This window comes from Microbulbifer sp. MLAF003 (assembly GCF_030012965.1).
GTDB lineage: Bacteria > Pseudomonadota > Gammaproteobacteria > Pseudomonadales > Cellvibrionaceae > Microbulbifer > Microbulbifer variabilis.
The window spans coordinates 3,275,658-3,390,672 of sequence record NZ_CP120232.1 but is presented as its reverse complement, the minus strand read 5'-3'; the positions used below and the strand labels follow the sequence as shown (position 1 = coordinate 3,390,672).

116 protein-coding genes, 8 tRNA genes and 6 pseudogenes (2 of these 130 only partly in view) are annotated in these 115,015 nt (G+C 47.9%); 92 read left to right on the top strand and 38 right to left on the bottom strand.

What is annotated here, in order from left to right; translation table 11 throughout:
- Both P3339_RS16210 and P3339_RS16205 read right to left on the bottom strand, forming a co-directional pair.
- Positions 1–415, bottom strand: partial view of an aldehyde dehydrogenase family protein gene (locus tag P3339_RS16210; protein ID WP_020411817.1) — the 5' end (the start) only. 1,019 nt of this gene lie to the left of the window's left edge; 415 of the gene's 1,434 nt are visible here — the first part of the coding sequence; the start codon lies at positions 413–415; its stop codon lies beyond the left edge, outside the window.
- A 13-nt stretch (positions 416–428) separates the two neighbouring features.
- The gene (locus tag P3339_RS16205; RefSeq protein WP_282951185.1) at positions 429–2,045 is read right to left on the bottom strand and encodes a 5-guanidino-2-oxopentanoate decarboxylase; all 1,617 of its coding nucleotides are present in this window, start codon (positions 2,043–2,045) and stop codon (positions 429–431) included.
- Positions 2,046–2,323: 278 nt separating this feature from the next.
- Between P3339_RS16205 and pdxH the strand changes: the two genes are divergently transcribed.
- From pdxH to P3339_RS16150, 12 genes are all read left to right on the top strand, one after another.
- Complete coding sequence (gene pdxH, locus P3339_RS16200) at positions 2,324–2,962, top strand: pyridoxamine 5'-phosphate oxidase (protein ID WP_020411819.1); 639 nt, start codon at positions 2,324–2,326, stop codon at positions 2,960–2,962.
- Between the two features lie 262 nt (positions 2,963–3,224).
- On the top strand, positions 3,225–4,916 hold the full coding sequence (locus P3339_RS16195) for a molecular chaperone HscC (protein WP_282951184.1): 1,692 nt from the start codon (positions 3,225–3,227) through the stop codon (positions 4,914–4,916).
- Positions 4,916–6,322: an RDD family protein gene (locus P3339_RS16190; RefSeq protein WP_282951183.1), complete on the top strand. Its 1,407-nt coding sequence runs from the start codon at positions 4,916–4,918 to the stop codon at positions 6,320–6,322. Before P3339_RS16195 ends, P3339_RS16190 begins: the two co-directional genes overlap by 1 nt.
- Positions 6,323–6,436: 114 nt before the next feature.
- Positions 6,437–6,817 (top strand): hypothetical protein, encoded by a 381-nt coding sequence (locus P3339_RS16185; protein WP_282951182.1) that lies wholly within the window; start codon positions 6,437–6,439, stop codon positions 6,815–6,817.
- Between the two features lie 1,021 nt (positions 6,818–7,838).
- Positions 7,839–10,232 carry an autotransporter outer membrane beta-barrel domain-containing protein gene (locus tag P3339_RS16180; RefSeq protein ID WP_282951181.1) on the top strand — a complete coding sequence of 798 codons (2,394 nt, stop codon included), beginning with the start codon at positions 7,839–7,841 and terminating at the stop codon, positions 10,230–10,232.
- A 19-nt stretch (positions 10,233–10,251) separates the two neighbouring features.
- Positions 10,252–14,217, top strand: a complete 3,966-nt coding sequence (locus P3339_RS16175) for a DUF637 domain-containing protein (RefSeq protein WP_282951180.1) — start codon at positions 10,252–10,254, stop codon at positions 14,215–14,217.
- A 33-nt stretch (positions 14,218–14,250) separates the two neighbouring features.
- Positions 14,251–14,829, top strand: a complete 579-nt coding sequence (locus P3339_RS16170) for a hypothetical protein (protein WP_282951179.1) — start codon at positions 14,251–14,253, stop codon at positions 14,827–14,829.
- 165 nt (positions 14,830–14,994) lie between these two features.
- A complete protein-coding gene (locus P3339_RS16165) occupies positions 14,995–15,501 on the top strand; it encodes a hypothetical protein (protein WP_282951178.1) in 507 nt (168 codons plus the stop codon).
- Positions 15,502–15,539: 38 nt separating this feature from the next.
- Positions 15,540–15,875 carry a hypothetical protein gene (locus P3339_RS16160; RefSeq protein ID WP_282951177.1) on the top strand — a complete coding sequence of 112 codons (336 nt, stop codon included), beginning with the start codon at positions 15,540–15,542 and terminating at the stop codon, positions 15,873–15,875.
- A 981-nt stretch (positions 15,876–16,856) separates the two neighbouring features.
- Positions 16,857–17,234: a hypothetical protein gene (locus tag P3339_RS16155; RefSeq protein WP_282951176.1), complete on the top strand. Its 378-nt coding sequence runs from the start codon at positions 16,857–16,859 to the stop codon at positions 17,232–17,234.
- A gap of 890 nt (positions 17,235–18,124) precedes the next feature.
- Positions 18,125–18,220, top strand: a complete 96-nt coding sequence (locus P3339_RS23575) for an alpha/beta fold hydrolase (protein ID WP_157533324.1) — start codon at positions 18,125–18,127, stop codon at positions 18,218–18,220.
- A gap of 98 nt (positions 18,221–18,318) precedes the next feature.
- The gene (locus P3339_RS16150) at positions 18,319–18,792 is read left to right on the top strand and encodes an alpha/beta fold hydrolase (RefSeq protein WP_157533325.1); all 474 of its coding nucleotides are present in this window, start codon (positions 18,319–18,321) and stop codon (positions 18,790–18,792) included.
- A gap of 73 nt (positions 18,793–18,865) precedes the next feature.
- On the opposite strand, the gene P3339_RS16145 is transcribed toward P3339_RS16150, so the two are convergent.
- The 9 genes from P3339_RS16145 to P3339_RS16105 all read right to left on the bottom strand — a co-directional run bounded on the left by P3339_RS16145 (position 18,866) and on the right by P3339_RS16105 (position 27,876).
- A complete protein-coding gene (locus P3339_RS16145) occupies positions 18,866–19,765 on the bottom strand; it encodes an alpha/beta hydrolase (protein WP_020411833.1) in 900 nt (299 codons plus the stop codon).
- 231 nt (positions 19,766–19,996) lie between these two features.
- Positions 19,997–20,236, bottom strand: coding sequence for a hypothetical protein (locus tag P3339_RS16140; protein WP_026304916.1), 240 nt, complete (start codon positions 20,234–20,236; stop codon positions 19,997–19,999).
- Between the two features lie 215 nt (positions 20,237–20,451).
- Positions 20,452–20,709: an ROK family protein gene (locus tag P3339_RS16135; RefSeq protein WP_502867305.1), complete on the bottom strand. Its 258-nt coding sequence runs from the start codon at positions 20,707–20,709 to the stop codon at positions 20,452–20,454.
- 574 nt (positions 20,710–21,283) lie between these two features.
- Positions 21,284–24,382, bottom strand: coding sequence for an efflux RND transporter permease subunit (locus P3339_RS16130; RefSeq protein ID WP_282951175.1), 3,099 nt, complete (start codon positions 24,380–24,382; stop codon positions 21,284–21,286).
- A 160-nt stretch (positions 24,383–24,542) separates the two neighbouring features.
- The gene (locus P3339_RS16125) at positions 24,543–24,812 is read right to left on the bottom strand and encodes a hypothetical protein (protein WP_282951174.1); all 270 of its coding nucleotides are present in this window, start codon (positions 24,810–24,812) and stop codon (positions 24,543–24,545) included.
- 200 nt (positions 24,813–25,012) lie between these two features.
- Positions 25,013–25,453 carry an efflux RND transporter periplasmic adaptor subunit gene (locus tag P3339_RS16120; RefSeq protein WP_282951173.1) on the bottom strand — a complete coding sequence of 147 codons (441 nt, stop codon included), beginning with the start codon at positions 25,451–25,453 and terminating at the stop codon, positions 25,013–25,015.
- Between the two features lie 742 nt (positions 25,454–26,195).
- Positions 26,196–26,489 carry a hypothetical protein gene (locus tag P3339_RS16115; protein ID WP_282951172.1) on the bottom strand — a complete coding sequence of 98 codons (294 nt, stop codon included), beginning with the start codon at positions 26,487–26,489 and terminating at the stop codon, positions 26,196–26,198.
- 17 nt (positions 26,490–26,506) lie between these two features.
- On the bottom strand, positions 26,507–27,055 hold the full coding sequence (locus P3339_RS16110; protein WP_282951171.1) for a hypothetical protein: 549 nt from the start codon (positions 27,053–27,055) through the stop codon (positions 26,507–26,509).
- Positions 27,056–27,069: 14 nt separating this feature from the next.
- Positions 27,070–27,876: a VCBS domain-containing protein gene (locus P3339_RS16105; protein ID WP_282951170.1), complete on the bottom strand. Its 807-nt coding sequence runs from the start codon at positions 27,874–27,876 to the stop codon at positions 27,070–27,072.
- 1,519 nt (positions 27,877–29,395) lie between these two features.
- Here P3339_RS16105 and P3339_RS16100 point away from each other — a divergent pair.
- From P3339_RS16100 to P3339_RS16070, 7 genes are all read left to right on the top strand, one after another.
- A complete protein-coding gene (locus P3339_RS16100) occupies positions 29,396–31,141 on the top strand; it encodes a fibronectin type III domain-containing protein (RefSeq protein ID WP_282951169.1) in 1,746 nt (581 codons plus the stop codon).
- A gap of 307 nt (positions 31,142–31,448) precedes the next feature.
- Positions 31,449–38,912, top strand: coding sequence for an RHS repeat-associated core domain-containing protein (locus P3339_RS16095; protein WP_282951168.1), 7,464 nt, complete (start codon positions 31,449–31,451; stop codon positions 38,910–38,912).
- Positions 38,905–39,273, top strand: coding sequence for a hypothetical protein (locus P3339_RS16090; protein ID WP_282951167.1), 369 nt, complete (start codon positions 38,905–38,907; stop codon positions 39,271–39,273). Before P3339_RS16095 ends, P3339_RS16090 begins: the two co-directional genes overlap by 8 nt.
- A gap of 51 nt (positions 39,274–39,324) precedes the next feature.
- Positions 39,325–41,106, top strand: a complete 1,782-nt coding sequence (locus tag P3339_RS16085) for an RHS repeat-associated core domain-containing protein (protein ID WP_282951166.1) — start codon at positions 39,325–39,327, stop codon at positions 41,104–41,106.
- A gap of 190 nt (positions 41,107–41,296) precedes the next feature.
- Positions 41,297–41,635, top strand: a complete 339-nt coding sequence (locus P3339_RS16080; protein ID WP_282951165.1) for a hypothetical protein — start codon at positions 41,297–41,299, stop codon at positions 41,633–41,635.
- A gap of 74 nt (positions 41,636–41,709) precedes the next feature.
- The gene (locus P3339_RS16075; protein ID WP_282951164.1) at positions 41,710–42,168 is read left to right on the top strand and encodes a hypothetical protein; all 459 of its coding nucleotides are present in this window, start codon (positions 41,710–41,712) and stop codon (positions 42,166–42,168) included.
- Between the two features lie 8 nt (positions 42,169–42,176).
- Positions 42,177–42,620, top strand: a complete 444-nt coding sequence (locus tag P3339_RS16070; protein ID WP_282951163.1) for a hypothetical protein — start codon at positions 42,177–42,179, stop codon at positions 42,618–42,620.
- A 26-nt stretch (positions 42,621–42,646) separates the two neighbouring features.
- On the opposite strand, the gene P3339_RS16065 is transcribed toward P3339_RS16070, so the two are convergent.
- Both P3339_RS16065 and P3339_RS16060 read right to left on the bottom strand, forming a co-directional pair.
- Positions 42,647–42,787 carry a hypothetical protein gene (locus P3339_RS16065; RefSeq protein WP_226643980.1) on the bottom strand — a complete coding sequence of 47 codons (141 nt, stop codon included), beginning with the start codon at positions 42,785–42,787 and terminating at the stop codon, positions 42,647–42,649.
- Between the two features lie 293 nt (positions 42,788–43,080).
- The gene (locus tag P3339_RS16060) at positions 43,081–43,290 is read right to left on the bottom strand and encodes a hypothetical protein (RefSeq protein ID WP_282951162.1); all 210 of its coding nucleotides are present in this window, start codon (positions 43,288–43,290) and stop codon (positions 43,081–43,083) included.
- Positions 43,291–43,341: 51 nt separating this feature from the next.
- On the opposite strand from P3339_RS16060, the gene P3339_RS16055 reads away from it, so the two are divergent.
- Positions 43,342–45,117, top strand: coding sequence for an RHS repeat-associated core domain-containing protein (locus P3339_RS16055; RefSeq protein WP_282951161.1), 1,776 nt, complete (start codon positions 43,342–43,344; stop codon positions 45,115–45,117).
- Positions 45,107–45,613: a hypothetical protein gene (locus tag P3339_RS16050; RefSeq protein ID WP_282951160.1), complete on the top strand. Its 507-nt coding sequence runs from the start codon at positions 45,107–45,109 to the stop codon at positions 45,611–45,613. The genes P3339_RS16055 and P3339_RS16050 overlap by 11 nt, the downstream gene beginning before the upstream one ends.
- 249 nt (positions 45,614–45,862) lie before the next feature.
- Here the strand turns inward: P3339_RS16050 and P3339_RS16045 are convergent, their stop codons facing one another.
- Positions 45,863–46,270 (bottom strand): hypothetical protein, encoded by a 408-nt coding sequence (locus P3339_RS16045; protein ID WP_282951159.1) that lies wholly within the window; start codon positions 46,268–46,270, stop codon positions 45,863–45,865.
- 186 nt (positions 46,271–46,456) lie between these two features.
- Between P3339_RS16045 and P3339_RS16040 the strand changes: the two genes are divergently transcribed.
- The 3 genes from P3339_RS16040 (at position 46,457) to P3339_RS16030 (ending at position 48,071) form a co-directional block, all read left to right on the top strand.
- On the top strand, positions 46,457–47,104 hold the full coding sequence (locus P3339_RS16040; RefSeq protein WP_282951158.1) for a hypothetical protein: 648 nt from the start codon (positions 46,457–46,459) through the stop codon (positions 47,102–47,104).
- The gene (locus P3339_RS16035; protein WP_282951157.1) at positions 47,083–47,529 is read left to right on the top strand and encodes a hypothetical protein; all 447 of its coding nucleotides are present in this window, start codon (positions 47,083–47,085) and stop codon (positions 47,527–47,529) included. Before P3339_RS16040 ends, P3339_RS16035 begins: the two co-directional genes overlap by 22 nt.
- Before the next feature lie 119 nt (positions 47,530–47,648).
- On the top strand, positions 47,649–48,071 hold the full coding sequence (locus tag P3339_RS16030) for a hypothetical protein (RefSeq protein ID WP_282951156.1): 423 nt from the start codon (positions 47,649–47,651) through the stop codon (positions 48,069–48,071).
- 73 nt (positions 48,072–48,144) lie between these two features.
- Here the strand turns inward: P3339_RS16030 and P3339_RS16025 are convergent, their stop codons facing one another.
- Entirely contained in the window at positions 48,145–48,363 is a 219-nt protein-coding gene (locus P3339_RS16025; protein ID WP_282951155.1) for a hypothetical protein, read from the bottom strand.
- On the opposite strand from P3339_RS16025, the gene P3339_RS16020 reads away from it, so the two are divergent.
- From P3339_RS16020 to P3339_RS16000, 5 genes are all read left to right on the top strand, one after another.
- A complete protein-coding gene (locus P3339_RS16020; protein WP_353056934.1) occupies positions 48,322–49,479 on the top strand; it encodes an RHS repeat-associated core domain-containing protein in 1,158 nt (385 codons plus the stop codon). The genes P3339_RS16025 and P3339_RS16020 overlap by 42 nt on opposite strands.
- A gap of 8 nt (positions 49,480–49,487) precedes the next feature.
- On the top strand, positions 49,488–49,865 hold the full coding sequence (locus P3339_RS16015) for a hypothetical protein (RefSeq protein WP_282951153.1): 378 nt from the start codon (positions 49,488–49,490) through the stop codon (positions 49,863–49,865).
- A 511-nt stretch (positions 49,866–50,376) separates the two neighbouring features.
- Positions 50,377–50,622 carry a hypothetical protein gene (locus P3339_RS16010; RefSeq protein ID WP_282951152.1) on the top strand — a complete coding sequence of 82 codons (246 nt, stop codon included), beginning with the start codon at positions 50,377–50,379 and terminating at the stop codon, positions 50,620–50,622.
- Positions 50,623–50,878: 256 nt separating this feature from the next.
- Entirely contained in the window at positions 50,879–51,310 is a 432-nt protein-coding gene (locus P3339_RS16005) for a hypothetical protein (protein ID WP_282951151.1), read from the top strand.
- A gap of 1 nt (position 51,311) precedes the next feature.
- Positions 51,312–51,527 carry a hypothetical protein gene (locus P3339_RS16000; RefSeq protein WP_282951150.1) on the top strand — a complete coding sequence of 72 codons (216 nt, stop codon included), beginning with the start codon at positions 51,312–51,314 and terminating at the stop codon, positions 51,525–51,527.
- Positions 51,528–51,844: 317 nt separating this feature from the next.
- Here the strand turns inward: P3339_RS16000 and P3339_RS15995 are convergent, their stop codons facing one another.
- Positions 51,845–52,060 carry an XRE family transcriptional regulator gene (locus tag P3339_RS15995; protein ID WP_282951149.1) on the bottom strand — a complete coding sequence of 72 codons (216 nt, stop codon included), beginning with the start codon at positions 52,058–52,060 and terminating at the stop codon, positions 51,845–51,847.
- A 15-nt stretch (positions 52,061–52,075) separates the two neighbouring features.
- Between P3339_RS15995 and P3339_RS15990 the strand changes: the two genes are divergently transcribed.
- The 4 genes from P3339_RS15990 to P3339_RS15975 all read left to right on the top strand — a co-directional run bounded on the left by P3339_RS15990 (position 52,076) and on the right by P3339_RS15975 (position 55,092).
- The gene (locus P3339_RS15990; RefSeq protein ID WP_282951148.1) at positions 52,076–53,341 is read left to right on the top strand and encodes an RHS repeat-associated core domain-containing protein; all 1,266 of its coding nucleotides are present in this window, start codon (positions 52,076–52,078) and stop codon (positions 53,339–53,341) included.
- Positions 53,289–53,858: a hypothetical protein gene (locus P3339_RS15985; protein ID WP_282951147.1), complete on the top strand. Its 570-nt coding sequence runs from the start codon at positions 53,289–53,291 to the stop codon at positions 53,856–53,858. The genes P3339_RS15990 and P3339_RS15985 overlap by 53 nt, the downstream gene beginning before the upstream one ends.
- 75 nt (positions 53,859–53,933) lie before the next feature.
- A complete protein-coding gene (locus P3339_RS15980; protein WP_282951146.1) occupies positions 53,934–54,458 on the top strand; it encodes a hypothetical protein in 525 nt (174 codons plus the stop codon).
- 166 nt (positions 54,459–54,624) lie between these two features.
- Complete coding sequence (locus P3339_RS15975) at positions 54,625–55,092, top strand: S1 RNA-binding domain-containing protein (RefSeq protein WP_282951145.1); 468 nt, start codon at positions 54,625–54,627, stop codon at positions 55,090–55,092.
- 151 nt (positions 55,093–55,243) lie between these two features.
- Here P3339_RS15975 and P3339_RS15970 read toward each other — a convergent pair whose 3' ends face one another.
- The gene (locus tag P3339_RS15970) at positions 55,244–55,381 is read right to left on the bottom strand and encodes a hypothetical protein (protein WP_282951144.1); all 138 of its coding nucleotides are present in this window, start codon (positions 55,379–55,381) and stop codon (positions 55,244–55,246) included.
- 39 nt (positions 55,382–55,420) lie between these two features.
- On the opposite strand from P3339_RS15970, the gene P3339_RS15965 reads away from it, so the two are divergent.
- From P3339_RS15965 to P3339_RS15945, 5 genes are all read left to right on the top strand, one after another.
- Positions 55,421–56,731, top strand: coding sequence for an RHS repeat-associated core domain-containing protein (locus P3339_RS15965; RefSeq protein WP_282951143.1), 1,311 nt, complete (start codon positions 55,421–55,423; stop codon positions 56,729–56,731).
- A 68-nt stretch (positions 56,732–56,799) separates the two neighbouring features.
- Positions 56,800–57,225: a hypothetical protein gene (locus P3339_RS15960; RefSeq protein ID WP_282951142.1), complete on the top strand. Its 426-nt coding sequence runs from the start codon at positions 56,800–56,802 to the stop codon at positions 57,223–57,225.
- A gap of 205 nt (positions 57,226–57,430) precedes the next feature.
- The gene (locus P3339_RS15955) at positions 57,431–57,775 is read left to right on the top strand and encodes a hypothetical protein (RefSeq protein WP_282951141.1); all 345 of its coding nucleotides are present in this window, start codon (positions 57,431–57,433) and stop codon (positions 57,773–57,775) included.
- Positions 57,776–57,835: 60 nt separating this feature from the next.
- Positions 57,836–58,252, top strand: a complete 417-nt coding sequence (locus P3339_RS15950; protein WP_282951140.1) for a hypothetical protein — start codon at positions 57,836–57,838, stop codon at positions 58,250–58,252.
- 582 nt (positions 58,253–58,834) lie between these two features.
- Positions 58,835–59,089: a hypothetical protein gene (locus P3339_RS15945; protein ID WP_282951139.1), complete on the top strand. Its 255-nt coding sequence runs from the start codon at positions 58,835–58,837 to the stop codon at positions 59,087–59,089.
- 133 nt (positions 59,090–59,222) lie between these two features.
- Here the strand turns inward: P3339_RS15945 and P3339_RS15940 are convergent, their stop codons facing one another.
- Together P3339_RS15940 and P3339_RS15935 are read right to left on the bottom strand one after the other, a co-directional pair.
- Positions 59,223–59,543, bottom strand: a complete 321-nt coding sequence (locus tag P3339_RS15940; protein ID WP_282953607.1) for a helix-turn-helix domain-containing protein — start codon at positions 59,541–59,543, stop codon at positions 59,223–59,225.
- 39 nt (positions 59,544–59,582) lie between these two features.
- Positions 59,583–60,587 (bottom strand): tRNA dihydrouridine synthase, encoded by a 1,005-nt coding sequence (locus P3339_RS15935; RefSeq protein WP_282951138.1) that lies wholly within the window; start codon positions 60,585–60,587, stop codon positions 59,583–59,585.
- A 481-nt stretch (positions 60,588–61,068) separates the two neighbouring features.
- Between P3339_RS15935 and P3339_RS15930 the strand changes: the two genes are divergently transcribed.
- From P3339_RS15930 to P3339_RS15915, 4 genes are all read left to right on the top strand, one after another.
- The gene (locus tag P3339_RS15930) at positions 61,069–61,302 is read left to right on the top strand and encodes an OadG family protein (RefSeq protein WP_020414687.1); all 234 of its coding nucleotides are present in this window, start codon (positions 61,069–61,071) and stop codon (positions 61,300–61,302) included.
- 56 nt (positions 61,303–61,358) lie between these two features.
- Entirely contained in the window at positions 61,359–63,149 is a 1,791-nt protein-coding gene (gene oadA / locus P3339_RS15925) for a sodium-extruding oxaloacetate decarboxylase subunit alpha (protein ID WP_282951137.1), read from the top strand.
- Between the two features lie 16 nt (positions 63,150–63,165).
- The gene (locus tag P3339_RS15920; RefSeq protein WP_282951136.1) at positions 63,166–64,482 is read left to right on the top strand and encodes a sodium ion-translocating decarboxylase subunit beta; all 1,317 of its coding nucleotides are present in this window, start codon (positions 63,166–63,168) and stop codon (positions 64,480–64,482) included.
- A 320-nt stretch (positions 64,483–64,802) separates the two neighbouring features.
- Complete coding sequence (locus P3339_RS15915) at positions 64,803–65,264, top strand: hypothetical protein (RefSeq protein WP_282951135.1); 462 nt, start codon at positions 64,803–64,805, stop codon at positions 65,262–65,264.
- A 162-nt stretch (positions 65,265–65,426) separates the two neighbouring features.
- Here the strand turns inward: P3339_RS15915 and P3339_RS15910 are convergent, their stop codons facing one another.
- Positions 65,427–66,059 carry a type 1 glutamine amidotransferase gene (locus P3339_RS15910; RefSeq protein WP_282951134.1) on the bottom strand — a complete coding sequence of 211 codons (633 nt, stop codon included), beginning with the start codon at positions 66,057–66,059 and terminating at the stop codon, positions 65,427–65,429.
- A gap of 273 nt (positions 66,060–66,332) precedes the next feature.
- Positions 66,333–66,713 (bottom strand): hypothetical protein, encoded by a 381-nt coding sequence (locus tag P3339_RS15905; RefSeq protein ID WP_282951133.1) that lies wholly within the window; start codon positions 66,711–66,713, stop codon positions 66,333–66,335.
- Positions 66,714–66,810: 97 nt separating this feature from the next.
- Between P3339_RS15905 and P3339_RS15900 the strand changes: the two genes are divergently transcribed.
- Positions 66,811–67,692, top strand: coding sequence for a LysR family transcriptional regulator (locus P3339_RS15900; protein WP_282951132.1), 882 nt, complete (start codon positions 66,811–66,813; stop codon positions 67,690–67,692).
- A 91-nt stretch (positions 67,693–67,783) separates the two neighbouring features.
- Here P3339_RS15900 and P3339_RS15895 read toward each other — a convergent pair whose 3' ends face one another.
- On the bottom strand, positions 67,784–68,401 hold the full coding sequence (locus P3339_RS15895) for a hypothetical protein (protein WP_282951131.1): 618 nt from the start codon (positions 68,399–68,401) through the stop codon (positions 67,784–67,786).
- A gap of 234 nt (positions 68,402–68,635) precedes the next feature.
- Between P3339_RS15895 and djlA the strand changes: the two genes are divergently transcribed.
- The 3 genes from djlA to P3339_RS15880 all read left to right on the top strand — a co-directional run bounded on the left by djlA (position 68,636) and on the right by P3339_RS15880 (position 71,115).
- Complete coding sequence (gene djlA, locus P3339_RS15890; protein WP_282951130.1) at positions 68,636–69,418, top strand: co-chaperone DjlA; 783 nt, start codon at positions 68,636–68,638, stop codon at positions 69,416–69,418.
- An 84-nt stretch (positions 69,419–69,502) separates the two neighbouring features.
- Positions 69,503–69,817 (top strand): BolA family protein, encoded by a 315-nt coding sequence (locus P3339_RS15885; protein WP_282951129.1) that lies wholly within the window; start codon positions 69,503–69,505, stop codon positions 69,815–69,817.
- 455 nt (positions 69,818–70,272) lie between these two features.
- Entirely contained in the window at positions 70,273–71,115 is an 843-nt protein-coding gene (locus tag P3339_RS15880; protein ID WP_282951128.1) for an OmpW/AlkL family protein, read from the top strand.
- A gap of 382 nt (positions 71,116–71,497) precedes the next feature.
- Here P3339_RS15880 and P3339_RS15875 read toward each other — a convergent pair whose 3' ends face one another.
- Both P3339_RS15875 and recQ read right to left on the bottom strand, forming a co-directional pair.
- Entirely contained in the window at positions 71,498–73,009 is a 1,512-nt protein-coding gene (locus tag P3339_RS15875; RefSeq protein ID WP_282951127.1) for a CoA-acylating methylmalonate-semialdehyde dehydrogenase, read from the bottom strand.
- A 102-nt stretch (positions 73,010–73,111) separates the two neighbouring features.
- Positions 73,112–74,913, bottom strand: a pseudogene (recQ, locus tag P3339_RS15870) (DNA helicase RecQ).
- Between the two features lie 152 nt (positions 74,914–75,065).
- On the opposite strand from recQ, the gene P3339_RS15865 reads away from it, so the two are divergent.
- Positions 75,066–75,497: a hypothetical protein gene (locus P3339_RS15865; RefSeq protein WP_282951126.1), complete on the top strand. Its 432-nt coding sequence runs from the start codon at positions 75,066–75,068 to the stop codon at positions 75,495–75,497.
- On the opposite strand, the gene P3339_RS15860 is transcribed toward P3339_RS15865, so the two are convergent.
- Complete coding sequence (locus tag P3339_RS15860; protein ID WP_282951125.1) at positions 75,478–76,305, bottom strand: glutaminyl-peptide cyclotransferase; 828 nt, start codon at positions 76,303–76,305, stop codon at positions 75,478–75,480. The two genes, P3339_RS15865 and P3339_RS15860, sit on opposite strands and share 20 nt — an antisense overlap.
- A 9-nt stretch (positions 76,306–76,314) precedes the next feature.
- On the opposite strand from P3339_RS15860, the gene P3339_RS15855 reads away from it, so the two are divergent.
- On the top strand, positions 76,315–76,956 hold the full coding sequence (locus tag P3339_RS15855) for a DUF502 domain-containing protein (RefSeq protein WP_282951124.1): 642 nt from the start codon (positions 76,315–76,317) through the stop codon (positions 76,954–76,956).
- An 8-nt stretch (positions 76,957–76,964) separates the two neighbouring features.
- On the opposite strand, the gene mnmC is transcribed toward P3339_RS15855, so the two are convergent.
- The 4 genes from mnmC to P3339_RS15835 all read right to left on the bottom strand — a co-directional run bounded on the left by mnmC (position 76,965) and on the right by P3339_RS15835 (position 80,616).
- On the bottom strand, positions 76,965–78,950 hold the full coding sequence (gene mnmC / locus P3339_RS15850; protein WP_282951123.1) for a bifunctional tRNA (5-methylaminomethyl-2-thiouridine)(34)-methyltransferase MnmC2/FAD-dependent 5-carboxymethylaminomethyl-2-thiouridine(34) oxidoreductase MnmC1: 1,986 nt from the start codon (positions 78,948–78,950) through the stop codon (positions 76,965–76,967).
- A 13-nt stretch (positions 78,951–78,963) separates the two neighbouring features.
- The gene (fldB, locus tag P3339_RS15845) at positions 78,964–79,503 is read right to left on the bottom strand and encodes a flavodoxin FldB (protein WP_282951122.1); all 540 of its coding nucleotides are present in this window, start codon (positions 79,501–79,503) and stop codon (positions 78,964–78,966) included.
- A gap of 17 nt (positions 79,504–79,520) precedes the next feature.
- The gene (gene trmL / locus P3339_RS15840) at positions 79,521–79,991 is read right to left on the bottom strand and encodes a tRNA (uridine(34)/cytosine(34)/5-carboxymethylaminomethyluridine(34)-2'-O)-methyltransferase TrmL (RefSeq protein WP_020414705.1); all 471 of its coding nucleotides are present in this window, start codon (positions 79,989–79,991) and stop codon (positions 79,521–79,523) included.
- Between the two features lie 94 nt (positions 79,992–80,085).
- Complete coding sequence (locus P3339_RS15835; RefSeq protein ID WP_020414706.1) at positions 80,086–80,616, bottom strand: glycine cleavage system transcriptional repressor; 531 nt, start codon at positions 80,614–80,616, stop codon at positions 80,086–80,088.
- 130 nt (positions 80,617–80,746) lie between these two features.
- On the opposite strand from P3339_RS15835, the pseudogene P3339_RS23570 reads away from it, so the two are divergent.
- The 4 genes and pseudogenes from P3339_RS23570 (at position 80,747) to P3339_RS15810 (ending at position 82,815) form a co-directional block, all read left to right on the top strand.
- Positions 80,747–81,045, top strand: a pseudogene (locus P3339_RS23570) (MTH1187 family thiamine-binding protein).
- A 22-nt stretch (positions 81,046–81,067) separates the two neighbouring features.
- Entirely contained in the window at positions 81,068–81,880 is an 813-nt protein-coding gene (locus tag P3339_RS15820; RefSeq protein WP_282951119.1) for a class I SAM-dependent methyltransferase, read from the top strand.
- A gap of 79 nt (positions 81,881–81,959) precedes the next feature.
- Complete coding sequence (locus P3339_RS15815; RefSeq protein ID WP_020414709.1) at positions 81,960–82,184, top strand: YheU family protein; 225 nt, start codon at positions 81,960–81,962, stop codon at positions 82,182–82,184.
- Positions 82,177–82,815, top strand: coding sequence for an alpha/beta fold hydrolase (locus P3339_RS15810; protein ID WP_282951118.1), 639 nt, complete (start codon positions 82,177–82,179; stop codon positions 82,813–82,815). Before P3339_RS15815 ends, P3339_RS15810 begins: the two co-directional genes overlap by 8 nt.
- Here the strand turns inward: P3339_RS15810 and P3339_RS15805 are convergent.
- The gene (locus P3339_RS15805) at positions 82,790–83,077 is read right to left on the bottom strand and encodes an antibiotic biosynthesis monooxygenase family protein (protein ID WP_020414711.1); all 288 of its coding nucleotides are present in this window, start codon (positions 83,075–83,077) and stop codon (positions 82,790–82,792) included. The two genes, P3339_RS15810 and P3339_RS15805, sit on opposite strands and share 26 nt — an antisense overlap.
- 113 nt (positions 83,078–83,190) lie before the next feature.
- Between P3339_RS15805 and tusA the strand changes: the two genes are divergently transcribed.
- Positions 83,191–83,421, top strand: coding sequence for a sulfurtransferase TusA (gene tusA, locus P3339_RS15800; protein WP_282953606.1), 231 nt, complete (start codon positions 83,191–83,193; stop codon positions 83,419–83,421).
- Between the two features lie 100 nt (positions 83,422–83,521).
- On the opposite strand, the gene P3339_RS15795 is transcribed toward tusA, so the two are convergent.
- Positions 83,522–84,208 (bottom strand): hypothetical protein, encoded by a 687-nt coding sequence (locus tag P3339_RS15795; protein WP_020414713.1) that lies wholly within the window; start codon positions 84,206–84,208, stop codon positions 83,522–83,524.
- 293 nt (positions 84,209–84,501) lie between these two features.
- Here P3339_RS15795 and P3339_RS15790 point away from each other — a divergent pair, with 293 nt between their 5' ends.
- The 6 genes from P3339_RS15790 to P3339_RS15765 are packed head-to-tail and all read left to right on the top strand — an operon-like array spanning position 84,502 to position 89,180.
- Positions 84,502–85,086: an elongation factor P hydroxylase gene (locus P3339_RS15790; RefSeq protein ID WP_282951117.1), complete on the top strand. Its 585-nt coding sequence runs from the start codon at positions 84,502–84,504 to the stop codon at positions 85,084–85,086.
- Entirely contained in the window at positions 85,083–85,976 is an 894-nt protein-coding gene (locus P3339_RS15785) for a 5'-3' exonuclease (protein WP_282951116.1), read from the top strand. The genes P3339_RS15790 and P3339_RS15785 overlap by 4 nt, the downstream gene beginning before the upstream one ends.
- Positions 85,973–87,103, top strand: coding sequence for a 4-phosphoerythronate dehydrogenase (locus P3339_RS15780; RefSeq protein ID WP_282951115.1), 1,131 nt, complete (start codon positions 85,973–85,975; stop codon positions 87,101–87,103). Before P3339_RS15785 ends, P3339_RS15780 begins: the two co-directional genes overlap by 4 nt.
- The gene (locus tag P3339_RS15775) at positions 87,094–88,242 is read left to right on the top strand and encodes an ATP-NAD kinase family protein (RefSeq protein WP_282951114.1); all 1,149 of its coding nucleotides are present in this window, start codon (positions 87,094–87,096) and stop codon (positions 88,240–88,242) included. Before P3339_RS15780 ends, P3339_RS15775 begins: the two co-directional genes overlap by 10 nt.
- Positions 88,243–88,515, top strand: coding sequence for a class I SAM-dependent methyltransferase (locus P3339_RS15770; RefSeq protein ID WP_282951113.1), 273 nt, complete (start codon positions 88,243–88,245; stop codon positions 88,513–88,515).
- The gene (locus P3339_RS15765) at positions 88,428–89,180 is read left to right on the top strand and encodes a class I SAM-dependent methyltransferase (protein ID WP_282951112.1); all 753 of its coding nucleotides are present in this window, start codon (positions 88,428–88,430) and stop codon (positions 89,178–89,180) included. The genes P3339_RS15770 and P3339_RS15765 overlap by 88 nt, the downstream gene beginning before the upstream one ends.
- 179 nt (positions 89,181–89,359) lie before the next feature.
- Here P3339_RS15765 and P3339_RS15760 read toward each other — a convergent pair whose 3' ends face one another.
- Both P3339_RS15760 and P3339_RS15755 read right to left on the bottom strand, forming a co-directional pair.
- Positions 89,360–89,761 (bottom strand): hypothetical protein, encoded by a 402-nt coding sequence (locus P3339_RS15760; protein WP_020414720.1) that lies wholly within the window; start codon positions 89,759–89,761, stop codon positions 89,360–89,362.
- On the bottom strand, positions 89,761–90,975 hold the full coding sequence (locus P3339_RS15755; protein ID WP_282951111.1) for a pyridoxal phosphate-dependent aminotransferase: 1,215 nt from the start codon (positions 90,973–90,975) through the stop codon (positions 89,761–89,763). The genes P3339_RS15760 and P3339_RS15755 overlap by 1 nt, the downstream gene beginning before the upstream one ends.
- Positions 90,976–91,103: 128 nt before the next feature.
- Between P3339_RS15755 and msrB the strand changes: the two are divergent.
- From msrB to cyoD, 19 genes and pseudogenes are all read left to right on the top strand, one after another.
- Positions 91,104–91,516 (top strand): annotated as a pseudogene (gene msrB, locus P3339_RS15750) (peptide-methionine (R)-S-oxide reductase MsrB).
- The gene (locus P3339_RS15745; protein WP_282951110.1) at positions 91,513–92,319 is read left to right on the top strand and encodes a DUF1499 domain-containing protein; all 807 of its coding nucleotides are present in this window, start codon (positions 91,513–91,515) and stop codon (positions 92,317–92,319) included. Before msrB ends, P3339_RS15745 begins: the two are co-directional and overlap by 4 nt.
- Positions 92,320–92,453: 134 nt before the next feature.
- Positions 92,454–92,529, top strand: a tRNA-Glu gene (locus P3339_RS15740).
- Position 92,530: 1 nt separating this feature from the next.
- Positions 92,531–92,606 (top strand) — tRNA-Gly (locus P3339_RS15735).
- A gap of 121 nt (positions 92,607–92,727) precedes the next feature.
- Positions 92,728–92,803: transfer RNA gene (locus P3339_RS15730), tRNA-Glu, on the top strand.
- Between the two features lie 34 nt (positions 92,804–92,837).
- A tRNA-Gly gene (locus tag P3339_RS15725) sits at positions 92,838–92,913 on the top strand.
- 120 nt (positions 92,914–93,033) lie between these two features.
- Positions 93,034–93,109 (top strand) — tRNA-Glu (locus P3339_RS15720).
- Between the two features lie 39 nt (positions 93,110–93,148).
- Positions 93,149–93,224 (top strand) — tRNA-Gly (locus tag P3339_RS15715).
- A gap of 211 nt (positions 93,225–93,435) precedes the next feature.
- On the top strand, positions 93,436–94,371 hold the full coding sequence (locus P3339_RS15710; protein ID WP_282951109.1) for an ABC transporter ATP-binding protein: 936 nt from the start codon (positions 93,436–93,438) through the stop codon (positions 94,369–94,371).
- A complete protein-coding gene (locus tag P3339_RS15705; RefSeq protein WP_020414725.1) occupies positions 94,368–95,141 on the top strand; it encodes an ABC transporter permease in 774 nt (257 codons plus the stop codon). The genes P3339_RS15710 and P3339_RS15705 overlap by 4 nt, the downstream gene beginning before the upstream one ends.
- An 8-nt stretch (positions 95,142–95,149) precedes the next feature.
- On the top strand, positions 95,150–95,980 hold the full coding sequence (gene queF / locus P3339_RS15700) for an NADPH-dependent 7-cyano-7-deazaguanine reductase QueF (RefSeq protein WP_282951108.1): 831 nt from the start codon (positions 95,150–95,152) through the stop codon (positions 95,978–95,980).
- A gap of 238 nt (positions 95,981–96,218) precedes the next feature.
- The gene (locus P3339_RS15695; RefSeq protein ID WP_282951107.1) at positions 96,219–96,785 is read left to right on the top strand and encodes a hypothetical protein; all 567 of its coding nucleotides are present in this window, start codon (positions 96,219–96,221) and stop codon (positions 96,783–96,785) included.
- Between the two features lie 7 nt (positions 96,786–96,792).
- The gene (locus P3339_RS15690; RefSeq protein ID WP_282951106.1) at positions 96,793–97,638 is read left to right on the top strand and encodes a DcaP family trimeric outer membrane transporter; all 846 of its coding nucleotides are present in this window, start codon (positions 96,793–96,795) and stop codon (positions 97,636–97,638) included.
- A 140-nt stretch (positions 97,639–97,778) separates the two neighbouring features.
- Positions 97,779–98,195, top strand: coding sequence for a hypothetical protein (locus P3339_RS15685; protein WP_157533671.1), 417 nt, complete (start codon positions 97,779–97,781; stop codon positions 98,193–98,195).
- A 238-nt stretch (positions 98,196–98,433) separates the two neighbouring features.
- The gene (locus P3339_RS15680; RefSeq protein ID WP_282951105.1) at positions 98,434–99,171 is read left to right on the top strand and encodes a cytochrome ubiquinol oxidase subunit II family protein; all 738 of its coding nucleotides are present in this window, start codon (positions 98,434–98,436) and stop codon (positions 99,169–99,171) included.
- Positions 99,165–99,464 carry a hypothetical protein gene (locus tag P3339_RS15675; protein ID WP_282951104.1) on the top strand — a complete coding sequence of 100 codons (300 nt, stop codon included), beginning with the start codon at positions 99,165–99,167 and terminating at the stop codon, positions 99,462–99,464. The genes P3339_RS15680 and P3339_RS15675 overlap by 7 nt, the downstream gene beginning before the upstream one ends.
- Positions 99,461–101,530 carry a cbb3-type cytochrome c oxidase subunit I gene (locus tag P3339_RS15670; protein WP_282951103.1) on the top strand — a complete coding sequence of 690 codons (2,070 nt, stop codon included), beginning with the start codon at positions 99,461–99,463 and terminating at the stop codon, positions 101,528–101,530. Before P3339_RS15675 ends, P3339_RS15670 begins: the two co-directional genes overlap by 4 nt.
- Before the next feature lie 8 nt (positions 101,531–101,538).
- Positions 101,539–102,171 (top strand): cytochrome c oxidase subunit 3, encoded by a 633-nt coding sequence (locus P3339_RS15665; protein ID WP_020414732.1) that lies wholly within the window; start codon positions 101,539–101,541, stop codon positions 102,169–102,171.
- Positions 102,164–102,484 (top strand): cytochrome o ubiquinol oxidase subunit IV, encoded by a 321-nt coding sequence (gene cyoD / locus P3339_RS15660; RefSeq protein ID WP_020414733.1) that lies wholly within the window; start codon positions 102,164–102,166, stop codon positions 102,482–102,484. The genes P3339_RS15665 and cyoD overlap by 8 nt, the downstream gene beginning before the upstream one ends.
- Before the next feature lie 25 nt (positions 102,485–102,509).
- Here the strand turns inward: cyoD and P3339_RS15655 are convergent, their stop codons facing one another.
- Complete coding sequence (locus P3339_RS15655; protein ID WP_020414734.1) at positions 102,510–103,904, bottom strand: adenylate/guanylate cyclase domain-containing protein; 1,395 nt, start codon at positions 103,902–103,904, stop codon at positions 102,510–102,512.
- A 239-nt stretch (positions 103,905–104,143) separates the two neighbouring features.
- Here P3339_RS15655 and P3339_RS15650 point away from each other — a divergent pair, with 239 nt between their 5' ends.
- The 6 genes and pseudogenes from P3339_RS15650 (at position 104,144) to P3339_RS15630 (ending at position 107,978) form a co-directional block, all read left to right on the top strand.
- Complete coding sequence (locus P3339_RS15650; RefSeq protein WP_020414735.1) at positions 104,144–104,710, top strand: nitroreductase family protein; 567 nt, start codon at positions 104,144–104,146, stop codon at positions 104,708–104,710.
- A 140-nt stretch (positions 104,711–104,850) separates the two neighbouring features.
- Positions 104,851–104,938, top strand: a tRNA-Ser gene (locus P3339_RS15645).
- Positions 104,939–105,905: 967 nt separating this feature from the next.
- A pseudogene (locus P3339_RS23830) lies at positions 105,906–106,007 on the top strand (GTA baseplate fiber-binding domain-containing protein); the annotation flags it as partial.
- An 18-nt stretch (positions 106,008–106,025) separates the two neighbouring features.
- Positions 106,026–106,301 carry a DUF2793 domain-containing protein gene (locus P3339_RS15640; protein WP_502867335.1) on the top strand — a complete coding sequence of 92 codons (276 nt, stop codon included), beginning with the start codon at positions 106,026–106,028 and terminating at the stop codon, positions 106,299–106,301.
- A 367-nt stretch (positions 106,302–106,668) separates the two neighbouring features.
- Positions 106,669–107,034, top strand: a complete 366-nt coding sequence (locus tag P3339_RS15635; RefSeq protein WP_282951101.1) for a hypothetical protein — start codon at positions 106,669–106,671, stop codon at positions 107,032–107,034.
- Positions 107,035–107,648: 614 nt separating this feature from the next.
- Positions 107,649–107,978, top strand: coding sequence for a DUF2185 domain-containing protein (locus tag P3339_RS15630; RefSeq protein WP_282951100.1), 330 nt, complete (start codon positions 107,649–107,651; stop codon positions 107,976–107,978).
- 28 nt (positions 107,979–108,006) lie between these two features.
- On the opposite strand, the pseudogene P3339_RS15625 reads toward P3339_RS15630, so the two are convergent.
- Positions 108,007–108,919, bottom strand: a pseudogene (locus tag P3339_RS15625) (IS110 family RNA-guided transposase); the annotation flags it as partial.
- Positions 108,920–108,996: 77 nt separating this feature from the next.
- On the opposite strand from P3339_RS15625, the gene P3339_RS23565 reads away from it, so the two are divergent.
- Positions 108,997–109,134, top strand: a complete 138-nt coding sequence (locus P3339_RS23565) for an integrase core domain-containing protein (RefSeq protein ID WP_353056933.1) — start codon at positions 108,997–108,999, stop codon at positions 109,132–109,134.
- A 233-nt stretch (positions 109,135–109,367) separates the two neighbouring features.
- Positions 109,368–109,520: pseudogene (locus P3339_RS23560) on the top strand (DUF4113 domain-containing protein).
- A gap of 91 nt (positions 109,521–109,611) precedes the next feature.
- Here P3339_RS23560 and P3339_RS15620 read toward each other — a convergent pair.
- Positions 109,612–109,935, bottom strand: a complete 324-nt coding sequence (locus P3339_RS15620) for a hypothetical protein (RefSeq protein ID WP_282951099.1) — start codon at positions 109,933–109,935, stop codon at positions 109,612–109,614.
- 237 nt (positions 109,936–110,172) lie between these two features.
- Between P3339_RS15620 and P3339_RS15615 the strand changes: the two genes are divergently transcribed.
- The 5 genes from P3339_RS15615 (at position 110,173) to P3339_RS15595 (ending at position 113,768) form a co-directional block, all read left to right on the top strand.
- Positions 110,173–110,316 carry a DUF4113 domain-containing protein gene (locus P3339_RS15615; protein ID WP_282953605.1) on the top strand — a complete coding sequence of 48 codons (144 nt, stop codon included), beginning with the start codon at positions 110,173–110,175 and terminating at the stop codon, positions 110,314–110,316.
- Positions 110,317–110,904: 588 nt separating this feature from the next.
- Positions 110,905–111,405, top strand: a complete 501-nt coding sequence (locus tag P3339_RS15610; protein ID WP_020414737.1) for a GmrSD restriction endonuclease domain-containing protein — start codon at positions 110,905–110,907, stop codon at positions 111,403–111,405.
- A 459-nt stretch (positions 111,406–111,864) separates the two neighbouring features.
- Positions 111,865–112,545, top strand: coding sequence for a hypothetical protein (locus P3339_RS15605; protein WP_282951098.1), 681 nt, complete (start codon positions 111,865–111,867; stop codon positions 112,543–112,545).
- 484 nt (positions 112,546–113,029) lie between these two features.
- A complete protein-coding gene (gene hdeA / locus P3339_RS15600) occupies positions 113,030–113,470 on the top strand; it encodes an acid-activated periplasmic chaperone HdeA (protein WP_020414739.1) in 441 nt (146 codons plus the stop codon).
- Between the two features lie 160 nt (positions 113,471–113,630).
- Positions 113,631–113,768 (top strand): hypothetical protein, encoded by a 138-nt coding sequence (locus P3339_RS15595; RefSeq protein WP_020414740.1) that lies wholly within the window; start codon positions 113,631–113,633, stop codon positions 113,766–113,768.
- A 30-nt stretch (positions 113,769–113,798) separates the two neighbouring features.
- On the opposite strand, the gene P3339_RS15590 is transcribed toward P3339_RS15595, so the two are convergent.
- Positions 113,799–113,874: transfer RNA gene (locus P3339_RS15590), tRNA-Arg, on the bottom strand.
- Positions 113,875–114,318: 444 nt separating this feature from the next.
- On the opposite strand from P3339_RS15590, the gene P3339_RS15585 reads away from it, so the two are divergent.
- Positions 114,319–114,501, top strand: a complete 183-nt coding sequence (locus P3339_RS15585) for a PA3496 family putative envelope integrity protein (protein ID WP_020414742.1) — start codon at positions 114,319–114,321, stop codon at positions 114,499–114,501.
- A 378-nt stretch (positions 114,502–114,879) separates the two neighbouring features.
- Here P3339_RS15585 and P3339_RS15580 read toward each other — a convergent pair whose 3' ends face one another.
- On the bottom strand, positions 114,880–115,015 hold the 3' portion of the coding sequence (locus tag P3339_RS15580; protein ID WP_020414743.1) for a 2OG-Fe(II) oxygenase. Its footprint extends 572 nt past the window's final position; only the last 136 of its 708 coding nucleotides appear in the window; the start codon falls outside the window, past its right edge — the gene reads right to left on this strand; its stop codon occupies positions 114,880–114,882.

Here is a 115,015-nt window from a genome sequence, read left to right as displayed (position 1 = left end):
GGAATAAAATTGAATGGGCCGCTTTCTCGGTTTTTTCCATCTCGGAAGTACGCTCAGCGTAAAAGCGCATGGCGTAGATAGGGCCGTCGACGTGTAGCCAGCGAGCGATATGTTCGGGGCATCCGAGAGTTTGGGAAATTGCGAAAGTCAGTTCTTCTTTGCGTTTTTCCATTCCGTCAGCGATGGCGTTGAGCAGTTCGCGGCGTTTCTGTGCGGTACTGTTACGCCAGCTGTGAAAAGCCGTTCTGGCGGCGGTTACGGCCAGATCCACATCTTCGGCAGAGCCCTCTGAAACTTCGCAGATTAACGCTTCGGTGGCAGGGTTGATCACAGGGTGTGATCCTGCACCCAGGGGCTCACGCCACTGGCCATCAATAAACAGCTTTCCGGTTTGCAGTTTGCTGAGATCTGTCATGTCACGCTTCCATTTATTCTGCGCCTGAAGGCGCGCTGATTTCTATCAGGGTTGGAGTTTTTCGGCTAAAGGCTGCACTTACCGCTTCTGTCAGCTGGCCGGGTTGATTGATTCGGCACCCCTCTGCACCAAAGGCTTTGGCGAGGGCGACAAAGTCTGGGGTGCGCAGGTTTACACCTTCCTGGGGCACTTCAGCGGCGTCCATAAAATCACGGATTTCTCCGTAACCGGAATTGTTCCACACCAGTATCGGCAGCGGCAGTTGTTGTTCCACAGCCACTGCCAGTTCCCCCAGGGTAAACATCAGCCCTCCATCGCCAATCAGCGCTACCACGTCGCGCTCACTGGATAACTTGGCGCCAATAGCCGCGGGCAATGCAAAGCCCAGGGTGCCGTAGCCTGTGGTACAGGTAACGTGGCTGCGCGGATGATAGAGGGGCAGTGCGTGGTTAGTGTTATAGGCCAATTGGGTGGAATCTGTCACCAGGATGCCGTTATCCGGCAGGGACTCACGCAGGGCCTTTACCCAGGGGAGGCGTTCCTCAGAGCCATCCCACCACTCTTTGCGACAGTCCTGTAGTAATTGGGCAACCTCTTGTTCGGATTGCTCTTTAGCATTTCCGCTGCGTTGGACCAGAGCGGTATTTAATTGCTGTAGGCTTTCTGCTGCATCGGCGCAGATGGCCAGATCGGGGGTGGCGTTACAAACAAGTTGTGCAGCATCTATATCGATTCGGATTAACTTACCGGAAAAGGTGTAGTCTTCCCGGACCAGATTGCGGTCTGTCTCGGAAAGTTCGGTGCCCACTGCCAGTACGATATCCGCATTTTCCACCCGCTTGCGCACGCAATCGAAGCTCAGGTTGGCACCGCCGCACAATGGGTGGCGTTCGTCCACTACGCCTTTGGCAGCCAGTGACAGGAAAACTGGAGCGGCAACTTTTTCGGCAATTTGTGTAGCTGCCTCACCTGCAGACTGAGCCCCTCCGCCCAAAAGAATAACGGGGCTCTGCGCATTTTGCAGCCAATGAGTGGCAGTGGCGATAGCGGTGCTGTTGGCGCCTGGGGCCATAGCTGCTGGAGCGGCGTGATAATCCTCTATTTGGCCAGGCATGGGTGCCGGGAACAGGTCGATGGGAATTTCAATATGTACTGGCCCTGGGCGGCTGGATCGCAGTAGCTGGAAAGCCTTCGCCATTACTTCCGGCAGTTGTCCGGCCTGAGTCAGGGAATGTTGCCAGATACAAAAGCCGCGGCTGGCATCACTTTGCCGAGGCAGTTCGTGAAGGCGCCCACGGCCCATGCCCAGATCTTCGCGGCGATTAACTGCGGAGATAACCAGCATGGGGATGGAGTCGGAGTAGGCCTGTGCCATTGCGGTGGCGGCGTTGGTGAGGCCGGGGCCGGTGATCAAAAAACATACGCCGAGTTTGCCGCTTGCACGTGCGTAACCGTCCGCCATAAAAGCAGCACCCTGTTCATGGCGCGGAGTGATATGTATCAGGTCGCTGCCTGGCAGGCCGCGATACAGTTCGATTGTGTGTACACCGGGAATGCCGAAGACTTTTTCCACCTGGTATTCGCGCAACAGGCGCATCAGCACCTGGGCACATGTGGGTGCAGAGGACATAACCACCGTTTTCCTTATTCGTGTAAAAATGCAGTGAGCCTAGCCGCCTGCCAAATGCCACGCAAGCGCCCGCAGAGTCTGCATCTGCGAGATGGAAATCGCAGGAAAATTGAGATTCCCCCTGCGTCGCGACAGGAAACTTTGTACGGCTGTCGCGCTTTCATTTACCGTTGGCGGGATGGAAGGGGAGCAGATTTGACGAGTTACTCGCGGAAAAATACCTTTGCCACAACTCGCCAGATACACTATTGAGCAATAGCAACTTAGGAAGTAACACCATGGAAATCGATCAGTGGCGCCGAGAATACCTACTCGGCGGTTTACGTCGTTCTGAGCTGAAGCCTACGCCTCTGGAGCAGTTTCGACAATGGTTGGAGGAGGTCGTTAAAGCGGGCCTTAAAGATCCTACTGCGATGTGCCTGGCCACTGCGGATGCTGCGGGCCAGCCATCTCAGCGGATCGTTCTGCTGAAAGGTTTTGATGAACGCGGTTTTGTGTTTTACACCAACCTGCAGAGCAAAAAAGCCAGGGACATGGCCGATAATCCGCAAGTATCACTTTTGTTCCCATGGCATTTATTGGAGCGTCAGATCATTGTCTATGGCCAGGTTCAGCCGGTATCCAGGGAGGATGCTATAGCTTACTTCCAGTCCCGACCACTGGACAGCCAGCTGGCCGCATGGGCTTCTCACCAAAGCCAGCCCCTGTCTTCCCGCGAAGAGCTGCAAAAGCAGTTTGAAGAAGAAAAAGCCCGCTTTGATGGCGGTGAGGTTCCTTTGCCTGAATTCTGGGGTGGCTACCGGGTTGTGCCGCATTCCGTGGAATTCTGGCAAGGGGGAGCAAATCGCCTGCATGATCGTTTTGTTTACTGTGCTGATGATAGCGGCAGCTGGTCGGTTCAGCGCCTTTCCCCCTGAATAACTCCTATCAATTTCTCGGCTGTAGTTCGTTAGCGGACTGTACCTTTCCCTTCCCTGAGTAGCAAAATAAATGAAAGCGGCTTATTACCGCTTTCATTTTCTGTGTTAAAAACTCGCTTTCGTTCGCTTGCACCAGCTGGCTATTAATATGCCTGGCCGCTTAGAATATTGCGCAATAAACAAAGTAGAAAACCGGTTGCAAAAACTGTGGGTTCGATTTTTTTGCTTACTTAGCCTTTAAAAATAGGTAGAGAGTATTATGGCCATTATTGGGATTGATCTGGGAACCACTAATAGCGCTTGTGGGGTATTGACAGACGATGGAGTGAAACTGGTTCCCAATCGCCTTGGAGAGACCTTGACCCCATCAGTTGTCAGTTTAGATGAGGCTGGCAAACTGGTCGTAGGAAAAACTGCAAAAGAACGCTTGATCAATCACAGCGATACCACTGTTGCTGCCTTTAAGCGTTTAATGGGCACCGATCATAAAATTAAGCTAGGCCGTCAGCAGTTTAGTGCAACTGAACTCTCTTCATTGGTTTTACGTTCCCTGAAAGAAGATGCTGAGGCTTTCCTGAATAAAGAAATTACCGAGGCTGTGATTAGTGTGCCAGCCTATTTCAATGATAACCAACGCCAAGCAACAAAACAGGCTGGGGAATTAGCCGGCCTGAAGGTAGAACGCCTGATCAATGAGCCTACTGCGGCAGCTATAGCCTACGGTTTACATGATAAACGTGAAGGTAATTTTCTTATTTTGGATCTGGGCGGCGGTACCTTCGATGTCTCCATCCTGGAATTCTTCGATGGCATTATGGAGGTACATGCCAGTGCCGGGGATAACTACCTTGGCGGTGAGGATTTTGTCGAAGCGATGATCGACAGTGTTCTGGAAGAATTAAAACTGAAAAAATCCTCACTGAAACCACGCGAACTGCAGAACCTGTATATGCAGATGGAAACGGCCAAGCGCCGTATCAGCCAGCAGGCAGGGCAGTTACTTAAATTAAACCTTAGTAGTCGTGAAGTTGAGTGGAAAGTGACTTCCGAATGGTTTGAGAAACTCAGCACTCCGCTGCTGCTGAGAGCCAAGCGCCCGATTGAGCGCGCCATGCGCGATGCCGATTTGCCGTCTGCTAAAATTGACGAAGTGGTACTGGTGGGTGGCTCCACCCGCCTGGCCCTGTTCCGCTCTATGGTGGGGCGTATGTTTGGCCGCTTACCCTCCTGCCACCTGGACCCGGATACCGTTGTCGCCATGGGAGCGGCTATTCAAGCCGGGCTCAAGGAGAAAAATTCCGCGTTGGATGATATTGTTCTTACCGATGTATGCCCCTACACCCTGGGTACCGGCATAGTGAACGAAGACAGCCCGCAGCTGGGCAATTACTTCCTGCCGATTATTGAGCGCAACACCGTGGTGCCGGTGAGTATCGTACGAAGCGTCTGCACTGCCCGCGATGATCAGAACGAAGTTTGTATCGATATTTACCAGGGGGAAAATCGCCTGGTAAAGAAAAATGTTTATCTGGGCGAACTCACGGTACCGGTACCGAAGAAACCCAGGGGCGAGGAAGTTGTGGAAGTCCGCTATAGCTACGATATGAACGGTTTGCTGGAAGTGGATATCACCGTAGTTTCTACCGGTAAAACATTTAATAAGTTAGTGGAATTTACGCCGGGCGCCCTGAATGAACAGGATAGAGTCCAAGCCCTGGAAAAACTGGCCAAGCTCAAATTTCACCCGCGTGAAGATGAAGAAAACCGGGCGCTGCTCGCCCGTGGTGAACGCTTGTACGAAGCGAGCCTCGGCGAGCAGCGCGACCATATTTCTAAATTACTCGCAAGCTTCGACCGGGTTTTGGATAAACAAAACCTAGTGGAGATTAGCAAGACGCGTGCCGAACTTACTGAAATATTTGATAAGCTCGACGGTGAGGACTGGATTTAATGAGCCCCTGGGAGATACTCGAGCTAGCGCCCTGTGATGATGCGCGGGCGATCAAGCGTGCCTATGCAAAAAAACTGAAGCATGCCCGCCCGGATGAAAAGCCAGAAGAGTTTCAGCAGTTACACAGCGCCTATAAATGGGCGCTGAAAGCTGCCGAGCGTCAAAAAGAAGAGAATGAGAAAAGTAAGGAGTCGCAAAGTACTGAGGCTATTGCGGAAATTACCAATGCTGAGCAGGCTACACTTTCCCCTGAGGCCGCGCAATTACAGGGGCAGGCAGAGCCGCAGGAACAACAAGGTAGTGAACTGAATCATCAAGATCACTCCCCAGTCTCCCCAGAAGCTATTGAACAAGCTCCATCAGAAGTCTCTCATGACCTTAACCAAGTCCAGGGCCAGGAAACTGGGGGTGAGATACAGCAGGGGGCCTCTACAGAGAAACATACTGAAGAGCAGCATTCTGAAGGTAGGGATGCACAAGAAAATCCTATTGAAGAGGGTGTTACTGAGCAAGATCCACAGCGAGCACAGCGAATTGCCGAGTACCATCGGGTGTTGGATCAAGTGGATAGGCTGCTGAAAGAGCCCAGTAAATTCAATGTAAAAGAGAATTGGCGGTTTCTCACCGATACACCTTATATGCTCGATGAGGAATATAACTGGAATCTGGGTCTCACAATTTTCGAGCGTTTTGCCAGAATAAATTTGCAGGCAGGTGAGTGTGCCTCTGAAGATAAAAAACAAATACAGATTTCCAACACTATTATTCAGTATTGCAATAACCTGTTCGACTGGAATGGTAATGCCCCCTATTTATACGGCGCTTTGGATGAATCTCTTTGTGACTGCATTTTCAATTCACTACAAAGCGAAGAAGTTACTGTGGACCCTGCCCAAGGGCTTCGAGGTGGGCGCAAGCTGATCCGGCAGAAAGCTATCCAGCCGGAAGAAACCTACGATCAATACTATTTTGGCCACCTGCTGGCTCGAGGCGTAGCGGTCTTACTGGATTTATTGTTGTTGTACGTCGCTGTCGGTTTTATCGCCTCCATTGTAATTATGAAGGTTTACGATATGCCAGAAGGTGCCGCCACAACCATAGCGTTGGGAATCTGTTACCTGGCCTATCTGCTGATGGCCTGGATTGCAGAGAGCTCCCACTTTCAGGCAACGCCGGGTAAATATTTGATGGGCTACAAAGTCACCAACAAAAAATTTGAGCGAATAGGCTATGGCCACGGCCTTTGGCGCCTACTGAGTTTCACCCTCACCCTACCGTTGGGTAAGATCGGTTGGTTGATTAACTGCTTCCTAGGTGGAAACCTGATGCACGACCGCCTCAGCTCAAGCCATGTCATCAATATGCGTAAATCCCGTGAGGAGCATTTGCGAAAATTAAGAGGGTAGGATTTTGAAAGATAGGAAGTCTATAGATGAACAGATGGTGTCTTTGATATATTTGCGCCTTCAGAGCTATGGTTCAAACAGCTCACAAATTTGGAGTTCTCACGAGTTTTTATAATGAGTAAGTTTTTACATTCTGCAAAGTGGTTATTAGGTAGCTTGGTTTTACTGAGTGGGCAAACTCTCTCTTACGATGTGGGGAGTAGTCCTGTTGAGTATCTTCGTACCTATAAAGGGTATGCTGTTGCTACTCTTACAAATGAGGGGCCTAACCCCAATGGATGCACTGCAACTTATAAGAATTGGGGGGCTGGCAGGTATGTCGCCATTGAGTTTGACACAGAAGAAGGGCAGGAGATGTATAGTGCCTTATTGGCTGCCTACTTAAGCGGTAACAACGTAGCATTTGGGGCTTATGATGGTAAAGACCGTTGTAAGATTTGGAATGGAACGAATACTATTCCGGTTGCATATCGAATAGATATTCTTCGCAAATAGTTATAAATCCAAAAAATTATCGTCTACGCATAGATGATTATATTATAGCCCTAATAAAAGAGAGGCGGTGTAAAGACAGAACCGCCTCTCTTTTTAGTGCTACTTTTACAATGTAAAATATGGTAGCCCCTTATTGTTTAAAGAGTGCTATGTTTATATGGGTTTTATTATATCCAGTTTTTAATTGGGATTAATTAAGCATGATTTTCCATGCAGACTTAAGATATATATTGTAATGAATTTATTTGCCATTTGCGTAGCTAAAGTAACGGATAATATTTAATCCACCACTTGCTTGTTGGCTATAAAAGTCAATTGGGGCGAATTTAAGAAGCAGCCATTTGTTATTGCAAAGAGCGAATTTTAATTATAGGTAACTGCTTTCAGAACTCCTCTAGTATGAATTCAGATAAACAGAACTTATCTTTGGGTATTGATTAGGCTGCCCGCCGCATCCACTTACCCAGAAATTTACTTTTTTGCCATCTAGTTTAAGTGGGGGTTTATAAGTCCCCTAACATACTAAATAGTTATAGGATTTTTTTGCTTTTAGTAATCAATATATCTTTTTAATTGTTATTTAATGTTGAAGAGTGGTTTCAGTTGAAGAATTGGATTTCATCCAGTGATTTATTTGAAATTTTTTAAGGGCATCTTTGGTGTCCTTATTTTCCTATCGCCTATTCCAATAGCTTTAAGGCAAGTTAGGTGGGATTGAATGAAAGTGCACTATGTCACTTATGACAGTTAAGTTCTTTTTTTCGTTTCTCTTGCTCTATCGCTACTCTATTTTTGTACTGAATCATAAAGTCCCGCAATATTAAATCCGATTGATTCCTTATTGCCCTTATGTTTTTTAGGGTGGAGAAATTGATGCTTGACTTTCAACAGAGTGAATATAGGATTCGCCATCCGGCAGTCTATAGGTAAGCTATGTTTCATCCCTTGGAAGATAGATTCTTTTAGTTGTAGGTGTTAGTGATTAGGTAATACAAGCATAAATCTTTGGGGTTAAGAATTTTTGCTTACTAAAAAAGGTAGTGGAGTTATGGGGTTGTGGTTAAGGCTTAGCCTTTGGTTATTTTTATGTGTCAGTGAAGTGGTAATAGCCTCGCAGATTTTACCTGCGTCTCAGCATGCTTCAGATATTAAGCTGATAACAAGCACTGAAGATGGCAGTGTTGAAAATCTTATTATCAGGCCTCCTAACGATTCGGGGATTTCTGTTAACCGGTTTTCTACTTTCTCAGTATCGAATAAATCACTAAAGATTCTTAATTTACCTGAATTCTCTGGTTCAACGAGCTTGCCAGCCACATTAATTGTTATTCAGTCTAACAATCTGTCCCTGGCTAACAATATAGAGCTGGTTGGAGAGCCAGCAGATGTACTTTTCATTACAGATAGCAGTAGCTCCACAGTATCTTGCTCTGGGTGTAGTTTTGCCAACTTTCAACGTATCTCCCTAGCCGCTGGCACCCTCAGTAAAAGTTTATCCGATAGCACCAGTAATATCGGTGATATTAAACTTTTAGGAACGATTAATATCAACCAGCTTTCGGCTCCAGGTGCGCTGTCAGTCGATGTCATGGGGCGTTATATGAGCCTCAATGGTGAAATTAATACACATCAGAACGTCTCCTTAACATCTGGTGGGGATTACATTAGTGATACGTCGGGTCGCTTAACCACAGGTGGTGGGGCGGTTAACCTGTACTTGGGTAACTATTCACTGAGGTATGAATCCCGAGAGATTACCAATATCCCCTCGCAAGCAAGGCCCTCTTCCTACACAACCTTGAATGGCACTATTCGTTCTACATCTGTTACGGCCACAATGGCTAATACTTGGTACAGAATTGCAACGAATATTGATACCAGTAGTAATCTCATCTACTCAACGAGTTATCAAGATACTCATGTGATCAATGAAGAATCGATACTGATACAGAGTTTTAGTTCGCCATTGATTATCAACAGTAAATTGGCATCTGATAACAGTGTAACACTGCAATCTTATGACAGCTTAATCATAAACGAGAATGCAGAAATCAATGCACATACACTATCGGTGCTTGCAAAAAATCAGATTATTAATGATGCGAATATATTAACTACCAAAACAGAAATTGCCGCCAATGATGTATTCAATAAAGGGGAAATCGAGGGGCTGTCTGGAGTAGATATCTCAGTTGTTGATAATCTGCTTAATTCCTTTGGTGGAATCATCCGGGGTAATCTGGTTAATTTAAAATCCGATAAAGGTTTGATTCGCAATGGTTCCAGAACGCCATTCTTGAGTGAATATAATCAATATAATAACTTGCTGAGCTGGGATATAAACAATATTAGCTCTGCTGAGTTGGGTACTTTTTTTGCGCTAGGGTTAGATGCTAATGAAGCGCAGGGTAAACAAAAAGCTGATACTCTTGCAGCCAATATCTTATCTAATAAACTAACTATTAAAGGCAAAGCCTTCGAAAATATTAACCCCTACTATGTGTATAAAGCACCAGGGGATGACTGGTCTACAGGTGTGCCATTAAATGCGGCACTAGCTAATCAGGTTTTGGTTTCTGCGGAAACTCAGTTCTTTATTAAGGCAGATAACTATGTAGTTAATTCCTCTGCTGTTATGCGCTTGAATCAACCAGGCGCTGTCTATATTGATACGAATCTATTAACTAATGAACGTTATCGCTCCCAGGTACTTATTGAGCGAGAGTCTGATAAGTGGGAAGAAAATTTTTATTACTATTCTCCGCCAGGTTTAATTCATACTGTTGGCGACTTTAACCTCAAAGCAGATACAGGTTTTATCAATAACACCGCCTTCTTCGAGGTTTTTGGCAATGCCACGCTGGATACTCCTAAACTAAAAGAATTGGGTATAGCAATTTCACAGGTTTCTTATACTACCTATACTACCGTTTATCACACATGTTTACAGAAGGGGCGAAATGGGGTATGTACTGAGCCGGGTGAACCCAAAACTGTTGAGACAACCATTGTCCGTGTCAATCAGGATGAGAAAGAATCACTCTTTCATGTGGAAGGTAATTTCATTGGTCCTAAGACGACGGTGAATTTTTCTAAGCATGATCCCATTGCTTATTATCAAAATCTTGCAATTGCTGATTATAAATCACGGGAGTTCTACATACCCTACGGTGACAAACAGCAATACAATAAAAATGGAATTCCATTTTACAGTATATATACAAGTACTGCTCAAGATGAGATTAGAATTACTCAAACTAGGTGCATTGTAAATCAGCAGGATCCTGTTGATGATTCTTGTGTTTCAGGGGTGATTAAAACTGAGTCGATTACAGATGTCGTAATTGCTTACATGGAAAAGATTAAGAATGCCGTTCTAAGCTTTTTCGATCAAGAGTTTGACTGGTGGGACTAGGTTTTAGGGAAGTATGATAATGAATACAGAAAAAAAGACAGAAAGGTCTAGTTACACCAGGTGGCAGCGTCTCATAGCTTCCGTGGTGACTTTCTTTTTCTCTATGCAGCTATGTATGCCTGCTATGGCTGGTGTTGCTGGGATTATAGAATCTGCACTTATTGAAGCTGAGCTGAATGCCAATCATCTATTTCAGCGAGAAAATAACAACGAATATCAATTTAAGTCCGCTGACTATTTGGATACAAACGCCCATCAAACAGATGTAAATATAGAGAGCTTTTTTAAACGTTTAAAAGAAAGCAGCAAGGAAAATCTACCTGCGCCCTTGATGATACCCATTGGGGTAGGTGATATTACGGTTATTCTGCCTCACTACCCATTAATTAAGCGGGTGGGTACAAACTTTGTCCAGAGTCGTTATATTCGTTCACAAGTCTATGCCCAGCTCGGCAGGAATCTGATTAATACGCAGGTCTACGGCACAGAACGCGAGCAAATTAGCAAGTTATATGATAACGCATATAACTATGCACTCGTTTCCGGGAAAATATTTGGCGAACCTCTTGGGCTATCTGCCAGTCAGATTACAACCGATATGATTTGGCCAGAAGTGCGCTATATCAATGGTGAGAATGTTCTGGTTCCTATCCTCTATTTGAAGTCTTCCACCATAGATGCACAAAAAGTTACCGGTGATGAAAATGAATTTGGCGGTAGTCTTGTTGAGCTTGGCGGACTACAAATAGACAACACCGATGTGACCTTCCGCAGAGCTTCATTCCTAAAGATTGCTGAGAACTTGGTTAATAACCAGGGTAACTTAATCGCCGAAGATGATCTAAAAATAGTTGCAGGAGGTTCCCTGCAGAATATTTCCGGATTGATTTCAAGTGAAGGAGACTTGCTTATTGGTGCGCACTCTATTGAAAACCGCACTATTGTTCACCGTTACAACCTAGGACAATTTCAATCTGAACGGTTTGGTCCTATAGCAGAAATTAATGCTGAAGGCGATATCTACTTTAAAACCAGCTCCGATATTATATTACAAGGATCTGTAGTCTCTGCAGGAGAATCCATACGATTCGAAGCGGGTGGTGATATCTATATTGGCAGTCAGCAAATCACCAACCGTCGAGAAGGGTCTTCTGGAGGGATATCTTATCGCAGCTCCTCAATTGCTCACTTGGCCTCCAAGCTTTCAGCCAGCAATACCATTGCACTGATAGCACAGGGAAATATTCTAATTGATGCTTCTGAGATTATTAGCGATAGCGGTCATATTGAGATATTGTCTGGTCTCGGTATTACCATAGAAGACAATCTGAACGTCAGGGAATCTTATAGAAAAGGGAAATATGGTAAGCGAAAGATTGAAGAATCTATTTATCAGACGGTAGCAATACGCTCACTTCTGGATGCTGGCAAAGGTATTCGACTGCATAGTGAGTATGGAGATATCACCCTCCGCGCAGCTGATATATCCAGTGAAGATGGCACGAAAATTCAGGCCAAAAACGGCGGTGTCAACCTGTTGATGACAACAGAGACAGACCAGTATAGCTACACCTCAATTAAAAAGGGTTTATTTACTGTATCGGTTAAGTCTGAAGGTCACGTTATTGAAAAAGCTGTCACCAATTCAATTGTTGGTGGTCTTGCAGTTAAAGCCTTTTCCACCGTAAACGTGGAATATGAAGGTGACCGCTCCTTATCGATGGATGAACAAATTGCTCAGCTTTCCAAAATGGAAGGACTGGAGTGGATGGGATATGTACGCTCTGAATTTCCAAATGCTGACTGGACAGCTATTGAACTTCAGTACGAAGAGTGGAATGAATCCAGCACTAGTATTTCACCAGCTTTTGCTGCTGTGATTTCAATAGCTATGGCTATTGCCTCTGGAGGATCAAGCCTTACTGCATCATCCTGGATGCAGGCCGCAGTTGCCGCAGGTACCGCTACTCTTGAGACTCAATTAGTTATTGCACTAGCAAATGGAATTGTCGATGGCGATATTGCTGGATCAATGGAGAATTTAGCATCCTCAGAGACCTTTAAAGGGCTGGCTGTTGCTATGGTGACTGCAGGTGTTTTACATCAGGTTGATACCACTTTCTTTGGAGCGGATACGAATGCCATAAATAAAGGTAAAGAAGCCTTTGATGCCGCGATAGCGATCAATCCTAGTGATATCGCTGCTGCGGATAAAGCTTTCCAGGCTGCCTTCGATGCGGCAGCAGCACAAAGTGTTTTGTCACCTTTGCAGCAGGTTGCTCAGGCTGTGACTCATGCTGCAGTTAGAGCAGGAATACAAACAGGAGTTTATGATTCTGACTTTAAGGATACTTTTACTCAGTCACTGATGCAGAATGGGATCAACCGTCTTGGTGCCCATATGGCAAAAAAAATTGGGCAAGCTTGGGATCCTAAGGATACTAATACGGAGATAAGTAACTGGGATACGGCGATGAAGTATATCGCACATGCGGGTTCCGGTTGTGTTATTGGTGTACTTACTGCAGAGAATTCTGGCCAGCAAAATGCCTCTGATGGTTGTGTAAGTGGTGGAGCTGGTGCAGTTATTGGAGAATTTACCGCCACTGTCTATAGGGAAAGAACTAAGCCTCAGGTTGATAAAGCGAATACTGCAATCAATAACCTATTTAAAAAATATGGTGACGATGTAGCAGATTATGAGAGTAGGGGTTATTCTCGTGAGCAGATTGCAGATATTTTCCGTTATGAATACGGGTTAGGTGCAATTGAGCAGCAAATTACAGAGTTAAAAGAGCAAGGAGTAGATTTAGCTCGATTCTCTGCTGGACTTTCTGTATTTCTAGCGGGTGCGGAAGCGGCGGGTGTTAATACGGCCGCGGATGTTGGCGCTATCACTGCAGAGAATAATGCACTCTTCATATTCTTAATCCCAGTTATTTTAAAAGCAATTGACCTTGCACTACTTGGCGTCGATTTATACCCGATATACGAGGCCTATCGTGATGGAGGAGTCGATGCAGGTAATCAAGCTTTAGCTGATTATATTATTGTTAATGGTACTACCAATTTAGTTCTTACTCTGTTCCCTGGAGGAAAAATTGGTAATAAGCTCATTTCTAAGATGGATGAGAATGAGCTTTTCCAAGCAATTAAAGTCTGGGGGGAGCAGCTTGGAAATGTTGCCAAAGAAACAGGAGATGCATTTTTAACCCTCCTTGGTGAGAAAAGTGAGTTAGCTCTTGAGGGGCTTAAGGGATATATTCTCAGAAGAGAGTTGCGAGATGATAAAGAGGGACTTGAATTAAATGGCGGTAAAGTAGATACAGAGAAATATTTAGATGGGCTGACAGACTTCTACGAACGGAAGGGTGATCTTTATATTAGTAAAAAGGGCGAGGGAGTTGCATATAGAGATACTGGAGTTTTAGAAGATGGCAAACCGGTTTTACAAAGTGAGAAGGGATCTTATTACTTCTATGTAGATGAAAATGGTGTTCAAGTTCCCACTAGTTCGCCATTTGCAGCCAATGTCGATAAGTACCGCATATTTCATAATAAGCAGGTTGATGCTATTTTTATTGAATATGGAAAAATACCGAATATTAAAGTTCAAAAAGAAGTGACTGTTCAGTATGACAACGAGGGGCACGAATATCATGGTATGATCGCGCGGGCAGATCTTTCAGTGACCGGTGGCGGAAGAGATGGAGCTATTGATGTACCTGATGATTTTGAGTTATATGATCTAAATGGCAATCATATACCTGGAGGAAAGATCCAGCTTGACTCAGAGGGACGTGCACTTCTCGAAGTTAAGACAGGGAATGCAACATTAACGTCAAACCAAAAAGTAGTTTATGATGCATGTACCTCCGGCCAGGCAAGTGCATGTGGTGCTAATGCTGATGAAGGCGGGTTCAGAGGACAGATGGATGAGATATTTGTTTATATTCTAAGGTCAACAAAATCTCCACATGATTAAAGGCAGGTCTACCATGACTTTTAAAAAGAAATCTTGGAGGCCGCCAAGGAAAAGGCGACCAAACTCCCAGATTGGCAGTTTGTTTCTAAGAGGTTTAGATCTCGTCCAGTGAAATTTTGTGATCTATTAATAGCACCCTTTTGGAATTTTAGTGGTTCTCCTGCTTGGGTAACAACCCAGCCGGCTGCAGGTGTTTATATTAAAGAGGTGGAAGATATTTCATCTCATCTTTCAGGTCTTCCTCTGAGACGAACTGCTACCTTTTCAAGGAGAATTAGAATAGATGACCTAAATAACCCTTTTAATCTAACAGTTTATGCTAAAGATTTCGGAAGCCAGGGAGAAGCTGTGGCGCAAGTTATGCGTGACCTGGATAATATAATCGAGTTTGGGCAGGCGTACTTAAGAAAGCAGTATTGTCTAGACAGCAAAGAGTCGTTTTACCTAAGTGTACCTGAAGAAACACGTGGTATCTGGGCTACACACTATTGTATTGTGCGTGGATTGCTTGGAGATACGGATTATATAAAACGGGTGCTTCGCAAAGAAATTGATCCCGAGGGTCATCAAGAGCTAGAGCTTATTGGCAAGGTTTTGGATTATTTTTCTTGAGTTTAAAATTGGGGCAAGGTTCGTCTTGCCCTTAAACTCACTACATAAAAAGCTTTACGCATCTTTAGCCAAATTCACATATTAAAATTTGGTTTTATTTAATTGGCATTTGAGCTAATTTTATATTTAATCGAGTATCAGTCATAATTTTAAGAAGGCATTCCAATGAATATCAAACTGTTGGGCTATCATTCAGGTTTTGCTCTCTGTAATGCTTTATATATAGGTAGCGTCACTAAAGAAGAGGAATTGCTTGTTCCTTTTTGTTGTTTTTTTGATGCTGAACAAGGTGTGATTACTCCTTTCGAAGCAGAGTCACAAGCTTTAGCAGATCAGAAAGCCCGTGCGGCTATAGCGAAAGAAGAAAAAGATTGGACAGGATGGTGCTATGCACGTGAAGGAAAGGTGAACCTTCAAGGTGGAGGTAAATCTGATGCTTATGTGATCGAAGCAAAATTAAAGGAAATGAAGCAGCCTTTAAGCCTGATCCAGCTCTTTGAATACCCATTTAAGCCTGTGAGCCGACTTATTGTTAGTGCTCCTAACGATTTTCGTGAAGTATTTGCAAATAATCTTCCTGCATTTAGAGAAGCATTTATTCAAGGGGCTAGATCTCACAAGCTGGGTGGTGAGAATTGGAAAGAGTGGGAGTCCACAGTTTTTACTGGTTAAGACTGTTTAGAAGAAGATGGTTGTTGTTTAGAGAAAAAATGAAAGATTTCGGAAAAGTATTGTTCTTAATTATTTTCTTTGTACCTTTGCTAGGTCGAGCCGAATGGACTCCCTATTCAAAAATTTCCTATATGAAAGTCCACGATGCTGGAGTTGAAATTAGATTGCAAAATTTCACCAATACCAGCTCAGAAATAAACTGTAAAAGTGATGTGGATTTTCATCTTACTGTTGAGGATACAAAACTATTTGATACAAAGCTCTCATTCTTACTGTCTGCGTATGTGGCAAAGGAAACCGTTAGCTTTAGCTATTATGAGTGCAATAATACGGGCTCCAAAATACTGCTGTCTTCAGTTATGTTTCCTGAGTAGAAAAATAGTAATGATACCGTGTCCAATAAATTTGCCTTGCCCAGGACATAATCGATCTGAATGATTCTGAGTTTGTTAACGGTCGAGGCTTTGAGTTAGTAGAATGGGACGATCTATTTTTATTTGGTTTCGTTCCCTTGCGCATATAAGCCGGCATTCAAAAAGTGAGAGGTCTAGTTGAATGCCAGTTTGTTTAGTGGGTAGATTGTATTGTTTTAAGCTCGACCTAATTTAAAAAGTTAAACGGCAAATCGATGGCTATATATTTTCTATGGCATAACAGAGAGGTTTCTCAGGTCTGCAACGTTTTGATAGGTTGTACAGTCATCGCTGCTCTTTAAAGTAACAGTTTGCTGGGCGGTGAGAGCACTTAACAGTAGGCTGAGATATATTTTGCTTTCTTCTTCTTTTCCATCAAACACAAAACTATAGCTTGTGTTGGTTGAGCAGGGAACCTCCCCGAAGGCGTTCCCTGAACTTTAACAAAAATTCTACCTTGATACTGTGGGCCAGTATGAATCTGACTTAACTTTCCTGTAAAGACAAATTCGGCCAGGCATGAAGTGGGTAAAACAATAAATAGTAAGGCGAATAGTTTTTTCATCTTGGATGTGAGTGGTTTTCATTGCAATATAATTTTTGGGATTATACTAAATTATTTACCTCAATAAAATATGTAGTTTTTGATATGCATATCTTCTGGGGCTGGATATCTTCAATCTCTTATCCTGCTCTTTCGATATTTTTTTAGCTAAAAGATAAGATTAAGTTAAGAGCTGCTCTAAAGGAGCAGTTTGGGAGCGCCATATTGCTGCAAGCTTTGCGACTAACTAACCGCTCTTGGATCGGGTTGGTTAATAATTGATCTTGAAATTCAAGAACAACAAGGTTGATAGCCAACCTATACGTTATTTGACAGGAATATTATAATAGCAAGCTGCTGACCAGCTTGTTGTGAATTGCTAATTTTTCGAGGTGTTGATGAAATCTTTAAAATCTTTAGGCTTGGCTCTGATGCTCTTATCGGGTGATGTGCTGGCTCTAGGGGATGCTAACGAATCGACAGTGCGCTATATCGAGGTGTTTTCGAGTGCCTCCTCTAGAGATGGCGAAGTGGTTGTGAAGTTGGACGCTGAAACTGAGAGTTGTCATCAGTATTGGATAAAGTCGGAAGAGAGTGTAGGCCAAAAAACTCAGTGGCTTCTATCTTGGCGTCACTCCATGCCAAATCTACAGTGCGGATTGTTGGTGATACTGACAGCCTTTGGAGTGGAAGCAGCGCCTTTAAGACCTGTGAGATTATTTCATTGCGTGTTCTGTAAAGGTTTTTGTAGTTTGAAAACTGGTAATGTCTTCTAGCTAGAGCAGCCCCACTTTTGCTTGGTACAATATTGGTAACTAGCTCCTCTTAGGGGGCGCACTCTGCGGTGTGAGAAGCTTGTATTAGGTGGCCGCATTTATTATGCGGCCTTTTAAAATGATCGTATGATAAGCAGAGTGACCTTTAGTTACTTGGCTCACAACAATATTTCAGATCTCTTGCCCTGATATTGGATTGTCTCTACTCCATAAATAGTTTTTTTGATGCTCTCTTCTGCTAATTCTTCATCTGTCTTTTGTTGAGTTGTAATATACTGATTTATCGGCATTTCTTATGGGGTGTCGCAATAAAGTGAGAAGGTTAAGCTCGGTAAAGAGAAATGGGGCCCTTCTTATATGTGAGGCGAAGAATTCCTACCTTATTGTTATTTTGCTCTGTCTTAGCCCCCATTTCGTCTCGAAGTTCGTATTTTGTTGGTATTTTTGTAATATAAGCGTCTTCAAGTTTTAACTCTGTTAGCTTTCCATTAATTTTATTTAGTCAATGCCTTGGATATTAATACATCTTGTTGAGTTTTAGTTCCAAGTCGGTGAATATATATTTAATCCATTATGGTTATAGTTCCTCCTTGCCATTTTTATTTTTTGTCTGTTAGATATTTGGTAATCAAATCAAGTACAAAGGGCAGGTGCTAAGTGGTGATGCAAAATTACACTTTTAGGTTTCTGGTAGCGACTTATCCATACCATTAATTCTGTTTCTACATGGCGGCTCGGGAGATGTGGAGTTGGGGTTGGTTCTATTTCAGATGACTGCTGAACGGGCGCTCAAAGATAAGTATTTAGTGGCTTATCTTCAAGAAATAGAGGCCGGCAAGTCTCTTGAGGTGAGTGACGATACATTAACGATAAAGAGTAATATTTAAGGTATGCGTAATGTTATCTCTTTTCTAAAGGAGCACTATAAGACGGATAAGGTTACTTTAATTGGCCACTCTTGGGGCGGGGGGCTTGCAGCTCTCTAGGCTAGTGAGCATCCTGAGACATTGGAGAGGCTGGTGTTTATCTCTTCCTCCCAGGATGCGCATAAGCAGGTAGAAATCAGCTTAGAAGCAACCCTGCAATGGGGGGAGAAGGACGGCAACCAGTTAGCAATACAGGAGTACAACAATATCATGAGTCTCCCTCTGAGTATTATCCGCTTCTTTCTAATTGGGTGAGTCGCGCGAATGGTGGTAACGCAAATGGGACTGATATTCGAGATTTTCTAGCAGCTGAAAAGATTAGTGAGAGATTTCCTGGGTGGCAGGAACGGCGTGGAAGTCTGGCTGACAAGATGCACGATGAGCTTCAGGCCATGAGCGTAAAGGGGGGTATCGATCATTTACAGGTTCCTGCTCTATTTGTTGTCGGTGAGAATGATTCCATTACCACGCCTTCACAGGTAAAGGCAGATTATAAAAGGTATAAAGGGAGTAAATCTTTCTCGGTACTAAAAGATAGTCATCACTTGCCCCTTAAGGACGCAGCGGAAAGTCTGAAGAAGACTATGTTAGTATTTTTAGAGGCCGGGGAGTATATTAGTGAAGAGCATTAGTGACGGATAGCAAGCTAGGCGAGTAGTCAGGGCCCAGTAGCGTTTTCCTGCTATAGGGCCGGCAGGTTCGCGGTTAAAAAGAATACTTCCGTGGTAGCACCTTGGTTTTAAAAACCTGCTCTATCCCCTTATCGTAGCCTGGATTCACAACAGTATCGTGGTTTTCACCCTTAATGACTCGCTTGCGTAGAGACAAATTTTCATAGTCGCGGGACTTGAGTCGCTGGGCCAGGTCCCTAAAGTCTTGAACACCACAAACCTCTCCTTCTTCTAAGCAGACCTCCTCTCCACCGATAAACATATACACGCTTTTCGATAAGTCAGTCTGGCGTTCAGCGTAGGCAAGCTCACTCTCTAGGATTTGCTTATTGGCCCACCAGATACTCGGGCTGCCGATCACATAGCGGTCGAAGCTATCGGTGTGATTGAAGAGGGCGTGGAGGGCTAACAGTCCGCCGAGGGAGTGGCCAGCCAGTGTTTCGTCGCTTTCATCTCCCTTGAACGAATTATTGATGAAGGGCTTAAGCTCGTTCTCCAAAAATTCCAGAAACTGATTTGCACCACCACCCAGGGTATTACCCCTGATTTCTCCAGGTACCGGAGTAAAATCCGTTAAGCGCAAAGTGAAGTTGGAGCTGTCCAAGGGGTGTGAGATACCTACAAGGATCACCGGCGGAAGCTTGGTATTACCCTGCTCATCGGGAACTTGTTCATGGATCAGGTTCGGTGCCACCATGGGGAAGTTCATATAACCATCGGTCATATAAATCACTGGGTATCTGGTATTGTCTTCGGGATTAAAGGAGAGCGGCAGTAGCACATCAATAACAAATCCACGCCCCAATAAATCGGAATGGAAGTTGTAAGAGAGAATGCCCTGGCGGGTAAATGTTGTAGGTTCAGCAGTGCCGGCTTGCACTAACTGAGTGGCCAAAACCATTAAGCCTATAAACAATATTTTAATTATTTTCATCTTTATCCCTTAATGAGCCACGCTTTAGTGTGCTCAGCCGCGTCAGTGGGCGGTCAAGACTGACAAGCCTATCAGATCGGATACGACACTAGCTACCTTGCGCTGTGCCAACAGTCGCAAAGATGAGTATATAAGTTGGAAAGGGAGTTGTGGGGCGCAGTTTGGCGGGTGGAGTGGCGCCAGGAATATTCCCCTGGCGCTTCCTCATCCTGTGAGGGAGGATTTGGTTATCTAACAGCTGGGGCAAAGTACCTGGGCCATACGCAGAGAGCCCACCTCGCCAGAGCGGCCGGCGAATTTTGGTGGGACTATAAAAGAGCGGATGTTGCCTTGGGATACCTGGGGTAAATAACCACTTGCCAGGTTGAGAAACTTGTGGTGAATGTGTGCAAATAGGCACGCTTGTTCCATAAAGCCACCACTGAGGATGATTCGCTCCGGTGAGTAGCAGCTGGTCAGGTTCACGCACATAGTGGCCAGATATCCGGCCTGAGGTCCCAGGCGGCATGGTCCCTGTCTATACTCTGGCCGCGCAGGCCCCAGCGGGATTCAATGCGGGGCCGCAGACGAGGCCTTCCAGACAATTGCCATGGAATGGGCAGTGGCCTGGATAGGGCTCTTTATCGGTCCTGTGGCGTCAACATATGGTCGATTTCCGAGAGCATGGCGCCGGTTACCATCCACTATTACCCGGCGCAGATACCGGTGCCGATGGTAATAAATAAACTCTTTACATCTATAGCGGCCCTGCACAGGTGTTCTCCTAACGCCGCGCCACTGACATCAGTGTCAAAAGCCACGGGGATAGAGAGGGCTTTCTTCAGTTGGCCAGCCATGTTGGTGTTGGTCCACCCGCTTTTAGGGATGGTAGTGATATATCTGTAGTGTTTGGATTGTGGATCCAGATCTTCTGGTCCAAAACTTGCGATATCCAGTGCAGGCATTGAGCCATGACGTTGAGCGCCGGCCTGGAAAAATTTGGTTACCTTGCCCTTTCCTTTACTCTATTCGGCCCGGCGGCGATTGCACAATTTAACTTTGTACCGCCGGCTTCTATACCTCCAAGCAAGGTATTCACTGCTTTGCCTTGCACTTCCATCCGTATCTGCTCCGCAGTCTGGATAATGTATTCAATGGAATTATTAACCGGTTTGTCTTAACAGGTGACACCGTTAGGGGAGTGATTGCACTGCGGTTAGTTTTTGCTTAAGAAAAAGACCGGATACCAACAGAGAAGTTGAGCTTTCGCTGTTTGCACGAGGCTCTAAATGGACTGTAAGCGAATTCCGGGAATAGGGAAGACAACGATCAAAAAGCGAAATGAAGCTGACACTCGTGGAGCGGCTGCTAATAGTCGTATTAACAATGTGGATACAAAATGCTCGAATATGAATCCTTGCTTTTTTCTGGCGAGAAAAACTAACAAGTAGCTCTCTTTTGTGTCGCCAAGGGTTAAGGCCAGTGTTTTCAAACTGGCCAAAGGTCATTTTTAATTTTGAATAGAATAATCTTTAATGGTTATATTCCGCCCTCGGGTGTAAGTTCCCTAACTACCGAAGTTGGATTTATCCGATGTGCCGCAAACACTTTTAAAGATAGCATGGCAGACATAAAGCCCAATACAAAAAGAGCGCTGAACAACATGCCTCCGGTAATCACTGTTGCAAGACCCCGATAAATCGCGGCGCTGTCTCCTGGACTGAGTACTAACGGAAGGTTGCCAAAAATACAGGTTGTGGTCGTTAACATTATCGGACGAATGCGCAAGCTCACAGCACTTTTAATGGCATCAAATTGATGCATGCCTTTATTAATGGAACTTTGGAATTGATTCACTAAAAGTATCGCATTATTCACTACCAATCCCATCAGAATTACGAATCCGATCATCGTAATCACATCTAGATTTTGCATTACAAACAGGTTGAGTAGACGAAGACTGAGCATGCCCCCGGCAAAGGAGAGTGGAATTGCAAATAAAACAGCCAAAGCTAATTTAAGGGACCTGAGAGCAAAGTACATAAGCAATGCAAGAATCAACAAAGCTACACAAAAGATCTGAAAGAACTCCTGCAGAAATAATTTCAACTCGTTGGCACTGCCCCGAAATTGGGTGTGCAGGTCTCCATACTGGCTCTTATTAAGAAAGGCTAAAACGCTTCGATCTACCTGCTCAGTAAAATCCTTCATGGCAACACCCGTTGGTGGGGTCAGATTTAGGGAGGTACTTACTTCCTGGCCGACACGAAGAATGCTGTCTGGAGCTTGCGTAATCTGTGCTGACGTTAACTGCCTCAAAGGAATCAGGCCCTGCCCAGCAATCATAATTTCTGTATTTAAGAGCTGCTCAAGGTTGGCTGGTTCTTTGGCTTTAAAGTAGAAGGGAAGGGTATTGGTGCCTGTGTAAAAATTACCGATATAAATGCCATCAGTAAGTGCCATCAAATGACGATTAAACTCCGGTAATGTCATTCCCATACGAATCAGTTGATCCTGGTTGGGCTCAAATTCAATACGCAATCCGCGATTGCTCAATGCGCTCCCTTCAAGAATTTGTGCGCCAGGAAACTCTGAACGAAGATGTTCTAATAAGTCGCGCCCAGCTGCTTGAAGAACCGGTAGTTCAGCTCCTTTGATATCCAGTTGGCTTACACGGCTATTGGGCATTGCAAACCGGAGAAGGCCCCCTTGCTGCGTATGAATTCTGGTACCTATCAGTCCGGAGACAATATCCTTGTCAATCCATTTCTTAAATGCTTCGAAATCCCAGTCCCCTTGAGTATAAATGTAAAGGTGACACATGGTTGGATAACAGAGTGTGCCATAAGTAACTATTTGCTCTTCGAATCTCCCTTTTCCTTGTTCAATGCGATCCATAATTACCTGACCGACTTCGCGCTCAACAACTTCAACCGCCATAGGGCCTTCAAAGTTTATAAAGGTTGAAATCATCGCCTGTTTGGGGTCTGGAAGCACATCGACTGAGGGCGAACTGAGATAAGTCACTAATAAGGCAACAGGTAACCCAAGCACTAAAACGCAGTTACGAAAAGTGACTCGACCAATTGGTATCACTGATATAGCAGTCCAGCGTTGTAATATTCTATTAAGGGATTGAGTTCTTCCTTTTGGATTTACCTGCGGTGAGCCTTTTAGAAGATGTCGTGCCAATGCTGGCAAGAGCAGGAGGGCAAATAACAATGATGCAATAAGTGCGCTGGAAATGGTATAAGCTAGATCTTTAAAAAGTTGCCCCGTGGCTGACTGCATCGCCAGGATAGGTAAGAAGACGATGACACTCGATATCGTAGATGCTGTCAAGGCGCCGGTAACCTCCTTAGTCCCTTGCCTGATACTGGTTAGCAAGCTAGCTCCCTGGCCGCGTAAACGCTGGATATTCTCGATAACAATAATGGCGGCATCTACCATCAAGCCAATCGAGAGCGCAATACCTGCTAGTGAGATAACATTTATGCTTCTTCCGCCCAGGTACAGACCCAAAATTACCAGTGCAATACAAGCTGGTATGCTAGTGAAAATCAATACGAGTGTTCTAAAGTCTCGCAAGAACCAATACAAAATAATGCAGGCGAGAAAAGCTCCCAGGATCAAGCTGCTATAGACTAATTGCAATGAGTTGCGAATGCTTTTGGAATCATCGCGGCTGATCGCCACTTCCATTCCCAATCTACCGAGTTCTCCCTCATTTAGGTCTGATATTAATGTTTTGATCATATCGATGGTATTCAAAACATTAATATCCTCAGTAGGCATTAAATAGAAATAGAAAGAGCGGTTGCCTTCTAAAGCAAAATAATTCCAGTCGGAGGCCATTCTATTTTTTACTTTTGCAACGTCACCTAGGCGAATAATATGTGGCCCCCTGGTAGCAATTGGTAGTTTCTCAATATCAGCAATAGGGATCTGGCCTTTAAAGTGAAGGGCGTATTCTCTTGATCCGATAGTTAAATTACCGCCAGAGCGGTCAACCAAGTCACTCAAGCGAGACTGCACTTCATTAATGGTGAGTGATGCCTGAGTCAGGCCCCTGGGATCGAATTCGATATCTATCCTTTGCTCAATAGGTGTGCCGGCTACAGTAACGGAGGCTACGCCTGGAATCTTACTAAATGCAGGTTGAACATGATCTCGGAATGCCTGGGAAAGCTCCTGTTCAGTGGCCTGGTTAGTGGAATAAAGAAAGAAACTGGCCAAGGTTGCTCCGGCACCATTACTAAAATTATATAGGCGGGGAGCAGATACTTGGCTAGGCCAGTTGGGTACTTGGTTAAGCCGGGATAGAACGTCAATATACATCTGTTCCATATCGGCATTTGAATGAAAGGTAATCAATGTCCAGGCAAACCCGTTGCTAATGGTGGTCTGGATTTCCTCCAGAAAGCCAAGGCTGGAGAGCTCCTGCTCCAATGGGGCGACAAGTGCCTGTTCTATTTCCATAGCTGTCTTGCCCGGCCAAGAGGTAGCAAGAGCTATTTGCGGTCTGTCTATATTTGGTAGTAGCGTATTTGGAATTTTGACCCCATAAAATACACCTAGGCAAATAAGAAGAAGGCCGCAACTGATAATAACCGGACTATATTTTTCAATAATTTTCATGAGTCGCGGTCCACCGGTACTACTTCTTGATCTGCTTGCAGGTTCCCATTACCGAGAACTACAAGCTGATCGCCGGGCTGAATCTCTGAGATAACAATAAAATGATCAGCAAGTGTATCCAGGATTTCAACTTCGACTTTACGAACTTTGTTTTCCAGTCCTAATGCCCATGTATGGTACTTTCCCCCTCTAATAGCACTGCATCGGAAGGTAACTTGGTAATATTGCCTGCTTTTTCTCGAGGCCCTGTAGGAGAGAGCATGGAGATCTGGAAACGTTGGCCCACCAACAGAGACTCAAAGTGCTTCCCGTGGCCATCGAAGTATAGGGACAGATTCTGAGTGTCCCCGTCCATGGTTCGACCGATGTTTTTTAGGGAAAGCGGCTCTCCATCGTAACGAAATTCGTTCTTTTGAATAGCTAAATTCATTCCTACTTGATCCCTGGGTACCAAGCACTCCAGTTGTTTCTCATTCAAGGGAAGAAGCTGGAGAATCCGTTGTCCCTGAGTGAGTCTCTCACCAGGATGTGCCTCGACTTGTAAAACCTGGCTGTCTCTGGAGGCAAAGTGCTTCAGTCGCTCGAACCTATACTGATCTATTTCAAGTTGTTGCTTAAGTCTTTGCTTGCTCAGCCTGAAAGTACTGGCATTAAGTTTAAGGTCATTGAGTTGAGAGGGGAAACCATTTGAGCCTCGCGAAGAGGCATAAGTCTGGCTAGTTCCTCCTCAGCATGAGAAAGCTGACGTTCTGCAATTTCCAGGTCTGTTTTCAGGATATCCATACCTCTGGACAGGTAAAATCCATCCTGTTCTGCGACCAGCTCCCCTGCCTTGACAATAGATCCTACAGGCTTTACTGATTTCAGTTCGGCTTCAGCATGACTGGAAATTTGTGTTAGGGGTGGAGAGTTGACTGTGCAATAAATTATTGACCGCGTAGCTTGAAGCCATTCTTGTGCAGGTTGTATCCTGACTTTCTGCAGATCTGAAGCGTAACACTGTGATTGATATAGTACAGTTGAAAAGGATAGCGAGACCATAACGGCTGCTACTTTGATAGTCTTTTTCATCCTTGATCGCTTTCTTATTTTTTATGGCAAATAATTGACGAAAATCGATTTGCTAAGCAACTTGATGTTGTGTGAGGGGACTAAGACTGTATTTTACTAGTAGAGTCAGCAAGGCGAATGAGATCAGTTGAGAGATAGAAGAGATAAGATAATTAGTTTACTTAGTGTACTCCCTATAAATGAGGAATATCTGCAGAGAAGAGCGCCAAGGCTTTATTTATCTTCTATCTTAATAGATCTTTTCCCGGTAGCATTCGTAGTGGCTGAAGCTTACAGATGTTTTTGCCATATATGCGGACAAGAAAAGTGAGACTATCGTATCATATGCCTCGGGTTCATCTTTCACTAATATGAAAGTTTTAGTATCAGGGCATCATATTTCAGTGTCGACGTTTTCGAACCATTTCAGCTGGATATCTAATCCCCAGCTATGAATCATTAAATAGTCAATTCGTGCTTCCGGGGTCCAAAAGACTGGCTGGATACTAGCAGCCAAGGCACGAAGGAGAATAGCTGATACTATAGTTTTTATTTGCGCATCCTTGTAAAAAAAGCCAGCGACAACTTGTGGCTGGCTGGTTCCTTAGTGTTTTTATAATAATAAATAGCAAATTAATTGGAGGGGGTCGAAGCCTCTATTGCTGTCGTAGGTGGCAAGGAAAAGAACTGTATGTGTGCCTAAGCATGTTTAATACGCCTAGTGCACACTTGCATAGTCTTGTCTGCTCCATAAATAGAGTTTCTATTTCTCCAATACTATTCTTTGCGACTCCCTAATCCTAATTCTGCGATTTTTCTGCCGCTCCCCTCTAATTCTTACGCGCTCTCCAGACTTCATTCCCTTTTCTTTTAATTCTTTTGCATCGACAAAATAATATCGACCGGTGCTCTCATCCTTGATAGAGAATCTATGGTCAATTTCTCCAGTTTCAAAGTTTTCGGAAATTTCTTCTTCCAATACACCAGTTACGGTTTCCTCAGCTTGGGAATAAGTGGTTAAAGAAATTAACATAATTATAGTTACGAAATATTTCATGGTCTTGCCCTCATTTGCTAGTTGCTGTAGTTAACAGCAATAGTGGCGCTGTTATTACTGCTGTCCTTGGATTTAAGCTCAATGGTGACCCCAGCAGATGAGTCACTAAATTGATCGCCAGTAGTGGTAAGGGTTGCCACTTGATTAGCGGTTCCGTCATTTAAATAATGAATTGTTACCGCATTTGCATGGTGAGGATAGGGGTTCAAAACATTATGGGGAATATGGTATTCCACGTAATAGTGATTTTCTCCATTTGTACTGCCGTTACTTTCAACTTTTAAAAGTTGCGGTAGAGAGCTATTGAGTTCACCTGCAGTGAGCTCTACGGCCTGCACTACATAATCGGCATTGTTGCCAGCAGACTGCCTGATGGTTGTAGTATATCCAGGGAAGCTCTCATACCAGCCCATAAATTCTCTATGGGCACTACCGAATAACCGTGACTTCCAGCTGTTACCCATAAAGGCACCATTAGCTCCGTATTCGCTTTCGCCTTGGTCATTGGTATCGCCATCGTTATTGTCATCGTTACCGGCGTGGCTAAGTCCAATATTGTGGCCCAACTCATGCCCCATCACTAGTTGATCGGTATCTGCGGTAATGATGCTCCATCCCCCCGTACCGAAGCAACTCCTGTACCAACCAAGCCAGCATTATTTGCGGCTCGGGGAAAAATAAATACACGGTGTCTCCAGTCATTGAGATTCACAGGGCGGCTATTGGAATCTACAAAGTTATTTTGAATCCAGGTGGTAGCGTTATCTCTCCAGGTATAGCCACCATCTGAATATTGACCATCCTGTGAGGAGCCAGAGCGAGCCTGGGCATTCCCAACACTTAGTACGCCCCCACTTTGACTATCGGGGATGCTATAAACAAAGCAATCAATTGAGCTACTCTCATTATTGTCTTCTCCATAACAGTATTGTGCGAGTGACTGGTCGCTAATGAGATGGCGCTTAAATTTCAGTTGGCCGAAGGAGTTTTCTTTGTAAGTATTGTCCAGAGAATCCGTATCATTGAATGTCATATTGGCGAGTTGTGAAATACTAACGTCGTCAGTGACAGCGGCATCTGAAAAATTCATCAGAATAAAAACTATGCTATTTTCGGTAGCTTCAATAGTTTGTATTGCAAAGGTAATGGAGTGTTGATCTCCGTTTGTTAATTGAATAGAGATGGTGTCTTCTACAGATTGACCATTGTTGAGACTGGATGTATTGCTATTTAGCTGGTACTCCCAGTTCCCGCTATCATATAGTTTAAAGCTACCGTATTGACCTTCGATAGTGGACGCTTGGAAACCAGGGCTTTTGCTATCAGTGCCCTCCAGCTCCAAAGTGCCCTCTGCATACTCACTGGTACCTACAACCAAGGTGGCCAAGGGGTTAGCTGGATTGAATGTGTATTCACCGGTATCCGAATTCCCCCATTTGTTCCGGTATCCGACCCTGTATTTGAGCCGCTGTCAGCTTGAGGGGTATCTGTACTTTCCCCTCCACTGGAGCCGCCGCCACAAGCGGCCAAAAGGGCGGATAAGGTGATTGCGGTAAATATCTTAAGTGAACCGTGCATTGCTCTCTCTACTTATCTGTATATGCGTGGTAGCTGATGAAAATAGATATCTGGTGGACCGTCGTTATTTGGTACGGTTCCTGTGATTTGGCTGATTGATAACTTAGTAAGGTCAATTAGTCACCTTACGCAATAAACCAGTCTTCTTGTTGAGTGTTTAGGAGCTTTGTGGGGCATTAGTAACAGGTTTCGGGTGTTACTTTTCTACATCGCATCCAATCTTGTTTTTTTATCTATTGGTGACATTACTGGAGTGCTATTAAGTGGAATGACGCTGGGTGGAGGAAGGGGTAGCAGTGTTTCTTTTTTGGTTTGTTTGTGCTCCGTGTGACTTACTTTTTTAGCATGGTGAAAGGGTTGCCCCGTTGGCCTGATTACCCGTTATTAGTTTGTTGACAGGCAGCAGGTCATAAGTGAGAGAACTCAAGATCCGCATAGCAGCCTTATTATTGGTGTATTTGGATTTGGTGAGATGCAATTTAGCAAATGCTGATAGGGAGTAGCACTATATTATTGTGCTGCGGGTATCTCACTGGTGTTCTTAGAATCTAGAGTGCTAATGAAGTTTATCGTGTTCTTCGCCTCTACATTGGTAACTTGAGGTTGTTCTGCCGTAGCTTGAGAGAGTATTTGTTTACTTCTAATTACAAGTGGAGGCTAGGTACTTGGTGTTTTAAAGATTGGAAATCACCTGTTAAATTTAGGGATGACGTTGTTAGGCTGGCTTCCGTTGATAATTTTTGGTCGAAATAGGTTTACTTTTTGTTGTGATCCTCAATGTTAATTGATGGTGGATGCCTACTCATAAAAGGAGGGTCCTAGACTGTAAGAATATATTTTAATGATAGGGAATCACTTTTTTCTGGAGTTGATTTTTTGCTGCCATAGGTGCTGTTTTTTCATGGTTTCTAGTATTGGGGGTTATGCAATCAACCAGTAAGTTTAGTAATTTAATGAAAGTACGTGGATGACCTGGAAAAGCGATGCTGTGGCAGTCGATGCAGTATAATAGCTGCCCCAAGCACGAATTTTTGGTGTTTTGATGTATTTATTTTCTTATTTGTTAGTTTCTAATAAGGTCTTTTGAGGTGAAGATTTATATGGGATGGGGTTGCTTAAACAATAAACAATATAGAGGATTTAGAGTAGAAAAATAGAGCCTGTCAATTCATTATAAACTGTCTTATTGGTTGATTTTTTCCGCGAAAAGGCGCTTGTTATTAGCTGTAATTGGAGGAGTATTGACGCTCGGCTATACTGCCGATCCCACCTAATTCTTGAAATAGGTGGGAGAGAACTATAGTTTGCATAATAAGAGTATTTTTGCTGTGTCCAAGAGTTTTAGTGCACTTTCCAGTGCCTGGTTGTCTGGATTATTTTTTCTTTGGCTACCTGCTCTGGCCCTGGCTGGCGTATCGGGTCCCTCATCCAGTTCTACAGGAAAATTTACGTTAACATTAACTGGAACCCCTGAGTATCTTACCGAGTATAAAAACGGTTCTCGGGTGAGAGATATTGCAGTCAGTGGAAGTTCTGCATCAATCACTGTTTCATCAACAGGGACTTATAGGTATGACGCCTGGAGTAGGCTTTGTTTGATTTGGGGGTTTGGGGGTCGCTGTGAGGAATGGGATATTGAGAAAATTTCCCTCGGCAGCCATACGGTTAAAGTTACTCTCGAACCTAACGCTACTCCCCCGGGATCTATTTCTCTCCCATCTACTAGTACATCAGGCAATATTAGAGTGCAGTGGGGCGCTGCTTCCGTAAAACCAAAAAGTTATGAACTTTGGCGAAAAATTGAAGGTAGTACCACTTGGAAGATGGTTTACTCGGGCTCTGCCCTTTATAAGGACTTTTCTGACCTGATAACTGGAAAGTATGAGTTTCGGGCTCGTGCTTGCATCTCTGGTTGTAGCAGCTATACATCTTCAAAGAGTATTACGGTGGTTAGAACCCCACATTCAATTGGGGTGCCAGTAACAAATCTTTACGGCAGTATTGCTGTGTCGTGGTCTTCCGTTTACGCTGCGGAAAAATATATTCTTCAGGAACAAAAAGACGGCGGAGCCTGGACTCAGGTTTACAATGGTATAGGGACGTCCAATACTTTAACTGGTCGCAGTACCGGTAGTTATCTATATCGTGTTGCCGCGATCAAGGGCGGTATTACTGGTGCATTTAAATACTCTACTACTGTTACTGTAGTCAGGTCTCCACTCTCTATTAGTGTGCCTGTTGCGAGTGCCAATGGCATTTTGGCAATATCTTGGGCGGCAGTTTCTGGAGCGGACAAATATTTACTTCAGGAACAAAAAAATGGCGGCTCTTGGACTCAAGTCTACAGTGGTAGCGGAACGCAAAAAACGTTAACTGGTCGTGGTAGTGGCAGCTACAGTTACCGTGTTGCCGCAGTCAAGGGTAGTACCACTGGCCTCTATAAGCAGTCCTCCACGGTTACGGTAATTAGTATCCCTCAATCGATTACAGTACCAGCATCGAGCACTACTGGCAGTGTGACTGTATCTTGGTCGCAAGTTGCCGGTGCGGACAAATATGTTTTACAGGAGCAAAAAAACAACGGCTCCTGGACTCAGGTCTACAGTGGTAGCGGAACGCAAACAACCTTAAGCGGGCGGGGCAGTGACAGCTACATCTATCGGGTTGCCGCGGTCAAAGGCAGTGTCACCACGGCTTTTAAAAGTTCCTCGACGGTCATAGTATCTCGCCCCCCGCTGTGCCAGGGAACCTCACGCTACCGGGTAGTTCAACTGGTGCCTATAGCGTCAGTTGGAGCCCGGTTACCGGAGCGGCAAGATATATATTGGCTCAGTCCGGTAATGCTTCTGGCAGCTGGAGTTTGGCCGGAACCAGTAAACCTTTTAGCCAGAGCAGTAACGGAAATTATTCCTATCGGGTTAGAGCTTGTAAGACGTATGGTGGTGTTGAGGCCTGCAGTGGCTGGTCGAGTAGCAAGACTGTTGCTGTCAGCCTGCCAGTTTTGGCGATTCAGTCAATTAACGGCGGGTCTGTCAAATTATCTTGGAATATCGACGCGCAGGCACAAAGGATAACCCTGAAGCGAGGTTCCACTACTATTTATGACTCTGGCTGGAAAGAATCAGTAAGTAAGCAGGGTACGTTTACCGACTCCATAAGCACCAGTGGTAGTTACTCTTACTTCCTCACGACCTGGTACTGTTCCGTTGGGATTCCCGGCGGAGGCTGCCAAGAAGGCGAGCCATTAAATAATTTTGGCCCGGAGACAGCCAATATTATTTTGAAGCCAGGCCCATCAAGTTTACTTGCAAGCGTATCCAGTAGTTATGACGGTTCTGTGGGATTAACCTCCAATAGCTCTGGCCCTATCGAGTCGGTGCGTTGGCAAAAAGAAAAGCGGAAAGCGACTGGCCGGCAGATAGTTCCTACGGCTCTGCTGGGAGCAGTACCTTTTCCGTAACCGGGCTTACCGATGGTAATTGGGAGTTCCGCAGTAAAAATTGTAATTCCTCTGGCTGTAGTAATAGTTGGAGTACATCGGTTGGACTGCTGGTACGGAATCAACCCATACCTACGGCCCCGACGCTGGATACCATTACTAACAGTTCTACCGGTACACTTAAATTGAACTGGAGTGACCGCTCTGCCCAGCAAGTTTACAGGTACAAGCTCTACGAAGGCGGCAAGCTACTTGAAGAATTAACCACGAGCTCTGCGAATCCAGCGCCTCTCTCTGGCACCACGCTTCAGCGAGATGATGGCAGTTACAGTTACTACCTGATAGCTTGTAATCTGCGTGCTTGCTCCACAGCCAGCAATGTTCAATCTGTTATCGTCGCTAAAACTCCAGGTGCACCCAAATCCCCTAATCTATCGACAACTTTCTCGCGCACCGGTGAGGTTGATCTCACTTGGGGTAGTGCTAGTGGCACGATAGTGCACTATGAGATTATTGCCGGTACCGCATCGTCGGCAGAGGGGCCAGTAAGTTGGGATGAAAACGCACCGAGTAAACATACAGACTTAACGCGTTTGAGCAAAAAGCTGTCGTTGGAGAATGGCTTCTTCGCCTATCAGGTGCGCGCCTGCAACCAGGTATCGAGTTTTAGTAGCTGCTCAAATACGGTTGCCACGGATATTGTTCAGGTTGACCAGACCCCACCACCTGTAATCGTGGCGGTGCCCCCTTACAAAGCCTCGGCACTATCTACTACCGACCCAAGTGTGTTGGCCTCCGATCGCGTCGGCATCTTGCCCGGGGAATTCCGTGTGAGTGAATCCGGCGCGGCGACTTATACCATTCCGCTGCAAGTGGGCCCTTCATCCGGTGGCAGTACCCCGGCGCTCAGTGTGACTTACAGCAGCTCCGGCAGTAACGGCCCGCTCGGGGCCGGTTGGGGAATTAGTGGATTGTCCGCTATTAGCGCTTGCCGTAGAACTTTTGAAGAGGACGGTGCCAATGGCAGCGTCTTCGATCGGTTCTGTTTGGATGGCCAGCGTTTGAAACTAGTGTCGGGTCAGTACGGTAGCCTCGGCAGCGAGTACCGTACAAGCCTGGACAGCTTTGTGCAGGTACGGCTGGTTTCCAGTCCGGTAGGTAGCGGCCAGGGTTTTGAAGTGTACCGCAAGGATGGCTCTATCTCTTATTACGGTATGCATGAGGATGCACAGCAGGAGAAGACCTGGTATCTGAATACCCAGGAGGATAGTGTTGGCAACCGTATCGAATACACCTACCTGAAAGACACCGCGCTCGGGGAGCACTTGATAGAGGCGGTCGATTACTCTGCGAATGGTCACGATGCAACGCTGAATCGGATTCAGTTCCACTACGATACCAGCCGCAGCGATAAACGCTACGGATACAGTTTCGGACAAAAAACGGCATCAACCCGCAGACTCACCGCAATTACATCCACTGCGGACTCGATGGAGTTGCGCAGCTACAACTTCAGCTACCAGGAAAGCGCTACTGGCCGTTTACTGCTCGAAGAGGTTGAGGAGTGTGTGCAGGGTAACTGTCGCAAGCCCACGATATTTACTTATGCCCAGTTTGCCGGAGCGGGCATGGTGAGTGCGGCTGCTAATCCTAATATCTTCCACTCCGGTTACGAGGGTGGCAAGTATGGAGATGTCAACGGTGACGGACTCACAGATCTGGTGTTTATTCGTTACGACGGCAGTCATGGCAAACGCTATCTCCGTGTTGCCCTGGGCACTGCCGAGGGGGAGTTGGCCCTGCAATCCGAACAGATGCGTATCCGCGCCAATGAGCGCAAGGAATGGCATCTGTTGGACTATAACAACGATGGTAAGGATGATCTGCTCCACGCGCCGATAGATGACACCGGCACCCACTGGGCCGTGAATTTGTCTAATGGTAGCGGGTTTAGCAGCACTGATAACCCCACGGCAATCAGCTATCAGAAAGATCAGCTGGGTCAGATGCACGACTTTAATGCCGACGGCTTGCCGGACTTCCTGTCATTTACTCACGCTGTGGGCCTTCCTTCAGTGAGTGATACGCCCACCATGAAAATCCGTGAGCTGCAGCGCAGCAGTAGCGGAACACTCTCCTTCAAAAGCTCTGAGACGACTCGCAGCTTATCCCTGCCCACGGTCAGCGCTCCCGGAGGAGTGTCCTCAGCAAATTTCCTACGCACCACTCGAGTGAAACTGCGTAATACGGATATGGTGGCCGATTTCAATGGTGACGGTATTGCCGATCTGACTGCGATAATGCAGACAGATTGGACTTGTATCGAGGCACCGAGCGACTGCAACAATCAAAGTCATGTGACCGACAATCACTTCGTTGTACTGATGTCAGAGGGCGATAATAGCCACAGGGCGGTATTCCATCGTGCACTCAACGGAGAGATAGCACAGGTGGATGATGCCGAGCACCGGATCGCGGATCTCAATGGCGATAGTCTGCCAGACATGTTATTCCGCCCCAGCGCAGACTGGGATTGGGGCGTATATTACTTTACTGGTGAAGGGTTTATCTCCACGGGAACACTTCCAGGGGCTGTGGACGATAAAATCCAGCTATATGACTGGGATATGGATGGCCTGGTGGACATTCTCTATCCCAATGCCAACGATAAAGAAAACAACGAATACCAGTACCTCTATGTGCTGCCCAACCATTCCAATGGTTTTGGCAGCGCCATTGATACTAGCTTGCTGTTCGGCGCCGATACCAATGATCACAGCCATTTGGTGATGGATTTGACTGGTGATGGGCGACCTGAAATAGTCGAGAACTGTGCGAACCGCGATGAGCAGGAAAATCATTGCGATGATATGCGCAATCACTCAGGCTTTTTTAGTGGTCTAGGCGCTACAGATAAATATGTGCGTGTCTTTAAGCCCAAACATGCCGACAAGCCGGTGGATGTTCTTGAGTCTGTAGTGAATGGCTTTGGGGTGAAAACGGAAATCCGCTACGCGCGCCTGAATGATACCAGCACTAGTGTCTACTCACGTAAACTGGGTTCTTTCAAACTGAACTACGGGCGCAGTTCACCGGTATTCGATCTCTACTCACCGATGTACGTGGTACAGAAAGTAATCTCCGATGCACCGGCGGCCAATGACAATAACAATACGGTTGAGGCCCATTACCACTATGCCGGTGGGCGCATGCAGAGCGGTGGGCGCGGCTTTCTCGGTTTTGAATCGGTTACGACCTATGACCCGCAAAACCAAGTGAAGACCACCACTCACTACCGCCAGGATTATCCCTTTATTGGTATGCCTTCACAGACGGCCAAGGTGATTGAGTCCAATGCCAGTAATATCAAAACCCCGGCTACCTGTGAGGGTAGTGGACTCACCCTGATCAGCTGCTCTATCAATACCTTGGAATCCATAGCACCGGTATCGGGCAAAACGGTAATGCCCTATATCAGCCAAGCGGAGGACAAATCTTACAGCCTGAGCGGGAGTTACCTTGGCAAGGTGGTGACAACCACCAACTACACCGCAGCCAATGATATTCAATATGGCAATGTCAGCTCGGTAACTGTGAAGCACTATGATGCTTCTAATAACTTGGTGCAGAGCAAATCTACAAGTAACACATACGACAATGTGGTGAGCAGTGACCGCTGGCATTTGGCGCGCTTGCGTGAGAGCAGCGTCACCACCCAGCGATATGGTGCTCTGGTAGCACCGCAAATCACGCGAACCGCTCATTTTGATTACGATAACCAGACTGGCCTGTTAACCGATGAGTGGGTAGCTAAAGGTAGCGCACAAGAGTTACACACCCACTATGAGCATGACCGCTTCGGCAATCGTGTTGCATCCACGGTAACCAATGCGCAGGGCGAAAGCCGTACCAGTCGCACGGGTTTTGACGGCTATGGCCGCTACGCATTAAATCGGGTTAATGAACTCAAACAGACTGCCGAGCAAGCTCTGGAGATGGACCCCTTCGGCCAACCGCAGCGCGTGCTGGATATCAGCGGTGTGGAAACGCACTATGCCTATTCCCCGTTCGGCAATCGCTATTTTGAACACCACGAGACCGGCAGCCATGCTACTACCTTGAGCACACTCTGTGCTGACAGTGGTGGCTGCCCCACAATAGCCGGTGTGCCAGCTCACTTTAAAGTGACCACAGCCGGTATCGATCAGAGCCAGAGCGTGATGTACCACGATCGACTGGGTCGAGAGATCCGTAAACAAACTCAGGATTTCCATGGTAATCCAGTGTTTGTCGATACCCAGTACGATGAACAGTCCCGCGTTAAAAAGGTTTCCGACCCTTATGGCAGCGGCGGCTCTCCACGCTGGACCATTTACTCCTACGATATTCTCGGTCGCACCACTAATGTGGATACCCCCAGTGGCCAGTGTGACAGCACGATCACTTATAATGGCCTCACGGAAACTGCTACGAACTGTGCCCAGCAAAGTAAAGTAACGGAGAAAAACGCCCTCGGTGAGTTGGCTCAGGTTACCGACAATATCGGCGGCAAACTGCAGTACAGCTACTATGCCGATGGCAACCTCAAACAGGTGCGTACCCTTAACAGCGGCGGTGGTGAAACTTCAGCGACCAACATTGAGTACGATAATCTCGGCCGCAAGACCCGCATGGTAGACCCGGATAAGGGCACCTGGACCTACGGTTACACCGGCTTTGGTGAACTGGCCTGGCAGAAAGATGCCAAGGGGCAGGGCACCGCCATGAGCTATGACGCCCTCGGCCGTATGGTGACTCGCGCCGATTACACCAGCTTCGATAGCAATAGCCAAACGGGCACTCTGCAGAACTTCAGCCGCTGGTACTACGACCAGGATCCCGGCTGTGATTCCAAATTCCGCTTCGAAGGCAAACTGGTGGCCGTAGCCCAGGCCCCTGTCGCTATTGCCGCCGGTTGCAATGCCAATCTGGAGGATGTCAATTACCTCAAGCTGCTGCAATACGATACCTACGGTCGTCTGGGTGAAACGAATACCGGGCTCGGTGTACTCGATGGTGATGGGGACTTTTATGAAAAAGTCACCTACGACCAATACAGCCGCGTTAGCCGCAGTTTCGACGCCAGCAATCAGCAGGTGGGCGATAATGGGGATTATTTACGCGGTGTAGAAACTGTCTACAACAACTATGGCTTTAAAGTGGGTGTGCGCGATGTAACCGCCCCCGCAGACAGTGGTTACTATTACCGGGTTAAGCGCATGAATCTGCGTGGCCAGGTGGAAGAAGTGTTGCTAGGTAACGGCCTCACCACTACCTATGCCTACGATCCACAACATCACCGCCTCACCAGTATCTTAACGGATATCAATCCCGGTGTGGGTCAGGTGCAGAACCTGCATTACGATTGGAATACTATCGGCAATCTGCTCTCTAAAACCGACCTCAGTGGCGATGGCAGCTACCGCAAGGACCTGCAGGAACGTTTTGAGTACGACGGCCTCAACCGCCTGCGCTATGCGCGCCTCTATCAGGCCGGCAGCCAAACTGCCACCCAGGAGGTGCGCTACGATGATGCCGGCAATATCACCTATAAAACGGGCGTCGGTAGCTATGAGTACAGTGGCCCACGCCCTCATGCCGTAACCAAAGCCGGCAATACCAGCTATCACTACGACGACAACGGCAATATGAGTAGCGACTCAGGCAGTCGTACGCTGGATTACTCCGTCTTTGATAAACCCAGCCTGATTAGTAAAGGTGGCCACGATACGCGCTTCTCTTACGGCCCGGACCGCAGCCGCTTCAAGCGGGTGGATGACAACGGCAAAGGCACAGTGACCACCTTGCAGATCGGCAGCGTCGAGAAAGTGATTGAACGCAGTACCACCGGTGCTTTTATCAAGAGCTTTTATCGCCGCAATATCGCAGGGGTTGCTATCGAGCGTATCGAGCTGAATGCATCGGATGAAACTGCCGGTACCAGCACCCAGTATTTACACAAAGACCTCCAGGGTTCCCTGGATGTAATTACCGATAGCACCGGTCAGGTTGCCAAAGATGCTGCTGGTAACAAACTGGTTTACAGCTTTGATGCCTGGGGTAAACGCCGCAATGCACTGAGCTGGGAACAAATTGCCGGCGCGCCTGCAAATACGGTTAGCGCCCTCAGTGTGGGAGCCTTCAATCACCTGAGTAGTAACCGCGGTTATACCGGCCATGAAATGCTGGATGAGGTGGGCCTGATCCATATGAACGGACGGGTCTACGACCCGACCCTGGCCCGCTTTGTCTCCGCAGATCCGCTGATTGATGGAATCACCTCGGTCCAGGGCTACAACCGCTATGCCTATGTGCACAACAACCCGCTGACTTATACGGATCCTTCGGGGTATAGTTCTTGGAATAAGTACCGGGACTCTGTGGTGAAGCCGGTGGTCGCCGTGGCCATTGCCATTTGGACCGGGGGACAGTCTCTCGTGGCCCTGCAAGGTACAAATTATGCAGCGGCGGTGGGCTGGGCCGCTGCCGGCGGCGCCGCGGCGGGAGCGGTGCAAAGTGGCACGGTGAAGGGGGCCTTTTTTGGTGCCTTCAGTGCTGTGGCATTTATGGGCATTGGCAATGCCTTTCAGGGGGCGACATGGGCAACGAAAGGGGTTGTCGAAAAAGGGGTAATGGGCACTGGTCTGAATAGCTATGGCTATGCAGCGAAAGTCTTTGCTCACTCGGTTACCGGTGGTTTACTGTCTGCGGCTCAGGGAGGGAAGTTTAAACACGGCTTTGCCGCAGCGGGTGTGACCCAGGCCTTTGCAGGAGGTATAGATTCAATAGATGCTGGCAACTCTGGCTTTAGTGCGGCGAGAGTAGTTGCGGCGGCGGTTGTAGGCGGTACAGCCTCTGCAGTATCGGGTGGTAAGTTTGCCAATGGGGCGATAACCGCGGCGTTTTCCAGGGCTTTTAATGATGAGGGGCACCCTCCTGAACAAAAGAGAGAAGCAAATAATGATTTTGACTGGGAGGGCTATGACCTTGGGCCTGCTCCTACAGAAGAAATTCTAAGTTTGATGGCCATTGAAACACTATTCGGCTTTGAAGTTGATGTTGTAAATATCTCCATATTTGAGTTTGATTGGCGAACAGAAGTCACAAATACTTATGCTACTACAAGGGTTGATAGTATTTACCTGAGGAAGTCAAAAGAACATTTTTTTGATCGGCCATTTACTGTTCTTGAGGAGTATTACCACGTTATTGAACAGTGGAATACAGGAAGGATGACAAGAACGGGGTATTTAATTGAGAATGCTAGAAATGGGTATGATAATAATAAATGGGAAATTGAGGCTAAAGGCTTCGCGAAAAATAATCTCAAGCGATTTAAGCAGATAAAGGATTCATACCGTGATTAAATTCATTGTTGTAATGAGCTTGCTTTTAAGTGCGTGTGTGGGTGTTGGGGAAAATGTTATTGTTTTTCGAGGTGAGCTTTCAACTCCTGAAGCCACATTAAAGCCTATGAATTGCTTGCTGAGTTTGCAGAGAGATGGCGCCGAGCTTATTTCGTATGACATAAATGAAAAATTTTTTGTGGACTATGTTGTAGGGAGAAGGGCGCGCGTATATGAAGTTGAGATTGTCTGTGATGATGGAGTTGGAAAATGGTTTTTTAATTCAGATTCAATGTCACTTGGATCTGAGTCTGACTCAGTTATAGATTTTGGAAAAATTACTCTAACAAGAAATAGCGAATCGAAGTCATCCATAGAGTAAGAGTATCAATTCTTTCTGTGTATCCCTAAAAAAGCTCCGCTGGTGACCCCGGTGGGGCTTTTCAGGCAGTCGTACGCTGGATACACCGTCTTTGATAAACCCAGCCTGATTAGTAAAGGCGGCCACGATACGCGCTTCTCCTACGGTCCGGACCGCAGCCGTTTCAAGCGGGTGGATGACAACGGCAAAGGCACAGTGACCACCTTGCAGATTGGCAGCGTCGAGAAAGTGATTGAACGCAGTACCACCGGTGCTTTTATCAAGAGCTTTTATCGCCGCAATATCGCAGGGGTTGCTATCGAGCGTATCGAGCTGAATGCATCGGATGAAATCGCCGGTACCAGCACCCAGTATTTACACAAAGACTTGCAGGGCTCCCTGGATGTGATTACCGATAGCACCGGTCAGGTTGCCAAAGATGCTGCCGGTAACAAACTGGTTTACAGCTTTGATGCCTGGGGCAAGCGCCGCAACGCCCTGAGCTGGGAGCAGATTGCCGGTGTACCTGAAAATACGGTTAGCGCCCTCAGTGTGGGAGCCTTCAATCACCTGAGTAGCAATCGCGGTTATACCGGCCATGAAATGCTGGATGAGGTGGGCCTGATCCATATGAACGGACGGGTCTACGACCCGACCCTGGCCCGCTTTGTCTCCGCAGATCCGCTGATTGATGGAATCACCTCGGTCCAGGGCTACAACCGCTACGCCTATGTGCACAATAATCCGCTGACTTATACGGATCCTTCGGGGTATAGTTCTTGGAATAAGTACCGGGACTCGGTGGTGAAGCCGGCGATCGCTCTGGCAATTACCATTTACTCAGCTGGCACTGCATCAGGTGCGGCTTGGGGCTACTTCGGTACGGCAGTCACTAGTACTCAGGCCACGGCAGCGGTGCTAATTGGCGGCGCGGCAGCGGGAGCGGTGCAAAGCGGTACGGTGAAGGGGGCCTTTTTTGGTGCCTTCAGTGCTGTGGCATTTATGGGCATTGGCAATGCCTTTCAGGGGGCGACATGGGCAACGAAAGGGGTTGTCAGAAAAGGGGTAATGGGCACTGGTCTGAATAGCTATGGCTATGCAGCGAAAGTTTTTGCTCACTCAGTGACTGGTGGCTTACTCTCAGAAGCGCAGGGAGGGAAGTTTAAACACGGCTTTGCCGCAGCGGGTGTGACCCAGGCCTTTGCAGGAGGTATAGATTCAATAGATGCTGGCAATGTTGGCTTTAGTGCGGCGGGAGTCATTGCAGCCGCGATCGTTGGCGGTACAGCCTCTGCAGTATCGGGTGGTAAGTTTGCCAATGGGGCGATAACCGCGGCGTTTTCCAGGGCTTTTAATGAAGAGAATCATCCTACTGCACAAAAGGGAAGTGTAGAGAGGCTTAGATCGCTTGCGTCGGGAGTAATGCAAGGAAAATATGATTCTGCTAAATCAGCAGCCGCTGCGTTGCACACAGATGAAGGCCTTATGTCATATATTAAGCAATCTGGGCTTGAGGCTTGGGCCGTCATTGATAAAAAGACTTTTTCAATAAAAGAAATTGGTTTTGGATCCGCTCATGATGCAGAGGGAGTGTATGACGGGATGTTTCGACTTGGTGATAGTGTATGGCATAGCCACCCAAGTGGTAGGGATGCATGGACTGGGGATTTAGGGTCGATTGCTAATGCCGGAGGTAGATGGATATTTGCCTCTGGGGATCGTTTGACGGGCTTCGACTTGTGGACCACAGGTTATGCTAGTTCTGGTCAAATAAGGCGTGATTGGGGACGAGGGAATGTGACTATGCACGCCTATGGAGCTGCAGGTTGGACAACAGAGGAATTTAAATTCTAATGAAAAAAATATTATTTATGTTTTCAATATTTTTTCTTTTTTATTGGAGCTGTGCTTTTGGGTCTGACAAAAACTCTACTTTATCTCTTTATAATAAAAGTAATATTGTGGCTTTAGTTATCGTTGAAGAGGGGAGATCTCCGATGGGTTTTATCGGGTGAGTACTCGGGTAATCGAACAGTTCAAGGGAGTGGATGTATCTAAGCTTTCAATTATCCATGGTGAAAATCAGTGGTCAGATGCTTTGGCCAAACTTGGAGGAAAGTATTTGGTTCATTTGAATCCGTGTAATAAAGAATCTTGCAAAAGCATGAATGCAGATTTCTCGGTAATTGAAGTTGAAAGTTTTGATGCAAGTAGGCCAGATTTTGCACTAGTTCTCAAAAAGCTAAACTTGAAGAAAGATAATATTCAGAGATATAAGGGCTTTTATTGGTACCCAGTTGCATGCGTTAATCAGCCAGATAGAAAAATATGTAAAGAAGCAATAAAAGTCTTGCAATCGGCTCTTCGCAAAGAAAATAGTTAAAATCATTTGCACAAAAGGGAAAGGTTGTTGCTGGAATTTATGGAGCGGGTGGTCCGAATGCAGGTGATAATCCTGTGTTAGAAGCTCTTGTAACTGATATGGGAGGTCAAATGTTTAAGGCCAACCAGGAAGGAAAAATTGTTGATTACCTTAGTGCTGGGGCTGCAGAAGGCAAAGACGTTTTAATATTCGGTTACAGTCGAGGCGGAAATACAGCTATCAACGTTACCAATGCTCTTGGCAAACAGGGTGTCAGTGTTTCTCATCTAGTCACTTTTGATGTACATAGCTTATCAGATAGCACAACCTTTCAATTGAAATATAATAACATTGGTCAAGCGCATAACTTCTATCAGCGTAACCCAAGAACAGGTGGTCGTTTTGGATGGTGGGGTAGTAATCCCTATTGGGGTAGTCCTGTATCATCTTCATTTATAAATGTAAATCAAACGAATTTTACTGGCGCAAACTATAGTAGTGACGTTCCTGTATCTCACCTAAATATCATTCGACATTCCTTGGATTCTTTTTGAGATATATTATGGTTCGACAACTATATAGAAAATTTATTTTGTTAAAATTCGGAGTCTTTTTCTTTCTTCTTGTTGTGTGTGCTCAACTAAACGGAGAGTCATTAGAGGATGGTAAAATGTTAGAGGGCAGGATTTTATATGAGTCTTCAAAGCAACCGCTAGTTGATATAGAGGTATCCTTGTTTAAATTAAAAAAGCCCTTATTCTCAATGCGTGGTTGGGAGAAGATTGCGACAGTAAAAACAGGTAAGGATGGAAGTTTCTTTTTCAAAATCAATGAGGCTGGTCCATATGAAGTTAGGTGGAATCCTGAAGCTGATATTGTGCCCCATGAGTTTCCAGTAGAAGATTTTGAAGGGAAAAAAACTGTTGAAATTTTACACAAGGATAAGGAAAAAAAGTATACCCATGGAGCAAGAAGAAGCCATAAAGTATGTAAAACCCAGCGCTAAAAGCTGGGTTTTGTCGTTATGGCCTATCAAGCTTGTTTCTTCAGCTTGGCATTCTCGATAAACGTATCGATCACCTGAATCACCTGCCGCTTGGTGGCGGCGTCCAGCTTCTCAATCTGTTGCATCCGTCGCAGCAATCTGGAATCCGGTTGCTTGATCTTCTTCACCGGCTTAACACCGAGTAGCTCGTCCGTGCTGACCTTGAGGGCCTGCGCCAGGTCTACCAGCAGGTTGGCCGGCGGGTGTTCGCTCTTGGTTTTATATCAGTTGTTTTATGTCAAATCATCCTAATTTCAAATAAATAGCCTGTTTCTGGATGTCCACTAAAAGCCCCGCTGGTGACCCCAGCGGGGCTTTTTATTTAACTGATCTGCCGCTTGGTATCCCAGCGCCGGGATTGATACTTGATGATCATCCCATCCAGCAACTCCTTGACGATCTCTTTCTCTTCTGTTGGCAGTTAGCTGATAGCTTCAAATTGCAGCCTTAGCTGCTCATCCGGTCCACGCTCGTCTTCATCGAATACCAGTGAGTCAATGGTGATGCTCATGGCGATAGCAATCTGGCCGGCAGTCAGGCTGCTACCCAGGAGGTACGCTACGATGATGCCGGCAATATCACCTATAAAACGGGCATCGGTAGTTATGAGTACAGTGGCCCACGCCCTCATGCCGTAACCAAAGCCGGCAATACCAGCTATCACTACGACGACAACGGCAATATGAGTAGCGACTCAGGCAGTCGTACGCTGGATTACTCCGTCTTTGATAAACCCAGCCTGATTAGTAAAGGTGGCCACGATACGCGCTTCTCTTACGGCCCGGACCGCAGCCGCTTCAAGCGGGTGGATGACAACGGCAAAGGCACAGTGACCACCTTGCAGATCGGCAGCGTCGAGAAAGTGATTGAGCGCAGCACCACCGGTGCCACTATCAAGAGCTTTTATCGCCGCAATATCGCAGGGGTTGCTATCGAGCGTATCGAGCTGAATGCATCGGATGAAATTGCCGGTACCAGCACCCAGTATTTACACAAAGACCTCCAGGGTTCCCTGGATGTAATTACCGATAGCACCGGTCAGGTTGCCAAAGATGCTGCTGGTAACAAACTGGTTTACAGCTTTGATGCCTGGGGCAAACGCCGCAATGCACTGAGCTGGGAACAAATTGCCGGCGCGCCTGCAAATACGGTTAGCGCCCTCAGTGTGGGAGCCTTCAATCACCTGAGTAGCAATCGCGGTTATACCGGCCATGAAATGCTGGATGAGGTGGGCCTGATCCATATGAACGGACGGGTCTACGACCCGACCCTGGCCCGCTTTGTCTCCGCAGATCCGCTGATTGATGGAATCACCTCGGTCCAGGGCTACAACCGCTACGCCTATGTGCACAATAATCCGCTGACTTATACGGATCCTTCGGGGTATAGTTCTTGGAATAAGTACCGGGACTCTGTGGTGAAGCCGGTGGTCGCCGTGGCCATTGCCATTTGGACCGGGGGACAGTCTCTCGTGGCCCTGCAAGGTACAAATTATGCAGCGGCGGTGGGCTGGGCCGCTGCCGGCGGCGCCGCGGCGGGAGCGGTGCAAAGTGGCACGGTGAAGGGGGCCTTTTTTGGTGCCTTCAGTGCTGTGGCATTTATGGGCATTGGCAATGCCTTTCAGGGGGCGACATGGGCAACGAAAGGGGTTGTCAGAAAAGGAGTAATGGGCACTGGTCTGAATAGCTATGGCTATGCAGCGAAAGTCTTTGCTCACTCAGTGACTGGTGGCTTACTCTCAGAAGCGCAGGGAGGGAAGTTTAAACACGGCTTTGCCGCAGCGGGTGTGACCCAGGCCTTTGCAGGAGGTATAGATTCAATAGATGCTGGCAATGTTGGCTTTAGTGCGGCGAGAGTCATTGCAGCCGCGATCGTTGGCGGTACAGCCTCTGCAGTATCGGGTGGTAAGTTTGCCAATGGAGCGGTGACGGCGGCTTTTGCTTCATTGATGAGCTCGATAGGGCAGGATAGGCAAAGAAAGCCCTCTACATCCTATGATTCAGCAGGTGGAACGGAAAGTGTTGTACCAGAAGGAGAGAGGCAGGCTTATCTTGATAAACGATTAAGTGAATTTAAGAAAATAATTGGTGAAACGGAATATCCTTCGAGTTATGCGAGACCTAATGCTGAAAAACTAACGGTTAGTTACGATAGTTCTTATCGTGGTGTTGCTGTAATTAATTCAAGATCAGGAGAGATCACTGTTGGTCCAAGATTTTTTACTGCCCTTGGCGCTCCGGTAGAGGCTACGCCTGCACAAGCAGTATTTATTAAGTCTTTAAATGCCAGTCAATATGAAATGTTTGTTTTTAGACATGAATTGGCTCATATGCATCCATCCAACATCAAAATGGTAAACAATTGGGTTGATCCTGTACCTTCCCGTGAGACTGCTCCCTGGGAAAAAGATGCTACTTCGAGGGCTGTAAATTGGGCGAGGAGAGTTTATGCAGACTAATTTCCTTACATTGATTTTATATTTAGCTTTAATGTCTTCTGCAATCGCAGATCAAAGAGAGTTATCTTTCAGAATTCAAGGAGGGAGTGAAATTCCAATGAACATTGACTTTTATAAAAATGGTCAATTCCATAATAATGAGTACGATGTTAGTTGGAATTATACGGTTTGTGAAAATAGTAAAAGGTACAAATGTATTGTAACGTCTACCCCATTTTTAGTTTTCTCTGTTCCTAAGATTCCTTTATCAAAAGGTGACAAGTGGGAGTTCTCTGGGTATAGGTTTGAAGTGTTATCGGAAAATGGTGGTGCGGGGGAAAAATTATATTTTATAGAATCAAAAGCTACTGATGATTTGAAGCGTAAGCTAACCGGGAGTAAGTCATCTTTTTCTTTGCAAAGGACGGTGTTTTTATATTCATTGGCTGAGGGGCTTGTGTCCTTTAATAAATATTTTGATAGCGCAACGGAAAGTTGGACGATTATTAAGCCCTAAAATTCCAGTTAACCGCCATTATTGGTAGCTGAGTTCGGCACTAGCTTTAGTGATTAGTTTCTGATGTTAGCAGGATAATCTGCCGGGGCTTTGTTGTTTTTGTGGGTCAGCAAAACCGCCTGAGCTATTGCTCGATCTTGTCAAGCCCTGTTTGGTGAATGTCGGGAAACCTATCCACGGCGGCCACCAGCTCCCGCGCCGTTGGCGCAATCCAGGTAATGGCCTCCAGTGTGTCCCGATGTTGCTGGGCTAGGTCTTGCCAATGCCAGATAGGTTCATGATGAAAATCCGGTTGCGCAGATGGCAGATGCGCTGAAAGCGTCGGGAAAGGTTGTTGCGGGTGCGCAGGCGGCGGGGCATTTCTGGGAAGGCAGTTTTTAGCAGGCGAGGCCACAGTACCTGTTTATAGCGCCGATCCAGTAGGCTGGTCCAGAATCCAAAACTGAGTTCCGCGATCACGCGTCCGGCATCCAAACCACCCAAAGCCTGCTGCAAACCGGCAGCAGCGGAGTCAGCACCAGCGAACAAATTGCCGCCGCGTTCATAACGGAGCGCATGGAATACCTGCCGCAAGGCTGGAGCGTTATCGAAGCCTGGAAGCGGCTTGATACCGAATGGCAGTACTACGTGAGGCTGCTGCAACAGGAATGCCGGCACCTGATCGAAGCCATCGAAGAAGCGGCACCACCGTTCTAGCCAAGCACCAAGAGGGGCACAAACGTCCCTCGGCTTTAGCCGCCTGTCGGCGGTCAGGCGCTGGCTATGCAGTGAAAGTCTTTGCTCACTCGGTTACCGGTGGTTTACTGTCTGCGGCTCATTAAACACGGCTTTGCCGCAGCGGGTGTGACCCAGGCCCTTGCCGGGGGTATCGATTTAATAGATGCGGACAACGCTGGCTTTAGTGCGACGAGGGTCGTTGCAGCGGCGCTTGTGGGCGGCACAGCCTCGGTGGTCTCTGGAGGCAAATTTGCCAATGGGGCGATAACCGCGGCGTTTTCCAGGGCCTTTAATCATGAGAATCATCCTACTGCACAAAAGAGCAGATCTCCGCTAGATGAGGCTATTGGTAACGCTCATTCGCGACTTGATGCTCTTAGACGTGGCCTTGAAGATGCAAACTCAATTTGGGAAGGTCAACACTTAGGAATGTATGTATATGAGGTCGATGGGAAGTATATTCTATCACAACCCTTTCCAGCAGACGTGGAGGGTGGTTATTTGATTAACCCAGATAATCAAGGGTTTGCGGGCACCTCATTTTCTGTTGATCTTGACGAAGTAAATATAGCTGCTGTAGCTATTAATGATGTAACTGGGACATGGCGGTCTCCAGAACAATGGAGTAAAGGGGTTTATCTAAACTGGTCTAGTCAAATTGATGGGCCTGTTTCTGTGACTATTAATAATAATAGTTATCCTTGGTATAAAACTAGCTGGAGATTTCAACAGGATCAATGTATGAGAACTGGATGGAAAGATGGGCCATGTTGACAAAAACGATTGCTAAAATTATCTATGTAGGGCTAGTCAGTTTACTTGCTTGTAATGTACAGGGAGGTGAATTAGCGAAGCATGTATCAATTTATAAGCTCATAGTCGAGCCTGAAAAATATGATGGCCAGCTTGTGATGGTGTCCGGTTATATTGGTGGAAGGAATGGTCCTAGTAGAGGCTTGTTCGTTAGGAAAATTGATGCATTAATTACTAACACGGTGAACAAAATAAATTTTGATAGATCTTCTGCATCTGAAGCTGTATTTGAAAAATGTCCATGGTCTTATGCGACTATCGTTGGGAATTTTTCAGTTTCACCTGCCGCTGGTAAATTATCATTAAAAAATATTCGATCTGTTAGCTCCTTTGATATCTCTAATGAGGAGCAAGAGGTTAAACGCCTATCTTGCTATCATGAATAGTCGGAATCAGTATGGATCTGGAGCAATTTTCACGCTGCATATAAGCAATAAACTATGATTAATAAAATTTTTTTAGTGTGATTTTGATCTTAAGTTCTGTTTTTGTTCAGAGTGATGAAGTGGTAAATCAATTTAATAAAAAAGAGTTTATTTCTCACTTAAATGAAGATATGGATAGGTTGTATAGTTTGTCTCAATCAAAGACGTACGACAAAAATTCTTCGTGTAAAGAAGCTGAGATACTGCGTAAATATTTTTTGAAAGACCCTGTTGTAGAAGCGAATAATGCAATAGATAAAGGTGAGCTAAAATACTTGGTTGTCAGTGGACCGCAGTTAGAGATAGTTGCGGATGGGATGCTAGAGACGATAAGTCGGCAGTTAATAAATAGTGGGAAATTTGAAGTTGTTGAGGGAGTTGCCGATAGTGTCTCTTGTGGTGAACAGCTTTATCTAACGAGATATGCTCATTGGTATATCTATGTATATAACTCGGTTTTGTATATTAATTCTGTGAGTGCTATTCAAGATACACGCAGATAGGGAGATATGAAACACATACTGGATATCCGGTGCACAGAGATATACCGGAAAAAAGGGAAGACTTGGGCTTTCTTCAAATCGTAATCTTACTGAACCGAATAAAAGCCCCGGCAGAATAACCTGCCGGGGCTTTTATTCGGGTATGCGTCCAGCGCCGAGCCTCATACTTCACAATCATGCTTTCCAGCAGTTCGCGGATAATCAACTGTTCCTCGTCCGCTTTGTCTCCGCAGATCCGCTGATTGATGGGGTGACTTCGGTCCAGGGCTACAACCGCTACGCCTATGTGCACAATAATCCGCTGACTTATACGGATCCTTCGGGGTATAGTTCTTGGAATAAGTACCGGGACTCTGTGGTGAAGCCGGTGGTCGCCGTGGCCATTGCCATTTGGACCGGGGGACAGTCTCTCGTGGCCCTGCAAGGTACAAATTATGCAGCGGCGGTGGGCTGGGCCGCTGCCGGCGGCGCCGCGGCGGGAGCGGTGCAAAGTGGCACGGTGAAGGGGGCCTTTTTTGGTGCCTTTAGTGCTGTGGCATTTATGGGCATTGGCAATGCCTTTCAGGGGGCGACATGGGCAACGAAAGGGGTTGTCCGCAAAGGCATCATGGGTACGGGCCTGAACGGCTATGGCTATGCAGCGAAAGTCTTTGCTCACTCGGTTACCGGTGGTTTACTGTCTGCGGCTCAGGGAGGGAAGTTTAAACACGGCTTTGCTGCAGCGGGTGTGACCCAGGCCTTTGCCGGGGGGATAGATTCAATAGATGCTGGCAACTCTGGCTTTAGTGCGGCGAGGGTAGTTGCGGCGGCGGTTGTAGGCGGTACAGCCTCTGCAGTATCGGGTGGTAAGTTTGCCAATGGGGCGATAACCGCGGCGTTTTCCAGGGCTTTTAATGATGAGAATCATCCTACTGCACAAAAGGGTAAAGCTCTAACAATAGGATTCCTTGGGGCGGGAGGTGAGAATAGTGGAAATAATGTTTCTTTTAAAAAGTATATAGAAAGCCTTGGTGGAAATGTTATGTCTATGAGTGAAGCAAAAGAAGCAATACTCAATGCAGCAGAGGGAACAGAAATTAATTTGCTAGGTTATAGTCGTGGAGGTAATGCTGCCGTTCGTTTAACAAATTGGGCCGGTAAGCAAGAAATCAATATTAATAATTTAACTACGTTCGATCCTCATAGCCTCAGAGGAAATTTTGTTCTCAAATATAATAACGTAAATACGGCCACCAATTATTACCAACGTAATCCGACGACTGGTGGGTTTGGAATTTTGCCCTTGGGGACAAATCCATACTTAGGTCGCTCTGTTAGTTCTCAGTTCATAACGGTCGGAGGTCAGAACTATACAGGTAATACAAATGTTAATCATATCAACATTGTTTCTTATGTTACTGGATTTTAGGTGAGCCAATGAAATTTTCCACGCATTACATAATTGTATTTACGGTATTTATATTAAGCTTTGCCAGCACAATTGTGAGAGGTGATGATGTGAATATTTCAGGGGTAGTTGTTGATGATGTGTCAGGTTTCCCTCTGGGAAAAGTAAATGTAGAGCTTTATTTGTTTGAGCAGGGGAGTATTTTTAAAATGGGTACTTATAAGCTTTTCAAACAAGTAGAATCTTCGGATGAAGGTAGATTTGATTTTGCTGTGGAAGAGGGTGAAAGCATTCAGATTAAAACCAAAAACTCTGGTGCTCCATTATATGGTGGTCTTATAACGATCGACAAAGTTTCACAAGATAAATCAGATATAGTTATAAGGCATAAATCAAATAAGAAGTAGCTCTAAGCCCAGAAGGTTATGAGTAGCCCCCATAAGTTGCACAAAAGGGGAATACTACTGAAAACTGGTTCTTCCCTGGTGAACATAAGTATACGCATGTATCACCAGTCGTTTGTTCAGCGAGCGCAGAAGGTTGCACGCAGGCAGCTATCGTAAATACTCTAAACAGAGTTGGTGCTCACCCTAATCAAGAAAAACCGTTTGTTCCTGGTCAACCTTATACTGCGGATGCAGATATCCCAGGCCCATTTGGAAAAGACCCAATTAACACTTTTGCTCTTTATGACTCCAATGGAAATCAAATTGGTTTAACTAATGTAACAACACCAGATCATGCTCTTCATCCTGGTTTTGTTGAGCGGACAGTAATTAATATAAATGGCTCATTCCATATCCAAACTTATGGTGGTGGAACTGGTCCGTTAGGAGGACCAAATAATTGGCTAGATGGATTTGTTTGGGGGCCAGTTGATAATAACGTGATAAAACAATTTCAATAGAGACCAAGTGAATGGATAATTTTATGGAATCAATATTTGTATTGTCCGGACATATTGTAAGTAATGTTGGAGGCTTGGTTGCGATATTGTTAATTGGATTTCTTCCGCTCTATGTGTTTTTCTTCGTATGTTATAAAAGGAAAATTGCAATTAAGTCTGCATTGCCGATTGCCTCTTTGGCTTTAGCGGGTATGTTGTCTTTATTTTTAATTGCAGTTTTTGCAATGACAGCAATGACCTTGGGAGCATGGGGCTAAATTGAGTTGCTAAAGGTGCTTTTCCTAAAGCCCTGGCATCCGCTGGGGCTTTTTCGTTTTAATTGCTTATGGAAAAACATCCGGCTAAGGTAAAACCCGCGTCGGGGCAAAAAAATGGTAAAGAGCCAGTGGCTCCGGGAAAAATGGTTCCTAACTCTTTGATTGCGCTAGGGAAAATGGAAAGTTAAGGTGCGACCGGTCTCGGGGTGATGTCTTTGCACAAAAGGGATCTAGGACCGCTTATGTTGGCGGTTTTATGGATGATAAAAATGAATTTGTTAAAAGCATGTATGAAGCTTATGGCAAAGAAGGAGATATATATTTCGAGCATCATCAGAAGAAAGAATTAGCTGCTTGGATTGATGAAAATAATTCTGAATATTCGCTAACAGTAATTGGTCATAGTTATGGTGGTAATTCTGCAGCAAGAGTAATCGCTGCTGGCCATCGTGTAGATCACTTAATTACAGTTGATCCTGTTGGTCGATTTAAACCTAATTTTACGAATGTAGCTATATACTCGGAAACATGGACAAATTACGTGGCTACCGGTGGTGGTATGAATAGGAATAACCTTGTCGCTAGAGCTGGTGGTTGGTATGGGCATAAGCCGGAATGGTATGCAGATGCTCATATTCTAATTAATAAAGATCATGTGGAAATATGCTTCCAGTATTGTAGGCCTTAGTATGAAATTAGTTATTCATTGTCTAGTGGTTTTGGTTGTAGTTTATCCTCTAGTAGGTTGTGGTGAAAAACAAATTGAACTATCAAACATTCGTATGGAGAAAATTGATCGCTTAGAAGCAAAAAAACTAATTCCTGACGATCAAAGATTGCCTTTTAATGTTAGGCAGTCTGTTTCAATTTCAATTGTTGAATTCGATTTTGACAAAAAAAGCTAGAAGTCCTCCCTGAAGAGGGAGGGGTGCTTAAGGTGGAATTGCTTAGGTGTTTGAATGGTGAGCAGCGAGCAACATCATTTATTTATGCTAGAAAAATAAATGTCTCTCTGAGTACTAATAAACGGGAAGCACTTCTGCCGGTGGGTGAAGCGTACTTTTTTGTAGATAGTTCTTTGGTAGAAGATACTTGCTTTACGGTTGTATTTAAGAGTTTAAGTCGCACTACTAAGTCTACTATTTACAGGCTCCCTTAATCTGAAGCCTGTTTCTGGCCCCTCTTAAAAAGCCCCACTGGTGACCCCAGCGGGGCTTTTTGTTTAACCGATCTGCCGCTTGGTATCCCAGCGCCGGGATTGATACTTAATAATCATCCCGTCCAACAACTCCTTGACGATCTCTTTCTCTTCCGTTGGCAGTTGGCTGATAGCTTCAAATTGCAGCCTTAGCTGCTCATCCGGTCCGCGCTCGTCTTCATCGAATACCAGAGAGTCAATGGTGATACTCATGGTGACAGTAATCTGGCCGGCAGCCAAACTGCCACCCAGGAGGTGCGCTACGATGATGCCGGCAATATCACCTATAAAACGGGCGTCGGTAGCTATGAGTACAGTGGCCCACGCCCTCATGCCGTAACCAAAGCCGGCAATACCAGTTATCACTACGACGACAACGGCAATATGAGTAGCGACTCAGGCAGTCGTACGCTGGATTACACCGTCTTTGATAAACCCAGCCTGATTAGTAAAGGCGGCCACGATACGCGCTTCTCCTACGGCCCGGACCGCAGCCGTTTCAAGCGGGTGGATGACAACGGCAAAGGCACAGTGACCACCTTGCAGATCGGCAGCGTCGAGAAAGTGATTGAGCGCAGCACCACCGGTGCCACTATCAAGAGCTTTTATCGCCGCAATATTGCAGGGGTTGCTATCGAGCGTATCGAGCTGAATGCATCGGATGAAATTGCCGGTACCAGCACCCAGTATTTACACAAAGACTTGCAGGGCTCCCTGGATGTGATTACCGATAGTACCGGTCAGGTTGCCAAAGATGCTGCCGGTAACAAACTGGTTTACAGCTTTGATGCCTGGGGCAAGCGCCGCAACGCCCTGAGCTGGGAGCAGATTGCCGGTGTACCTGAAAATACGGTTAGCACACTTAATGTAGGAATCTTTAATCACCTGAGTAGCAATCGCGGTTATACCGGCCATGAAATGCTGGATGAGGTGGGCCTGATCCATATGAACGGACGGGTCTACGACCCGACCCTGGCCCGCTTTGTCTCCGCAGATCCGCTGATCGATGGGGTGACTTCGGTCCAGGGCTACAACCGCTATGCCTATGTGCACAATAATCCGCTGACTTATACGGATCCTTCGGGGTATAGTTCTTGGAATAAGTTCAGAGATGCTTTCATAAATAATCGCGATCTATATCGCTATATGGCTGGCAAACCGCTGCTGAATGCTGTCGCCCAGATAGCACTTTGTGTCTCTACGGGGCCTAGCTGTCCTGGTGCGCTGGCAGCTTACAGTGCGGCGCAAACTTATCATGTTACCGGTGAGATCGGCCGGGCCTTTGCGAATGGTGTACTCGCAGCAGCTTCAGCGGCGGCCTTCAGTGGTATGCCCGGAGGCTGGAGTACGACCAATATTACCATTCGCGGTGTGATCGGGGGTGCTGTCGCAGATCGGCGGGGGCAAGTTTGGCCACGGCTTTATTTCAGCGGGGGTCGGTGGTGGTTTTGCCCAGGATACCCATGTGATGGTGAAGATGGCGGTTACAGCGGCTTTTGCGGCGATTGGGCAGAGTGGTGAAGGGTTGCCTGACTTTGGGTCAGACAGCAAACAAATTGGACTTTGTGCCTCTGAAGGCAAATGTTTACCGAAGGACTATAGCGATGTGGAGAAGGCTACGATTCTTGATCGTACAAATGAAATAACAGCCGATATCAGAAATACATCATATGGTTCTGCTCAAGCTGCTGCCGCTGCGTTACATGAAAACGAAGCCCTCAGAGAAATGGCAGAAAAATATGGGATTGAATTTTGGGCCGTTATTGATAAGAAAACCTTTGCAATTAAGGAGGTAAGCACAGGCTTCTCTTCAGGCGAAGCTTTAGGTGCGCACGATGGTGCGTTTAGGTCCGGGACAGCATTTGGCATACCCACCCATCTGGCGGGAAAGTATGGAGTGGAGATTTACAGGCAACTGTTGGGGCAGGAGGCCGCTGGGTATTTGCCTCAGGGAGGCAGCTTAGTGGGATTGACATTTATACAACAGGCTATACGAGACCTTCACAGATTGTTGCTGATTATGGCCGAGGCAACGTAACGCGGCACATATATGAAGGCGGAGAATGGTCCACGGAGCAATATAAGTTCTAAATTGTTGTAAAGGAAATTTGAAATGAAGAAATTTATTATTTCATTACTACTATTTGGATGCTCAGGTTCAATAGCGGAGATACCATTTTCTTTTTCAGCAGAGCAACTTTTTTCTTCTTCCGATGTGGTGGCAATTGTTGAGCTCTCGGAAGGAAAGTTGACTAATGAAGGGTTGTATCTGCTTAAGGCATCTCTTGAAAAGAGCATAAAGGGAAAAAAGAGAAACTCTTTTTTGAGTTTTGCCCACAGGGTAGGTCATTTCTCTGACAAGCCAGATAGGTTAGGTGGTAAATATCTAGTTTTTCTAAAAACTCATAATGGGATCTATACGACTAATACAGAAGGATTTTCCGTTATCGAAGTCGCTGAAATAGCGGCTGAGCGTCCGGATATGGAGCTGGCGCTTAGGAGGCTAAATCTAGGATCAAATCGAATTGTAAATGACTTTGATAAAGAAACCGTATGGTATCCCGTAATATGCACATATGGATCAGAAAAAATATGTGAGAATGCTTTTGATATTTTAGAATGTGCACTCAGGAAATAATGGGGTCAGATCAAAGCCCTGGAAGGGCAACCTGCCGGGGCTTTGTCGTCAAGGACTATCAAGCCTGCTTCTATTGAGCAATTTAATAGTAGCTCAAATATTTATCATGTTTCTCCGGGAAGCTATGAGCTTTATGATAAGTTTGGTGCTCAATAGGAGATTAAATTTGGATTTTAAAATTGGTGATGTAATTAGAGTCAAGGTTGAAAATGTAAACGATTCTGGCTTAGAGGTCGTTAAGGATGGGTGTAAAGGTGTTGTTCGCATAATTGATTTAGATTGGGATGCTTATGGAATTTTGGAAAAAATGTATGACGACTACAGTTGCTCTGATGAGGTTGATGTAAAAGTAGTAGCTATAGCAGATAATCGATTTAGAGGCTCAGTTAAAGATATTTACCCTGAAAAAAACCCTTGGAGTAATCCAAGCATATATCGAGCTGGAGAGGCCTTTAATGGAATTGTTAGTAGGGAAGCTGAGTTTGGTTATTTCATAAAGCTAAGTACAGGTGCAGTTTCGCTTTTGATGAAAAAAGAAAGTGAAGATTCAAAGTTAAAGGTGGGAGCGTCAATAGAGGTTATAATTGAATCAGTTGATCCTTCTTTGGAAAAATTGATTGTCTCTGCTAAATAAATTAAAAATTCCTAGTTTTTTAGCTAGGAATTTTTAATTTTTAGGGTTCGCTAGTCAACTCCAAGCCCACTTCCATAATATCGCAGGCGTTGCTATCGAGCGTGTACAGCTGAATGCATCCGATGAAACTGCCGGTACCAGCACCCAGTATTTACACAAAGACCTCCAGGGTTCCCTGGATGTAATTACCGATAGCACCGGTCAGGTTGCCAAAGATGCTGCGGGCAACAAACTGGTTTACAGCTTTGATGCCTGGGGCAAACGCCGCAATGCACTGAGCTGGGAACAAATTGCCGGCGCGCCTGCAAATACAGTTAGCGCCCTCAGTGTGGGAGCCTTCAATCACCTGAGTAGTAACCGCGGTTATACCGGCCATGAAATGCTGGATGAGGTGGGCCTGATCCATATGAACGGACGGGTCTACGACCCGACCCTGGCCCGCTTTGTCTCCGCAGATCCGCTGATCGATGGGGTGACTTCGGTCCAGGGCTACAACCGCTACGCCTATGTGCACAACAACCCGCTGACTTATACGGATCCTTCGGGGTATAGTTCTTGGAATAAGTACCGGGACTCGGTGGTGAAGCCGGTGGTCGCCGTGGCCATTGTCATTTGGACCGGGGGACAGTCTCTCGTGGCCCTGCAAGCTACAAATTATGCAGCGGCGGTGGGCTGGGCCGCTGCCGGCGGCGCCGCGGCGGGAGCGGTGCAAAGCGGCACGGTGAAGGGGGCCTTTTTTGGTGCCTTCAGTGCTGTGGCATTTATGGGCATTGGCAATGCCTTTCAGGGGGCAAAATGGGCAACGAAAGGCGTTGTCGGCAAAGGCATCATGGGTACGGGCCTGAACGGCTATGGCTATGCAGCGAAAGTCTTTGCTCACTCAGTTACCGGTGGTTTACTGTCTGCGGCTCAGGGAGGGAAGTTTAAACACGGCTTTGCCGCAGCGGGTGTGACCCAGGCCTTTGCAGGAGGTATAGATTCAATAGATGCTGGCAATGTTGGCTTTAGTGCGGCGAGGGTCGTTGCGGCGGCGGTTGTAGGCGGTACAGCCTCTGCAGTATCGGGTGGTAAGTTTGCAAATGGGGCGGCTACGGCTGCTTTTGCAGTCGCAATGCAAGCTGCGGCTCAATCTGGCCAGAAAGAAACTCCTGTTGCCGGTGGTGTAACGCCGGGTGATACCCCAGAAAATAGAGCCGCGCTACAAAAAGAATTGGATGCCCTTGCAGCAGATGGAACGCTGAGTCGTAAGCAAAGCTTTGATACTGCAGATGAAGCTTCAACACACGTATTGAATGCGACGGCTCCCCTTTCTAGAAAATATGGCCTTGAGGTCGGGGGCAATATATGGGAATCGGAGAAAGGCTGGCACTATACGTTGCCGAAGATGGGGGATTCAATTTCTGTGCCGCTTGATGGGCGGTGGAAAGCCTATCACACTCACCCCAGTGGAAACTTGAGATTTTCAAATATACGCTCTCATGCTGGTAAGGGAATAGATTCAGTTTGGGTAAGAGAAAGTGGGAAATCACTTTATTTAGGAGTGCAATTTTCCACTGGAAATGTCGGTGTTGCGGTGTGTGAACCGGGCAGCTGTTCACATTTCTTGTCCGGTGGTACTCCGGGGAGGGTCGTTCAGTGAGAAGCGTTTTCACGGTAATTTTTGTCTTGGTATCCGTTATGGCTTGCACAGGGCTGGGTTCGACAGACATGAAAGCACAATACACGCAAGTCCTTGATTATTGTCTTGAGGAAGTAGAAGGGCTGACTGGTAAACCGTTATCTCCCAAGGCTGATCAGGCGTATTTATACGCGGACGGTAAGGGGTATTGGATTGATTTTACACACGGTTCTCTCGGGACATTCGGCGAGCGTAGTTTAGATCATAGTGTGGTTATAAGTTGTGCCGTACTGAAAGAGCCAAGCTTGAAGCTTGTATATCTTGGTCGGCCACTGAAAGATCCGCTACTCCAGGAGCCAGAGATGGATCAGTTTGGTAGCCCAGAAGGAGCGACCGAGGTTCTTTTTAAGCGTGAAGACGGGCAGTTTAAATACTTCCGTTCTCAACTGTTTGATGAGAAGAACATCGAGAAGCACAATCCTAACTTTCCATGGAAAAAAGACCGCGCGGGCTGAGAGGTGCAAGGTCTTTAAATTTGCATCAAGTAAAAATCACCAAGGCCCCGGCAGAGCCATTAATGAAGAGAATCATCCTACTGCACAAGAGAAGTGGAAACAGCGCTACGAGTTACTTAGATTTAAAGTTTTTAAAGGTGTCCAGGAAGGATCCGATACGCCTATTCAGTTAAGTCAGCTAGATATAATTACTATCGCAGAGTATATGAGCATTAAGGCTGATGAAATTAACCCTCTAAATATTTCTGAATTTTCAGAAAATTTCATTAGCAAGGCGGATACATTTCTATATGGATATGCTAATCAAGAATTTTATGTTGATAATATTGGGGTCTTCAAAGGAGGTGAAATAAACTATATTGGTGTTGGTGTATTTGCTGGGCGTTATGGATTTTCTGAAGCTACTCTAAATACACTCGTAGGCGCTTGGAATGTAAATGATGTTCTTGCTGGTAAAGGAAGCTACAATTTATATCAGGCACAAACCGGGGGCTTTGGTCAAGATTTGGTCGAGACTATTACAATATTAAGTGATGATGTAAATGAATAATAAGCTTATTAAACTTACTGTTATTTTTTTCTCGGGCTACTCCTAATTGCATCATATTTTGTGGTTCAGTTTATTTCGGCTACTAAATCCCCTTGCTCTAATTTGCGGTCTTTATCTAAAGATGAAGTGTTATTGGAGCAGTTGTGGAGTGGTGTGGAAAATGTACTTAGTAATTTCTCAGATTATCGAGTAGATCACTCAAGAGTTGGATTGATGTACGCTGAGGATGCGTATAATAATTTTGATATTGATTGGGGATTATTTGATATTCCCGTTAATGTTGCTTCACTAGAATTTTATGGAAGAAATATCGATTATGGTCATTTTGACGTCTCACAGGTTGAGAGTATAAAAGTTGGTTATGGTTATAGATACTATTTGAAATTTAAACTAGCTCCCCACTCGGTTGGTGCAGATCAAGAAAAAGTAAATGATAAATTAAGATATACGGAAGTTCTTATTGAGTGTAGGGAGTAATTGCACAAAAAGGGTCGACCGGTAATTTTTCTCCTGTCCAGGAACCTATTTTGATGAAAATGGTGTTCCGGTTACCGTTGAAGTTAGACCGTTTGGTAACACAGTTAGCGCAGATGGTACGACAGCCTATAGTTTTGATTCTAATACTGGGACGTTAATTAATCTGATAGCGACCGGTACAGCTGGACAGGTGTGCGCTATTGTTTGTCTAGCTCCGATAGCAAAATGTTTACAACTACTACTCAGGAGTTATGTTTCAGTGACGTCCTGGGCGGGGATAGGACAAACGGCTGATTTAGCTGCGTGACGTTGGATTATGGTTGGCGGCGCAACACGTTGGAATTATTTCAAAACGATGCTTTGGGGGCCTCAAGTAAGAGGTGGGCAGCTTATATTAAGAGGCTACCGTCAGAATCCCTTCTCAAACTCTATTACTGGCACTTTACCTAGGTCACAAGTGAAGTGGCCCGCTGGGGCAGAGATGTGGAGGGGGATATTTGGGCCGCGGCAAATTAAATAGAGGATTTTTTATATGCTTTTTGTCTTTTATGTTTGTGCTGCCTTGTTAGCGTTGAAGTTGTTATGGAATTTGATAATTCCAATATCAGTAACTTTTTTTGGTCGAAAGATGAACGTAAAAATAGAGGGGTGTCACTTGCACCTATTGAGTTTTTGATTCTTCTTGTAATAACTGCGCTTTCTTTTTTTGATGAGAGACTGTCTATTTTAGGTGTAAATGGCTTTGCTTTATTTGGCGTTGATGTTATTGCCATAGTGGCCACCTATGTATTCATATATATCTTTTTATGCTTATTTAAAGGGCGGTTTTCTGATTGAATTTTACTGAAAAGTAATTGCCGGAATCATCATAATAGTATGAAATCAAGACACCCATAGCTTAGAGAACGGTGCACAGCCAGTTTCTGAACTCCCACATAGCCCCAAGGATAACTCCGGCGGGTTTTTTTGTTTAACCGACTTGCCGCTTGGCATCCCAACGCCGGGATTGATACTTAATAATCATCCCGTCCAGCAACTCCTTGACGATCTCTTTCTCTTCCGTTGGTAGTTGGCTGATAGCTTCAAATTGCAGACTTAGCTGCTCATCCAGTCCGCGCTCGTCTTCTTCGAATACCTGTGAGTCAATGGTGATACTCATGGCGACAGCAATCTGTTTTAACGCCTCCAGGGAAGGCTGTGTTGCCCCGGCTTCATAGCGCCGAAGCTGATTGACATGAACCCCGGTGGCGTCGGCCATCTGTTGCTGGGTCAGCTCGCTCTCACCACGCAGGGTAAAGTCTCTGTATCGCTTGGCGGACGATAGCTTTACTCAAGCAGCCTCAAACTTCTCTTGCTCACCACGGCGCTCTTGAAAAAATAGAATCTCGATCGCTTCCGCTTCTCGCAAGCGCTTAATTTTGTCAAAAAATAATTGAGCTTCAGGAAAGGCGAGTTTGAGATATGCCAGCCACTGCTTGATTCGGTTGCCCAGGTATTTAGCCGGATAAACTTCCCTGGTTGTTTGGTAGTATCCCCAGAGCAGTTCCAATACTTGCTGCCAGGCCATAGGGAGATAGTTCTCCCCCGAACAATAGGCTTTAATTTGTAAGCCGAGGTCCGGCCTGGCCAAAAGGCTACGCCCAAACATAAATGCGCTGCAGCCCGTTACCTCACGGCACCGCTGAAACTCCTTGAGAGTCCAAATATCGCCATTGGCGATAACGGGTATTTCCAGCTGTTGGCGAATCTCCCCGATATATTCCCAATAAGCGGGTGGCTTGTAACCGTCTACCTTTGAGCGCGCGTGTACTGCCAGTTCATTGGCGCCTCCCGCGGCTGCCGCCATAGCGTTATCCATGTAAGAGGATCTGTCATTAAAACCCAGGCGGATTTTAGCGGTCACCGGGATGCCTTCCGGGACGGCTCGGCGCACAGTGCCAACAATCGCTTCCACGCGATGGGGGCTTTGCAATAAGCAGGCACCGCCATCACTGTTATTGACGGACTTTGCCGGGCAGCCAAAGTTCAGGTCGATAGCTTTTGCCCCAACAGAGACGGCCTTTATGGCATTAGTGGCCATAGCTTCTGGGTTTCCGCCCAACAGTTGCAGGCGCACCGGGGTGCCGGTGGTTGTTTCGGCATCTTGCAGCAGTTCGGGGCAGAGTCTTGTAAATACACGACGGGGCAACCGGGTGTTTGTCACTCTCACAAACTCTGTGACACAGACATCGACGCCTCCGACAGTTGAGAGCAGTTCGCGCACATGGTGGTCGATAACTCCCTCCATAGGAGCCTGGTAAATCTTTGGCTGCTGGGAATCTGTCTTGTCGGTCATAAAGCTGAAAATGGAGAAATAAAGGCTAAAAGTTGGCGCATATTCTATCAGCTAGTTGGTTAGGTTTTGTAAAAACACTCATTCATACGTAGTTTTATTTAGGAGGATCAGCCTCTATGCGAAGGGGGCGTGCACTAAAATTGAGCATGTTGAACAGCGCGTCACAGTTGCCTCTGAAACCATTAAGTGTTTGATTTTAAAAGCAACTTGTATTGATAATAGATAATTGTTCAAGCTTCCATGCTGCTGAATGGGGCTCAGATAGTAGATAGTTTTGTAAATTGTGCCCAGGGAAGTTTTGGGGTGGTTGTATTTGCAAGTCTCGGGAATTAGATTGCGGGACGGATAGGCACATGCGATAGAGGGTTTGAAAAGACTCCTGCAAGGGCGAGGCTGACCTCAAGCTGGCGCAAAAATTATAGGGGCAGGCACGAGTGGGGATGGTTTTGATCGCGCCTGAAAACTTAGGGGGAATAAGATAGTGCAAGATTTACTTTTTCAACAGGGACTGGATATTACGCTGTTCGGGATGGGGATTGTTTTTACTTTCCTGTTATTGCTGGTGATTGGTACCAGTATTATGTCCCGAGTTATCACACGTTATTTTCCCGAGGCCGAGCCGGCCGTATCTTCAACAAACTCCCCATCAGGCGATAACGCGCGTCTGCATGCTGTTATCAAAGCGGCAATCGAACAACATAGAAAAAAACGCTAGCCGTATTAATTCGCATCTGAACAACATTTAATCATTTCTGCCGAGAGAGATAACCCATGACTGAGGTTAAAAAGCCATTGGGGATTACCGATGTAGTCCTGCGCGACGCCCACCAGTCACTGTTCGCAACACGTCTGCGACTGGACGATATGCTGCCCATCGCGGAAAAACTGGATAAAGTAGGATTCTGGTCACTGGAATCCTGGGGTGGTGCCACTTTTGATTCCTGTATTCGCTATCTCGGCGAAGATCCTTGGGAGCGTATTCGTGAGCTGAAAAAAGCTATGCCCAATACGCCCCAGCAAATGTTATTCCGCGGCCAGAATATTCTTGGTTACCGTCATTATGCGGATGACGTGGTGGAAAAATTTGTTGAGCGCGCTGCTGAAAATGGTGTGGACGTGTTTCGCGTGTTCGATGCCATGAATGATATGCGTAACCTGAAAACTGCGCTGGCCGCAGTTAAGAAGCAGGATAAGCACGCTCAAGGCACTATCTCTTACACAGTGAGCCCAGTGCATACCATGGATCTATGGGTAGAGTTGGGTCGTCAAATTGAGGATATGGGCGCGGACTCCATTGCAATTAAGGATATGGCGGGCCTCTTGCGTCCATATGAAGGTTATGAGCTGGTGACTCGCTTGAAGGCGGCAGTGGATATTCCTATCCATATGCAGTGCCACGCAACGACAGGCCTCTCTACCGCGACAGCTCTTAAGTGTATCGAGGCCGGAATCGACAATGTCGATACGGCCATCAGCTCAATGTCTATGACCTATGGTCACAGCCCTACTGAAGCCTTGGTAGCTATTTTGGAGGGCACTGAGCGCGATACCGGGCTGAATATCAACCTGCTGGAAGAGATTGCGGCTTATTTCCGCGAGGTGCGCAAGAAGTACGTGAAATTTGAGGGGTCTCTGAAAGGCGTGGACTCCCGTATCCTGGTGGCCCAGGTTCCGGGCGGTATGCTGACCAATATGGAGAACCAATTGCGTGAGCAGGGCGCGGGGGACCGCCTCGATGAAGTTCTCGAAGAAATTCCCCGAGTGCGTCAGGATTTGGGGTATATCCCACTGGTAACTCCCACCTCGCAGATTGTCGGCACCCAGGCGGTGCTGAATGTGCTGACCGGCGAGCGTTATCAATCTATCTCAAAAGAAACGGCTGCTGTTCTAAAAGGTGAGTACGGCTCAACTCCTGCCGAGGTCAATAAAGAGCTGCAAACCCGCGTGCTCGACGGAGCAGCCCCAGTCACTTGCCGACCGGCCGACCTGATCACCCCTGAATTGGATAAGCTCACCTTAGAACTGCAGGAGAAGGCCGGCGAGCAGGATATTGCACTCACCAATGGAGAGAGTGAAATCGACGATGTACTCACCTATGCACTCTTCCCGCAGATTGGTTTGAAGTTCCTGAAAAACCGCAATAACCCCGATGCTTTTGAGCCGGTTCCAACCGGAAAGGAGAATAGTGCGGTCAAGAATGATAAAGGTGAGGAGGTCTATACAGTTACTGTAGAAGGGCAGAGTTACACCGTTACAGTTGCGGATGGTGGTGACCTGACTGGTGTTGCTCCGGTAAATGGTATTGCCCCTGTTCCTGCTGCTAATACCAGCCCAATATCTGCAACTGGCGGAGAGCCAGTAAATGCGCCGCTCGCAGGTAATATCTTCAAGGTAATGGTGAAACCAGGTGATCAGGTCAATGAGGGGCAGGCCATCCTGGTTCTGGAAGCTATGAAGATGGAAACTGTGGTGAGTGCTCCCCGAAGCGGTAATGTTGCCAATGTGGCAGTCAAAGAGGGCGATTCCGTGGCGGTGGGTGATGCCCTGCTGTCTATCGCATAGCAGGTAGGAGTCGCAAGTGGATAATTTAATCAGTCTTTGGCAATCGTCCGGCGTTTCTCAAATGGCGCCTGGCCAGTTTGTCATGATTATTGTGGGGCTGGGATTGCTATTCCTTGCCGTTCGCAAAAAATTTGAGCCGCTGCTGCTGGTTCCTATCGGCTTTGGTGGAATCCTGGCAAATATTCCTGGGGCCGATCTGGCACTTTCTGCTGCAGAGACAGCACTGACTCAGGGAGATGCCAGTGTGCTGGCTCAGATGGGGCAGATTCTCGGCTTGGAGAGCGGGGCGAGCTTGGGGGCATTGAAGGAGGCCTTAGGTAGTGCGCCAGCTGCAGTGCAGGTTCAGGCTGCAGAGTTTGCAAGGGATGCCGGTTTCAATAATGGAATGTTGTACAACTTTTATTCGGTAGCTATTGCTTCCGGTGTGGCACCCCTGGTGATCTTTATGGGGGTTGGTGCCATGACGGATTTTGGCCCGCTACTTGCCAACCCTCGCACCTTGTTCCTGGGGGCAGCCGCTCAGTTTGGTATTTTTGCCACGGTGCTTGGGGCGGTAGGTCTTTCTGTGGCTGGGATTATGGATTTCTCAATTGCTGATGCAGCGGCTATCGGGATTATCGGCGGCGCGGACGGTCCTACAGCCATCTATGTCTCGAGCCTGCTAGCTCCAGATCTCCTTGGTGCAATTGCCGTGGCAGCCTATTCCTATATGGCATTGGTCCCTATGATCCAGCCGCCGATTATGCGTGCCCTGACTACAGAGCAGGAGCGTCGCATTGAGATGGTACAGTTGAGGCATGTGAGCAAGAGAGAGAAGATTACTTTCCCGCTGTTATTGTTGATCCTGGTTGCCCTGTTCCTGCCGGCGGCAGCTCCACTGTTAGGTATGTTCTGTTTTGGCAACCTGATGAGAGAGTGTGGTGTAGTGGCTCGCTTATCCGACACTGCCCAGAATGCCCTGATCAACATCACTACAATTTTCCTCGGTCTGTCTGTCGGCTCCAAGCTTGCCGCCGATAAATTCCTGGATCCAAAAACCCTCGGTATTCTCGCCTTGGGTATTGTGGCATTTGCTATTGGTACTGCTGCGGGCGTATTGATGGCCAAGTTGCTCAATGTGTTTAGTAAGCACAAAGTGAACCCTTTAATTGGCTCTGCTGGAGTATCTGCTGTACCAATGGCCGCGCGGGTATCAAATAAAGTTGGGCTTGAGTCCAACCCCCATAACTTCCTGTTGATGCATGCAATGGGGCCGAATGTGGCAGGTGTCATTGGCTCTGCGGTTGCAGCCGGAGTGATGATCAGTATGGTGCGTAGCCTTACGGGTGGTTGATTTATCTGATTAGTAACTTCAAAAAAGGGGCGAGCTTCGGTTTGCCCCTTTTTCGTTGTCCTGCAGTAAGAGACCCGTAACCTAGTCAGAAATTGCAGCCATTTTGGCTGTTGATTTTGTTTACTTTTCGTGGCTTTTTGATAATCGAAGAATAACGAGTCCTCAAAGTACAAATTAGATTTGTGTCAATTTTAATGATGCTTTTTCGCAGGCTTTAGAGGTTCTCTCCCAGAACAAAATTAATTTTGAGTTAAGGTTAATTACGTTATATTTCTTCCAGTTAATTTCGTGCTATAAGAAACTGTATTGGAAGTACAAGTATGCGTAGTTTGCCTCTCCTTATTTCCCTGGCCTTATTCTCTGCTCCAGTCATGGCTCATGACAATCATGTAACCTCACAAGACATTAGAGAGATTAAGAGGGAGGTTGTAAAGCTTCGCAATGAGGTTCATTCCCTTAGGGGTGAAGATCAGAGTTCAAGTGAAGTTCGCAAGTTGAAGAAAGAGGTTGTGAGGCTTCGTAAGGACATTCGTTCTATGCAAGATATGATTTTGCAGTTACAAACGATGGTTGAGGAACAATCGAATGGAGCGCAAACAGGGGTGGTGCTCCAACCCGTAGAGGAGCGTCCTAAGTGGGCATGCTATATGAAGGATATGCGAGCGGGAGGTATGCATTCTAAAGGGTTCACTCGTGTAGAGGCGAAAGGGAAGTTGCTTGAGACCTGCTCTCAACGCGGCGGAGTCTGTTTCGAAAATAAAATTACCTGTTCTAACGAATAAGTTTTGGGTGATAGGGCCTGCTATCCTGATGATGCTTACAATAAGCGTTTGTAGGCCCTCGTCCGATTTTCCCCCTCGGGTTTCCATTGCTAGTCATTTAACTGCTAGAACGCCGCTTTGGCTTACTCCCTTTTTTTACTGAAAATTAAGTTATGGCTTAATCTAGAGTGCGAAGTGGGTATTAAGTAGTCTAAATAGTGCTTTTTTACTTGCTATGTGGTTGCTTTGAGGGGAACCGTAGGATTTATAAAAGCCCGGGAATAGTGCGGCAATAACTTTTTGTGACCACTCTAGGTGAAATTGTATACCCAGTACTTTTTCCTTGAATAAAAATGCCTGGTTTGGACATTGCTCAGATTCGGCTAGGCGCTCGGCTCCAATCGGGATATCAAAATAATAGCTATGGGCTTGAAATACTTTTTCGATATTCAGGTTTAGTTTGTGAGAGCCTTTTATTGGTAGCCAGCCCATCTCTTCCTGATCTAATGGTCGGATGTTTGCCCCCAATATATAGGCAAGAATCTGTGCGCCCAGGCAAATGCCTAATATCGGCACAGCTTGCTCAATATAACCTTTCAACCATTCAATCTCATCGGCAAGCCATGGCAATTTATGGCGATCATCAACGTTCATCATCCCACCCAAGAGAATGATGCCATCAAACTGGCCTTTTGGCAGATGAGAATTTTGTGGGTTTACCGTGGTAAGTGAAACATGATGATCTCGGGCCCAGTCTGAAATATATCCTGGTCCTTCGGTTTCCTCATGTTGGATAATTAAAATATGTTTACCCATTTTATTGAAAGTCCTGGCTTTCAAAATACAGTTGCTTCTTTAAGTCAATGCCTGCCTTTGTCAACTTTTCAGGCCAGCTCTTGCTCGTTAGTGGTTTTTCACTATCAATACTAATTTCTATCGGGGAATTTGGAGTGACGTTGACTAGCAGAATTTGGTCGAAACTAGGGTTGGAAGCTATCTCATGGATCAGTAATGCAAAATTATTATGTTGTACTAGTTGATAGGAACCATTTCCCCCTTGTCTTAAGGGTTGATCTAGTAATTTTCCTGTTACTTCAAAACGAATAGGATCCTGGTCAGCTTTACCCCCCTCTCAAAGTGTCCTTTAAATACTCTGGCGGAAAAGGACTTTAACTCTCCACTGCGTAGTTTGTTTAATGAGAATTGTTCGGGCTCAAGCGTGATAAGTTCAGAGCCCTGAACTAAATCGTCCATTTTGACGTGGTCATTGGTTTTAAGTGTAAGAATAATCTGGTGACTGTGGCGCCCGCCATGAAGAGGCATATGAGAAGCTATCAACTGGCCATCTATAGAAAACAGTGCCATACCATGAACGCCGATTGAGTGGTCATTATGGGAGGGAGCTGATGCTAGTGCCGGGGATAAGCTTGATTGAATGAAAATCATCCAGGCCAGAACAAATTTCTTCATCGGTTACTACTGTGCTTTTCTACGTTTTTGAGACTTAGGGATTCTAGATGTACATTAGTGATGAATCGATTCATTTTACTCAATATTTGATTCCAAAATGGAAATAGAAGCATTAGAGAAATTTCTCGATATTGCCGTTACTGAGAACCTGCAACGTTCTGCTGACCGACTGGACATGACGCCTGGGGGGCTGAGTAAAATTTTGCGCCGTCTTGAGGGGGAGCTGGGTGTACGCCTCTTTGAGCGTGTGGGAAAGCAACTCAAGATCAATGATGAGGGTCGCAGACTGCAAAGTCGTGCTAGTGAGATTGTTACTCTTGCCAGGAAAGCCCGGGTAGAAGTTGGCGGTCTTGGTACTCACTTGGAATGCCGGATAGCTGCGCCTGCCATGTTGCAGTTAACTTGGGCTGCACACATCCAGAAGCAAGTAACGATATATCAGCCAAACATACGCCTGTCATTTATATCTGCTTTTGAGTCTTTGGCTCTTAAGATGCTGATTCGGGGTGAGGTGGATATGGCACTAATTTCGGGAGTGGTGCTAGGGCAGGTTCCTTCTTCTATGGAGGTCCACAGTATTGGCTCAACCCGCATGTGTATAGCGGCTGGCCCTGAGCATCCATTGGCCAGTGGTGGTCATTCCGAAGTGGTGGTGACGCTGGACAATATTTTGCAATACCCTTTTGCTGCTCCACGAATATCTCCTTTCTGTGGGGAGGAGCGGGGTATAGGCAGTGATGGGTGGCCAGAAGATCTCTTCTCAAGAAAAATACACGCGGTTGTGAATGATTATGGCGTGCTTTGCCGGCTTGTAATGCAGGCTGAATTACTTGCCTTCCTTCCAGAAGCGCTAGTGGATGAGATGGGGGGAGTGAAACTTAAGGTTGAAGGGGGGCGTGTTCAGTCCCAGGAGGACCTTTTCATTGTTTGGAGGGGTGGGGACGGTAGTTGGCTGGATAAATTGATTGGCTTTTTTTAGTTGACAGTAAAGTGTTTAGTTTTAGCTTCGGATAAGCAATAAAAGCGAGCTTAAATCATGGCTCGCTTTTATTGAATAAACCTTGATTGAGTTAGTTTGAGATGCGTTCTGGGGGACAGGGCGTGCCTGCAGCAATCCATGCTTTCATAGCTTCAACCAGCTTTTCATGTGGAATGGTTACGGGTTGCCTTTTTCCCCCTGGGTTCCAGCCCCAGAGTGCCAGGGGGTTATCACTCATAAACTTCAGTAGGCTCTCGGGAGAGCGGCCGCCATTATCTTGTGGGGTTGTAAGGAGCTTGCAGATTTGAGCTGAAGACATATGTGACCAGTTAAGTTCGATTGGTGCCATGGCCCATCCTGGGGCACCTGGTGCTCCTGTCACAGGATTGTTTTGATTGGAGTGACAATTGCGGCACTGCATGGTCCCTGACCCCATATTATTTGGGCCTCGCTCTACGCGAGGGATATGTGGGGAACCTTCGTTGATCAGGGGCATCTCTAGCTGATGGCAATTTAGGCACCGGGGGTGCAGGAGAACCTCTACGATAGTTTCCCAGTCCTGATGTCCGGTGTTGTCAGCTCTGGCATCCTGCGTTTCAGCAGTCTGGCTGTACTTGCCCGCTCGGTTCTCGCAAGCCGTGAAAACCAGAAACAGTGATGCGCAAAAGGCCATGTGTGGTAATAAACGTACTGCTTGTCGCAGTTTCATTTAATCCGTCCTCAGTTCTGGGAAGAATACTCAACCTTAATTGTGGCAGATTGCCAGGGACAGCCAGCGGACTTGATAAGGATATCCAGCCTGCATTGTACATCTAAGCCAAGCAATTTCTGACCGATAAGTCATAAATGTATCTTGGCGCAAACTTCTGCGTGGTATTATGTGCGCTCTTTCAAGTAGAAATATCTGATATTGGAGTGCTGATTGGCACTCGGAGGAGAGAGTATGTCCTGGTTAGGGGCGGGAATCGGCGCCGGGTTTGGCTTTATGTTCGGAGGGCCCATTGGAGCAGCTTTGGGTGCTTGGGTAGGTAGCTCCTTCGGCTCAGGGCTGCGGCGCCTGGGTGGTGCGAAGGCTGTGCTTAATCGAGATGGAGCACAGACAATTTTTATCGTGACGCTGTTTTCCATGTTGGCGAAGATGGCCAAGGCCGATGGGCTTGTTTCCAAGGCGGAAGTGCAGCTGATTGAGGAGTTCATTCAAAATAATCTTCGCCTCGGAGGTGAAGAGCGCAAAGATGCTATTCGTATTTTTGAGAATGCAAAAACTGATAAGTACAGCATTTATGATTATGCCAAGCAGTACCGGATGCTGGTGCACGATCAAGCAATGCGTGAAATGGTTTATCGCCTTTTGTTTGCTGTTGCCTATGCGGACGGTGAATTACATGCTGCGGAAGAAGAAATTTTACGCCGAATCACTGCTGACCTGGGGCTGCATGAATCTCTTTTTACTGCCATGCAGAATGAATTTGGGCGACGGGGTGGAAACAGCGCATCCGATCTGAAACAGCACTATGCGGTACTTGGCTGCTCTCCGGAGACCAGTGATAAAGATCTGAAACTGGCTTATAGGCGTAAAGCTGCAGAGTATCACCCAGATAAAATAGCCGCCAAAGGCCTTCCCGAAGAGTTTATGCGCCATGCTGAAGATCAGATGAAAAGCATCACTGTCGCCTATGAAGCAGTTGTTGAGGAAAGAAAGCGTAAGGCAAAAGTTGTAAGTTGATTGTGGGGTGTTAATACCCCCATTCTTTTTATTCGTCAGAGCTAAACACGCATACTTCACCCTATTGAGTTTTTGAGAGATCTTATGAGTCTTGCCCAAAAAATAGAAGAAAAATTAAGCGCCGTATTTAACCCGCAATATATTGATGTCCAGTGTGAAAGCCATATGCACAATGTGCCAGTGGGCTCAGAGATGCATTTCCGGGTGGTTTTGGTTAGTGATGTTTTTAACTCCATTAGAAAAGTTCAGCGCCACCAAAAGGTATATGCTGCTCTTTCTGATGAAATGGCTGGCCCGATACATGCGCTTGCATTACATACTTATGCGCCAGATGAATGGCAAGGCGAGGCTCCGAGTAGCCCTGAATGCCAAGGCGGGAGTAAAAGCAAAGGCAAATAAGTGCCTTAGTTATTTTGAGAAATTAGGTTTCATCGTTATATAGATAACTCCTCCCCTAGGTTTGGCTACATAAAGCTCAAATGAAGAGCCTTATGTAGCTCTTATACTATCTGTCGAGTCTGTTCTTTTTTTGTCATTTTTTTCTTTTTCTATCTACCGGTCTAGTTCATCTTGTATTCATTATCCGCCCAATAGAGCTGGGTAGAGAGAGGCATCTTGGGAGGGGTATGGATAAGCAGGTAAAATAGATTAAGCCATAAAAACCGTAACTAACCACTATTCTGACTAATCAATAACGCGCCAAAAGATTTTATATCTGCCATAAAAATAAAAAACTAAGTTTAGGCGCCAACAATTGAGCGTTTTTTCTACACCCGTATTTTCGTGCGACTAGACTGACCATTGATTGGGCTGATTGCTGTTTGATCTGCTGAATTTCAATGGAGTTACCACAAATGAAGATGACGCGTATTCTGATACCCGTAATGACGCCCCTCGCCTTAGCAATCTCTAGTGTCGCTTCGGCAGGACCCGCTGGCTATGCCCCTCCGCCACCGCCTACACAGGAATTTAAGGTCCGTATTGGTGGTGCTTACATTTCTCCGAATTCGGATAATGTGACTTTTGCTGATAGTTTGCTTATCTGGCCGGATCCTATTAACCCTGATTTCAATCGTCAATGGGGCGCTTTTAGAACTAATATCGACCCAAGTGACGAATGGGGTTGGTTTATTAATGCGGAATGGAAGCCTTGGGATCACTGGAGTGTTTCTTTAAGTTATACCGATGGTGATCGCCATACCGGTGGACGTCGAGATGGCTGGCATAATCGCTTTGGTTTGCGTGAGTTCGGCCGTAGAGGTGATTTTGCCCGCTGGGAACCCCAGATGACGGCTGCATACCTGAACTGGTATCCTCTGCCTCCTAGCTGCCTGATACAGCCTTACATGGGTGTTGGTATTAACTATACCGACTTCAGCAGTGAGCGCCTAAGAGATTGGGGTTGGATCAACCCATTCACTGGAAGGAGTGAATTCTGGGCTGGTCGGCTAAACCTGGGGGATAATTGGGGTTATACCTGGCAAATTGGTGTTGACTTTACTTTTGGTCATGATAGCAGCTGGCTAATAAATATTGCTGGTATATATTATGATGTTGATACTGATATTGAAGTTGATACTTTCTTCACAGATGTACCAAGGCAGGTGAACTATCGTCATAGATTTGGCGGTGATTATCTGTTTGATCCCTGGGTTTTTAATATCGGTGTAGGTTATAAGTTTGACTTCCACTGGTAATTAATCTTACCTTGCAAGGGTGCTGTGCACCCCTTTCATTTTTTAAGATACTGTCTATCGTATCCTTTTTTAAGTCTAAAGATTTCTCCTCTGCATTTCATCGATAATTCATTTTCTGAATTTTATGGTGAAAATTTTTCTTATATATTTTAATTTCTGATCTCGCTTAACTTTTTATGTGATCTTGAGATTTTCTCTTGATTTATGGAGATTGAAATGTAGGGTGTTGGTGGTTGTTAATAATGCAGTAGTGGTTGATTTATTGTGTAAGATATCTTAAATAGTAAATGATCTGCTTTTAATTTTATTTCCATAGCGCCGGAAGTGGTTTTTATTTTTAGTTGATAAGGGGCTAGCTACGAGCCCCGAAGTACCTTTACAACTATCCATTACTTGGAAAGCTAAACTGGGCTCCCTCTCTAACCCCGCTTGTCGGCCAGCGTTGAGTAATGGTCTTACGTTTGGTGTAAAAGCGTACCGAATCCGGTCCGTATGCATGTAAGTCGCCAAAGAGTGAACGCTTCCAGCCGCCGAAGCTGTGATGTGCGACGGGTACGGGTAGTGGAACATTGATACCTACCATGCCGACTTTGATATTGTCACTAAAATATCGAGCCGCTTCTCCATCACGAGTGAATAGACAAGTTCCGTTTCCGTACTCATGGCGATCAATAATATCCATGGCTTCCTGCATGGTTTCTACTCGCATAATACAAAGAACAGGGCCAAATATTTCACTGCTATGGATTACCATTTCAGGTTTAACATGATCGAACAGGCAGGCTCCAAGGTAATTACCTTGCTCTAAGCCTGGAGTCCTGAAATTGCGACCGTCGATAACCAGCTTCGCACCTTCCTCGACCCCTGTGGCTATAAGGCCTTGAACTTTTTCCAGGTGGGCAGAAGTAACTAATGGACCCATGTCATTCTGGTTGTCCATGCCATCGCCAACTTTGAGTGTGGCTATCTGTTCTTTGAGTTTCTCGACTAAAGTATCGGCTGTATCATTCCCAACTGCGACAGCTACAGAAATGGCCATACAGCGTTCGCCACAGGAGCCGTAAGCGGCTCCCATTAGGGCTGCGACAGCGTTATCCAGGTCAGCATCGGGCATCACTATGGCATGGTTTTTGGCTCCGCCAAATGCTTGAACTCGTTTTCCATGTGCGGTGCCGGTGGTATAAACATATTCCGCAATCGGAGTAGAGCCGACAAAGCTAACTGCCTGAATACGCTTATCGGTGAGTATTGTATCTACAGCTTCCTTATCACCGTTGACGACATTTAAGACTCCTGCAGGGATACCTGCCTCAATACCTAATTCTGCAATAAATAGGGCTGAGGAAGGAGTGCGCTCTGAAGGTTTCAGTATGAAAGTGTTGCCGCAGGCAATGGCCATTGGCCACATCCATAAAGGGACCATCGCCGGGAAATTAAAAGGAGTGATCCCTGCGCAGACTCCTAGGGGCTGAAATTCGCTCCAGGAGTCAATTGCGGGGCCGACATTTTTGCTGTGTTCTCCTTTGAGCATTTCAGGAGCTGAGCAGACATACTCTATATTCTCAATCCCGCGCTGCAGTTCTCCCATCGCATCGTTAAGCACCTTGCCGTGCTCCAGGGTAATCAGTTCACAAATCTTGTCTGCGTTTTGTTCCAGCAGATCTCTCAGGCGGTGCATGATCCGCACACGCTTGGCGGTCGGGGTGTTCCGCCAGGCAGGGTAAGCGGTTTCGGCAGCTGCAATGGCCTCTTCCACGGTAGCTTTGCTGGCTAGTGAAACTTTGCCGAGAACTTCATTGGTAGAGGGGTTGGTGACATCCTGTAGGCGGAAACCGGCACCACTGACATCATTTTGGGTCAGGGCGCCATTAATCAGGTGGCCTATCACTTTCATAGGATTTTCTCGCTGGGGATTAACGCATTATTTTTTTACTTCTTTCCGCCTTTTTAACACAGGTAAACCCAAGGTGGAAAAAATCCCAGGAGATAAAAGGTTCTACAGCTTGGGGAAATCCCGCAAGACGGCGAGAAAAGCATCCCCGAAGCGCTCGAGCTTACTGTCACCTACACCGGAAACTTTAAGTAACTCTGCTCGAGTGTACGGGTGAGCCTTGACCATGCCCCTTAGGGTGGCATCGTGAAATACGACATATGGAGGCACACCACGCTCCTCCGCCAGTTGCTTACGGCAGTTACGCAGGGCTTCCCACAGCGGCTGCTCCTCTGGGGCTAGCTCTTCGAGATTCGCGGTATTCCGAGTTTGTGTTTGAGTCGCCTTATTTGGCAGCTTGCGCAAGAATAGAGTTTCTTCACCCCGTAATAAGGGACGACAGATTTCTGTCAGTCTTAAACATTGATATTCACCCTCAACCTCCAGGTAGCCGCGCACGATTAGCTGGCGGACCACCGCGCGCCATTCGATAGTGGAAAGACTTTTACCAATCCCATGGGTGGAGAGTTGATCGTGACCAAATTTGCGCACTTTCTCATTTTCTGAGCCCCGCAGTACGTCGATTACGTGGCTGGCACCAAAGCGCTGGCTGGTTCGATAGACGCAGGAGAGCAATTTGACAGCAGCTTCGCTGCCGTCCCAGGTCGCGGGAGGTTCAAGACAGGTGTCGCAGTTACCGCAGGGCTCTTCCAGATCCTCTGCAAAATAATGCAGAAGAGACTGGCGGCGACAGCTGGTAATTTCGCACAAGCCAAGCATGGCATTGAGGCGAGCACGCTCCTGGCGCTTGTGCTCTTCACTGCCCTCGGATGCTTCCACCATTTGTCCAAGTTTTACTACGTCCTCGAGGCCATAAAGTAGCAATGCGATGGAGGGTTCCCCATCCCGTCCGGCTCGCCCGGTTTCCTGGTAGTAGGCTTCGATACTTTTGGGCAGGTCCAGGTGGATAACAAAACGGACATCCGGTTTGTCGATTCCCATACCGAAGGCAATGGTAGCGACGACAATAACACCTTCCTCTCGCAGGAAACGCCGCTGGTTTTCAGCCCGGGTCTCTACTGGCAAGCCAGCGTGATAGGGCAGGGCCGTAAACCCCTGTTGGCACAGCCACTCAGCAGTATTCTCCACCTTGGCGCGGGACAGGCAATAGATAACCCCGGCATTACTTCCATGGTCATTTTTGAGGAACTGCAGCATTTGGCGGCGTTGGTTATCTTTTGGCTCGATGCGATACTGGATATTGGGGCGGTCAAAACTACTGACAAAATGACGTGCGCCCTCAAGATCCAGGCGCTGGGCAATTTCTGCACGAGTGCGCTTATCGGCGGTCGCTGTCAGGGCGATTCGTGGCACTCTGGGGAACTGCTCGTGCAGGCAGTTCAATTGCAGGTAATCTGCACGAAAGTCGTGCCCCCACTGGGATACACAATGGGCCTCATCAATGGCAAATAATGACAGCTGGATTCTCTGCAGGAGAGCAAGAGTACGAGGCTGTAAAAGCCGTTCCGGCGCCAAGTAGAGAAGATCCAGTTCGCCGTGCAAAAGCTGGTGTTCTATCGACTGTACTTCATCGTAGGAAAGTGAAGAATTCAGGAAAGCCGCGCGTATACCCGCTTCCTGTAGCGCCTCCACTTGATCTTGCATCAAGGCGATAAGAGGGGATATCACTATTCCACAGCCAGGTCTGGCCAGGGCTGGGATCTGATAGCACAGGGATTTCCCCCACCGGTAGGCATTAAAACCAAGGCGTCCTCTCCGGCCATCAAAGTATTGATCACCGCTTCTTGTGGGTCGCGGAAATGGGTATAGCCGAAGACGTGTTCGAGAATATGCTGTGGAGAATTCATGGCGGCGGAGTATACCCCGCAGGGCAGGTTTGTGCGGTGAGTTTATTTATCGTTTTTTTCTTGAAATACCATGCAATGGCAGTTTTTGTTTTGTGAGATGAATCACGGGGTATAATCGCAAGCTATCACAGCGACCGGCTATGGATAGGGCTATGCGCACTTTGATCCTGTATTTTGTGTTGTGGTTTTGTACTTTGGCTGGGCCTCTGGGTTGCTCATCGATTGCTCCACGTGAGTTAGCGCAGTCTGTTGTTGCAGATACTCATTTGGGGTGGCGTTCCGCCCCGGAAAACCAGCTGGTATTTTCTCTTGCTACCGTATCAGGTGTTGCGCAAGTGGAGCTGCAGCCACTCCCCGAAGAGTTCACTTTGGTAACCCTTGAATTACCGGGAATGCGTAAAGTGGAAGGAATCCAGTGGCAGGATGAGAGCGGCCAATCCACAGTGCTTTACGATGGTGAAGATGGGTTAGATGGTGTCAGCCTCCAAAGCCGTGGCTATGGTTTCGAATTGCAATTACAGCTTTCGTCTATGGACTATCTACGCAATGGCGGTGTACTGACGGTTATCGACCAGAAGCGCTAACTTTTGATGCTTCAGGTTTTATGGTATCGGGGTTGTTGAAGCCGAGCCCTTGCGGGCGAATCAAATATAATTGTTTCCAGTATTTCCCCGTTACCCAGAGGCCGTTGCGCTCCTTGTCCCAGGCTATGCCATTGGCCACAGTATCCGGATGATTGCGTACATCTGGGGTCAGTTGCTGCAGATCTATACCGCCTATTACCTGTCCGCTTTTCGGATCTATGGCAATAATACGGTTGTCCTGCCAGATATTTGCCCAGATCATACCTTGAGCAAACTCAAGTTCGTTTAAGTGCGACCACTTTTCCCCTGCACCCTTTACTTTGAGTTTGCGTAGTATTTTGAAATTATCCGGGTCGCGAATAGCAAGTTCGTCACTGCCGTCGCTCATAATCAGGTGTGTGCCATCGCTGGTAAGTCCCCAACCTTCACCGCTGTAGTTAAGGATCTCCAGGTGATGAAGGTCACTGGCTCGGTAGATATGGGCCTCGCCGGCTTTGTAGGTAAGCAGGTAAAGTTTGCCCCCAAGAACCGTTAGGCCCTCGGCAAAAAGTTTACGCGGTAACCATTTGCGCCTTACGGGTTTTGCTGCTGGGTCGGTATACTCGGCAAGCCAGGAGCGGCGATATAATCCGCTGCTTTCCCACCAGCGCTGTCCATCATAGAAAAGCCCTTGAGTGAAGTGGTTTCCACCGCGCTGGCGCTCTTCCAGGATGGAGAATGGGGTCAACTGGAGCTGTGCCTCTGCTGCCAATGGCAGCAAGGTAGGAAGTAGTAGCAGTATCCAGTTGCGAATTCTAAGTCGGTACATCAATAGTCTATGACCAGAGTAAAAACCTTTGTCACTTTGACCCTGTTGGGTGGCCTGGCAGTAGTGCTGCCTATAGCCATTTTTATGCTGCTGTTTCAGTGGCTATTTGGTCAAATTAGTGAAATCGTAGCGCCAGCCGTTGTTTGGCTGGAGGCCCACACGGAGTTTAAGGATACCCTTGCACGGCTCGTGGTGATAGCGTTGATTTTGGGTAGCTGTTTCCTGATTGGTTTATTGGTAAAAACCAGTATCGGCCATTGGCTGCATCACCATGTGGATCACTGGTTGGGGCGCTTGGCGCCGGGATATAGCACCATCAAAGACGTGGTTCTCCAGTTTATAGGAGGCGGCGGTGAGGGAGTGTTGTCAGGACCAGTCGCGAGAGTGCGAATTCATGGGGCCGATAACCCGCTGGCGGTTACTGCTATTGTGACTTCACAGCACGCCAATGGGGATATGACCGTTTATGTCCCTACTGCCCCGGTTCCGACTTCCGGCTTTGTGTTCCACGTACCTGCAGAGTGTGTGGAAATATTACCGGGAGTGACGGTAGAGGCCGCGATGAAAACTATAGTGGCCTGCGGCGCCGGTAGTGCCAATCTACTGGCACTACCGGCGAAACCTTCTGAAAAAGGAAAAGGGCGCGATTAAGTGGGGTTTTAGCTGCGGTTTTTGCCGAGGTTGCGAATGGCGAATCTTGCCGGGTGCAGGGCTTTAACCAGGTCTGCTTTGGCCGGCAGGGGCTCGCCCAAGATCCAGGCTGTAAGTATTTCTGCAGTTAACGGGGCATAAGTAAATCCGCGGGAGCCCAATCCGCCCATGACATATAAACCGGGCTGGTAGCTGGCCTGCTTATCGATAAGTAGTTTACGGTTTTTACGCAGGTCACTGTAAGTATTCTCAAGTGAATCCCATTTGGGTAGCGGGCCCGCCAGGGGCAGGTAGTCTGGCGTAGCGGCACGCAGGGCGGCGCGGCCAGTAAGGGTCTGGTCTGAAAATTCTTGAGCGACTCCGGGCAACAGCCCGGCCAAGGTCTCCAGGTTTTCCCGGTGTTCGCTATCTCGCAGATCTATAGCGGTCTCCTTGAGCTTGAATGTTGCCCCAAAGCTCTGGCGGCCTTCATATGCGGGGGTGATGTAACCCTCGCCGCAAAGGGCCATTTTGAGCTTTGCAGAGCCGGCTGTAGCCAGTGCTCGGGATACCTGGCCTCGTATGGGTCTCAGTGGCAAGGCGGTAGCTGGGGCGAAACTGCGAATATCATTGGCCCCACAGAGCACCACAATGTCGGTTTCAATTTTTTCACTGCCAGCTTGCAGTAGCCAACTGCCACCTGAGTGCTCCAGCAGATCAATATTGCTGGTGTGACGCCTTTCAATATTTTTGTGCTCCAGTAGGGCGCTGCAGACTTTCTGCGGTTCCAGCCAGCCTGCGTCAGGGAAATAGAGCCCCGAGAAAGGCAGGCGAACGCCAGCCAGCTCACTGGCCTCGGTTGAGGTTACAGCTCGTGCCACCATTTGCCCCGGATATAATGCCAAGGATGCGGCAATTTGAGGCTGGAGCAGTTGCTCTTTTTCGGTCTGAGCTAATTGCAGCAGGCCGCTGAAATGCGCTACCTGAGGGCAGTGCTGGCGATAGTAGCGCTGGGCGAACATCAGGGCGTGCAGGTTGAAGTCGCCATTTGGTCCTGGCTTGGGGGAGAGCTTTCCGTAGAGAATGCCTTGGTTGTTGCCTGAGCCACCGCTGCCGGGGGAGTCTCCTCGTTCAAAGACCCGTACTTGAACTCCACGTTCCGCCAAGGCCCTGGCAATAGTAGCGCCGGAGATTCCACCGCCAATAATGGCAGCAGTTTGAGGGCGTTTGGGGGCCGCTGTCGGCAGGTGCCAGGGGGTCGCGCTGACCCCGCTGGAGTAGAGCTCCTCGAGCGAGCCGCTCAACATCTCCCGCTTGCGGCCAAATCCGGGCACTTTGTGCAGCTTAAAGCCAGCGTCACGGAGCCCGCGCTTAACCAACCCTGCACAGGTGAAAGTGGCAAAGGTAGCGTCGGGTTTACTCAGGGTGGCCATAGCCGTAAACAATTGCGGCGTCCACATATCCGGATTTTTGGCTGGAGCAAAGCCATCCAGGAACCATGCATCCACCACCCGGTCACGGGACTCCTGTTGCAGGCGTAAGTTACTTAAGGCTTCACTGGCTTCCCCGATAATCAGGGTCAGGTTGACCTGGCCGAACTGCAGTCGGTGCACGCCCTCAGTCAGCAGGGGCGGGTAGTTGCTGATCAGTTGTTGGCAAAACGGTTGAAGTTGGGGCCAGAGCTTCAGGGCGCGGCTCAAGTCCTGCGGTCGCAGTGGAAACTTTTCCACGGATATAAAGTGCAGGTGAGCGCTTTTGGGCGCAATTTTCTGCCACAACTCCCAAGCGGCCAGGAAGTTAAGGCCGGTGCCAAAACCGGTTTCGCCGATAGTAAAGGTGCCGTTTTCTGGCAGGTCTGCCCAGCGCTCCGTCAGGGAGTTTTGCTGTAGGAATACGTAACGTGTCTCTTCCAGTCCAGAGGCGGTAGAGAAATAAATATCGTCGTAGGCTCGGGACAAGGGTTGACCATCTTCGCGCCAATCGATATCCGCGTGCTTATTGCTGGGTTCGCTCACAATTGTGCTTCCGTCAGGCCTCCTCTCGCAGGCCAAACTCGCGCATTACCTGATCGCACCAGCGCTGGATACGCTCTTCACTGAGGTCGAATTCATTTTCCTCATCGAGAGCGAGGCCAACAAACTGGCTGCCATCGGAAGTAAGGCCTTTGGACTCCTCAAACTCATAGCCCTCTGCGGGCCAGTAGCCCACTATACGGGCTCCACAAGCCTGCAATTGAGCGTGCAGATAACCTAGAGCGTCTTGAAACCACTGGGGGTAGCCTTCCTGGTCGCCAAGGCCGAACAGGGCTGCAGTTTTGCCGTGTAAGTCCAGTTGCGCCAGGTCATCCCAGATATTTTCCCAATCTTCCTGTAACTCGCCATAGTCCCAGGTAGGTATACCGAGCAGCAGGAAGTCATAATCCTCAGCCTGGGCGATATCCACTTCAGCCACATTGTGTATGTCTATCCATTGGGTCCCGATACATTGGCGGATTTTCTCTGCGGCCATTTCCGTGTAGCAGGTGCTGGAGCCGTAAAAGAGCCCTATTGGGGCTTGAGAATTTTGCATAACAAGTGAAATTCTTACTACTGGGTGAGGGCGCCACTAAAGTCCAACTGCCGCCAGGCTTCGTAGATGACGATGGCGGCGGCATTGGACAGGTTGATACTGCGGCTCTCCGCACGCATCGGGATACGCAGGGTGTTTTGGTGGCCTACTTCCTGCAGAAATTCCGCCGGCAGCCCCCGGGTCTCGGGGCCGAAGACGATAGCGTCGCCGTCATGATACGCCACAGAAGTATGGCTATGACTGCCTTTGGTGGACAGGGCCAATACCCGGGCCGGTTTTTCGCTGTCGAGAAAAGTCTGCCAGTCCTGGTGGCGAACTACACGGCTGTATTCACTGTAATCGAGCCCGGCGCGGCGCAGGCGTTTATCGTCCATATCGAAGCCGAGGGGCTCAATCAGGTGCAGCTCGGCGCCGGTATTGGCGCAGAGGCGAATAATATTACCGGTGTTGGGGGCAATTTCAGGTTGGTACAGAACAATCTTGAACATTCGCTGGGAGTCGCCTGTGGTGGCGCTATATGGCTTGGCTGAATTGAGCTGGGCGGAAGTGCCCAGCTTCGCATGGCTGCGGATTATTCCACAATTAGATGGGGGTGGCGATCTCCTCGCAGTCGATTTCCACACCCAGTTCGTTGGCAATCTGGTCGAGTTCATCGCGCAGGCCATCGAGATCTATATTCTCGTCCACACTGATGGTGCATTCGGCGGTGAATAGGGGTTCGCCACTCCAGGGTGTGCTGCTGTAGATGGTCTCCAGCTGTTCCATATTGATATGGTGGGCGGTGAGCGCACGGGAGATTTCTCGAACTATGCCCGGACGGTCATTGCCTACCAGCTTTAGGGTAAGGGTCTGCTGTGGGGAGGTTGAAACGGCCACGGCATCTTCGATTACCAGGTTGTATCCGTCGTCGGCCAGTTTGGCGAGGGCATCTTTCATGGGTTGGCTTTTGTCACCGGGTACGGCGACACGCAGAATACCGGCAAACTTTCCTGCGAAGTGCGCCATATGGCTATCTTCCCAGTTGCCGCCGTTATCAGCAATGGCTGTCGAAAGCTTCTCTACAACACCGGGCTTGTCGTCACAGATCATAGAGATAACGAGATGCTGTTGCATGTAATATTCCTTTACTTCACTAGAGACCAATAGAAAGCATTGTAATAGGATCTCGTCGGATAACTCTATCGGTCAATCTCAAAGCCATTATCTTTCACGCCCGTACCGGGTAACTTGCGAGGGACTGTCGATGAAGGTACTTGCCGATTTATGTGTGATTCCCATGGGTGTAGGGGTGTCCGTAAGTAAGTATGTTGCAGAGTGCGAGAAAGCGTTGGCGGAAGCCGGGCTTACTCACCATTTACATGCTTACGGCACCAACATAGAGGGGAGTGGGATGAGGTGATGGCGGCAGTGAAAGCCTGTCATGAGCGGGTGCATGCTATGGGTGCTGAGCGCATCACCACCAGCCTGAAATTGGGAACTCGTGTAGACCGTGACCAGTCATTACAGGATAAGATCGACAGTGTGCGATCGAAGCTGGATTAACGATAACAAAACAGGAACGATTATGACGATCAATATCAAGAAATCTCTGGTAGCGCTAGCTGGTGCTCTGGCCCTGGCCACTGGCGCGCAGGCTGCCGACTTGAGTTCGGTAATCAAGGGAGACCAGCGCAGCAAGGAGTACGCCGCTCGTGACCAGTACCGCAACCCCGCAGAAACCCTCAAGTTTATGGGAGTTGAGCCGGATATGACCGTTGTGGAGATTACTCCCGGAGGCGGTTGGTATACGGAAATTCTCGGCCCCTACCTGAGTGAGAAGGGTAAGCTCTACGCGGCACACTTTCCTGAAGACAGTGAGTCTGCTTATTATCAGCGCTCCCTGAAGAACTTTAAGGAAAAGCTCGCAGGTAATGAAAAAGCCTACAAAAACGTAGTTATTACCGAGTTCTCACCCCAGACTGGCCGTGAAGTTGCACCTGCCGGCAGCGCTGATGCCGTAGTGACCTTCCGCAATGTACACAACTGGATGTACCGCGATTATCAGGATAAAGCGTTTGCCAGCTTTTTCGCTGCCCTAAAGCCTGGCGGCATCCTGGGTGTGGTTGAGCATCGCGCCAAACCTGGTACCAGCATGGAAGATATGATTAAGAGTGGTTATGTCACCCAGGAGTACGTAATTGAAGTCGCTAAGAAAGCGGGTTTCGAGCTGGAGGAAGCCAGTGAGGTGAATGCCAACCCGAAAGATACTGCCAAGCACCCGAAAGGGGTTTGGACCCTGCCGCCCTCGCTGCGCCTGGGGGATGAGGATAAGGATAAGTACCTGGCCATTGGTGAGAGCGACCGCATGACCCTGCGCTTCCGCAAGCCAAAGTCTTAAGCCACAATCCCACCTCGCTGATATCGTCAATATTGGGAGCGGCATTTGCCGCTCCCACCTCACCCTATCTGATAGTTGTATGATCATTCCCTATGAACAGCTGGATGCCAGCACCCTGCAGAACTTGTTGGAAGAATACGCCACCCGAGAAGGCACCGAATATGGTGAGAGCGAAGTGGAATTACCGGAGAAGGTTGCGAGCTTACGCCGACAGCTTCAGTCCGGTGAGGTAGTCATCTGGTTTGAACCAGGTGAGGAGAGCGTTAACCTGGTGCTCGCCCAGGATCTGCCTACCGATGTCTAATTACCTGATAGATAGCCCCGAGTCACCCAAAGCCCGCTTTCTGTTTGCCCATGGTGCTGGCGCGCCCATGGATAGCGAATTTATGCAGGCTCTTTCCCAGGGGCTGTGTGGACAGGGTGTAGAGGTGATTCGCTTCGAGTTTCCCTATATGGCCCAACGTCGCACCGGTGGCAGTAAGCGCCCGCCTAACACCATGCCCCAGCTCGAGGAGTGTTTTCGCGAGCAGATTGCGCATTTTTCGGGAGGTTTTCCCTTATTTATTGGTGGCAAGTCCATGGGGGGGCGGGTGGCGAGCCTGCTTGCTGATGAAAGCTTTGCCGAGAGTTTGATTGCAGGAGTTGTCTGCCTGGGCTATCCGTTCCATCCTCAGGGCAAACCGGACAAGCTGCGCACTGAGCATTTACAGGCGATCTCCTGCCCGACGCTCATCGTTCAGGGGGATAGAGACCCCCTAGGCAACCGTGTAGAAGTCGACACTTACGGATTAGCAGATACTATCGAAGTTGAGTGGCTGGAGGATGGTGATCACGACTTTAAGCCCCGCCGTGCCAGTGGTTTTACTCATGCAGGGCATTGGCAGTCTGCGGTGGAAATAGCGGCGCAATTTATGCTGCGGTCTCAAGGACGATAATACGCTCTTCCTGAACCAATAAGGGGCTCAACATGGCCATTTGGGCGCGGCGCTCCTCACTAGTGTACCAGTGTTGCCAGTGCAGCTCGGATTGCCACTTCGATAAGGTGAAGCGGCGCAGGGGATTGCCCTTTTCGATATAGGTCTGCCCTTCGATAAAGCCGATGGTGCGGTAGGCACAGGTCAGTACCTTGCGTGCTGCCTCCTCATAGCTACTCTGCATTTCGGCAGCGATCTCCCGCTCAATCAATACATAAATCATTGTGTACCCAAATCGCGATAGGGCCTTAGAGGAGTTTAGTGCGTCAATCCTGGATTTAGGTGACTGCCAGTTTTCGGGTGACGAAGCCCGCTAAATTGCGCACAATTGGCTATATGAAGTTTGATCACACTCTCGACGCCCGCGGCCTCTTGTGCCCGGAGCCTGTAATGATGCTGCACTCAGCGGTGCGAAATGTCGCCGACGGGGAGGTACTGAAAATGCTTGCCACTGACCCGTCCACCCAGCGGGATGTACCTAAGTTTTGCCAATTTCTTGGCTATGAGCTGGTTCAACACGTTGAGGAGAATGACGAATTCGTTTTCTGGATTAGAAAAGCGGAATAGCCGGTCGAGATCTTTTGCTGCCGCCCCAGCCCATAATGGCAGGGACGGCAACACACTCCTGGATACAATTCTCTGCCGACTAGATGGTCGGTCGAATAGATTATGGCGCCGTTACCAGTGCGGCGATGGCGGCCAATGCCTCCGGGTCCTCTGATTTGATCTTGTTGGCGATATGGTGCTGGAAAAAGTAGCGAAAGCCCACGCTCTCCTGTGCGGGGTACAGGCAATGGTCACCCGGCAGTACCGGGGTGGTCTCAACGATATCGTGGTCGATCAGCATGCCGTGGATCAAACCATCGGCGTGCAGGCGCCAGCTGATCACCTCAATTAACGTCAGGTTCTCCCGATCCTCATCCATAAACACCGCGTGGGTGCCGATGGTATCGGGGATCTCCTGCAGCACTTCTTCAGCTTTGCTGCTCTCAAACTCAAAGTATTCCGCCGCAGTCTCCAGCTCGACGACTTTGTGAATGGGTGGGTGGTGGAAGATTTCCTCAATGCCGGGATCGTAGTAGCCCTCAAAGCGTCCATCTAAAGGGTCCTTGATGTCTGGACAGGCCACTATTGAGTTTAACCAGGGAACGAGGCCTACGACCTCGCCATTTGCTTTAAGCCCCCAGCACAGCACTTTCAGACTGTAGAAGTCTGTTCCGCTGGAGTTGTTGGAGTAGAGCATTTCCAAGCCGTCGAGTTCTGGCGACAGGCGGATAAAGCGCCGGTCCGCAGAAGTCTCGATCGGCTCGCCGGTGAAGAGGTCAACCACATTGTTAATGCTGTGGTCTGTCATGGAACACCTCCTGGCAGGGCCGGTTGTAAACCGTCTCCACTCAGACAAAGGTGCGACTACCTATGCCCTATCTCTGAAGGAAGACTGAATCAGGAGGGTATTTGACTACTTTATCCCTCCTCCGGGAATTCGCTGAAAGGGCAGGTGCCCAACGCGGCATCCCTGCCAGTAAAGGTATATGTTGATTTGCGGAAATACAACCAGCGCTGTCAATTGGCTCCACTGCGGCACAGCTTTGATCGAGGCGCCTGCGTTGATATAGTCCCCGCCTTTGCGGTACCCCGGAGAACACCTTGCCCGTTCCTAACCCAGAAATGGCTTCAGTTTCTACAATTTTGCCTATGGCGGATCGCATAATTGGCGTCTTTAATCGTTGTTTTGCGGATCCAAATGGGCTCAATACCCGACTTTGTGGCGGTTTTCCTGAACCCTACTACCGCCCCGCCGCCATGAACAAGGGGGTTCACCAGGTGGAATTTACCTTGGATTATGCCGCCAGCGCCCTGCACGAAGTGGCCCATTGGTGTGTGGCCGGGGAGGCGCGCCGCCTGCTTCCTGACTATGGCTATTGGTATGAAGCGGATGGGCGCAGCCCTGAGCAGCAGGCTGAGTTTGAGCTTGTGGAGGTCAAGCCCCAGGCGCTGGAGTGGGTCTTCGCGCGCGCCTGTGGTTTCCGGTTTCGGGTCAGTGCAGACAACCTACAAAGCGGCCTGGGCCCTAGCGACACCTTCAAGAAAGCAATCTGGGAACAGGTGCAGGAGTACTGTGCCCAGGGGCCAAACGCTCGGGCGAGAACTTTTGCCCAGGCACTGGCTGAGGAGTTTGAGTGCCCGGACCCGCTCGATAAGGATGCCTACCAATTGGTGGAGTTATCGTGAGTAGCTATCTGATTGACGCCTCCGTCTATATTTTCCGCTATTACTTTGCGCTGCCGCCCAACTGGGAGAGCCGCAGCGGTTACTCCACTGAAGCTGTTTATGGCTTCACTAATTTCCTGCTGGATATGTTAGCGCGAGATCCGCGCCATATAGCCTGTGCTTTTGATGAGTCTCTGGGCAGTTGCTTCCGCAATGAGCTGTACCCGGACTATAAATGCAGTCGCGCTATGCCCGATGAGGCATTGGCCTTCCAGCTGGCGGCGTGCCGGGAGATGGCGGAGGCCCTGGGAATTGCCAGCTTCTCCAGTGGGCGTTATGAGGCAGACGACATTCTTGCCACCCTCACCCGAAAGCTGCGAAGGCACAAGCCGATTGTTGTGAGCCGCGACAAGGATCTGGGGCAATTGCTGGATAGAGGGGCCTCCTCCCTTTGGGACTTCGCTGCGGATCGGCATATGGATAGCGAAGCCTTGGAGCAAAAGTTTGGAGTGAAACCGGCACAGATTGCCGATTATCTGGCACTGGTAGGGGATAGCAGCGACGATATTCCCGGAATTCCAGGTGTTGGTCCCAAGACAGCGGCGCGACTACTGGAGGCTTTTGAGGGCATAGAGATGCTCCTGGTGCAGCTGGAGCAGGTGGCGTCACTACCTATTCGTGGTGCCAAGGGAATTGCCCAGCGCTTGCAGGAATTTGAAGAGCAGTTACGTCTGGCCAAGCGCCTCACCAGCCTGGAAGAGAATATCCCCCTGGGTATTGCTGTGGCAGATCTGCGTCCGCAAGTAGTGGACCTGGATCTGGCCCAGGCCCTCGCGGAAGAATTTGGTATCGGGGGCCTGAAAGGGAAGATGGTGCGGACCGTGAGCCGTATGGATGGAGAGCTTGCATGAGTGAAAGTTTAACTAATGGTGCCAGCCTGAAGATTGTCGCGGATGAAAATATTCCGGCCCTAGAGCAATACTTCGGGGATCTGGGCACACTGGTGCGTTACCCTGGCCGAACCCTTACCCGTGAGCAACTTGCCGACGCCGATATTCTGCTGGTGCGCTCGGTCACGCGAGTAAACCAAAGCCTGTTGGAAGGTACGCCAGTCCGCTTTGTTGGTAGCTGCACAATTGGCACTGACCACCTGGATACCGACTGGCTGGAGCGCAATGGCATTTATTGGAGCGCCGCGCCGGGCTGTAATGCCAACTCCGTTGTGGAATATGTATTCTGTGCTCTGGCGGCCCTGGGGGCCGACTGGCGTGGGCGCAGCTTTGGAATTGTCGGTTGCGGCAATGTTGGCGGCCTGCTGCAGAAGCGGCTGCACAACCTGGGCGCTACCTGCGCTATTTACGATCCCTGGTTACCAGAGAACCCAGACTATGCGCCGTTGGAGCAGGTGCTTAGCCAGGATATTGTGTGCCTGCATGCTCCTCTGGTTAAAAGTGGCCTTTACCCGAGCTTACATATGATTGGTGCGGAGCAGCTTGTACATATCCGGGATGGAGCGGTGCTGATTAGTGCCGGGCGGGGTGCGGTGGTAGATAACCGCGCGCTGCTTCAACTCCTGCAAAAAGAGCGGCGTTTTAGCACAGTGCTGGATGTCTGGGAAAATGAGCCTGGTATTGATACTGAACTATTGAAATTGGTTGACCTGGGCACGCCGCATATTGCCGGCTATAGCCTGGACGGCAAGCTTGCGGGTACTCACATGATTCGAGAGGCACTGTCGAATGCGCTGGACCTGGCACTACCTGCAGTGGATAAAAGTACGGGATGTGAGGCCGCGCAAAATAGAATTGTCTCAGGAGGCATCCAGGCAGAACTGCTGTTGCAAATGTATGATCCCCGCACTGATGATTGCCGTCTGCGTGAAGCGGCGGAAGGCCCTGAGCCGATGTCTAAAGCCTTCGACCGTTTGCGCCGAGAATACCCCGAGCGCCTGGAATTTTCTCATTACAGTACGTCGGCGCAAAACCTGAGTGAAAGTGATAAAGAGCGGTTAGCGGTGTTGGGGCTTAAGTGCAATTAGACAAGCAAGTAAAAAAACTGGGGCTGATTATCAACCCCTGGGCGGGTGTCGGTGGCCCGGCGGGGCTTAAGGGCAGTGATGGGGCTGAGGCGGTGGCACAGGCGCTGGCTGCAGGGATCGAGCCTCAATCCCACAAGCGCGCCGCAATCGCCCTGGAGGCATTAGCCCCTTTTCGCGCGCAATTGGAGCTTCTGTGTTTTGCCGGTGATATGGGTACAGATACCGCTCGCGCGCTCGGTTTCTCTGTCAATGAGGTGGGGGCTGCCGATAGCAGCCCATCCACTCCCGCAGACACGGAAAAAGCAGCTAAAGCGATTCGCGATGCCGGTGCTGACCTAATTGTTTTTATCGGTGGAGATGGCACTGCACGCAATATGGTTAATGCCCTTGGGGAGCATTTCCCTGTGCTGGGTATTCCTGCCGGAGTCAAGATGCATTCCGCATGTTTTGCTATTTCCCCCAAAGCTGGCGGCGAGGTTTTACGGCGCCTCATGTCCGGTCAGTTGGTGGATTTGTGTGAGCGCGAAGTGCGGGATATCGACGAACAATCTTTTCGCCAGGGTAGAGTGAGCACCCGTTATTACGGCGAACTGTTGGTGCCCCAGGAGGGGCATTTTTTACAGGCAGTAAAAAATGCCGGGCGTGAGGTGGAAGAACTGGCTGTGGCAGACATTGCCGCTGAGATTGTTGAAGAGTTGGACCCCGGTACCCTGTACATTGTTGGCCCCGGCTCAACAACCCTGGCGATAATGAATGAGCTGGGCTGTAAAGGTACTTTGTTGGGGGTGGATCTGCTGATCGACGGTGCCTTACAACAGACGGATGTGGGTGCACCACAGATTGAGGCGGCGATCGCTGCGCACCAGGGCCCAATAAAAATCTTGCTCACTGCTATTGGTGGCCAGGGGCACTTGATTGGCCGTGGCAACCAGCAGTTTTCCGCAAGAGTTCTACGGGAAGTCGGGCGTGATAATTTAATGGTTGTCGCTACTAAAACCAAAATAACTGAACTTGGAGGCCGCCCCCTGTTGGTGGACAGCGGTGAGCCGGAATTAGATCGGGATTGGAGTGGCTTTATCCGGGTAGTTACCGGCTACCGGGATGCGATTTTATACCCATTGAGTAACGGAGAAGTTTGAGTGTCTACCAATTGGCAGCAGCTACTGGAGCTGGTTGAGTCCAAAATAGCGCAGGGTGGCAGAGACAGTCGTCGACTGTTCCACGGCCGTGGCCGTTGCTATGAGGGGTTGGAGCAGGTTTGTGTCGACAGTTTTTTTCCAGCGCTGCTGGTGACTTTTTCGAAGAGTATGAAGGAGAAACGGAGTTGTGCGAAACGCTCTGGCAACTGGCAGAGCCGCACGATTACCGTGGTATTGCTACTCAGCGCCGCTACCAGACTGGTGCCCCGATAGAGTGGCAGTGTGGTGAGCCTGTGGCAGCTCCGATGGCACAGCGTGGCGAACTGAAGTTTCCCCTGACCTTTGAGCGACAGAACGTTGGTTTTTTCCTGGATATAGAACCAGGGCGCACTTGGTTGGAAGAACAGGTTCGTGCCCGGGCGGAACAGGGGACTGTGAAAATGCTGAACCTGTTTGCCTTTACCTGTGCCTTTTCTGCTGTGGCTCGTGCAGCAGGGGATATTGAAATCGTCAATGTGGATGTGAATCGCGGTGTGTTAAATCGCGGGCGCGAAAACCACGAAGTGAACGGTTTGTCCCTGAACGGCATTCAATTCCTGCAATTTGACGCGCTGCGTCAATTCAAGCGTTTTGACCGCCGAGGCCCTTTCCAGTTGGGCATCGTAGATCCGCCCACACGCCAGAAAGGCCGTTTTGATGTGAGTCACAATTACGAAAAACTCGTACGACAATTGCCGGCCTGCCTTGCAGATGAGGCGGATTTGCTGATGGTCATCAATTCCCCCCGTCATAGTGAGGCGCATTTCCGCGAGCTGATCCTCGGCGCTGACAGAGGGTACGAAATTGTGACCCGCTTAGCGCAGAGTCCGGATTTTCCCGATCGGGACCCGGATGCGGCATTAAAAATGTTGCACGTAAAATACCGCCGCCAGGAATAGCGGCGCTATCTTTTTAGGGTATTTGAGCGGGCTGTTGAAATTTTTTGGCCGCTTGCCGAGCGGAACAGAAATTCTCCAGTCGTAAGTTGTGTATGTGAGTGCATGACCGGCCGAAAAGGGTTTATGGAAAGGTGTCATAAACCCTAGTTGAAGAGCAATAGATCCTTTTGGGCAGGTTGTTAAATAGCAGCAAATTCCCGCATCAGGCGTTCCATTAGGGTCTGTAATTTTGTAGATGATGCATCGCGTACTGCGCTATTGAGAAGCTGCGCGTTGCTCTGTCCTGACTCTGCATCTGCATTAATCAGCAATAGAAACCCGCGGTGGGTCAGTACAGTTTCTTCTGCCGCTTCCTGGCGAACCAGCTGGGAAAAAGTAATATAGCCACTTTGCTTTAGCCAGCTGATTGCTCCCAGGCAGGCCAAATGACGTGGCGAATGTAACCCGAATTCATCAGGGCTATCGGGCCCGGCGATGTCCTCAACATAAATTGTTGTGGGTAGGGGAAACTGGCCGAACAGTGCCAGCAGAATCCTGCCGGCATCCCGGTAGAAATCGTGAATATGTAAATCGTCCAACATCAGCGGGAATATCGCTCCAGAAAGTAGCCCAGGCGGGTCATCGCGTGGGATAGGTCATCTGCCCTTGGCAGGAATACGATGCGTAAATGATCCGGTGCATCCCAGTGGAAAGCGCTGCCCTGTATCAGCAGAATTTTCTCCTGGCGTAAGAACTCCAGCACCAGCTGCTCATCATTTTCGATCTTGTGGTGATCGAGGTTCAACTTGGGAAATAAATAGATGGCGCCGCTGGGTTTAACGCAACTTACTCCCGGAATGTCATTTAGCATCTGATGGCCCAAGTCCCTCTGCTGGCGCAAGCGTCCACCGGGTAGCACGAGATCGTTGATACTCTGGTAGCCACCAAGGGCTGTTTGTACAGCAAACATTGCCGGTACATTGCCACATAGTCGCATGGAGGCAAGTATATCCATGCCTTCAATAAACCCTTTAGCGCGATGTTTCGCGCCGCTCACTATCATCCAGCCGGATCGAAAACCGGCTAAGCGATAAGACTTGGAAAGACCGTTGAAACTCAGGCAGAGCACGTCTGGAGCCAATTTGGCCATTGGGGTGAACTCGGCATCGTCGTAAAGAATTTTGCTGTAAATTTCATCGGCGAAAACGACCAGGTTGTGGCTGCGTGCCACTTCAACGATATCCTCCAGTAGCTCCCTTGGGTAAATGGCGCCAGTAGGGTTGTTGGGATTAATTACGACAATGCCGCGGGTACGAGAGGTAATCTTTGATTTAATATCCTCGATATCCGGCAACCAACCTGATTCCTCATCGCAGCGGTAGAGTACTGGTGTGGCACCGGTGAGGTTGGTGGCCGCCATCCAAAGAGGATAATTGGGCATGGGCAGTAACAGCTCATCACCGTTATTGAGCAGTGCCTGGGTAGCCATGGAAATTAGTTCTGAAACACCGTTGCCCAGGTAAATGTCGTCAATATCAACGCCCTGGATACCCAGGGTCTGGCACTCCTGCATAATGGCTTTACGCGCAGCGAAAAGGCCCTTTGATTCGACATAGCCCTGGGCTTGGGAGAGATTATGGATAACATCCTGGATAATCTCATCAGGAGCGTCGAAACCGAAAGGGGCGGGGTTGCCGATATTCAACTTCAGGATTCGGTGGCCTTCTTCTTCCATCCGGTAGGCCTGCTCCATGACAGGGCCGCGGATCTCATAGCAGACGCCGTGCAGTTTTTCAGATTTATGGATGTCCTTCATGGTGGTTCGGCAGCCCTGTAGCTTGGCAGGAGCGGTCCTGGGCCGCGTGCGAGCTGCGCGAAAGCCGGGAAGTTCACTGGCGGCGATTGCCGCTCCTGCGGGAACTGGTAAAAATGGAACAAGAGAGTATGTCAAAACCAAAAGACGATAACTACTGGCGCGATAAGCTGACAGATGAGGAGTTTGAGGTATGTCGCAAGGGGGGACAGAGCCACCATATACCGGCGAATATTGGGATGTTTTTGACGAAGGCGTTTATCGTTGCAAGTGTTGTGGCGAAGTTCTGTTTGATTCCGGAGCGAAATTTGAGAGTCACTGCGGCTGGCCCAGCTTTGATGCAGAGTTTGCCGAGGGGATAGTGCGAGAGCTCCCTGATAACAGTTTCGGTATGCAGCGAGTGGAGGTGCTTTGCAGCAAGTGTGACAGTCATCTCGGGCATATATTTGATGATGGCCCTACAGAAACCGGGTTGCGTTACTGTATTAATTCCTTATCGGTAAAACTGGATAAAAGCAGCGGCGAGGAAGGGGAAGAAGAGTGATTGAAAAACACTGGAGTCGCTGGCTGTTGTGGGCCCAATGGGTGCTGCTCAGTGCGATTGTTCTGGCCGGGCTCGCGCTGAGATTTGGGCTGCTGCATTTCAGTATGGCTTTCAAGGTGTTCACCTACGCCGGTGCTGCGGCCCTGGCGATCGCCTTGGTCAGCTTGTTGATCTTTGTCTGGGGGGCACGTAGTAACAGCGCCGTGACCCGTAGTAATGCGTTGTGGGCAGTATTGCTCGGCCTACTGCCGGTGGCAATTCCGCTGATCACGGTGGGCAAGGACAACTTTACTGTGCCGAGAATTCACGATATCACCACTGATACCCGTAACCCACCCCAGTATCGTGTGGTGCCGGGCCTGCGTAAGCCGGGGGAGAACAGTGCGGAATACGGAGGGGAAGAGGTGGCAAGGTTGCAGCGGGAGGCCGATGTTTATGGCGATATCTACCCCTTGCATGTGCACCTGCCGGTCGAGCGCACTACTGAACTGGCCGCTGAGGTGGCTAAGGAGCTCGGCTGGGAAATTGTTTCCTACGAGCCCAGTAATGGCCACCTCGAAGCCGTGGATAGAACTCTGTTGCTGGGATTCACGGATGATATTGTTGTGCGAGTCAGGGCGGAAAGTGACGGTAGCTCACGAGTGGATGTCCGGTCCAGCTCACGGGTTGGGGTGAGTGACCTTGGTGCCAATGGAAAGCGTATCCGAGAATTTCTGGAGGAGTTGCGCCTGCATGCAGTCAGTGCGGCGAACAGTGCCGTCTCCCAGGGCCGGAAATCTGTTCCCTCGAATCCACCGGGTTAGGTAAGTGCCTGACAATAAAAGAAAAAATTTTAACTCGGGTGTTGACAGCACCCTGAACGGTACATAGAATGCGCCCCACTTCTGACGCAGAGCTACACTTTAAAACGCAGCGATGACGACAGAGGTGATTCTGGGTCCCCATCGTCTAGAGGCCTAGGACACCGCCCTTTCACGGCGGTAACAGGGGTTCGACTCCCCTTGGGGATGCCACGCGGGAATAGCTCAGTTGGTAGAGCGCAACCTTGCCAAGGTTGAGGTCGCCGGTTCGAACCCGGTTTCCCGCTCCAAGTTTCACGCTTCACGAGTAGATCTCTAGTCCGCTCGGGAAGTATCGCCACAGAGAAATCCGTGGCCACTGCCATGGACAGCATGGCAGCACAGGGCCGAAAGGCTGCAGTGCAAGTTTCTGTCCCCATCGTCTAGAGGCCTAGGACACCGCCCTTTCACGGCGGTAACAGGGGTTCGACTCCCCTTGGGGATGCCAATACGACCTGGCAGCAATGCTGCCGGGTCAAATTGCGGGAATAGCTCAGTTGGTAGAGCGCAACCTTGCCAAGGTTGAGGTCGCCGGTTCGAACCCGGTTTCCCGCTCCAAGTTTTGCTTTACAGGGTGATGTTCAGGTCATATCTGGAGAGTGAAGTCATTGGAATACCAGTGGCAATGCCATGGACAGCATGGCAGCACGGGACCGACAGGTTGTAGTGCAAGTTTCTGTCCCCATCGTCTAGAGGCCTAGGACACCGCCCTTTCACGGCGGTAACAGGGGTTCGACTCCCCTTGGGGATGCCAATAAGGCCCGGCAGCACTGCTGCCGGGCCAACCCAAAGCGCGGGAATAGCTCAGTTGGTAGAGCGCAACCTTGCCAAGGTTGAGGTCGCCGGTTCGAACCCGGTTTCCCGCTCCAAATAAAAAGCCGCTCAATCGAGCGGCTTTTTAATTTTCCGATATATTGCTTCTTAATTTATCGCTTGTGCCAGAGCTTTTGGGACTGTAAGCGCGCGCCTGGACTTTCGGCAATTGCCAGGCTGGGCCACACTGTCAAATCCCAGTATTCCACCGGTTGAATTCCTTTGGGCAAGCGCGTTGAATGGCGCCTCCAGTAACGGGAGTGAGAGATGACCGCCGCGCTATCTATCCAGAATCTGCAAAAGACCTATGAAGGTGGCTTCCAGGCCCTGAAGGGCATCAGCTTTGAGGTGCAGCCAGGGGATTTCTTTGCCTTGCTGGGCCCCAACGGTGCGGGGAAGTCCACCACCATAGGCATTATTTGTTCCCTGGTGCGCAAGAGCGCCGGGAGCATCTCTATTTTTGGGGTTGATATCGATAGTGATTTTCCAGCCGCCAAGCGTCTATTGGGCGTGGTACCGCAGGAATTTAATTTCAGCCAGTTCGAGAAAGTATTCGATATCGTGGCCACCCAGGGCGGCTTTTATGGGATGTCGCGCAAGTTGGCGGAAGAGCGCACTGAAAAGTACCTCAAGCAACTCGGACTTTGGGATAAGCGGGCTACCCAGGCTCGTATGCTGTCCGGCGGTATGAAGCGCCGCCTGATGATCGCGCGGGCCCTGATCCATGAACCCAAATTATTGATTCTCGATGAGCCCACCGCAGGGGTGGATATCGAGCTGCGCCGTTCCATGTGGGCTTTCCTGGAGCAGATTAATGCGCAGGGCACCACTATTATCCTCACTACCCACTATCTGGAGGAGGCAGAAAGCCTGTGTCGCAACATTGCGATCATCGACAAAGGTACGATTGTTGAGAACACCTCAATCAAGTCCTTATTGAAGACCCTCAATCGTGAGACATTTATTCTCGACTGCAGTGAATATCTGGAAAAGGCGCCGGGGCTTTCAGGGTTTGAATGTCATCTGTTGGATAGCCACTCCCTGGAAATCACTGTCGAGAAGGGGCAGTCGCTGACAGAGGTTTTCATTGAGCTTAAAGCCCAAGGCGTTACTGTGACCAGTATGCGTAATCGTGCCAACCGCCTCGAGGAGCTGTTTATTTCCATGTTGTCCGAGGAAAAAATGGAGGGTGTGGACGAGTGAGCAGCAGATTAACCTGGATCTCCTTCAGCACAATTTTCCGGCGGGAAGTGCGTCGCTTTATGCGTATATGGCCGCAGACACTGGTGCCGCCAGTAATCACCATGTCATTGTATTTTGTGATTTTTGGTTCTCTCATTGGGAGCCGAATCGGAGATATGGGGGGTTATCCCTATATGGAATTTGTGGTGCCGGGTCTGATAATGATGTCGGTAATTACCAATTCTTATGCCAATGTTGTGTCCTCTTTTTATAGTGCCAAATTTCAGCGCAGTATTGAGGAGCTTTTGGTATCACCCACTCCCAATTGGGCGGTAATGGCTGGATATGTACTTGGCGGCGTGGCGAGGGGCTTGATTGTCGGCTTGATTGTCACCCTGGTGGCGATGTTTTTTACATCGCTCAGTGTTGAGCATGTTGGCGTTACCATAGCTATCGTTTTCCTGACCGCAGTACTTTTCTCTTTGGCCGGGTTTATTAATGCTATCTACGCCAATAGCTTTGATGCTATTTCTATTATCCCCACCTTTGTATTGACCCCGCTCACATACTTGGGGGGTGTTTTCTACTCTATCGAATTGCTTTCGCCCTTTTGGCAAGGGCTGTCAAAGCTCAACCCGATTCTCTATATGGTGAATTCTTTCCGCTATGGGATACTGGGAGTTTCAGATATCAACGTGGCTTGGGCTTTTATTGGGGTTTTGGTATTTATTGCACTTCTCGCCAGTTGGGGGCTCTACCTGATGAGTCACGGCAAGCGATTGAGGCATTGAGGTTGATTATGAGCAGAGAAGATTGGCAGAACCTCCCGCTGGGTCGGGAAACCACTTACGAATCCACTTATAACCCGCAGTTGCTGCACCCAATTCAGCGTTCCATCTCCCGCGCGCAGCTGGGCCTGTCCGCGGGGGCCCTGCCATTTTTTGGTGAGGATGAATGGTGGGGCTTTGAGCTCTCCTGGCTGAACCCGAAGGGTAAGCCGCACGTTGCAGTAGCGCGATTTAGCTTCCCTGCGGAAAGCCCCTGTATGGTTGAGTCCAAGTCGTTCAAGCTGTACCTCAACTCCTTTAATCAGAGTAAATTTGAGTCTTGGCGATTGGTTCAAGATACCTTGGCAAAGGACCTGGGCGAAGCTGTTGGAGCTGCGGTTGAGGTGAATCTCCTGGATGTGGAAGATGCTGCCCTGGCGGTAGAAAGACCGCAGGGCTTTTGCCTGGATGACCTGGATATTGCCGTGGAGCAATACCAGCCGGCCCAATCGCTACTCGCTTTGGAAGGAAGTGGGGAAGATGTCAGTGAAACCCTCTACAGCCACCTGTTGCGTAGTAACTGCCCGGTTACTGGCCAGCCGGACTGGGCCACGGTTATGGTGGAGTACAAGGGGCCGGCGCTGAAAAGAGAGGCGCTGCTGGCCTACATTGTTTCTTTCCGTGAGCACCAGGATTTCCATGAGCACTGCGTAGAGCGGATATTCTGCGATCTGCAGCAGTTGGCGGAATTTTCTGAGCTGACGGTATGTGCCCGCTATACACGTCGTGGTGGCCTGGATATTAACCCATTGCGTTCCACTCGTATTGAGAAACCGCTGCCACCGCGTTTCGCCCGCCAATAGTAATTTCTCTAGCTCTTATAGGCCTGGCACTAGCTGGGCCAGCTAAAGGCGCTTTTCTCCTTTTTATTTCCATCAATTGGCCAGCTTTGTAAAGGCTGGTACAGGATCGATACCAGTATTTCAGAGTCTTGAACTACGCTTTCTTGAATAAAACTGTGGGAAATATGCATCAGCTGCTGAAATAGCACTTTTAATTTGAGCAGGCCGGGCCCGAGGGAGATGGAGTCAAGCCTTAGATATGGAAATCAATACACAATCCCCTGCGCTTCCTGCTGTGATTGTGTTTGCCATACAGGCTCTTTTTGCCCAGTCTTCGATTGCGCAGGTATATGTTGAGGCGGATCAGTTACTGCGTGTTATCGAGGATCAGCAGCGCCAGCTGGAAGAGCAGGAGGCACAAATCCAGCGGCAAAAAGCGGCTCTTGATGCCCTGCGCCAGCAGGTGGAGGAGCTGCGGCGCGCAATCCCCCAAGACCCTTCACCCCCTCCTCGCATAAAAAACCATCCTCCCGAAATTTCACCCTCTGAATTGGAAGCGGCGATCGCCGAAGCACCAACAGACTGGCCAGGCTCAATTCAGGTAACTGGGACTGAGCTGCGGATCAAGATAGGCGGCTTCGCGGAGCTGGATGCCAACTACGACACTGGTGCAATTGTGAGTCCGGCTGAATTTACTACCAGCGCTATTGTCACCAGTGACAGAACCGCAGCCGAAGGGGAGGATGGGCAGACCAATGTCAGTGTGCAGGTTTCGAGGTTAGAACTCGAGACCAAGATGCCCTGGGGGGAGGCAGATCAAGACTGAAACGACAATGGATTTCCTCAGGGATACCACTATTGCCGAGCCAATTTTACAGTTGCGTAAGGCTTATGGTCAGGTCAGCGATATCCTACTTGGTGGTGATTTACTGATCGGCCAGGACTGGTCCACATTCACTAATCTTAATGCCTGGCCAAACACCCTGGATTATGAGGGGCCAAATTCAATGCTGTCCCTGCGGCATCCTATTGTGCGTTGGCATCGCAAATATCACCCAACACTTACTCTGGAAGTTGCTTTGGAGGCGCCCGATGAGCGCGTGTTTGAGGGCGCTGTAGAAGTTTCTCGTTGGCCTGATGCGGTAGTCGCTGTTATCTCCCAGACGGACCGTTTTAATTTTCAAGGCAGTTTTATAGTGCGGGATTTACGTGGCAGTGGGGAACCACAATCCGCTGTTTCAGATACCGGGTGGGGAGTGAATTTGAGCGGTGTTATAGATATGCCTGGGCGCTTAGCTCCGGATTTCATTACATACTCCTTAAGCTTTGGGGCGGGATATGGGGGGCTCCTGAACGATTTTCCTGCAGATGCCTCTTATGATTTTTATGAAAACCGGCTGGAGGCGATTCCAACACTTGCCTGGTACATCGGCTACCAACATTGGTGGAGCCCATGCCTGTATACCGTCGCTACCTACGGATTGGTACAGCAGGATAATTTCGACTTTCAGCCTGGCTTTGCATTCCGGGAAACTCAATACAGCAGTATTAACCTGACATGGACTCCGACACCGCAATGGTTATTTGGTGTGGAGGCTCTCTACGGTACTCGGGAGGATAAGGATGGCGCCTACGGTTCGGTTTGGCGTACCCAATTCACTAGCCGAATTTCGTTTTAAGGGGATGGCCAGTGGTTATTAGAGGAGTTTTACTTCTGGCCTTCCTGTGTGTGTACAGCTGCCATTCTGCGAGAACCATAGTTATTCATAGCTGGCATTCTCCATATATAAGTGCACGCCCTCTGGGGAAAACTTTGGTATTGACCTACACAACGGTACCTCGTCCAATCGTTGGAATTCATGTTGAAGATGTTTGGATTGATGAATTGAGCCGCTACGAGATACAGGCCTACTCCTGGAGTGATTTTGCAACGGGGCACGAGGTCCCATCCATGGAAGAGGTCGCCGAAGTGCTGGCAGCTTATCAATTCGATACGCTGTTAGTAACACAGCTAAGTGAGTTCAAACATTTGAACCGGAATATCTCTAACTCCCAGGTTGCCATAGTGGAAACCCGGCTCTATGAGGGCCCGAGTGAGGAGCTGTATTGGTCATTGAAAACTGAAACCTTTCTGGTGAATTACATTGACGGAGAAATTCGTCGGCCACGGGAGGGGGATGCTCTGGAGTATGTGGAGACGGTTCTTCAGGAAATGATGAAGGATGGTGTTTTCTAGGGTGATAACTCTTCAATCGCCGATTAAATGTAATCGTCCGCCAGAAACTTAGCCCAGCAGGAGAGTACACGAGGTTAAAGAATATTTTAATCAGCTATTCTGGTGAGACAAGTCGCATAATAGTGCCCGGTGAGTACAGGGAGTACTTGGCTTTAAATCGTAGGGTGTCGCGACTGTTTTAGTGTAACCGGTAGCCTGAAATGGGTGCCAGCGAGTCCTTTCGTCGGTAGGCTTTACAATGGATTGGAAAGTTGACACGCCAATGGGGTTTTCTCAGAACTTTATACAGTTTTTTAGGTGGTTTTCTCACTTTTTTCCCCGGCCAGTATTGGCTCTGCCCGTAATTATTTTGTTTTTACTGAATGCCAATCCCACCTTTGCATCCGAAAGCTTCCTGATGCCATTGGGTCCAGTGGCACATGAGCAGAAAACCCATTTCTTCTGGGCTACAGCCCTCACTATGGTGGCTGTGTTGCCCGTTTTTATTTTGGTGCCAATTATTTTATTTAAATACCGACGCAAAAAAGGTACCGGTATTTATACGCCCAAATGGGAGGTCTATGGCCCGCTGGAAGTCGTGATGTGGGGCGTGCCTTTCCTGGTTATTCTGGTGCTCTCGGTCATGCTTTGGCGTGCCACGATTAGCCTGGATCCTTACGAGGAAATTCAAGGCGTGGTACCGCCTGTTAAGGTGGAAGTGGTGGGGCTCGATTGGAAGTGGCTGTTTATTTATCCCCAGCTGGAAATTGCCACGGTGGGGGAGTTAGTTGTCCCGGTACACACACCGGTATCTATGACTCTCACCAGTGATACGGTGATGCAGTCTTTTCTCATTGCAGCGTTGGCGGGACAAATTTATGTCATGCCAGGAATGACGACCAAGTTGAATTTTATTGCCACCAAGCTTGGGAAAACCCAGGGGAAAACACCCAATTTACCGGGAAAGGTTTTACTGACCAAAAATTTGATGTGTTAATTAAGAATGATGAGGATTTTCAGGCTTGGGTAGCACAAGTTCGCGCCTCAGGTATCCCGTTGAATGAGGATACTTACAATCGCCTGGCGACACGTACCACCCGTGAGGAGGCGCACAAAGAACTGGCCACGGCGCAAATGCCTGCCCAAGCCATTTATTTCACTCTCCCAGATGCCAGTCTCTTCCAGGATATAGTGATGCGCTACCACTCCGGTAAACCCCTCAGTATTGAGGAGCAGCCCGGCACCGAGAAATTTGGACGGGATAAGGAAGTGGAGGGCGCGCAACCATGAATGAATACGGTTGGTTGGGCAAACTAAACTGGGACTCCCTTGTTTTCAGTAAATTAATCACCGATCCCTCGGTGAGCGAATTTGTCGCCAGTACAGCCGGCAGTATCGTGATTATTGCCACTGTCGCAATTCTCGGCTTGCTGACCTGGTTCCGGGTATGGGGCACCCTCTGGTCCGAATGGCTTACCAGTACTGATCACAAAAGAATTGGCATCATGTACATAGTGTTTGCACTGGTAATGATGACCAGGGGGCTGCTGGAAGGAATGGTAATGCGGGCGCAGCAGGCTGCCGCGCCAGATGGTTTTCTCTACGCCGATCACTTTGCCCAGCTATTCAGTACCCACGGCACCATCATGATATTTTTTGTTGCCGTACCTTTTGTGGTTGGGTTGGTTAACTATGCGATGCCATTACAGATTGGTGCACGGGATGTTGCTTTCCCTGTTCTCAATCAAATCAGCCTGGCAGTTACGGTTGCATCTGGAATTTTATTAATGGTTTCCCTGGTGGTAGGGGAATTTTCCACTGGCGGTTGGTCTGCTTATCCACCTTATACCGGAGGGGATTTTAATCCAGGTGTCGGGCCCGATTATTGGATATGGGCCATTGTGTTCTCGGGTGCCGGTACCACCCTCACGGGTATTAATTTCACCGTTACAATCATCAAATGTCGCGCTGCTGGAATGAAATTCTTCCGTATGCCGATGTTTTGCTGGACGGTACTTTGCTCCTCTATTTTGATGATATTTGCCATGCCACCCTTAAGTGTGGCCGCGTTGATGCTGGGTTTCGATAGATACCTGGATTTCCACTTTTTCACCAATGATCTCGGTGGAAATATGATGAACTATGCCAATCTGTTTTGGCTGTTCGGGCACCCGGAAGTTTATTTGTTAGTGCTACCGGCCTACGGCATATTTTCCGAAGTTTTCTCTACCTTTTCTGCAAAGCGCTTGTATGGCTACAAGTCTCTGGTGATCGCCACTATGAGTATTGGTGTGTTGAGCTTTACTGTATGGCTGCATCACTTCTTTACCATGGGTCAGAGCCCCACAATTAATATTGTGTTTGGTATTGCCACCATGTTGATTGCAGTTCCTACCGGAGTGAAGGTCTACGATTGGATGGCGACTATGTACCGGGGACGAATCCGTTTTACCACGCCGATGATTTACTCCATCGGGTTTTTGATTTTATTTGTAATTGGTGGTCTATCCGGTGTGATCCTGGCTAATCCCACCGTGGATTTCCAGGTACACAATACCTTGTTCCTGGTGGCGCACTTCCACAATGTTTTAATTCCGGGCGTGCTGTTTGGGTTGCTCGCCGGATACAACTATTGGTTCCCCAAGGCTTTTGGTTTTCGTCTCAATGACAAGCTTGGGCGCTGGTCGGCATTCCTTTGGGTTCTCGGTTTTATGCTGACGTTTTTCCCACTATATGGTGCTGGCCTGTTGGGAATGCCAAGGCGTTCCTTCAGTTATATGGACCTAACTTTCAAACCCTACATGCTGGTTGCATTTGTTGGAGCCATGGTGGTTTTGTGCGCATTAATCAGCTTGGTGGTGCAATTGGTGGTCAGCCTGAGAGACAGGGATAAAAACCGTGTTCCAGTGGGGGACCCGTGGGATGGCCGGTCTCTTGAGTGGTCAATTCCTGCTCCAGCGCCTTCTTACAACTTTGCCGAACTGCCGAGGGTCACTGACCGGGACGAGTTTACCGAGGCCAAGGAACAGGGGCGCGCTTATCTGGCGCCAAAAGTCTACCGTGATATCGAAGTGCCAAAAAATAATCCGCTGGGTTTTCTCCTCTGTGTGTTGAGCGGCATCCTCATGTTTGCGCTGGTTTGGTATATCTGGTGGCTGGCGCTGATATCCGCTGTGGCCATTATTGTTGCAGTAATAGCCTCCACTTTCCGTTGGGACAGTGAACGGGTAATCCCAGCAAGCCAGGTGCAGGAAGACACGGAAAAGTGGCTGGAGCAGGTGAAGAAGAGCAGGGCGGTTGGCAGGGATTTGGAAAATACCCCTGCCAATGTTGGGTACGCCAAGTTGGAGCACTAGGCTGACAAATGAACGGAACCCCTTCGACCAGTAACCCCAGTGTAAACCCAGGCCAGGTGCCTGGGGCGATTCACAAAGACCCGGATATGGTGATCTTTGGGTTCTGGGTTTTTATGATGAGTGACCTCATTTTCTTTGGGGTGGTCTTCGCCATCTATATCACCATGATTGGGGCTACCGCAGGTGGTCCTGGACCAAGGGAATTATTCGATTTTGGCAGTTTATTCGCGCAAACCATGTTGCTGCTTACCAGTAGCCTTACCGTGGGCATTGCAACTGTCACCATGAAGCACCAACGCAGCCAGGCGAGCTTTCTGTTCTGGGTGGTGGTAACCCTGATTTTGGGGTTGGGCTTTCTGACATTGGAGCTCTACGATTTTTCGCAAATGGCGGCACAGGGTGGTGTGCCCCAGCGCAGTGGCTATTTATCAGCTTTCTTTGGCCTGGTGCCCTTACACGGCTTACATGTCAGCTTCGGCTGTTTATGGATGCTGGTGTTGATTGTGCAGATATGCAAAGTGGGTATGCTGGATATTATCAAGTTGCGCTTCTTGCGCCTGGCCCTTTTCTGGCACTTTCTGGACTTGATCTGGATCGGGATTTTCTCGGTTGTTTATTTTGGCGGATGGGTATATGGCTAATAAATCCGGTTACGCGGCCCATTTACGTACCTACCTAACCGGTTATGTTCTGTCGGTAGTGCTTACCATTGCGGCATTCTGGGCAGTTTTGGCAGTGGGGCGGGAAAATAAAAGCGTACTTATTTTGGTTGGTTTGCTTGGGGTAGCGCAACTGGCAGTGCAACTTAAGTGCTTCTTGAATGTTACAACACAAAAAGAAGGACGGGACAACCTGGCCTTGGTTCTTTTTTCAACCCTGATTCTGCTGATCATTGTGGTAGGTACTGCATGGATTATGGGGAACCTGGCTGTGCGTATGCATACCACTATGTAAAGCTAATTGGCAGAAACCGGGCGAGCTAGATAATGACCTTGCTTTTGAGGCTTGAGGTGGCTTTCTCCAGGGATTGCAGCACCTTGCCCTTGTCATAATTACGTATCTTATCCAGATCCAGGTGCATAGAGAAACCCGGGGCGTGTTCTTCCAGGTAGCTTTGTTGACCACCGAGGTTTTTACGCAGGTCTGTCACCTGGTAAACCTTAACCGGGGTGCTGATGCCTTTAACAGTGATATGGCCTTTATCACGGCACATAACCGTGTGCTTGATCATTGCCCAGGTCTCATGGCTGATCAGGATTTCCCCTGGCTGGGCCGCACCCTCAAGGCGTGAAGCCAAGTTCACATGGGTGCCCATTACGGTATAGGACTGGTAGTTGGCTGTGCCAAAGATTCCAACAGTACAGTAACCTGTATTAATTCCCATTCGCACTTGCAAGGGGCGGGAGATCCCCTTGTTGTACCACTCCTGCTTCATCTCACGAACCCGCTTGCGCATGGCCAAGGCCATAGCGACACAGCGCAGAGCATCAGATTTGGGGCCCTTGCTTTCATCATCCCCAAATACCACCATAACCGCATCACCGATAAATTTATCGATGGTGCCGCCGTATTGGCCGGCGATACGTGCCATTTCTGAAAGGTAGTTATTGAGCAATAGAGTAAAGGTTTCAGCCTCCAGCTCCTCGGTAAGCTGGCTGAAATCCTTGATGTCTGAAAAGAAAACTGTCAACAGCTTACGCTGTGTAGTCAGGGCCTCTTCATCACCAGTAGTAATAGAACGCCATAGGCGCTGCGGCAGATATTTGGAGAGTTTATAGGAGCGTACCTTACTTACACGTTGCTCGGTGGTGAGGGCATGATTGGCCTCCTTGAGCTGGCTGATTTGTCGGTGGGTAAAAAATGCATAGGCACATAGATAGGCGAGGATGCCTATTAAACTCACGGTGCTAATAGTGAGGTCGGCATTAATCAACAGTGCCGGTCTGTGTATCAGGTAGCCAACTACAACACCGACGAGAAGGCCTGTGTTGTGTTCAAACCACTTTCTGCCACCGCCCTGAGTCAGGGCATTGAGCTGCACCACAGTGACAAACAGCAATGATGGCAACATGCTGAAATTGGCTAATGCGATAGTGATACCAACAAATATGGTATCGATAAAGGATAGACAGCGCCGGGTTTTATAGGCTTTTTTATCGCGGGACTTATAAAGCAGGAATTGGGCAAAGCCGCAGTAAGCGAGTAGTAATACTGCTATGCCAATTGTAATCAGCTTGTCCAGTTGCCATGGAGAAGACCAATCGACAGTATTTGCCAGGGTGCCCGTAGCCGCAAAACAAATTAAGGTGCGGAAATAGGTAGAGTAATGGGGGCTAATGCCCCGCTCTGTGTTCCCCTCAAGCTTGTCCTGCATCTGTGGTTATCTTTTTGTCCGTTTAGCGGAATTATACATATAGCGAGCGGCCCGTAACCGGTTTCAATATCCCTGGCTTTTACTCGCAGTGCATCGATTTACTGGGCGAAGTGTACTCCTCCAAAAGCCAGATTGCTAAAAAACCGATATTTATACTGGGTTTTAATACGGGGCGCACGTATGCGCTACGTAGGCTGGTTAGGGTACACTCCGCGCTCAGACTTCAACTGGAGAAAACGATGGATGCCCTGACCGCCTTGCATAACAGAGTCTCAACGGGAAAGCTTATTGAGCCAGCTCCCAATGAACAGCAGCGCCAGAACATCTTTCGCGCCGCCCTTCGCGCGGCGGACCACGCCTGTTTGCGCCCCTGGCGCTTCCTGCTAATAGAGGGCCAGGAGCGTAATCGATTGGGGGAGCTATTCCTGCAGGCGGCTGAACAAGCTGAAGGCGCTCCACTAGTGGAAGCCCAGCGCCAGCGTACATTGGCTATGCCGCTGCGAGCGCCTTTGATCATTGTGGCTATCACCCGTCTACAGGAGCATCCCAAGGTACCTCACATGGAGCAGCATATGTCTACTGCCGGCGCCGTACAGGCTATGCTCACCGCTGCCTTCGCAGAGGGTGTTGGCGCCTACTGGCGTACTGGCCCCCTGGCCAGAAACCCGGTGGTTGCTGAGGGGCTCGGCCTTGCGGAAAATGAGCGTATAGATGGTTTTATTTACTGTGGGACCCCGGATAAAGCTCCCCGCCAGGCACCGGATTTACAGGTGGATACATATTTTTCCCAATGGAATGCACAATAGTACTTGCACATCAGGAAACATTTGGGTAAAGTGCGCGCTCTCTCGACGACACAGCAGCTATCTTCCTGATTTTCTTGAAGATTTCGCTAAAGAGAGATCCCCGCTGAAAGGCGGATTGCCCTCCCAGAGGGTGACAATTTGGTGAGGTGTCCGAGTGGTCGAAGGAGCACGCCTGGAAAGTGTGTATGTCGAAAGGCATCGAGGGTTCGAATCCCTCCCTCACCGCCATCTACTAAAAGCCCGGTTTATGCCGGGCTTTTTTATTTCTGTTTACTGCTTAACTCTCCGTTATCTTTTCGGCAATTATTATGCTGACTGTATAGATATTCGTTTGTCAGATGGGCCTCAACTATTTAAAGCGGCACTATCTAGTTAATTCTCTATTCAAGCTTTTATTTTCTGGCTGCCCCAACCGATAGCGCCAGGACCTATTGAGTGCTGCTATGGAGAGATATCTTTTCATTGGCTACCCGGTAATGCTACTGTGCTTATAGCCGGTGAATCGTTCGATCTAAGGTGAGCGTAAATACAACTTGGTATGTTCATGCGGTTTAAACGCTTCTATGGGTTGCCCCCTTATTGTGGCTCTTCTTGTCTGTTGGCATTTCCTCTACTGACAAAGTTGCGCGGGTTTGGTTCGCTCAATTGAATGGATTGCAGTTGCAAATTTAACTTGCTGCCTTTGCTTTGAGTCACAGCGGCGCCTTTTATCTTTTCAGTGTTTATCTCGCTCGTATCTGCATCATGTATTTTTACTGACTTGGTTTGCTTTTTAGAAGATTATTACCTGGTGAGTAAAGGCGTCATGTTCATAATTATTTCCTACTTCTTGTTTTTATCTTCTTTAGTATGGAATTACCCCGTATTTGTTAGCTGTTCTAGTGCAACTGCCCGGACAAGATTGGCTTAACTAAAGCGGCTTCGTCAGAGTCGATTTAGTTAAGTTGCACGGCCAACGCGACCTGTCGATAATTCAATCCAATACCGTCCGCCACATACTTTCTCTTGACGGTAGGCAGAGTAATATCGAGTCCAGCACCACCGTTTGTGGGCTGTCTTGGGCTGTCTTAGGCGAGCTGATAACCACGCTGGGCAAGCATAAGCCGGAAATCTCCGATAACCGCAACGGTATAAAAGCGCCGCTATATGACAGCGGCGGCACCCTGGAAAACCGCACCCTGGCCGAGTTGTTAAACGCCAGAATAGGGCGCTTATCGGTAATGAAATTGTCAGCTTTGACGAAGCCGGCGAGATCAGCCTCGGCGTGTGGGAATTGGGCTATTTCCTGCGCGGGCGCCTCGGATCCACTGAGGGCGTGCTGGACCCAGCCGCCAGCCTAAACCAAGCCTTGGATACTATCGACGCATTGCTACAGATGAAAGTGCTGGCAATACCGAATGATCCGTCGGGTTCTGTCAGTGATGGTGACCGCTATATAGTCGCTACAGGGATCGGTGCTTGGGTCGGTAAAGATGGCCAGCCCGCGCGCTATGTTGCAGACCCAGGCAACTGGCAATTTTTCCTCGCAAAAGTAGTCCTGAATAAAGTGGACGGCCTATTGTATGTGAAAGGCAGTAGCGGCTGCCGGTGATTAGTGGGGATATATCAACAGATTTGGCTGGGGTGGTTACGCAGATGTTGGGGGCTTTGGATGGGGTTTATTGGGATAATCAAGTCACTTAGCTTGCTTTGACTATCAGGGATCAAAAGCCTCTCCATCTATCCACAGGAAAAAAAGGTACTAACCTTTTTTCTTTTAAGGGGTTTCCAAAAAGGTGCAAAGTAGAGAAAATACTGGGATATACTGCGTCTGCAGTATATCCACTTATGCACACTGGTGCCAATTATCAGTAATCTAACGTTCCTACAGTTTTTTTAAATCGTCGCCGAAAGAAGTCTGTGGTTATAGTGGTGGGTGATATATTGCAACTGCTTTTGAATGCACTGTTAGGCATCCAATGAGAGTAATCGCACTTTTTATAGTTTTATTTTCATCATTAGCAATGGCCACTGAATTTGGACGCCCTAAATGGTATCCACATAAAGACTATACACCGTCAGATAAAGTAATCCTGGCCTTCCATGTCGCTCAGGAATATTATGTAAAGAACGTAGCCAGCACAAACCAACCTATTGATTATGAGTTTCATGCTTATGCAACAGATGGTGGCTATATCGTTTCAGTTATGGTGCTTTATCGTGAGAAAGATGGCAGGCATAGTGTGGCGATGGATGGCGAGCACTGTATCTTTTTGAATCAGCAATACATGATAAAAGGGTCAAGGCAGTGTATTGCAGCAGGTCCAAATCCTTTAAAGCAGTGATACCTAACAATCCGCAGCAATCGCTCCCGTTGGTCGCTGGGACAGTCAAAACGCTACGCTTATTTGCCTGCCCCTGTGCGGGGCGTTATGCGTCTGAGTAATTGAAGAGTTGAGAGCCTAAAAGTTGAAGATGTGGAGATGGGAGAAAGGTAGGCAAAATACCGGTTATGAAAAGCTTTTCTTGCTCGGTTCGAAATGGCCAATGCCTTTTGATTTTTATCTGTTGCGATTCAAAGAAGGTACCGAAATTCCGCCACATACGGATAAAGTTAGTTCGGGTAGCCACTACCGATTGAATGTAGTTATAAAAAGGGCAAAATCCGGTGGTGAGTTTCTATGCAGTTCGCCAATTTTTGAAAATTCGAGAGTAAAGTACTTCCGTCCTGATCTCTCAGAGCACTCAGTATCAAGGGTCGTTTCAGGTACCCGCTATGTACTGAGTGTCGGTTGGGTGCGGCACGCATGACAAGGCCGGGCAATTAACTCCGGGCCTGCGGCCCTCCGTGGGACAGCTTACTTTGTGCACGTTTTGCCCGGGTCGCTGCGCTCCAATTTTTGCGCAAAAAGCGCACAAGATAAGCTGCCCCTGCCGGCGGCGTTATGTGTAAATAGAAATGGAAGAATTTAAGATCAACAAGAAAGATCTCAAGCCGATAGCTGTTGGCTATGGAGCTTGTTACGCTACAAATCTTGTGATGAAAAAGGGAATGAAAGTAGGTTATATGTATCGTGAAGAACCATCTGATCCAATGAATGGATGGGTTTTTATGTCCGGCACAGAAAGCCAAGAATATATGGATGATGCGGATAATATAGCGATATACGATACTAATACTGTTGCTAACTATGACCCTAAGATTATCCCATTTATAGAGTGTCCAGTTGGCACTGAGTGTGAGCGTACAGCTGATGGTAAACTTCAAATTATTCAGTCAAACACGTAACAAGTGACAATGATTGCTCGTCAAGCTTTTAAGCCATATTTTCATCCCAGTAGGTGTTGTTTTTCACCATGGTATACAGGATGGTAAGTTGCTTTCTCATACAGGCAATGAGGGCTACTTTTTTAAGTTTACCTGCGTCGACTAATCGCTTATACATCGGCTTTAATTTGGGATGATGTTGAATAGCCGACATGATGGAAACAAACAGAACGGTACGTACGCGATGCCTCCCACCTCGAATATATCGCTTGCCCTGGATGCTGCCGCTATCACGATTCATTGGGGCGATTCCTACGAGTGCGGCGATTTCTTTACGGTTCAATTTTCCTAGTTCAGGAAGTTCGCTTATCAGTGTATAGGCCAATACATTCCCAACTCCTTTGGCGCTCAACAATAGGTCGCGTCTTTGCCGCCACTCAGAAACACTGTTAACGAGCTTATCCAGCTGTTTGTCGATTCTTTCTCTGTTTGTCGATTCTTTCTAGTTCTTTCTTAATGATATTTAGAATAGTCTGAATAGGTTAGTGTACTGATTTAGGCATCCGCTGAAGCCGGTTCTTTTGCATCGTGCTCATCTCTAAACACTGACTTCTTACAGTTAGCAAGTCACTGATTTCCCTTAGTTTTTCTGGCTTCAGTACCGGCAGCCTTGGCTTCATGGCCTCACCAACGTGTGCGATATCCATCGCGTCTAGTTTGTCCGTTTTGGCGAGGTGCCCTGCGGGTTTGGCGAAGCTTCTTATCTGAGAAGGGTTGCAAATAACAATAGGCAATCCCACTTTGTCTGCTGCACAAACAAACTCTAATTCAAGTCTTCCTGTAGGCTTTATTAGTACTCTTTCAGGTTTAAGAGGTTGTAGTTGTTTAATGGCATCCTTAATACCATTTTTATCATTGATAACACTAAATAATTGGCCAGTAGGTCTCACAGAAATATAGAGTCAGATTTAAGATTTCACAGTGACTGGGGGCTGAGTACGGTACTTATACATACCAAAAACGACTCAGGTAACTAGGTATTGAACCGAGCATGAGCCGTCCAGGATCTATGGATGATAATGTGCATGTAGAATCATTTTTTCAGACATTAAAAACTGAGAGTTTTAAAGGGTTTATTTTTGATTCGGTTGAGGACCTGAGAAGTAATTTATCTTAGTATAATGATAGATACTATAAGCTTATGAGAAGACATGGTTCATTTAGGTTAAAAAGCCCTGATGAATATGAAAGAATGGTCGCATAAGATGGCGTCTACTTTAAGGGGGAGGCTTCTACCGGTCAGGATGCCGCTATATGAAGGCAGGAGTGAGGCTCGTTGAGATTATCCCGAGCGCGCTAGGGTAGGGTGATCTGTTCACGCCAGGTCAATCGGCAAGGGCCAGGGAGACTATGCAAGCCAGTGATAGCATCAACTGCAAGTTTGGTCGGGGCACTCCTTTCCTGGGGGCTGAAGGCATCCAGAAGAAATGAAAGATGCGGCAGGCTTATACATCGCCTGCCTATACCACTTGGTGGTGGGATTTGCTTCAGGTGATGGCTTGAGTTGTTACCGGAAGCAGCGCTTTAGGAGTTTTATGCCAAGAGCAGTGGCAGTTATTTGGGGAGGGCTGCCATTGCTGCTAAGGTTTTTTAACTAGATGTTTACGTAGACTGCGTTGATTTTTATCCAGGAGCTTTGACAACCTTCAACATTCAGCCTTACTTCTTTCTCCGCTATAGCGGCGGATAGCAGTGTAGATTTCAAAATTGGGTCATCGTCACTACTTATGCCTGCGTAGCCATTATTTGTTGGGCATTCAGCTTTTGCTTCGTCGCTAAACCCTTCTTTCAATTTAAGTGCAACGGCTCCATTAGCGGTTGAATAGTAGTAGCTGATGGTTCCAACTGTTTGTGCGGAATGTGCTGGGATTGATGCCAGCATTATAAGCAGTGAGGTTAGCAGCGTAGGCTTTTTCATAGGTTTCCTAATTAATTAAGTGTCCAAATCTTATGCTTGCGTAATAGTAATCACTATCCACTTCAAGGCAATCTGGCAGCGCACTTTGCCGTATGAACTGCATTATTTCAATTAGAGTTTGAATGAGCAGAACTCCATTCTCAATTGGTGACCTGTAGGTAACTGTGAAGCTGTTGAGAAAGGCTAGGTCGGGATGATCTAGTCACGCCAGATCAATCTGCAAAGCCAAGTGAGACTATTGATAGTATCAACCACAAGTTTGGCCGGGGGACTCTGTTTCTCGGGGCTGAAGGTATCCAGAAGAAATGGAAGATGCGGCAGACTTATACGTCGCCTGCCTACACCACTAAATGGGGTGATTTGCCTAAAGTGACAACTTAATCTGATTGTACTACTTAGATTCCGATAGATTTCATACTTTGCAAAGCCCTCAGTAGGTTAAAATGAGTGCATTTGTATAAATATACAGCAGGGATTGGCGCCCCAAAAAATGTCTAAGATTTGCTCCTAAATTATTGATCTATATAGAGCAAAAATGAGTAATAAAGGGTAGTTTTCTTAGACAGAGATTCCCCGGAAAGCTAGCAATTACAAGAGTTAGAGGGCTGTTTTAGTCAATACTGCTGCAGTATATGAGTGCCTTTATGAAACCCTCTTACTACCAGGCTGAGGTTACTTAAGTTGCCTAGTCGACCATAAGTAATTATCGTTTTCAAAGAGGGCGCCGCTCCGACCGGCGGCTTCTATAAAATTCTCAAGTACTATCCAGTATTTGTTCCTTATTGCGAAATGCCTTCTTCTCTCCTGTCGCGGGAAATTGATCGGAACCCATAAGCAGTAAGCTCCCCTCGCTTTGTGCGGTGTAATACTATTGGCATTTCCATCTTGGATAATTGAATGCTTTATTGACTCAACTCCAGGGGGCAACCAAAATACTTACCTAGTAGTAATTTGCCGCAGTTTAGTTTTATGCGACTTAAGTCTTTGTTATTGATTTCCTTGCTCTCAGTAAGCGGATGTTATGAGGTTGCGCCTCAGTCTTACAATCGTAGTGAGTGGTTGCCTGGTTGGGCTGATGTGGATGGAGATTGCCAGAATACTCGCCAAGAGCTTTTGATAAGGCTTTCATTGGCTCCGGTAGTTTTTAGCAATGAAAAAGGTTGTACAGTGGTGTCCGGTTTATGGATAGACCCATATACAGGGCAGTTTTTTGAAAAGGCATCGGACTTGGATGTAGAGCATATAGTACCGCTTTCCTGGGCCCATAAACATGGTGGCTCCACTTGGAGTCGAGAGCAGCGTAGGGCATTTGCCGAAGATCCAGCTAATCTTTGGCTGGTGGATGATGGCCACAATCAACGTAAGGGTGGTAAGGGGCCGACTGAGTGGTTACCTCCATATCAGCCAGCCCGAAGCGTATATAGGCGGCAGTTCATGGCTATCGCCAGGAAGTATGGGCTCGATCAGTGAAGTAAATAGTGAGATGTCCCTTCACTTGGCAATTTATATTGACTTTTGAAGGGGCAATTTTTGATTGAGTTCTGCTTATTCTAAATTATTGCTTACCCTTTTATAGGCAATCTCTCTTTTTGAATTTTTTTGTTTTATATTCTCTCGTCTGATTAATATGTCTAGGTATTCTGTGCCTCGCAGCCAGATTGATTAATTAAAAGCGCACTGGTCATAGTTGTTTAAGATCTTGGGACCGTGATTCTAAATATCTTGGCATAACTATCTACTTGTACCGCAATACTACTGCGCTTCGTTGCCTTGGGTGATAAGTTCTGCGACTACTTGACCTTGTGGTAAGTTGGGGTGTTGTCGAGAACGTGTCTATAGGTTGCATAATTAAAGTGCTTCTTATGGGGTGAGAGCCTTTTAGGTAGGGAAGTAATTTCCTGGTTTAGTGGAAGAATAAAGGATAACAGTATGGACAGGGTTGCCGGAGTTTCATCAATATGTATGGGGCTAATCTATATTGCCGCTTTTTTATTTTTTGGATTTTTTTGGGCCTTTCCATCGGGTGGAAGTCCTACAGAAAAGATGGCATTTCTAGCAGAAAATCAACTGCTATTTAGTAGTGTTTATATATTAATGTACCTGGTGTTTGCTGTCTTTTTGGGGTGTTTGGTGGTTTGCCTTTATGAAAAGCTCAGGAATAGAGGCAGGAGGATCACAGCTCTAGCTTCCTTATTTGGGGCAATCTGGGTTGGTCTTTTGATTGCTAGCGGTATGATTGCGAATATTGGGCTTGCTTATGCCTTGGGGCTCTCCGAAGTCAATGTAGAAAAAGCTTTTGAAGCTTGGGGTGTTATATACCTGTTGGTTGAGAGCCTTGGTGGAGGGAATGAGTTGGTTGGTGGGCTTTGGGTCTTGCTGATTAGCGTGGTTGCGTTGCAAGCAAGGGTTTTCTCCCGCCCATTAAATTACCTTGGAGTGATAGTAGGAGTCGCTGGAATTGCGACCGTTTACCCTGCTGATATTCTCACGGAAATTTTTGGTGTCACTCAAATAGGCTGGTTTATCTGGATGGGTATTTCTTTATTAGGGAAGAGCAGTAATAGGCAGACTTGGGAAGCTGCTAACGCTGTTAATGGTGCTACGGAATAGTTTCGTGCTGACTAATTATTCTTCAGTGTAGAGAAGGCAAGTATTTTGTTGTGGTTATTATCGCCTCCACTTCCTAATGTTTGCCTTCATTGGCCCCCTCTTGGCATTATCAGTGGGGTGACTTTGTCTGTTCCACTGGTCTTGCTTACTTTACTTTCTGCTGGAGGGTTAAAACTGGAGCTTCTGGCTTCACAAGAAGTGATATCAACGGCTGCTTAGCATTTTTTTGGATCTCGCGCCAAAAAATGAAAAATGCGTCTATTCTTTCAATGGGCCAGACAGTCTTTAAAGAGGTGTCCTGGCTAGAGTTTCCGCTGTAAAAGGTGTGGTGTAGAGACGGGCTTTACCAGTTGCCCATTGCTTTCAGTGTATTTAGGCATGAATAGCTAGTCTCAACCTGCCAGCTCCTGGGAAGCGAGCGGATAGCACATTACCTGCAATTGATTTACAGGGTGATAGCCCTGGAAACTTTGGAGATCTTATTGTGAAAAGCAAGCAGTACATCCTTCCTTTGGTAATTGCCAGTCTTGCTGCTTCTGCTGCCCTTGCGGATTCTCATCCCAAGAAGCCGGCGAAGGACTGGACTTGTGCAGATTTCCTGGCCATTGATGATGAGTTTAAGCCTAAAGCAGTCTATTGGGCTGCGGCTTATTCAAAGCGCGGTAAGGAAGAGGGTGATATGTTGGATATCGAGGGCACCGAAAAGGTGACACCAATGATTATCACCGCCTGTGCCAACGCGCCAAAAGAGTCCTTCTGGGCCAAGTTTAAGGATGAGTGGCACAAGATGGGGCGCCACCACGGTAAGGACAAGGCGAAGCAAATGATGAACATGCAGGGTGGCGGCAATAACATGGGTACCGATGGCAATAACAGTGGTACCAACGGCAGCAACAATATGCAGAAGCAAAAACAGAAGCAGTAGCCCACTGCGTTGGATGATACCCGGCTTCGGCCGGGTTTCGTCTATTCTGGTCTTGAAGCTTACCTTTGGCGGGGTATAGGCTATTGGTAAGTTTTCAAACCGGCTAGAGTTGGAGCTGCGATCATCGCCGGGTAATCAAGTAGTCAAATGGAGTTGTGCTATGGGGAAGTCTGTTAGGGATGGTGTGAAGCGTGGACGGAACATTAATCGTTCTGCCAGGCTGTTTTGGGGTGCGGTGCTACTGGCGGGCCTCTTCATGGCGCTGTTTATGCACTCAGCCAAGGCGTTCCCTCTGTAGTGCTTTTCTATAGCATAAGGGGGATAGAGATGGCGCCCCCGGGTGGACTCGAACCACCAGTCCGGACTTAGGAGGTCCGTGGTTTATCCTGTTAACCGACGGGGGCAGGCACTTTAACCGAACTTTGTATCTGGCTATGGGTGCGAAGGGCGGCCATTCTATCCGGTATGCCGGCAAATGTCATGTCATCCTGCACCCTCAACGTCTATCTGCTTAGTTTCATTATTTGCCGATACTCGCGAGTAGACCTGTCACTCTAGGTAACAGGCAGAAGCTCTAGTTACCGCATTACCCGCTGTTTCCTATCTGTGCGGTTTTCGAAATTTTTTCATAATTATTTGCTGTGCCATCGTTGGTTTTGTGTTTGAAAAACGCAATTTGGCGGACATTTTTGCGTGCTGAAAAGCGGAATCTGATTGAAGTCAATTTGTCATTGTTTAGGTGTAAATTTTTGCTTGACCATGATTGTTTAGCATCGCTAATCTGCAGTGGCACCCAAGGTGCAATAAGGATATTTCTGCTTTCGCGAATCAAGATTATGGAGTTTCGTATGAGCGGTAACGTTAACGAAAAGTACATGGATTTTGACAGTGTGGATATTCCACAAATTGCTAATGAAGTACTAAAGCAGGCTACTTCCCAGCCGCCGCGTGACGCGCGCAGGATGGTGGAGGATAAACTGGAGGAGATACGCTTGAGGCGGGAGTTAATGGATTATGATTTTGAAAACTAAATACTCAAAAGGGATTTAAGTTACCAATTATTTTAGGGTTGTACGGGGTTGCCACTAGAGCCCCGTACAATTTGAGAACTAATTACATCCATTTATTTACTGCTTTATTCATTGCTAATAAATTTCCCACGGATTAATTTCCATTGAAATTAGCTGATAACTAGTTGATGGGAAAATCTATCAATAATGCCCCAATTATCGCTGATGCAATTAAATGCTGACGTCCAGCGCTCAGAATTTCTCTATTACTACGTAGAGTTTTGCCGCTAATGACTTTGTAACTAAGTAGTGGTTCTCTATGCGCTTTTAAGCAGGAATGAGCGCTCTATAAGGAATTGCAAGCAAAGGCGGCCCAGGAGCCGCACCTTTGGCATTTAACTACATTTGTGTAGCTGTTCCTTCATCCCCTTTACTTTGCTTGCCGCCAAACCAGCCCAACAGTTGCTTTAGCTTATGGGATAACTTGCCGCGCTTGGCTTTACGCTCTTTGTCAGCAGCACTTACCAGCCAGGCT

Coding starts and splice junctions, on each gene's coding strand:
- P3339_RS15820 (WP_282951119.1), top strand. CDS start 81,068: ATGACGATCAATATCAAGAAATCTCTGGTAGCGCTAGCTGGTGCTCTG.
- P3339_RS15885 (WP_282951129.1), top strand. CDS start 69,503: ATGAGTCTTGCCCAAAAAATAGAAGAAAAATTAAGCGCCGTATTTAAC.
- P3339_RS15910 (WP_282951134.1), bottom strand. CDS start 66,059: ATGGGTAAACATATTTTAATTATCCAACATGAGGAAACCGAAGGACCA.
- P3339_RS15680 (WP_282951105.1), top strand. CDS start 98,434: ATGGATTGGAAAGTTGACACGCCAATGGGGTTTTCTCAGAACTTTATA.
- P3339_RS16140 (WP_026304916.1), bottom strand. CDS start 20,236: ATGTGCGTGAACCTGACCAGCTGCTACTCACCGGAGCGAATCATCCTC.
- P3339_RS15945 (WP_282951139.1), top strand. CDS start 58,835: ATGGAATTTGATAATTCCAATATCAGTAACTTTTTTTGGTCGAAAGAT.
- P3339_RS15610 (WP_020414737.1), top strand. CDS start 110,905: ATGCGACTTAAGTCTTTGTTATTGATTTCCTTGCTCTCAGTAAGCGGA.
- P3339_RS15795 (WP_020414713.1), bottom strand. CDS start 84,208: ATGACAGACCACAGCATTAACAATGTGGTTGACCTCTTCACCGGCGAG.
- P3339_RS16070 (WP_282951163.1), top strand. CDS start 42,177: ATGGTTCGACAACTATATAGAAAATTTATTTTGTTAAAATTCGGAGTC.
- P3339_RS15875 (WP_282951127.1), bottom strand. CDS start 73,009: ATGAAAGTGATAGGCCACCTGATTAATGGCGCCCTGACCCAAAATGAT.
- P3339_RS15860 (WP_282951125.1), bottom strand. CDS start 76,305: ATGTACCGACTTAGAATTCGCAACTGGATACTGCTACTACTTCCTACC.
- P3339_RS15655 (WP_020414734.1), bottom strand. CDS start 103,904: ATGCAGGACAAGCTTGAGGGGAACACAGAGCGGGGCATTAGCCCCCAT.
- P3339_RS15755 (WP_282951111.1), bottom strand. CDS start 90,975: ATGAAGGACATCCATAAATCTGAAAAACTGCACGGCGTCTGCTATGAG.
- P3339_RS16135 (WP_502867305.1), bottom strand. CDS start 20,709: ATGCCTGCACTGGATATCGCAAGTTTTGGACCAGAAGATCTGGATCCA.
- P3339_RS16165 (WP_282951178.1), top strand. CDS start 14,995: ATGAATATCAAACTGTTGGGCTATCATTCAGGTTTTGCTCTCTGTAAT.
- P3339_RS15855 (WP_282951124.1), top strand. CDS start 76,315: ATGACCAGAGTAAAAACCTTTGTCACTTTGACCCTGTTGGGTGGCCTG.
- queF (WP_282951108.1), top strand. CDS start 95,150: ATGAGCAGAGAAGATTGGCAGAACCTCCCGCTGGGTCGGGAAACCACT.
- P3339_RS15865 (WP_282951126.1), top strand. CDS start 75,066: ATGCGCACTTTGATCCTGTATTTTGTGTTGTGGTTTTGTACTTTGGCT.
- P3339_RS16050 (WP_282951160.1), top strand. CDS start 45,107: ATGCAGACTAATTTCCTTACATTGATTTTATATTTAGCTTTAATGTCT.
- P3339_RS16055 (WP_282951161.1), top strand. CDS start 43,342: ATGAGTAGCGACTCAGGCAGTCGTACGCTGGATTACTCCGTCTTTGAT.
- P3339_RS16115 (WP_282951172.1), bottom strand. CDS start 26,489: ATGAAATATTTCGTAACTATAATTATGTTAATTTCTTTAACCACTTAT.
- P3339_RS15955 (WP_282951141.1), top strand. CDS start 57,431: ATGAGCATTAAGGCTGATGAAATTAACCCTCTAAATATTTCTGAATTT.
- P3339_RS15690 (WP_282951106.1), top strand. CDS start 96,793: ATGGATTTCCTCAGGGATACCACTATTGCCGAGCCAATTTTACAGTTG.
- P3339_RS16125 (WP_282951174.1), bottom strand. CDS start 24,812: ATGAATTTAGCTATTCAAAAGAACGAATTTCGTTACGATGGAGAGCCG.
- P3339_RS15595 (WP_020414740.1), top strand. CDS start 113,631: ATGGGGAAGTCTGTTAGGGATGGTGTGAAGCGTGGACGGAACATTAAT.
- P3339_RS15710 (WP_282951109.1), top strand. CDS start 93,436: ATGACCGCCGCGCTATCTATCCAGAATCTGCAAAAGACCTATGAAGGT.
- P3339_RS16185 (WP_282951182.1), top strand. CDS start 6,437: ATGAGTAAGTTTTTACATTCTGCAAAGTGGTTATTAGGTAGCTTGGTT.
- P3339_RS15980 (WP_282951146.1), top strand. CDS start 53,934: ATGAAGAAATTTATTATTTCATTACTACTATTTGGATGCTCAGGTTCA.
- P3339_RS15960 (WP_282951142.1), top strand. CDS start 56,800: ATGAAAGCACAATACACGCAAGTCCTTGATTATTGTCTTGAGGAAGTA.
- P3339_RS16175 (WP_282951180.1), top strand. CDS start 10,252: ATGAATACAGAAAAAAAGACAGAAAGGTCTAGTTACACCAGGTGGCAG.
- P3339_RS15670 (WP_282951103.1), top strand. CDS start 99,461: ATGAATGAATACGGTTGGTTGGGCAAACTAAACTGGGACTCCCTTGTT.
- P3339_RS16010 (WP_282951152.1), top strand. CDS start 50,377: ATGGATAATTTTATGGAATCAATATTTGTATTGTCCGGACATATTGTA.
- P3339_RS16130 (WP_282951175.1), bottom strand. CDS start 24,382: ATGAAAATTATTGAAAAATATAGTCCGGTTATTATCAGTTGCGGCCTT.
- P3339_RS16035 (WP_282951157.1), top strand. CDS start 47,083: ATGGAAAGATGGGCCATGTTGACAAAAACGATTGCTAAAATTATCTAT.
- P3339_RS16145 (WP_020411833.1), bottom strand. CDS start 19,765: ATGAAAATAATTAAAATATTGTTTATAGGCTTAATGGTTTTGGCCACT.
- P3339_RS16120 (WP_282951173.1), bottom strand. CDS start 25,453: ATGAAAAAGACTATCAAAGTAGCAGCCGTTATGGTCTCGCTATCCTTT.
- P3339_RS15630 (WP_282951100.1), top strand. CDS start 107,649: ATGGAAGAATTTAAGATCAACAAGAAAGATCTCAAGCCGATAGCTGTT.
- P3339_RS15650 (WP_020414735.1), top strand. CDS start 104,144: ATGGATGCCCTGACCGCCTTGCATAACAGAGTCTCAACGGGAAAGCTT.
- tusA (WP_282953606.1), top strand. CDS start 83,191: ATGAAGTTTGATCACACTCTCGACGCCCGCGGCCTCTTGTGCCCGGAG.
- P3339_RS15985 (WP_282951147.1), top strand. CDS start 53,289: ATGGTGAAGATGGCGGTTACAGCGGCTTTTGCGGCGATTGGGCAGAGT.
- trmL (WP_020414705.1), bottom strand. CDS start 79,991: ATGTTCAAGATTGTTCTGTACCAACCTGAAATTGCCCCCAACACCGGT.
- P3339_RS15935 (WP_282951138.1), bottom strand. CDS start 60,587: ATGACCGACAAGACAGATTCCCAGCAGCCAAAGATTTACCAGGCTCCT.
- fldB (WP_282951122.1), bottom strand. CDS start 79,503: ATGCAAAATTCTCAAGCCCCAATAGGGCTCTTTTACGGCTCCAGCACC.
- P3339_RS15900 (WP_282951132.1), top strand. CDS start 66,811: ATGGAAATAGAAGCATTAGAGAAATTTCTCGATATTGCCGTTACTGAG.
- P3339_RS15915 (WP_282951135.1), top strand. CDS start 64,803: ATGCGTAGTTTGCCTCTCCTTATTTCCCTGGCCTTATTCTCTGCTCCA.
- P3339_RS15810 (WP_282951118.1), top strand. CDS start 82,177: ATGTCTAATTACCTGATAGATAGCCCCGAGTCACCCAAAGCCCGCTTT.
- P3339_RS15635 (WP_282951101.1), top strand. CDS start 106,669: ATGAGAGTAATCGCACTTTTTATAGTTTTATTTTCATCATTAGCAATG.
- P3339_RS16150 (WP_157533325.1), top strand. CDS start 18,319: ATGGGGGGAGAAGGACGGCAACCAGTTAGCAATACAGGAGTACAACAA.
- P3339_RS23575 (WP_157533324.1), top strand. CDS start 18,125: ATGCGTAATGTTATCTCTTTTCTAAAGGAGCACTATAAGACGGATAAG.
- P3339_RS15805 (WP_020414711.1), bottom strand. CDS start 83,077: ATGATTTATGTATTGATTGAGCGGGAGATCGCTGCCGAAATGCAGAGT.
- P3339_RS16005 (WP_282951151.1), top strand. CDS start 50,879: ATGGATGATAAAAATGAATTTGTTAAAAGCATGTATGAAGCTTATGGC.
- P3339_RS15605 (WP_282951098.1), top strand. CDS start 111,865: ATGGACAGGGTTGCCGGAGTTTCATCAATATGTATGGGGCTAATCTAT.
- cyoD (WP_020414733.1), top strand. CDS start 102,164: ATGGCTAATAAATCCGGTTACGCGGCCCATTTACGTACCTACCTAACC.
- P3339_RS15815 (WP_020414709.1), top strand. CDS start 81,960: ATGATCATTCCCTATGAACAGCTGGATGCCAGCACCCTGCAGAACTTG.
- djlA (WP_282951130.1), top strand. CDS start 68,636: ATGTCCTGGTTAGGGGCGGGAATCGGCGCCGGGTTTGGCTTTATGTTC.
- P3339_RS16190 (WP_282951183.1), top strand. CDS start 4,916: ATGAGCCCCTGGGAGATACTCGAGCTAGCGCCCTGTGATGATGCGCGG.
- P3339_RS15880 (WP_282951128.1), top strand. CDS start 70,273: ATGAAGATGACGCGTATTCTGATACCCGTAATGACGCCCCTCGCCTTA.
- P3339_RS16205 (WP_282951185.1), bottom strand. CDS start 2,045: ATGTCCTCTGCACCCACATGTGCCCAGGTGCTGATGCGCCTGTTGCGC.
- P3339_RS15760 (WP_020414720.1), bottom strand. CDS start 89,761: ATGTTGGACGATTTACATATTCACGATTTCTACCGGGATGCCGGCAGG.
- P3339_RS16155 (WP_282951176.1), top strand. CDS start 16,857: ATGAAATCTTTAAAATCTTTAGGCTTGGCTCTGATGCTCTTATCGGGT.
- P3339_RS15905 (WP_282951133.1), bottom strand. CDS start 66,713: ATGAAGAAATTTGTTCTGGCCTGGATGATTTTCATTCAATCAAGCTTA.
- oadA (WP_282951137.1), top strand. CDS start 61,359: ATGACTGAGGTTAAAAAGCCATTGGGGATTACCGATGTAGTCCTGCGC.
- P3339_RS15695 (WP_282951107.1), top strand. CDS start 96,219: ATGGAAATCAATACACAATCCCCTGCGCTTCCTGCTGTGATTGTGTTT.
- P3339_RS15835 (WP_020414706.1), bottom strand. CDS start 80,616: ATGCAACAGCATCTCGTTATCTCTATGATCTGTGACGACAAGCCCGGT.
- P3339_RS16015 (WP_282951153.1), top strand. CDS start 49,488: ATGAAATTTTCCACGCATTACATAATTGTATTTACGGTATTTATATTA.
- P3339_RS15620 (WP_282951099.1), bottom strand. CDS start 109,935: ATGAAAAAGCCTACGCTGCTAACCTCACTGCTTATAATGCTGGCATCA.
- P3339_RS15585 (WP_020414742.1), top strand. CDS start 114,319: ATGAGCGGTAACGTTAACGAAAAGTACATGGATTTTGACAGTGTGGAT.
- pdxH (WP_020411819.1), top strand. CDS start 2,324: ATGGAAATCGATCAGTGGCGCCGAGAATACCTACTCGGCGGTTTACGT.
- P3339_RS16160 (WP_282951177.1), top strand. CDS start 15,540: ATGAAAGATTTCGGAAAAGTATTGTTCTTAATTATTTTCTTTGTACCT.
- P3339_RS16195 (WP_282951184.1), top strand. CDS start 3,225: ATGGCCATTATTGGGATTGATCTGGGAACCACTAATAGCGCTTGTGGG.
- P3339_RS15895 (WP_282951131.1), bottom strand. CDS start 68,401: ATGAAACTGCGACAAGCAGTACGTTTATTACCACACATGGCCTTTTGC.
- P3339_RS15780 (WP_282951115.1), top strand. CDS start 85,973: ATGAGTGAAAGTTTAACTAATGGTGCCAGCCTGAAGATTGTCGCGGAT.
- P3339_RS16060 (WP_282951162.1), bottom strand. CDS start 43,290: ATGAGGGCGTGGGCCACTGTACTCATAACTACCGATGCCCGTTTTATA.
- P3339_RS16000 (WP_282951150.1), top strand. CDS start 51,312: ATGAAATTAGTTATTCATTGTCTAGTGGTTTTGGTTGTAGTTTATCCT.
- P3339_RS15665 (WP_020414732.1), top strand. CDS start 101,539: ATGAACGGAACCCCTTCGACCAGTAACCCCAGTGTAAACCCAGGCCAG.